Consider the following 115,343-nt stretch of genomic DNA (forward strand, 5'->3'; position numbering starts at 1 on the left):
CGGTAATGAATTTTACGGTAGCACACACAGAAAGGTTTCGTGATGCCCAGGGTAACCAGAAGGACAAGACCATTTGGGTGGACTGTGCTTACTGGAGTGACCGTACCGGCATTGCGCCTTACCTGCGCAAAGGCACCCAGGTATATGTAGAAGGAAATCCCGAAATAAGAACTTTTACTAAACAAGATGGTACATATGGCGCTTCGCTTACCCTGCGTGTGGTATCAATACAATTATTAGGTGGTCGTCCTGAGGGCGGCACTGGTGGCGGAGATTACAGCGGCGGCAGCAATCAGTATTCAGCGCCCGCACAAAGATCAAGTGCGCCCACATCTTCGGGCGGTAGCGGCTTCAATGAGCCCGTTGACGATCTGCCATTTTAGCCAAGATGCCAATACACTGATTAGCTGATGTGCTGATTAGCTAATGTGCTAACGAAATGCAGTTCCGATAATAATGAATATAATGAAAAGAGGCCGGCAACATCGTAATGAGGTTGCCGGCTTTTTTCTTGTAACGTTGAACCACGTTCGCATCTGTGTAACCGGTAACTGGCAACTGTGAACAGTGAACTACTTACTTAGTACTTTGAACTTTGAACTGTGAACTTTGAACTGTGAACTTCTTCTCATACTCCTTCACCAATCTTTCGATCTCCGCCTTACTCACCGGCTTCCGCTGATCATCGATATCAATTACATGCAAATAGCCCTTGTTGCCGGCCGTTGCACTAAAAGCACTCACGAGGTTAAACTGTTCGCTCACCAGCAGTCGGCCATTCGATGTATTCCATAATTCTTTTGCACACAAACAGCCCATGGTAGGCGTTAACGGATACCAGGGTTTGTTTTTGAAATATTCCGGATCGATTGTAGTACCATGCGCGATGATGGAGTTGCGGCCAATTTTTCCCGCATAAAATGCTTCCGTAACCGAGCTTACATTCCGCATCGATGGCGGCAGCAATTGCAGGTAAGACCACAACGCATCATAGTTGGGAGTGTACACAACACTATCGCCGGCATGAAAATAGGTTGTCCATTTTCTTTCATAGGGCATTACCAGTTGCAGGTTGGGCGTAGGGCCAATCAGTTTATTGTAAGTGACCGCAGTGCCCTGTATACTGTACACACCTTGCGGCGTGTTGCCATCGGGAATGAAATAGGGCATGCCGGAAGCGGAGCGGGCCAGTTGCTCGAACATCATCAGCCGGCCATCAGCATGCCGCATAAAACGACCATCTGCATTTTGCACAATGGCCAGTCCGGCATAATCGCGGTTATGGCGTTGAAACGAGTAAATGACTTTTTTCTTCACTACCTGCTGGTGGCCGAACAATTCGATGAGGTCTTTGATGGCAGGCGCTGTAAAACGAGTGTAGGTGCTTATGTATTTATCCAATTCAACCAGTACCGGAATGTTGGCATAACCGGGAAACTGCTCCCTGATCCTTCTGCGGATATTGGCGGTATTAACGCCTGATGAATCGTACCGGAGGCTGTATGCTGCAGCCATGGCAAACAGGAAAGGATTCGTTTCCTTCGCCAGCAGTAATTGAATGCTTTGAATATATTGATCGGGGTACATGCCATACACGGTTTCGAGCATGGCGCGTTTGGTATCATAGAGCAGCGCATCGTAATGAACAAACAGCTGCGTAATGCCCATCTGGGTGGTGTCATTATCGAGCATGAACTGAACAATGGCCCGGCAGGCAGCTTCATATTTATATTCGGTATTACTGTCGAGCGGCGCTAAAAACGCTTTGCCTATTACATTCTCGCGCAGGTCTTTTAACAATAACTGCCGCTTTTTATATAGGACAAAATCACTATAAATATCTTCCCGGCGCGGCTGCGCTTCTATATGATATTGTAAAAAAACAGCTAAACAAAGAAGTACGGCCTTAACCTTCATAATTGTAAATATACTTTACCGGCTGAAAAAAAATCTTTAATTATCTGTAACTTCAGGCACCTTTTCGCAGCGCATCGATATTACTGGCGGGTACTCAGCAAGAAACGTGCAGTTATCAAATTTTTAATGTAAGCCCCAAAATTTGTTTGTGGTTTGGTTTTTGTAAAAACAGCCAAACGCTGAACGCCCGCCCTGCAATCCCGGCTAAAGCCGGGCAAAGCCCTGTAATTTTTAACTGGCAACCGGTACTGCTCAGCAGGTGTGCCATACTTTGAAAGTGTGGCACACCTTTCAGCTGAAACCCTGAAAACCGGTAAACCGAACCTGTAAGCTGAAATTAATAACGTATTAACTTGTCAACCTTAACCATGAATATGTCTAAAGATTACGCATCAACCCGCCGCAAATTTTTAAAGCAGTTAACAGCCTCCGCTGCAATGCTGTCTGCAGGTTCCTTTGCTTCTGTAGCCAAAGCCAACGAAGAAACTTTGGAAGAACGCATCATTCGTTATGAGAAACCTATTGGCCCCAATGATGCCATTCGCATAGGCATTATAGGCACCGGCATCATGGGACACCAGGATCTGCAAACAGCCCTTAAAGTGCCAGGCGTTGAACTGGCCGGCGCCTGCGATCTGTACACGGGCCGGCTCGAACGGATGAAAGAATTATATGGCAGTTCATTATTCACTACCCAGGATTACCGGGAATTACTCAATAAAAAAGACATCGATGCCGTGATCATTGCTACCAGCGATCACTGGCATGCACGTATTGCTACCGAAGCCTTTCGCAAGAACAAACACGTGTATTGCGAAAAACCTATGGTGCATAAGATCTGGGAAGGATTACCATTGATCGGCGCCCAGCGGTTGAGCAAAAAAGTGATGCAGGTGGGCAGCCAAAGGGTAAGCAGCATTGCTTATATTAAAGCAAAGGAATTATACAAAGCCGGTGAGATCGGCGCGCTCAACTGTGTAGAAGCCACCTACGACCGGCAAAGCGCCATCGGCGCCTGGGAATACACCATGCCAACGGATGCCAGTCCGCAAACGGTAGACTGGCGGCGCTATTTGAGCGGCATGCCGCAGGTAGCGTTCGATCCCAAAAAATTCTTCTGGTGGCGCAACTACAAAGCATTCGGCACCGGTATGGCAGGCGACCTGTTCGTGCATTTGCTGTCGGGCGTTCATATGATCACCGATTCCAATGGCCCTACCCGCATTGTATCGAGCGGACAGTTATCTTACTGGAAAGATGGCCGCGACGTACCGGATGTAATGACGGCCATTATGGATTATCCGGCCACCAAGGCCCATCCGGCTTTCCAGCTTATGTTGCGGGTGAATTTTATCAGCGGTGGCGGTAATAAAAGTTTGATCAGGCTGTATGGTACAGAAGGCATGATCGAACTGGAGGGCAATGGCTTTACAGTAACGCACAGCCTGTTACCAAAAGCGCCGGGTATTGGCGGTTATGATTCGCTGAATACGTATCCCATGGCGATGCAGGAAGAACTGAAGAAACAATACAACGAGCGCTGGACAAAGGACGACCATAAACGACCTGAAAAGGCGCCGGTAAAATATAAAGTGCATGATGGTTATAGTGATCACCTCGATCATTTCACGAATTTCTTCGATGCCATCCGCAATGGCACTATGGCCAATGAGGGACCTGAATTCGCCTTCCGGGCGGCCGCACCCTGCCTGGCTGCCAATGACAGCTATTACCAGAAAAGGGTCATTCACTGGGATCCGGTGAATATGAAGCTGAAAGCATAATTAAATTAGCTAATGAGCTAATGTGCTGATTAGCTAATGGAAATACACTTTCAATAACAAAACCCCTGCCCCAATGGGATGTTATGGCAGGGGTTTTTATTTGGGCTGCAGTAAACTGAAAACTACAACCGGAAACGGTGAACTTTTGTTTCTTTGCACCATGTCAGAAATAATATACTCGTACCAACAGTTATTCGATTTCACGAACCAGGTATTTCAGCAGATGGGCTGCCCGGCAGAACAGGCTGGGCTGGCCACCGAAGTGCTGCTGAGCGCCGACCTGCGGGGCATTGATTCCCATGGCGTTGCCCGCCTCAGCGGTTATGTTCGCCTGTGGGAAGCCAAACGGGTGAATGCCCAACCGGTTATCAGAATTATTCATGAGACCCCATCAACTGCAGTAGTCGATGGCGATAGCGGACTGGGCCTTGTTGTGGCTCCCTTCGCCATGCAGGTAGCCATAGAAAAAGCGAAAAAAGCAGGCACCGGCTGGGTAAGTGTGCAAAACAGTAATCATTTTGGCATAGCCGGCTATCACGCTATGATGGCGCTGGAATATGAGATGATCGGGATGGCCATGACCAATGCCAGTCCATTGGTAGCGCCCACCTTTTCAACGGAAAGGCTGCTTGGCACCAACCCCATTTGCGTAAGTATACCGGCCGGCGAAGAACCCGCATTTGTTGCTGACCTCGCAACTACTACAGCGGCAAATGGCAAACTCGAGATCTTACAACGAAAGAACCTGGAAGCGCCGCTGGGCTGGATCCAGGATAAAGAAGGTCACCCAAGCACCAATGCACATGAGCTGAAGACCGGCGGCGCGCTGCTGCCCCTGGGTGGCGACCGCGAGCATGGCAGCCACAAAGGTTATGCGCTGGGCGCAGTGGTTGATATTTTCTCAGCCGTATTGAGCGGCGCCAACTATGGCCCCTGGGTTCCCCCGTTTCCAGCCTATGTGCCTATGCCAACCGGTATGCCCGGCAAAGGCATTGGCCATTTCTTTGGCGCTATGCGGGTAGACGCCTTCCGCCCCGCCGATGAATTCAAAGAACATATGGATAACTGGATCAGGCGTTTCCGCAGCGCCAAACCGGTGAACGGCGAAGCAAAAGTGCTTATTCCCGGCGATCCCGAGCGCGAGATGGAAGCGGTAAGAAGAAAGGAAGGCATTCCATTACTGGATGCCGTAGCAACTGATCTTAAAGCTCTGGGAGAACGGTTTGGTATTAAGTTGTAACCTGTAACACTGAACTGGCAACCGGAAACCAGCAACTGGTAACTGTTTGCACCTTATCTTTGCAGCCCTAAATAAATATTCCCAGATGAAAATCATGAAGTTTGGCGGCACCTCGGTAGGCAAACCCGATCGGATGCACCAGGTAGCGCAACTGATAACCAAAGACAACAGTGAGCCACGTATTGTAGTATTGAGCGCATTAAGCGGTACAACCAATGCACTGGTAGCTATCGGCGAAGCCATGGCAGCCGGCAATCGTGACCAGGCCAAAGAACTGATCGACAAGTTAGAAGCCCATTACCAGTCTTTCATCAAGGAACTGGTTAAGACCGATAAGGCATATGCCAAGGCGAAGAGCATTGTATCTGAACATTTCGAATTCCTGAACATCATATTGAAGATATCATTCAGCGAAGCCCTTAGCAAAGATATTCTCGCGCAGGGAGAGTTGCTGTCTACCAAATTATTCAGCGTTTACCTCGATGAAAAAGGCATAGATCATATGCTGCTGCCGGCGCTTGAATTCATGACCATCGACGCACAGGATGAACCGCAGCTGAGCACCATCAAGGTGAAGCTGGGCCGCATCCTGCAGGAAAACAGCAAAAAACAATTGTTCATTACACAAGGCTATATCTGTCGCAATGCGCGTGGCGAGGTTGATAACCTGAAACGTGGGGGCAGTGACTATACGGCTTCACTGATAGCTGCAGCAGTGAATGGTTCAGTTTGCGAGATCTGGACCGACATCGACGGCATGCACAACAACGATCCCCGTATCGTTAAAAAAACAGTGCCTGTTGAACAGTTGAGCTTTGAAGAAGCAGCCGAGCTGGCTTATTTTGGCGCCAAGATCTTACACCCTACCTGTATCTGGCCTGCGCAGCAACAAAAGGTTCCGGTAAAACTGCTGAACACCATGCAGCCTGAAGCGCTGGGAACTACCATTACCCAGGAAGCCGGTTCTGTTGGCGTGAAAGCCGTAGCGGCCAAAGACGGTATCATCATTGTGAATATCAAGAGCAGCCGCATGCTGTTGGCATATGGTTTCCTCAGAAAGATCTTTGAGGTGTTTGAAAAATACCGTACGTCTATCGATATGATCACTACTTCTGAAGTAGCGGTATCGGTAACTATCGATCATGGCGCTAACTTAACTTCCATCGTAAAAGAACTGGAACCATTCGGCACCATCACTACAGAAGACAATCACACCATCATTTCTGTAGTTGGTAATGAAATTGCACAGACGCAGGATATCCTGAGCAAATTGTTTGAAGCCTTAAAACCAATACCAGTGCGTATGGTAAGTTATGGCGGCAGCAAACACAACGTGTCAATGCTCGTTCCTTCTTCTTACAAGACCCAAACCCTGCAACTGCTGAATAAAGGGTTGTTTGGGCTGGAATAGTCTATGGTGAATGGTCAATGGTAAATGGTCAATCGACTCGTGAATCTTGAGCATTCTTAAAAATAAAAAAGCCGATAATGCCTCTCAACATTACCGGCTTTCTTTTTATTAGCCCCATTGAACCCATTCTCCCTGCGCCAGCAGCCCAATTTCTTGATCAAGGGAACTGTATTTCATTAGCGCATTAGCCAATTAGCACATTAGCTAATTAGCACATTAGCTAATTGTTCTTAAGCCAGCCGTTCTTATCCATCCATTCCTGCACCAGGTCCATCCACTTTACGTCACTGGTGGGGTTATTCATGCCAAAGCCATGACCACCTTTTTCATACAGGTAGAAATCGAACGGCACTTTATTCTTTTGCAGGGCGGTGGCAAACAGCAGCATATTCTGCACTTTCACGGTTTGATCATCTTCCGCATGTACAAGGTAGGTAGGCGGTGTTTTTTTGGTAACCTGCAATTCGTTGGAGTACTCCATTTTTTTTTGGGGCGAAGGGTCTTTGCCGAGCAAATTATCACGCGAACCCATATGGGTAATGCTATCGGCAAAACTGATCACGGGGTAGATGAGGACCATAAAATCGGGTCGCAGGTTCGATTTCCTGCCTGCTTTAATATAAGCATGGTCAAAATGGGTACCAGCCGTGGAGGCCAGATGACCACCCGCAGAAAAACCAATGATACCTACCCGGTCCCTGTCGATGCCCCATTGTTTTGCATTATCACGCACCAGTTGAATGGCCCGCTGTGCATCCTGAACCGGACCGATCTCCTTATTCACCATGGTTACATCGCTGGGCAGTCGGTATTTCAGCAAAAAAGCCGTGACGCCCATTTCATTAAATCGTTTGGCAACGTCATGGCCCTCATGGCCGGCAGCCAATAGGCGATAACCGCCGCCGGGAATAACAATAACGGCCGTTCCATTTGCTTTTTCTTTCGGTGGTTCATATATGGTCAGCGTTGGCCGGCTTACTTTGAAGATCCGGCGAATTCCTTTTTCATCGGTTTCAGTATTCTCTTCATCAGGCACTGCTTTGGAATTGGGAATAGAATCAGGGTACAACGGGATCTCGTTTTGTGCGCAGGTCATCGAGGCGAAGCAGGTTAGGGTTACAAAAATGGTGAGTAGTTCTTTCATAAAACGTACATATAATCAAATTTACTTGATTGCATTAAAAAATCGGCAAATCGGTAACCGGCACCGAAATAATTTCCGCAGACCAGTCTCAATTCTCCGGCAATCAGCAGTTTTAGCTGAATATTAAGTTAAATGCCTTTCGCAGCCATGCAGTTCATCGCAAGGATGATCAACTTTGTAAAGGAACGAAAGGCTTATACTCCATCAACCATTAAAAACTTACGTATGAAAAAACTATACTTTACACTCATCCCCATTACCTTATTACTCATAACAGGCTGCAGCAAAGACTTTTTGAAATCATATGAACGGCGGATCGTCGGTGGCACCTGGGAGTTATACGACGTAAACAGTTTTGGCATTGGCAGCAGCGACAGGCCCAACTTCACGGCCGGCCGCTTCACTTTTGAGTCATCCGGCGGTGTAACGTATATAAATAATCAGGGCGAAATGTATGAAGGCAGCTGGGATATCCGGCGCGACTGGCAGCAGGACTCACAGGTACAGGGCCTGTTTATAACCGTTGTAAGTTTTCAAACCCAGGATGTCATTTCTGAATACTTTGATGACCTGCAATTCACGGGCACCAATCGATTCAAAGCATTTATTTACAATGGCGGGCGCACCTATACGTGTAAATTTAAACGCTGAACGCTTAACGCAGAACGCTCAAGGCTCAAGGCTCAAGGCAAAACGCTTAACGCAGAACGCTCAAGGCTAAAGGCAAAATGCAAAACGCTGAGGGTTGAAGGCTCAAAGCTTAAGGCAAAATGCCTAACGCGAAACGCTCAAGGCTAAAGGCAAAACGCGTCTGCCGTCTGCCGTTTCCAGTCTGCTGTCTGCCGTTTCACGAAAAAAGCCGGCAACCCCAAAAAGGTCTCCGGCTTTTATAATATCAATGTCCTTGATTACAGGAACCGTTTTTCATTTGCCCTTTGCTAATTTGCAAATTAGCGTTAGATCACCAGCATCGCATCTCCATAGCTGAAGAAACGATATTTGTCCTTAATGGCCTTTTTATAGGCTTCCATCGCCAGGTCATAGCCGGCAAAAGCGCAAACCATGATCAGCAGACTGGTTTTGGGCAGGTGCAGGTTGGTGACCAGTGAATCCGCAATATTGAACTGGTAAGGCGGATGAATGAAAATGTTCGTCCAGCCCTCGGAAGGCTTCAACAGCTTTTCAGCAGTATAAGAGCTCTCGATGGCCCTCATTGTAGTTGTACCAATGGAGCAGATGCGGTGATTGCCCTGGATCGCTTTGTTTACAATCTTGCAGGCCAGGTCATCGATCTTGTAGTACTCAGCATCCATTTTGTGTTTGCTGAGGTCTTCCACCTCAATTGGGCGGAAAGTACCCAAACCGGTATGCAGGGTTACTTCGGCAAAACGAACCCCTTTAATTTCCAGACGTTTGATCAGCTCGATGCTGAAGTGTAAACCGGCCGTAGGCGCCGCTACGGCTCCTTCATGCTTGGCGTACACGGTTTGATAGCGTTCTTTATCTTCTGCTTCGGGTTTGCGTTTAATATACTTGGGTAATGGCGTTTCGCCCAGGAACTCCAGCATATTGCGGAACTCTTCATCGGTGCCATCCCACAAAAAGCGAATGGTCCTTCCACGGGAAGTGGTATTGTCGATCACTTCAGCGATCAGCTCATCGTTCTCGCCAAAATAAAGTTTATTACCAACCCGGATTTTACGGGCCGGATCTACAATCACATCCCACAGCCGGTTTGGTTTATTTAATTCACGCAGCAGGAACACCTCGATCTTCGCCCCTGTTTTTTCCTTGCGGCCGTACATCCGGGCAGGAAATACCTTGGTGTTGTTCACTACGAACACGTCCTTGTCATCGAAATAATCCAGGATGTCGCGGAAATGTTTGTTCTCTATCTGACCGGTGCTGCGATGCACAACCATTAAACGCGCATCTTCACGTCTTTTTGTAGGGTGCTGGGCAATAAGGTTAAGTGGTAAATCGAACCGGAACTGTGAAAGTTTCATGTGTATTTTTAACTGTTTTTAAAAGCCACATGATACGAACGAGGGGGAGTAAGAACAGGGTACATCGGGGGGTGAGTTCCGATACAAACGAGGTCTTACGGCACCAGGTTTGATATCATGTAAGCTAAAATTCGAGCGGGCAAAGGTAATTAAAAAAAATGCGGTTCCCAAATTTAAAAATCGATAATATGATAGAATTCCCGCCGGCTACAGGGAATTGCTTATGAGGCAGAAACCCGCCTGCCAGGCAGGCAATCTGAATTTTACACCTTTCCCCCGCGTATTCTCCGTTCACATGTGCTATATTATTACGAAATTTATAGAAGAGGGAGAAGCGCTCTACAGATAACCTTCATAATCGCGCCTTAAACAACCAGGTAACCTGAGTACTGTCACCGGTCATTTAATTATTGAACACGTATGAGAAAATGTATCCGCTTGCTATCTGTTCTGATGCTGGCGATCGTTATGCCATCAATAGCACAACAGACGCGCCCAAAAACAAAACCGACTCCACAGCCTGCCGCCCCTGTCATTCCCAAACCTGCCTCCAAAAAATACCCGAGCCTGTTGTGGGAGATCAGTGGTAATGGCCTTAAAAAACCATCCTATCTCTTCGGCACCATGCACGTAAGCGATAAACTGGCTTTTCACCTGGGCGATTCTTTCTATACAGCCATTAAAAGCGCCGATGTAGTAGCGCTGGAAACAAATCCCGAAAGCTGGCAGGATGATTACAGCCAGTCGGTCTTCTTCCGCGGCCGCCAAAAAGGCGCATCTTTAATGAACCTGTATTCGAACCGGTGGGACTGGCCAACTGATCATATGCGCATCACCACCTTCGCCATTGACCGGTATGAAGAAGCCATCAAAGCGGCGCTGGCAGTGGAGCCTTCCATGATCAATGGCATGCTGTACCGCACCTACGGACGGCAGTCAGAAGATTTTGAAGAAGATACTTTTCTCGATATGTACATATTTCAAACCGGTAAGAAACTGGGCAAACGGGTGAGTGGGGTTGAGAACTTCCAGGAAAGTGAAAAGCTGGTGATGGAAGCGTACAAAGCCATGTTGCGCGACCAGAACAAGAAAAAAAGAAGCTATGATTACGAAGGCATGATGACCAACCCCAAAAAAGTGGAGGATGCCTACCGCAAAGGCGATCTCGACCTGCTCGATTCGCTCGAGAGCATGACCGTTTTCTCGGATGCCTTCCAGGAAAAATTCCTGTACAAGCGCAATGAGATCCAGGCCAACTCCATTGATTCCATCATAAAGAAGATGTCGCTTTTTGTAGGTGTGGGCGCCGCCCATTTACCCGGCAAACGCGGCGTAATTGAATTATTGCGTCAAAAAGGTTATACCATGCGCCCCATCCGTATGGACAGCCGCAACAGCCAGCAAAAAGAAACGGTTGACAGGATCAGGATCAACCACCCCTTTACTACCCAAACCTGCGACGACGGCTTTTATACCGTGTCGATCCCCGGCAAAAAGTTCTATCGGTTTACCGACTGGAACGGCATGGATGTAGTGCAATACGCCGATATGGTGAACGGCGCCTACTATATGGTCACCCGCATAAAAACAAACAGTTTATCGTGGGGGCATAGCAGTGACCAGGTATTCAAAAAGATCGACAGCCTGCTGTATGAAAATATTCCCGGCAAGATCCTGAAGAGAACACCGATCACTAAAAACGGGTATAAGGGGCTCGACATCATTAACCGCACCCGCCGTGGCGACCACCAACGTTACCAGGTATTCGTGACACCCTTCGAGGTTGTCCTGTTCAAAATGAGCGGTAATGGCGAATACATTAATACCGGTAATGAGGCCCAGGAATTCTTCGGCTCCATTCGCCTGAAAGAATATGGCGCCGCCGGCTGGCAAACCTGGCAGCCTGCAACCGGTGGATTCAGCATTCAACTGCCGCATGTGCCTGCCCTGCTGAAGGACAACAGTTTTGGCACCGACCGGCTCGAATATGCCGCACGCGACGCTGCTACCGGCGACAGCTATTTGATCATGAAAGCCAACCTGCACAACTTTTCATTCATCGAAGAAGACAGCTTTGAGCTGAACCTGATGGATGAAAGCTATGGCTATTCCGACTTTATCGCCAAACAACTCAGCCGCCGGTTTATCAGCGTCAACGGCTACCCGGCACTGGAAAGCAAGTTCAGACACAAGGACGGCAGCTATAGCAGTGTGAAATATGTGATCAGGGGGCCCGTATACTACGCCATTATTGCCAGTTACAAAAACGAGCATCCCGGCATACAACGCTTCCTGCAATCCTTTTCCATAACGCCGTGGGTTTATCCACCGGCCACAACGCATACAGATACTACCCTGAGCATTACCGTCACTTCTCCAGTATATGCATCCGCTGGTAAAAAAAATGAAACCACCGGGATGGAAGAATGGATCCAATTATCGAACGGCATAGTCGATGATGATGCAGACGACAATCTGCCCCCCTTTGGTACCCGGCTCATCGGTAATGACACCATCGGGGAAAAGATCCTCGTCATGCATTACAAGGCCCCACAATACAGCTATAAGAAAGATAGCGCCAGCCTCTGGAAGAATGCCACTGCAAACACCTGGTTTGCCGAAAGCACCTTCATCATAAAACAAAATAAAGAATATACCCTGCCCAATGGTATCCGCTGCCGCGACCTGCAGCTGACAGATACCAACAGCAGCCGGCTTATCATCGCAAAACTGTTCTACAATAAGGGGCATTTCTTCAGCATCTCTACCCTCACCGATACCCTCAGCACTAAAAGCGCTCTGTTATCTAACTTCTTCGCCAGCTTTAAACCGGCAGACACGCTCAAAGGTGAATCGCTGTTTGTGAGGAAGACCGACCGGTTTATGCAGGACCTTTTCAGCAAAGACTCGGTAACGGTAAAAAGGGCCCGCAAATCGTTGTACCAGGTTGGCTTTGATTCACTGGATGTTCCGCTGTTGAAAAAAGCCATTGATTCGCTCAACTGGACAATAAAAGATTACCTGCTGCTGAAAAGACATTTTATCGAAAGCCTGGGCAAATTGAGAGACGCCAGCATTACTCCTTACCTGAAAGAACTGTATTGGAAAGTAAAGGATACGGCCGACTGGCAGAACGCTATATTACATGCATTGCTTAATCAACGGACCAAAACGGCTTTCCTGGCATTTAAGGACCTGGTCTTGCAGGAGCCCCCGATCATGGATGAAGATTACGCCTATGCGCCCTACAGGCTACCTTCCGTATATGCAGATTATACCGTTGGTGGCAGGGTTGGCAAAAAAAACAGTTATTACGGCCGCTGGTCGCCGTTGTTCGATACCCTGTCGCTATCCAAAGTCATCTTCCCCGACATTTTACAACTGATGAATATTGACGATTATCGCAATGACATCATGAACTTACTGGTTACCATGGTAGACAGCGGCTACCTGCAGGCTGCCGATTATGAAAGCAGCTTTCCGAAGATCTACCTCGAGGCCAAACAACTTTTGAAGAAACAACTGGCCAAGGAAAACAAGGCTAAAATGGAAAAAGCAGCTCGTAAGGATGCTGCTCCTACCGTTTCATTGTACGCCAATTATGATGAAGAGGAAGACCGCCCTTCCGATGCCGGCAATACCGAGCTTGACCGGTATGCCATCCTGCTGTTGCCATTCATTACCAGGAACCCGGGCGTGCAAACGTTCTTCGAACAATTGCAAACCACCCAGGACCGGCGTTTGTTATACAATACTTTCATCCTGCTGCTTCGCAACAAACACAACGTACCCGATTCCCTGTTCATAAAGTATGCACAGCTCGACGAATACCGCAGCGAACTGTATGTTGACCTGGAAGCCATAAAAATGACCGACAAATTTCCCAAACAATTCAGGAACCAGTTCGACATTTCAAAAAGTTTGATCGTAAAGTCGCTGACCAATTACGACAAGATCGACACCCTCATATTCCTGGACAAACTGCCCGTAGCATACGAGAATAAAAAAGGCTATGTATATTTCTTTAAATACAAACGCATGCGTGACGATATTACCTGGCAGGTAGCATCTGCAGGCATGCAGCCAGAAAAAGCAGACCTGATAGATACCAAAAATGACGACTTCACCTCAGTTGATGAAGAGCGCAAACTGGCCAATGACAAACCGGTAAAGGAGCAGTTACAAAAAATGCTGAAGGAAATGCTGTATGCGCGCCGCAACAGCGCCTCGGTATTTTACGATGCCCGTTCTTACAGCCTGTACAGGAATTATTTATCGGAAATGGTGAAGAGCCAGCGGTACAGGGATTGATCAGGTGTGCCACACTTTGAAAGTGTGGCACACCTTGCCTACCTTTACCTCATGCTATCCGAACAACAGGTCATTGAGCAAACAAAGAACTGGATCAAAAAAATTGTAATAGGCTGCAACTTTTGTCCGTTCGCTAACCGGGAATTTAAAAATAATACCATTCATTACCAGGTAGCATTCAGCCCCAAGCGATCAGACGCCAGAGAAGCCTTGTTGCGGGAATGTAAACGGCTCGACCGGGATAGATCGATTGCCACTACCCTGCTTATTTTTCCCAATGCATTCAGCGACTTTGACGATTACCTGCAATTGGTTTCGTTTGCCGAAAAACTGTTGATTCAAAAAAAGTACGAAGGCATTTACCAGCTGGCTACTTTTCATCCTTTATACCGGTTCGAGAACAGCGCCCCCGACGACCCGGCCAATTACACCAACCGGTCCATTTATCCCATGCTGCATTTGCTTCGCGAAGACGATATCAGAAAAGCAATACAATTTTACGGTAATGCGGAAGAGATCCCTGAACGCAATGTTCAATTTGCAAGAGAAAAAGGCGAAGTGTATATGAAGATGTTACGAGATAGCTGCATGTAACGGTTTCTGGTTTTTGGTTTATGTAAACAATAAACTCTATATCCCTTTAGGAATGGATGCTATCAATTGTCTGGTGTACTCTTTCTGTGGATGAAAATATATCTGCTCTGCATCCCCTATCTCTTCTATTCTCCCTTTGTTCATCACCATAATGCGGTCGCTGATATAGCGTACGACCGACAGATCGTGGGAAATAAAAACAATGGTAAAACCCATTTCTGCCTTCAGGTCGTTCAAGAGGTTTAACACCTGCGCCTGCACACTTACATCCAGCGCCGACACCGATTCATCACACACAATGAACTCAGGATTCAGCGCCAATGCCCGGGCAATGACGATCCGCTGCCGTTGTCCACCCGAAAACTCATGCGGATACCGGTTAAAATGTTCCGGTTTCAGATTTACTTTTTCCAGCAGTTCCATGACCCGGTCCTTCCTTCCCACGCTGGTGGAAACAATATTATGCACTTTCAGCGGCTCTGCAATAGCCGCCCCGATAGTAAGCCTTGGATTAAGTGAAGAATAAGGGTCCTGGAAAATGATCTGGATATCCTTACGCATCGACTTCATGCTTCGCGCATCAATTGCCGACAGGTCAGTGCCATCATAATATATCGAACCGGATGTGGGCGGTATCAGTCCCAGCAGGGTTCTGCCAAGTGTTGTTTTACCACAGCCCGACTCGCCAACCAGTCCAAGCGTTTCGCCTTTATAAATTTCAAACCCGATATTATCAACCGCCTTTACATATTCTACCGGCTTGCCCAACAGGTTCTTCTTTGAAGGGAACCATACATTCAGGCGGCTTACCTTGATAAACGGCCGTTTTGCAGTCACCGCTTCCTGTTCATATACAACAGGTGGTGGTGGTGCAAGCTGTGCATAACGGCTTAGTTCAAACGGACGATCATGCTCCAGGAAATCGCTCACAATTGGCAGGCGTTCTCCCTTCGGATGCAGTACCGGTCTGCAGGCCAGCAGGCCTTTGGTATAAGGGTGTTGCGGGTTACTGAAAATGGCCTGTACCGAACCCGACTCCACTATTTCACCCAGGTACATCACAATGGCCCGGTCGGCCACTTCGGCCACCACACCCAGATCGTGGGTAATAAAGATCACACCCATTTGCCTCGTTTGCTGCAATTCTTTGATCAGTTGCAGAATGGTCTTTTGCACGGTGACATCCAAAGCGGTGGTTGGCTCATCACAGATCAGCAAGTCGGGTGCACAGCTCATTGCCATCGCGATCATTACCCGTTGTTTTTGTCCACCACTTAACTGGTGTGGATAACGCCGGAACAATTGCTCAGGATTCGGCAGCCGCACCTGCCTGAAGAGATCGATCGTTTTTTGCTTTGCTTCCTGTTTACCGATCTTCAGATGAAGGCGCAACGCTTCCTGCACCTGGTGACCGCAGGTAAAAACCGGGTTCAGCGAGGTCATGGGTTCCTGGAAGATCATCGCGATCTGGTTACCACGAATGTCGCGCAACTGCTCCGGTGTTTGCGTTAATAAATTCACGGTATTCTGCCCATCGGCCGAGAATAAAATGTCACCATGAGTATACCTGGCCGGTGGTTTGGGCAATAACTGCAAAATGGATAATGAAGTAACCGACTTACCCGAGCCTGACTCTCCTACGATGGCGACGATCTCGCCACGACTTACCCTAAACGAAATATCCTTTACAGCAGTGGTGGTCCCGATCTCTGTAACAAAATCAACCTGCAGGTTATTTATTTGTAGTAAAGGCGCTGGCATTGTTGTGGTGGCCATAAACAAATATCGCGACAATTTCTGATTTTGTGATTTAGAGATTTTGCGATTTGCTCAGGTCTGACCGTCTGATAAATCTCAAAATCTCCAAATCAACAATCTCAAAATCAGAAATCTCAAAATCAGAAATCTACATTTCCTACTTCTTGTTCACTCTTATCACCCCGCCACCATTATAAGAATGGTATTCGCCATTATACATAGCCTCGGCGCTAACCGGTCCCATTTTATAGTTACCAGGCGAAACCGCGCGTACGGCATAATAATAAACCTTGCGATTGCTTCTCAGATCATCAAATAAATTGATACGATCATCCCGCACATCGAGGGCTGTTGGTGTTGAAGCATCCTTGATCCATTCCATGCCCGGGATCTCTTTGGTACGTGGGTTCTCGATCTCAAAACCGGCCGGCAGAATATCGGAGATAACCACATTATCTACATCACCGCTATAGGCTTTTTCAAGTGTGATCTGAACAACTACCAGGTCATTCTGCGTAAAGGTATTACCATCGACGCTGCGGCCATAGCGATCAAAGAAGCGGCGGCGCACCCTGATAAAATTGTCTTCTTCCCTATAAGTACCACTGGCGCTGATGCCCTCGCTTTGCCAGTAATAATACAGGTGGCCTTCCCCTTTTGAACTTATCTCAATATTGGTACCACCCAATTGTTTGGCCGTTAGCTTTAACGGGCTGCCGGCTACACTGCCCACCGTTTTACCATTCACTTTTACATCCGCAGAAACGGTTGCCTTGTTGGCTGCACGGGCTATTTTACCCAGTGACAGAAAACTGAACGAACACTCCTGCGTACTGTACCAGTTCCGTTGTTTCAGTTTATCAGCCACATGTTTGGCCATCACCGGTATTTGCGCATTTGAAGGATCGGCATCCAGCAGGGCATTCAACGAAATAGCCTCATCGCGAATGTCGGAATAATAACTGCCGCCAGTTTGTGCAACTGATATTTCACCACTGAAGGAAGAAGGCAGCAGTTCTTTGAATTTGGCTTTATCGCCGGCCACTGCATAGGCAACACTCAACAGGTATTTACTATCGAGGCTCAGCAACACAGGATTGGCTTTGTAATAGTTCATGGCGCTCACATTCGGTTTACCTGCCAATGCCAGCACATACAAGCTGTAAGCCACTTCCTTGGGCGCTATTTTCTTCTTTTGTGATTGGTTGTAATAGTATAAAGCGGTCTCCTTATTCTTTAACCGGTTATTCATGTAATTCAGGATACCATTCAATACATTCTTATCTACTTCAAAGCCTGCTTTCTGCGCTTCCAGTAAGAAATGGCCTGCATACACGGTCGCCCACCAGTCTTCGGAACCTTCTCCATCCCACAGCGTAATGGCGCCATTATACAGCTGTCGCAATTTGATCTTGCGGATCGCTTCCAGCACGTTCCAGTTGGCAGAGGATTTATTTTCTTTATTGCTGTGCAGCTGATCGGCCAGGTCGCCAAAATACAACTGCGGGAACGCGATGGACACAGTTTGCTCCGTACAACCATAAGGATATTCGACCAGATACCTCAACTGCTTACCCAGCTCGAGCGCCGGGTTGCGGCTTACCACCAGTTGGTAGTCGGTGCTGTTCGGCAGAAAATCGTTCAACGGAATATTGATGCGTTGTGCATTACCGCCCGTAAATGAACCGCTGCCGGTTACTACCTGCAAAGGCGATGCAGGCCGGATGCTGATCTCTGTCTCATCTGTGAACTTTTCACCCAGTCCCTGCACCTCCACTTTAACTTTTCCGGTGCTTACGGCAGGCGATGCCACCACCTGAAAGATCGCCTGACCCTCGCTGTTACTGTTGAGGGATACAGATTGTTGTTTATCGCCCAATACGTTCAACGGACCACTTACATTCAATATAGCAGTAGCCGATGCCGTATTTTTCGTCGTATTCGTAATAGTGACCGGTACGGTAACGGTATCGCCCGGACTTAAGAAACGCGGCAGCGCAGTACTTAGCACCAGTGGATCTGCTACTGTCATAGCCGCTTCACCACTACCGAAGCTTTCATCTTTATAGGCCACTGCCATCAACCGTACTTCACCACTGAACTGGGGAATATCAAACTCAAACTCGGCTTCACCACTCATGCCGGTTTTTCTGGAACCGCTCCAGTAAGAAACGACCTTGAATCGTTTGGCCGGCATCGGATTGGTACGTTTGTTCATTTCGAGGTCGCCGTCACCACCCGTACTGCTCAACGTTGCTTTCAGTTCGGGGAACAGCAGCGGATACAGATCATAGCCATTCACCTCCAGCGCCTTCGGCGCATAAAAATGGTTGTAAGGATCAGGTGTCTGAAAGTCAGTTATCTGCAACACGCCATTGTCAACGGCCGCCAGCGTTACAAAACTGTTGGCAGCTGCTTTCACGGTCACCTTCTGATGCGTACGCGAACGAACCGACTTTTGCGCCACGATCTCGACGGCTATTTTGCGGCTCTTTTCTTCCACCTTCAAACTTTTATACCCATGCGCCACCGTCAACGGTATTTCACTAACATCGTGGGGTTTAATGAGGGTTGCGGTAACATACACGTTCGGTAAATGCGCTGCCGAAATTTTCAGGTCAACCGAAGCAGTGCGGTTCTCCACATTTACATACTGGTAGGAAACTACTTTGTCAGTCTCCATGGTTACCAGCATCCGGCCGCTGAATGGTGTTTTGAACAAGAGCTTGGCGTTATCGCCGGCCTCGTAAGCAGATTTATCAGCTTCTATATCGATATTACCTTCTGTATTTACTTCAAATGATGAATTTTCGCCGCCCCAGAAGCCATAGCTATAAAAACTCTTGCTCACATAGCTGCTTGCACCGGGAATGGCCACCCGCAGTTCATATTCACCGGGCGACCGCGGAACAAAGCCGTAGGACGCCGTTTCACCACTTACTGTAATGGTTTGTTCGGCCACTATCTTATCATCCTTTTGTGATTCGTACCTGAAATAATCACCGCTTTTTGAAAGCACGGTACGGTATTCATGTTTGATCACTTTTACTTCAGCGCGCGCTCCGTTCAGCACCTGCTCATCTTTGTTCAGCGCAATGATGGGAAATTTCACCTGCTGGTTCAACGGATAGTACCAGTAACCATCGCTGCCCAAACCAAAGAATACTTTTTGGGTATAAATATGGGCAGTTGCACTGCGGCTCACCGGACGACCGGTTTCATCAAATACGGTGGCATAAAAAGTGGTCTTCAACAATCCTTTATTGGCAAACAGGGCCGGCACCTCAAAGTTTTGTTTCGCATTCCCGTTCTCATCAGTACTGCCTTCGTTCACCGCTTTGTCAAATGACATGCCCTGGTTTGTAATACTAAAATCATACTTGCTGTATTTCTTCGGATTGAAATAAGCGGCGCTGGTCTGGATCTCTGTTTCGTAATTCCGGTTGGCAGCCGGCGGTCCGAAAAAGTTAACCGCATTGATAGCCAATGTAGCTGATTGACCAGGCTCCAGGGATGTTTTATCGAGTTTCGCTGTTACCTTAATGCGATCTGGCACAAATTCTTCAATGCTGAAATTCTTGCTGGCCAGCAGTACATCGTTGGAGGTGTAAACTTCCAGCGTATAACTACCGGTTATAGCCGCCTCGTTAATATCAACATCACCATCTGTAGCGCCCTGTGCATTCAGGGTTTTACGGAAGCTCTTTAATTCTTTACCATTCGGCAGCAGGAACTTCATTTTTACCGGCAGCTCGCCCGGCGACTTCCATTGGCGATCGCGCAGGATCACCGCAAAATTCACTTTTTCACCAGGCCGGTAAATATCGCGCTCGGCATAGATAAATGCATCGAGTCCGGTACTGTTGCTGCGTTTGCCACCCACTTCAAAGCGGGAGGTATTTACTTTTGTACTGCTAAAAGGCAGGTAGTTGAAATCATTGGCGGTTTTGGCAATGATCATGGCCGGTTTAAAGCCGGCAAATTCCTTGCGGGAGAAAGCCACCTCCGCCACACCATCGGCATTGGTAGCGCCGGTACCCAATACCTGGTTATTGTTGCCATAGACAACTACGTTCATGCCGTTGACCGGCTGGGCAGTTTTAATAGAGTTGGCAAACACAAACAGTTTATCGTTTCCTTCACGGGCAATTAACCCGATATCTGATTTGGAAATAAAACGGCTGTCGCTGATCCAGTAATCCGTTGCCGACCGCATTTTGATATGATATATGCCTTTGAAATCAGGCAGGCGGTCTTCTACATTGAAACTGAACAGCCGGCTGCTGCCATATTTCGGCAGCGAGCGGGTATCTATCTCCTGTTCATAGATCACATCCCCGAAAGAAGCATCACTATTGCCATAATAATCCCCTTCGTAATATTCGTCTTCGTAGCCGCCGCTTCTTGTATCTTTCGGACTGTACCCATAGCGTTGTGCTGCCAGCAGGTTGCTTTCATATATTTTGGAGATGATCACCTTTACCTTTGGGATATTGGTGATGCGCACCTCTATATTCTGATTGCCGAGTGCACTCAGGTAAACAGCTTTGCTGTTGCCAAAACGCAGGGATGGCTCCAGCTCACCAAAGGCAACATTATTATCATATTGTTCGCGTAATACGCCGCCAATACGGCCACGCAGTCCTTTGGCAATGGTGAATACATAACTTTTATCTGCATCAAAGTTATCACTGCTCACGGCAAAACCGTCTTCCGTTTGTTCAATACTGAATTTTACCGCAGGATTAAAACGGATCAGGGAAGAAATGTTTTCCATGAGCACCTGCTGGCTGGTGCGAACAAACACTTTTCCGGTCAATCCATCATGTTCGGCAGTAACATCGTTAATGGTAAGGTTATACGGCGAAGGAATGAACACTTTATTTTCGATCGCTTCTTTGGTTCCGTTCACGCCACCATCGGGCACCAGACCTTTGTCGAAGCTTACCTTGGCCTCCAGGTCTTTATCTTCCAGTTTCAGTCCGGCAATACGCAGGGTGATCCTGCTGTCGGTACCTTCTGTAATAATGGTATAATCAAGGGGTTTACCACCCAGCTGCAACTGCATTTTATCTTTTATCGTAGCCGGACTAATAGCGTAATTAAAATACAGGTCAACCTGTGGGTAGGCCTTTGTTGAGTGCTGGTCGGCGAGCATCCAGGTTACGTTTGTATTATCCAGTTGCAGGAAGGGCGTATAGAAATTTATTTTCTCGCCTTTATCCAGCTTGCCGTATTTGCTGTGATCGAGCAGGTCGCCGCGCAGGCTTGCCTGGTAGGTAGTGGCAGGCGATAAAGGTTGTGCCGGCGAGAACACCAGTTCATCGGGATGCTCCCAGCGAAAGCGTCCGGCGATCTTAGGTTCAAAGGAAATATACTCAGTAGAATCCCAATTATTCAACAGTGAATCAGGAACAAGGGCCTTATCAAAACGGAACACCAGGTTACCAAGGGATTGCACTTCCCCTTTGGCATTGGTATAACTCAGGGAAACAGCGCTTCGATTACAGGCGGCGATGATACTCACGACAAAAACGCCTATTGTAATCAGGGCGATCAGTGGCTTACGCATATAGGGTTAAAGTATTAGAGAAGTTAGGGCCCACCCGTTCCGAAGGACAATCCGGGCAGGGTTGGGGGCGTTAAAATACAAAAAGGAATATAATTATTATACTGTTCTTTTGTTGGTTGAAAATAAACCGGAAATTAGCAAGGAACTATGGAGGCAGGCTTGACGAACCCATAGCGTTAAAATTATACACGAAAGTTACAATCAATTAACAGACACTGCCTGTTAATTTGTTATTAAAGTGCCTGAACCGAGGTGATACAACACACATGAAAACCGCACACAGAAAAACCATAAAACAATTTGTCAACCACCTCTTAACGTGGCGCCCGAAACACCGTTACGCCAGCATTGGATATATATGGTTCAGGAAAATTTTTGTAACCGCCTGTGTTCTCACCATTTTATTTTTCTCCCTTAACTGGGTATTTCCGCTGCCCGACAAAGTAGAATACTCTACCATCATCACCGACAGCAAAGGCGAAGTGGTACATGCCTTTCTGACACATGATGAAAAATGGCGCATGAAGACCGAACTGGAAGAAATTTCGCCCCTGCTGCGCAAGACCATTATTGAAAAAGAAGACAAATATTTCTATTCACACCCCGGCATAAATGCCCTGGCTATTGGCCGCGCTTTCGTCAAAAATATTTTTCGCTGGAAACGTACTTCCGGCGCATCCACCATTACCATGCAGGTGGCACGGGGCCTGGAACCCAAAAGCAGGACCTATTTCAATAAGATCATTGAAATGTTCAGGGCATTACAACTGGAATGGAAATACAACAAGAACGAGATCCTGCAATTATACCTGAACCTGGTACCTTATGGCGGCAACATTGAAGGCGTAAAATCAGCTTCTATCCTCTATTTCAAAAAAAATCCCGATCACCTATCCCTGGCCGAGATCACGGCCTTGTCTATAATCCCTAACCGGCCATCGTCGCTGGTGATGGGGAAACACAACGATCGCATTGTACAGGAACGTAACCGCTGGCTGCAGCGATTTGCAAAAGACAAAGTGTTCACCCAAAAAGAAATTGCCGATGCGCTCAGCGAACCGTTGACGGCTACACGCGGAACAGTTCCCCGGCTCATCCCCCACCTTGCCTGGAAACTACGACAACAGGGCGGTGATATCATTAAGACCAATATTGAACTGAACACCCAGTTAAAGACGGAGAAGCTGGTGGCCGATTATGCACGCATCCTAACGCTGAAAAACATCCGCAATGCGGCGGTGATCATTGTCGATAATCAAACCCACAAAGTGATCACTTATGTAGGCTCTGCCAATTTCAGGGACACCATCGATGCCGGCCAGGTGAATGGCGCCAAAGCCATCCGCCAACCGGGCAGTACGTTAAAACCATTATTATACGGCCTTTGTATTGATCAAGGCCTAATGACGCCCAAAGCCATTATCACCGACGTGGCGGTGAATTATAACGGCTATGCACCAGAGAATTACGACAAACAGTTCAACGGGTATGTAACCATGGAATATGCCCTGGAACATTCCCTGAACATTCCGGCGGTGAAAGGACTGCAATGGCTGGGTAAGGACCCGTTTATTGATAAACTGGCCGTGTGCCATTTTCAACAGATCAAAAAAGACCAGCGCAAGCTGGGCCTTTCCATGATCCTGGGAGGTTGCGGCGCTACCCTGGAAGAATTAACCGGACTGTATGCTGTGTTTGCCAATAACGGCCGGTACATTCCGCCGAAATACACGCAGGAAGCATTTGAAGAACCGGGCCAGGGAGAAAGGATCTTAAGTGCGGCCGCCACCTTTATGATCAACGAGATCTTATCAAAAGTGAACCGGCCCGATTTTCCGCTGAACTGGCAAAGCACAGAGCACATGCCCAAGATCGCCTGGAAAACCGGTACCTCCTATGGCCGCCGCGATGCCTGGAGCATTGGCTACAACAGGAAATATACGGTAGGCGTGTGGACGGGCAATTTTTCAGCCCAGGGTATTCCGGAATTAAGCGGGGCCAACATTGCCACACCCCTGCTTTTTAAAATCTTCAACACCATCGATTACGACAGCGATGAACAATGGTTCACGCAGCCCAAAGACTGTGACATGAGAATGGTATGCTCCGAAACCGGTTTACCACCCGGCGCCAATTGCCAGCATACGGTGAGTGATTATTTCATTCCGCTTATATCTACGAGTCAGCTATGCGATAACTTGCAGGAGGTAGCCATTTCGGCCGATGGAAAAAGCTCTTATTGCAAAACCTGTCAGCCCGCAGATGGCTATAAAAAGAAATTGTACCGCATTGTTTCGGCCGACATGCAACGCTATTATGAGGAGCGGCATATAGCCTATGAAAAAATGCCGCCGCATAACCCGGCCTGTGAGCGCGTGTTCAAAGAGGGCGGCCCGGCCATTACATCACCACGTAATGGATCGGAATATTTCATCAGCAAAAAACATCCTGAACCTTTGCAGTTATCATGCAATGTAGGGAACGATGTACATAAAGTATACTGGTATATCAATAACCAGTTCTATAAAGCGGGGGATGCGCACAACCGCCAGTTCTTTATACCGGAGGAAGGGCCGGTTAAAATTTCCTGTACCGATGACAAGGGTCGCAATCGGGATATTTGGATACGAGTGAAATATATTGATCTATAGTTTTTCTGTTTAAAGTTCAAAGTTCTAAGTTTATTTTCCCACGAAAAAGAAACTAAAACTTTGAACTATGAACTTTGAACTTTAAACTTTGAACTTTGAACTTTGAACTTTAAACTGTGAACTTTGAACTTTGAACTTTAAACTTTGAACTTTAAACTGTGATCTGTGATCTGCGAACTAATCAACTTTCGATACATTTCCAAGTCCGGTAATCGTTTTATCCACCTGCGCGCCGCCTTTATACCGCACATTGCCGGCGCCTGAAATAGTAGCATCCAGTTTTACACTGGCATATACCTCTACATTGCCGGCACCTGCAATTGTCAGGTCGGATTCTTCTGTTAATAAATTCATGGCGTTTATCCCGCCCAAACCGGTCACTTCGGCTGTAAATTTCTTTGTTTCGCCGCTAAGTGTTATTTCACCGGCCCCCGAAATGCTGGCATTGATCTCGGGCGCATCTACATCCAGTTTCAAGGAACCGGCACCGGGGCAGGCTATTGTCAATGGGCCATCAGCACTGATCTTTGATTGACCGGTAACCGTTCCTGCGCTGATCACCTTGATATTGTTGAATTGCGGAGAAGTAACATATACTTTTACGCCATCGCGTGACTTCAACCATGCGTCATCAGTTGTTTCCAGCTTCAGCACGCCGTTCGCCACCTGCACTTTAATGTGCTGCTGTAAATTTTCATCCGCTTCTATTTTAACGCTGGCCTGATTACCCTCCGTAAGGTAAACCTCAAAATTGCCACGGAGTTCAACACCTGTAAATTCACCCGGTGATTTATTCACAGTGGTTACATTGCCATTTCCTTCGATCCGTTTATCGCCATCCCACATGCAGGCATTGAATAAGAGGGTGCTCGCTAAAAGAATAAAGATGCTTTTTTTCATAAAATGGTTTGGTTGGTATAAATGGTCTGTTATTAGTTACTTCACCTGTTTAATGTTGCCATTACCTGTAATATGGGTAGAAGGCACAGCATTCCCTTTATAACGCACATTGCCATTACCGCCTACTGAAACATCCAGCTTTACGCTGGCAAATACTTCCGCATCCGCATTGCCAAGGATCTCTACTTTGGTTTCTTCAGCCATGAGGTCGAAAGCTTTCAGATTGCCATTGCCCTGCAGCTTACATTCGAAGTATTTGGTCTGTCCTTTCAGGTTAATGCCTCCATTACCTGTTAATACGGCTGTAATTTCAGGTGCGTCCACATCCAGTTTAATGCTTCCATTTCCCTGCACTTTCAGGTCCAGTTCAGCAGAATCGGCGACCGGTGTTTGTCCCACCACGTCTCCCGAACCAATGGCGTATATCTTTTTGAAAGCGGGCGCTGTAACATATACTTTGATGTTCTTACGGGTGCGAAACCATACATTTTTTTTGGTGCGTACTTTTAAGGTGCCGTCATCAACGAAGGTCTCAATATAAGGCAGGAGATTACTTTCACCTTCGATCTTGACCGAGGCAGGGCTGCCAACAGCGACATATACGTCAAAAAATCCGTAAGACGCCACGCCGGTAAAGCTGCTGATATTCCTGGTTTCGGTAGTCACATCGCCATTACCTTTAATACGTTTACCGGTAAAGCGGCATCCGGCCACCAGTATGGTCGCTAAAAAGATCAAAAAGGTCCAATTTTTCATGTTTGCAGGTTGTGTTTGATTACGCATTACAATTTAACCGGTTTTTCCAGCATTTGACGCGTATTCTGCTAAAATGTTACAGTAACCCCTTGACAAATAATTAATTACTTTAATTTATTCCAGTGCATAGTCCTTGAGCCTTCAGCCCTCAGCCTTCAGCCTTCAGCCCTCAGCCCTCCGCCTTGAGCCTTTAGCCTTGAGCCTTCAGCCTTCAGCCTTGAGCCTTCAGCCTTTAAGCCTTGGGCCTTGGGTGCTTTTTCTTACCTTCGCACCACCATGACGGAAAAGATTCTTATTCTCGATTTCGGCAGTCAGTACACTCAGTTGATTGCCAGGGCCGTCCGGGAGGCCAACGTTTATTGCGAAATTATTCCCTATCACAAAAAAGTTGAATTCGATCCCTCGCTGAAAGGTATAATCCTGTCGGGTTCACCATTTTCTGTGAACGATCCCAAAGCCCCGGAGGTAGACGTAAAATCCCTGCACCAGCAGCTGCCTGTTCTGGGCGTTTGCTACGGCGCCCAGTTAACCGCCAAACAGTTTGGCGGACAGGTTGCCAAAAGTAATAAACGTGAATACGGTCGTGCCCTGATGCACAAACAGACCGACGACGTATTACTAAAAGATGTGATGGACCAATCACAGGTCTGGATGAGCCACAGCGATTCTGTACTGCAGATGCCAGAAGGGTTCAATGTACTTGCTACAACCGACAGCATTCCTTTTGCAGCGTTCAAAAAGAACGGAGAAGCCAATCCCCTGTACTGCGTTCAGTTCCACCCCGAAGTATACCATTCGGTGGAAGGAAAAAAGATCATTAAAAATTTCCTTGTAAATATCTGCGGCTGCCAGCAAAGCTGGACCCCCGCCCACTTTATCACAGATACGGTTAATGACCTCAAAAAACAGATCGGTAACCGTAAAGTGATCATGGCTTTAAGCGGTGGTGTAGATTCAACGGTTGCGGCAACCCTGATCCACAGGGCCATCGGCAGTAACCTGTACGGCATTTTTGTTGACAACGGGGTGCTGCGCAAGAACGAGTTTGAACAGGTTTTGGAAACCTACAAAACCATTGGTCTGAATGTAAAAGGAGTAAATGCCAAACAACTTTTTTACGATGAGCTGAAAGGTAAAACCGACCCCGAAGCCAAACGTAAGACCATCGGCCGCCTGTTCATTGAAGTGTTTCAGCAGGAAGCCAAATCCTTTGAAGGCGTTGAACTGCTGGGACAGGGAACGATTTATCCTGATGTTATTGAAAGTGTTTCCGTACATGGGCCATCGGTAACGATCAAATCGCATCATAATGTAGGCGGTTTGCCCGATATCATGCACCTGGAACTGGTAGAACCGCTGCGTTTTCTCTTTAAAGATGAAGTGCGCCGTGTAGGCAGCGAGCTGGGCATACCCGCCGACCTCCTGCACCGTCATCCTTTCCCCGGTCCCGGCCTTGCGATCCGCATTCTGGGCGAGATCACGCCTGACAAAGTGGAACTACTGCAGGAAGCCGACCACCGTTATATCCAGGGTTTGAAAGAACATAATCTGTACGACCAGGTTTGGCAGGCAGGCGCTATTTTACTGCCTGTGAAAAGTGTAGGCGTCATGGGCGATGAAAGAACGTATGAATACACCGTAGCTTTACGTGCGGTAACGTCCGTCGACGGCATGACGGCCGACTGGGCCCATCTCCCTTATGAATTTTTGGCACATATTTCGACTGATATCATCAATAACGTTAGAGGTATCAACCGGGTGGTATACGACATCAGCAGTAAGCCACCTGCAACGATAGAATGGGAGTAGACGTCTTTTAAGTGTTACCGGTCACCGGTTACCGGTTTTCCCGGCAACTGGAAACCGGTGACATTGAAATTCGCGAGGCGTGCGTATTATAATGACATCTCAACAGTTAGTATATAAAGCATTCCCTATGATGAAAAAATGGTTCATATCAGTATTTTCATGCCTTGCCATGGCCTGGGTAGCACCTGTAGCGGCGCAAATTACGCCTACACCAACAGTACAACCTGCACAAGCGGCACAAACAATGCGGGATACCCTTCAAACAGATACCAGCCGCCAACAAATTGCAATTTTTACTCCCTTGTATCTTGATTCGGCATTCGATATAACAGGCAATTACCGGTACGATCATAAAACTTTTCCAAAACAATCCAGCGCCGGCCTGGAATTCTGGGAAGGCGCCGAACTGGCCATCGATTCCTTACGAAAAGAAGGCGTTCAACTCGACGTTCATGTATACGACATCAAGGCGCCCGCCCAACAGTTAGATTCAATCCTGAACAGCGAAGCATTTAAAGCTACCGACCTTATCATTGGACAGGTGAATGCGAATGAAGCGGCAAAATTTGCCAGTGTTGCCGCTACCATGGATATCCCTTTTATTAACGCAAACCTCCCTAGCGACGCAGGCATAACCAACAATCCGCATTACGTTATTCTGAATTCAACCCTTGCAACGCATTGTGTGGGTATTTACCGCTTCCTGCAGAAAAATTATTCTTTGCAGGATATCATTGTATTCAGAAAGAAAGGCGTACAGGAAGACCGCGTACGGAATTATTTTACCGAGTTTGAAAAAACAACAGCCGTAAAGCTGAAATTCAAGTACGTTACGTTAGAAGACAATTTCACCGCCGATAAGTTAAGGCTGCATCTCGACGAGGAGAAACCCAATATCTGCCTGGCCGGCAGCCTGGATGAATCTTTTGCGCGAAATCTTTGCCAGCAACTGGCCCTCACCAGTACAGCTGGCAGCCCCAATGTGATCGTTGGTATGCCCACGTGGGACGGCATCGATTTTGAGAAATCGCAGTTCAAGAACCTGGAAGTGATCTACAGCACGCCGTTCTATGTAGCTCCCACCAGCAAACTGGCATTATCGGTACATGAAAATTTCAAGAACACATTCTATTCGCGTCCGTCGGATATGGTTTTCCGTGGTTTTGAGACCCTTTACCATTTTGCACATTTGTTACAACTGTATGGCAGTAATATCGGCTCAAGCCTGAGCGATAAAAAATACATGCTTTTTAGCGAATTCGATATTCAACCCGTGATCAATAAGACCACCATGACACTCGACTATTTCGAAAACAAAAAACTTTACTTTGTTAAAAAAGTAGATGGCGTGGTGAAGACAGTTTACTAGATTACAGGTTTCACGTTCCAGGTTACAAGGAAATGATTTAGATGTGCCACGTTTGTAAACGTGGCACATCTTTTTAACATATATGCCTGATCCCCTGAAACTTGTAACTAGTAACCTGTAACAGCTTTTTGATGCCACTAATATCGTTTACAGATAAAGGCCTCTATTGTGAGCCTGGACGGTTTTACATCGATCCCTGGCAACCGGTTGACAAAGCAGTGATCACCCATGCCCATAGCGATCACGCCCGGGCCGGCAACCAGGCTTATTTATGCCACCGCGACACCCTTCCATTATTACAATTGCGGCTGGGCCCCAATAACTACCAGTCATTGGAATGGAATGAAAAAATAAAGCTGAACGAAGTCACTGTATCCCTGCATCCTGCTGGGCATATCATCGGTTCATCGCAAATACGGGTTGAATACAAAGGCGAAGTGTGGGTGGTAAGCGGCGATTATAAAACGGAGGCAGATGGCCTCAGTGGAATCTTTGAACCTATCCCCTGCCATACTTTCATTTCGGAATCTACATTCGGCCTGCCCATTTATAACTGGAAACCACAACAGGAAATATTTCACGATATACAACAATGGATAAGAACTAATGAAGTCGCGGGCAAAACATCTGTATTGATCGGCTACAGCCTGGGCAAGGCACAGCGGCTGTTAAAATCGTTGGAAGAGGTCACTGGAAATATTTATGCGCACGGCGCCATTTATAATGTACATCAAACGCTGATACAGGCAGGCTGGAAATTACCAGCCATACAACGTGTTACCCCCGAATTACCAAAAGAAACCTATAGAGGAAGTGTAGTACTGGCGCCCCCATCTGCAGATGGCAGTCTGTGGATGCGACGTTTTCCATCAGCGAGCACGGGTATATGCAGCGGCTGGATGCAGGTGCGCGGCCATCAACGCCGCCGTAATGCCGATGCGGGTTTTGCCCTCAGTGATCATGCCGACTGGAACGGTTTGCTGGAAAGCGTAAAAGCAACGGGTGCACAAAAGGTATATGTCACACACGGCTTTCAATCGGCCTTCAGCCGCTACCTCAGTGAAATAGGCATTGATGCGGCTGAAGTAAAAACGGAGTATGGAACGGAGGAAGAAGAAAACCAATTAGCTAATTAGATGATGTGATGATGTGATAATGCAATACAGGCAGGAACGCCGGAATGGAAAGAATTATCACATTATCGAATTATCAAATTATCACATTATCACATAATGCCAGATAATGATGATATGATAATTTAATACCACTGCTGTGGATGCTTTGGCGCGACCTTCGCGCTTGTTGGAACGCCGGAATGGAAAGAATTATCACATTATCGAATTATCAAATTATCACATAATGCTAGATAATGATGACATGATAATTTAATACATGCTGCTGTGGATGCTTTGGCGCGGCCTTCGCGCTTGTAGGAACGCTGGTATGGAAAGAATTATCACATTATCGAATTATCACATTATCAAATTATCACATTATGCTTGAGTTTGCGCAATTGTTATTCAAGTTAGGTACCACCACTAAAACCAACGATAAGCTCGAAGCATTAGCTTATTATTTTGCGCATGCCAATGAAAAAGACAAAGTATGGGTGATCGCCCTGTTCAGCGGCCGGCGGCCGCGCCGCACCGTTAGCGGCACCCAACTGGCCGTATGGTGCACCGAACTTATTCATTTACCCATCTGGCTGTTCCAGGAATGTTATCATACCGTTGGCGACCTGTCTGAGACCATTGCCTTATTGATTCCGGAAACGAAGATATCCTCCTCTCCCACGGGCCAGCCGCTGCATTACTACGTCGAAAAGTTCCAGCAACTCGAAAAAGCAGGCGAGGCGGAAAAGAAAATGTTCATCCTGCAATCGTGGCTGGAATTGAGCAGCCGCGAGCGCTTTGTGTTCAACAAATTGCTCTCAGGCACGTTTCGTGTGGGCGTATCCCAAAAACTCATGGTGAATGCCCTCGCTCGAACGGTACAGCTGGAACCCAATACCATTGCCCACCGCATCAGCGGCAACTGGGATCCCGCCACCACAAGCTTCTCGGCGCTGTTAAGTGAGCAGTCGACCCAGACAGATTTCTCCAAGCCCTACCCTTTCTACCTTGCCTATGCGCTGGAAGACCCGTTACCGGAGCTGGGCGAACCCGCCGACTGGCAGGCCGAATGGAAATGGGACGGCATCAGGGGTCAGATAATAAAAAGGAATGGCCAGTTATTTGTCTGGAGCCGCGGAGAAGACCTGATCACGGAAAAATTTCCTGAATTCAGCATTCTCCAAAGCAAATTGCCCAACGGCGTTGTAATAGATGGCGAGATCCTGCCTTACAAAGATGGACAGGTGCTTAACTTCAATATACTGCAAACCCGTATCGGCCGTAAGAATGTTACCAAAAAACATTTGCAGGATGCACCTGTTGGACTGTTCGCCTATGATCTGCTGGAATTAAATGGTGAAGACCTCCGGTCCATGGCGTTGAACGAACGCCGAGCAGCGCTTGAAGACCTGGTCACATCCCTGCAATTGCCTTTTTTACAATTATCCCCCGTGGTCACCTTCAGCAACTGGGATGAGTTAACCACCATCCGCGAGCAGAGCCGCAACCTGAATAGTGAGGGCCTGATGTTGAAACGAAGATCATCGGCTTATCAGGTAGGCCGCCGCCGGGGCGATTGGTGGAAATGGAAGATCGATCCCCTCACCATCGATGCGGTGATGGTGTATGCCCAGAAAGGAGCCGGGCGCCGCAGCAACCTGTATACCGACTACACCTTTGCGGTTAAAGACGGCGACAAATTGGTTCCCTTCACAAAAGCGTATTCCGGATTGACCGACAAAGAATTTGCTCAGGTAGATGCCTTCGTGAAAAGGAATTCACTCGAAAAGTTTGGACCTGTTCGTACGGTGAAACCAGAACTGGTATTTGAGATCGCCTTCGAAGGGATTGCCGCCAGCAACCGCCACAAATCAGGCGTAGCGCTCCGTTTTCCCCGCATCAGCCGCTGGCGAACCGATAAAACACCCAATGACATTAATACGTTGGATGATCTCAGGAAAATGCTGGAATTGTATGGAAAATGACAGGCCAATTTTCAAATTCGTAAATTTGAATAATAATTCCTGCGCGAATGAAAAAATGGATGGTGGTGCTGGTACTGATAGTAGCCAGTGGGGTTGCTTTTACCGCGATACTGAACGATGGAGCATATGAACCTGTGCACATTCCGCCCAGCACACAACGCACCGGCGGCGATGCACAGAAAGGCTACGAATACCTGACAACCGGTGATTATGTAAAAGGAGGTATGCCCTATAACATCTGGATCCTGGGCATGGGTAAAGACAAGACCAATTTCCTGCAACGCACCGGAAAAAATGCCGACATCTCTCACGAATATACCGCCGTTACCGCCAACAACGGCGAAGTGCTGGTAGCGCCCAACTGCATGCAATGTCATGCACAGGTGTTTGATGATACCCTGATCATGGGCTTAGGCAATACTTTCATTGATTTTACCGCCAATGAAAAGCTCAACGTCAACAGACTTAAGAAAGTAGAGAGTTTGTTAAAACTCACGGCGCCGAACAAGTACAGAGCCGCCAAACCATTTATCGATGTGGCCAAAACGATCACACCTTACCTTATTACCGAGATCAGGGGTGTAAATGCGGCCGACCGGCTGGCCGCCGTGCTCGTAGCGCATCGGGATCCGGTTACTTTTAAATGGAACCCCGAAGCACAGCTGGAAATACCGGAAGGCGTTATTCCCTCCGATGTACCACCATGGTGGCTGCTGAAAAAAAAGAACGCCATGTTTTATAATGGGTTCGGCCGCGGCGACTTTGGCCGTTTCTTGATGGCCTCTAACCTGCTTACGGTAAATGACACGGCCGAATCGCACGAAGTAGACACGCACATGCCCGATCTGCTGGCCTATATCTATTCGCTGGAACCTCCCAAATATCCGGGTACGGTCAATACCGCCCTGGCCAATGAAGGTGAGATTGTATTCAATAAAAAATGCTCCGGTTGCCATGGCACCTACGGAACCAATGAAACGTATCCGAATCTCCTGATACCGCAGGCCGTTATTCAAACCGATTCGCTGTTATATAAAAACAATTATTCCAGTCCGCAGTTTGTGAACTGGTTCAACCAAAGCTGGTTCACTACAGGCGATCATCCTGCCCGCCTGGAGCCATTCATGGGCTACATTGCACCGCCACTCGATGGCATCTGGGTCACTGCACCGTTTTTGCATAACGGATCAGTGCCAACGCTGGAAGCGCTGCTCAACAGCGATCTGCGTCCGCGGTACTGGCGTCGAAATTTCAATAAGCCGGAATATGATTATGAAAAACTGGGTTGGAAATATACCAAAGAAAATCAAGCCGGCGGCAAGCTCATTTACAATACCGATCTGCCCGGCTATGGCAATTATGGCCACACGTTCGGCGATAAATTAACTGAGCAGGAAAGAAAGGCAGTGCTTGAGTATTTGAAAACACTCTAGCGCGGCAATCGACAACCGGCAATGTATGGGATGTTACAGGTTGCAGGTCACAAGTTACCTGGCATATCCCCGACCTGTCAGGAGTCCGTTAAGAAAATCGGCTGCTCCCCCTTTAGGGGGCTGGGGGGTTAACAAAAACTCCCCGCTAAAAACGGGGAGCCTGTGTGCAAAAATAACCCTCGGTTAACATCATTTAATCAGTTTCCTGAACGAAGTATGGTTGCCTGCTTTCATCTGCACCAGATAAGAACCGGCCGGCAGCGCCGACAGATCACTGATGACAACGGTATTTCTGCCCAACACGCCAGCATGTTGCTGTTTTCGTACCAGTTCGCCACCCGCATTGTACAGCGCTACCTGGATCATTCCGGCTTTCTCCAGTTGCATACTTATTTGCAGGATATCTGTAAAAGGATTAGGGAACACTGTCGCGGAGGCCAGTAAAGTATTCCCTGTTTTTACCACTACCGTATTGCTGTAATACATCTTTCCATCCAGTGCTGTTGATCGTACTCTGTAAAAAACAGTTCCCGTAACAGCAGGAGCATGCATGTACACATAAGGTGTGTTCTGGTCATTCTGGCCGGTGGCAGCTAATTCACCCGCACGGGTAAACACCTGTCCATCCTGGCTGTATTCAATGGTAAAGGAACGTATATCTGATCCGGAGTTTGCAGACCAGTTCAGCTGAACCTGACCACTATGATAAGCAGCCTGCAAAGAAGAAAGTTTTACCGGCAATGCTATGCAGGCATCGGGATTTGCCCGCTCGGGCGTATAAGTGGCGGTATCAGCAGCTATCAGCGAGCCATTTACAGTCAGGTGCTGAGTAGTGCCACCGCTGATGTTTTGATTGGTGGTCAGCCTGTTGGCGCCGTTAACGCCGGCAATGGTCTGGTTATTTGATATGCCACCGCCTACATGCAGGCTGCCGGTTCCGCGGATCTCGCCATTGTTACTTAAGGCGCCGCCAATGCGCAATTGTGCGTTGCTGTTATTTATGCGAAAGTAATTGCCATTGATAGTATAAGAACCATTTACCACAACCAGCCCTTCATTGCGGGTGCCTATGGAAGTGGTAATACTGCCGGTAATGGTGATCTCACCCAGGTTCACCAGCGAATCATTGGTATTGCCGCTGCTGATATTGTTATTTCCGCCCCGGAAAACGGCTATGTTCTGATTATAAAACGTGCCTGCCAGGTTGATGTCCCCCGCGACGGTTACGCGGCCGCGGTTATTGATGGTGGTTCCGCTGCTGGTGGTAAGGCTTTGTGAAAAATTCAATACGCCGTTATTATTGATCGCAGCATTGCTGCCAAGATTGGTACTCTGGCTGAAGGTCATGGTACCACAGGCGGTATTTGAAACAGTGATGGCGTTGTTCTGATTCCAGTTACCGGCCCAGGTGAAGCTGCCGCTGTTCGTGATGGCAGCCCCATTATTGAGCGTTATATTATTCATCACAACGGTTCCGCTGGATGAAAGGCTGGCGGAAAAGCTATTGGCCTGGCTGGGGGCAAGGCGTCCGCCTGTAGCTACCTGAACAACAGATCCGTTGTTGGTCGAAAGATTTCCGGTATAGTTGCCACCATTGGCGATATACAGGGTAGCCCCATTGTTCAGCGATATATCGCCACTGAAATTGGTGGTGATACATACGGTTTGTCCATTATTGTAAGTGCCGGCACTATTGACCGTACTGCCTGCCGGGCACTGGGCTTTTACCACCCCGGCGCTCCATAACACCAGGTTCATGGCCCCTATCCAACGGATAAAGGCATGGGTACGAAAAGGGAATTTCATGCGGGTCGAGGGTTGTATTGCGCGCATTGGTGAACCAATCCCGGGCCAGATCAAAAAAAGCTGATAACCATGCTTGGTGCCAACAGCCAGCCCCTATCCCAATTAGCTGTACTTAATACACTTATAAGTATTTATTATTTTTAAAGAATTACCCTTAGCTATAGGGTAGAAACCTGTATTAAACCGTATTTATTTCCCATTACCGGAAAATTTCTTCCAAAACCGGGAAACGGTCGCGACGATCAAGTGCCTGTATAGAGCTTAAAGAAAGTAAGGGTCCTTGACCCGGGCGATTTGGGCAGGGGCCCGAAAAATCACTAAATTACCCCCCAAAGGGAAAGGCATCCATTAGCCATTGGTAAACGGCATGCCCCTGTGTTATGAGGCTTCAAACTACTACCGGATATAAGATCATTGTTGACTGGCTGGCAAACAAAAGCCTCCATCCTTTTACATTCCAGGAAGAAACCTGGCAGCACATTATTAATGGTAAAAGCGGACTGGTAAATGCCCCGACGGGCTGCGGCAAAACATTTTCAGTTTTTTTAGGGGCGCTCATCGATTTCATCAACCACCATCCCGATAACTGGAAGACCAAAGCCGGTAACGGATTGCAGTTGTTATGGATCACCCCGTTACGGGCGCTGGCTAAAGATATCGGCCGGGCCATGGAAGAGGTAATCAATGAATTGGGCATGGAATGGAAGGTGGGCATCCGCAACGGCGATACCGATATAAACGAAAGGCAGCGACAAAAACGCCGGATGCCCGAAGTGTTGATCATCACTCCGGAAAGCCTGCACCTGCTGCTGGCACAAAAAGGCTATGCGGCCGTTTTTGAAAGCCTTAAGATCCTGGCAGTGGACGAATGGCATGAGCTCATCGGTTCCAAAAGAGGCGTTCAGGTGGAACTGGCCGTGTCGAGGTTGGTAGGTTTGCGCAAGCCTATTGACAATACACAAGTTGCAACAGAGCGTAAAGGGGAAGACATCGATTGCGAATTGCCTGCTGCCTATTGTCCTTTGAGGGTTTGGGGTATTTCGGCTACCATCGGAAATCTCGATCAGGCCAAAGAAGTACTACTCTCACCTATATTAACTTTCTCCTCCTCCACCGGGGGAGGCCTGGAGAGGGCCTCCGCCACAGTGAAAGCCAATATTCGCAAGGACGTTGTTATAGAATCGATCATCCCCGACGAAATTGAAAAATATCCCTGGGCCGGGCATCTGGGACTTAAACTCATTCATAAAGTATTACCCATATTAAATACCAGCCGCACTACCCTTATCTTCATTAACACCCGGGGCATGAGCGAACAGTGGTACCAGGCTCTGCTCACGGCAGCCCCCGATCTTGCAGGCGCTATTGCCCTGCACCATGGCAGTATTGAACAGGAACTGCGCATCTGGGTAGAAGAAGCTTTGCACACCGGCCGACTGAAAGCAGTGGTGTGTACGGCCAGTCTTGACCTGGGTGTAGATTTTCGACCGGTGGAAACCGTTATACAGGTGGGATCGCCCAAAGGCGTTGCCCGTTTTTTGCAACGCGCAGGGCGAAGCGGCCATAGTCCGGGCGATGTAAGTAAGATCTATTTCCTGCCCACCCATTCGCTGGAACTGGTAGAAGCTGCCGCCCTGAAGAATGCCGTGGCGGAAACCTTTATTGAAAGCCGCGAGCCGATGCTGTTGTGTTTCGATGTGCTGATCCAGTACCTCAGCACCCTGGCAATTTCTGATGGGTTCCGGCCCGAGCAGCTTTTCGATGAGATCAGATCAACCTATTGTTACCGCGACATAGCCCATGCAGAGTGGATGTCCATTTTGGAATTCATTACTACGGGCGGCAATGCATTGCAACAATATGATGAATACAAAAAGGTAGAGATCATAGACGATGTATACCGCATCACCAGCCGGCGAATAGCCATGCGGCATCGCATGCATATCGGCACCATTGTAAGCGAGGCCATGATGAAAGTGAAATTCGTAAGCGGTGGATTTATCGGGGTCATTGAAGAATGGTTCATCACGCGGCTGTCGCCCGGTGATGTGTTTACCCTGGCCGGCCGTAACCTGGAGCTGGTGACCATTAAAGATATGACTGCCCTGGTTCGAAAATCAAATGCAAAAAAATCCATCGTGCCCAGTTGGCAGGGCGGCCGCATGCCGCTGAGCGCTAATCTGGGGAAGAAGCTGAGGGAGAAATTTGAGGAAGCGAGGAATCAGAAGTCGGAAGTCAGAAGTCTGAAGTCGGAAGCCGGAGCAGAGAAGCCGGAAGCCGGAGGTCAGCGGTCAGCAACCACAGTTAGAAAAAGCGGAAAGCCAAACAGCAGTAGCGAGAACCGGTTATCGGACACCCACTCAACATTCACCATTCCCCATTCACCATCCGATATCGAGTTACAGGTATTGGAACCACTATTCCAACTACAACAAACGCTCTCCCACGTCCCCGGCGCCAATGAACTGCTGATTGAACAGATCGAGACCCGGGATGGGTATCACCTCTTTGTATATCCGTTCGAAGGCAGGCTGGTGCACGAAGCCATGGCAGCCATCCTGGCCTGGCGCATCAGCCGGATAACGCCCATCACCTTCTCCTTTGCCATGAATGATTACGGGTTCGAATTGCTCAGCGATCAACCCATTCCGGTAGACGACACCAATGTTTATGAGTTGTTTACAGCAGATAATTTACTGGCTGATATTCAACGAAGTGCTAATGCAACAGAAATGGCAAAACGAAAGTTCCGCGATATAGCCGTCATTGGCGGACTGATTTTCCAGGGTTACCCTGGTGAGCAGAAAAAAGCACGGCATTTACAATCTTCCGCATCGTTATTATTCAATGTATTTTCAGAATATGAGCCCGGCAATTTACTATTACGGCAATCTTACCAGGAAGTGTTCGATCAGCAGATGGAAGAAGTACGACTTCGTAATATGTTGGAGCGCATACAGGCATCGAAGATCATAATTACTTTTCCACAGCAGTTAACCCCATTCTGTTTTCCGATAAAAGTAGACAGTATGCGCGAAAACCTCACATCGGAAAAACTCGAAGACCGCGTAAAACGCATGCAGGCGCAGCTTAACCCCCCGGCTCCCTAAAGGGAGAGCAGTTTCCAGTTTGCAGTTTTTACAATTTTACTATCTGCGAGTTTATCCACATTCACTCCCAAATAGAGAAAGCTCAGCAAGTTTCGGCGACCATACTATGCCCCTTCAGGGGGTGGGGGGTAAAAAAATGCCTGCCTTTTTATTGCCGTACCGATAAGCACGCAAAAAAAGCAGGCATAGTAAATTTTACACACAGCTCTAACCAACAACGTTTAATACTTTCAGAGGAACAAAGGTTCATGATAAGGCTCTGAAAAGATTCCATAAGCTAGGGATTAATACGAGCCAAAAACAGCCAGGCCTTTCCCAGGAATTGATAACGGGTACGCTGTTTTCAAAGGTTTACAGATGATGCAGGGAATGGATGAAACGCGTGTTTTTACAGGGTCAGTGTATTGACTAAATGAGTAAAAGGCAAAAAAGTTGATTGACATTGGATTTCGCCGGTATTCATTGGATATTAGAATGACTTTTGGACGGTTGAATTAAAGGACTCTGGACGATACGAGGTTGCCAATCCCCGTCAATCAACTTGGGTCCAAAAATAGTTGTGGACAAGAATGTGAACAAGAGCACAATTGCCCTATTTTATTTATTCGGTTTTTACCTGCCAAACTAGTAATATTCACATATCAACAGAGTATGATATACATCTACTCTTAGTAAACTTACCCTGTATTTTCTTTTACGTATATTCCGAAATAGTATAATTTCGTAAATCTGCTATAGTATTTGTCACGAAAATTTAAGATTTTGGGGCCCGAAAATCGAAGTAGTGTAAACAGACATTTTCAATCCCTTATCTTATTAAAAAATACAACCCGCATGAAAAAACCTGACACCGAAGGCGTTATTAAAGTAGCTATTGCCGACGACCATGCCCTGTTCAGGGCCGGCGTTCGTACCGCCCTGGCTGCTAAAAGGGACGTAGAGCTCATCGCCGAAGCCGACAATGGCATGCAGCTCCTGAACCTGCTCAGACACATTGAACCAGACATTATTTTGCTGGACATTCAAATGCCTATCATGGATGGCATTCAAACACTGCCTGAGATCCGCAAACTTCGGCCAGAAGCTAAAGTGATCATTCTTTCCATGCACAATGATCATTCTATGATCAGCAAACTCATGGAGATCGGTGCCAATTCTTACCTCACCAAGAACTCTGATTCGGAAACCATTTACCAGGCCATTAAAACCTGTTATGAACAGGAATTCTTTTTTAATGAGCTTACCAACAAGGCTTTACTAACTGGTTTGCGTACTAAACGCACAGATGTAGCCGGACCACAAGATGTAAACTTATCCGAAAAAGAGATCAGGGTGCTGAAACTCATGTGTGAAGAAAAGACCACCAAGGAAATCGCTGATATCGTAGAGATCAGCCCACGTACCGTTGAAGCCATTCGCGACAAACTCAAAACCAAAACCGGCGCCAAATCAATGGCCGGTCTGGTCATGTATGCAGTGAAAAACGGTATTATCGATCAGAACGTATGAATGATTTAAGTTCATCAGTAGCGTAGTTCCATCAGTCAAAACGTCTGTAAATCCGTTCCGGTAAACCGGAACGGATTTTTTTTGACTTAATGCGGCTACTTCGTTTGTGACTGCTCCCGCAACTTATTACACCGAACGCATCTGGTTTAACTTTTTTGCCGGCTCCTGGCTACCCCGGGGCCGGGTTTGCTTTTGGTCTTCTTCTCTAATATCTCGTACATGTCCCGTATATGTTCCGTACATGTCTCGTATATAAGCCGTCCCTTTAAAGGTACGGGACATGTACGAGAAACTAATGAAAGACCTACCTGACAATAAGGAGTCATTACAGGCCCAGATACGAATCAGATACGAATCAGATACGAATCAAACACGGATCAGATACGGCCCAGGTACGCTTCGTTCCAGCCCAATTGCGTATTGTTTTGTTGCATTCTTTCCAGAACTTCACCCCATGAACACCTGGTTGTTTTACAATGAAGCAATTATCCCCGCAGACACGCCCATCATTACAGCGGGCAGCCGGGGGCTCCGGTTTGGCGATGGACTATTCGAGACCATTAAAGTAGTTAATGGAAAAATGCCCCTGTTCGACCTGCATATCGAAAGAATGAACCAGGGCCTGAACTTACTGAACATAACACTGCCCGATCATTATACACCCGATTATCTTACCCAGATCATTCTTGACCTGTATAACCGCAATAATATACCGGGTGCGGCCCGGGTACGGATCACTATTTTCAGGGGCAACGGCACCTTGTTCGCCACGGAAGAACCACATGCCTCCATCATCATTCAGGCAGAACCACTGGCCAGCGATTACCTCGCTTTCAATGAAACGGGTTTCACTATTGATGTTTGTCCGGTTGTACAAAAAAGTGTCGATCAGCTGGCGAACCTGAAATCGAACAATTACCTGCCCTATGTAATAGCAGCACAATATGCCCGGCAACATCAATTAAATGAGTGCCTGGTGCTGAACACCCATAACCGCATCTGTGATGGCACTATTTCCAATATCTTCCGCATTCATCAGAACAGTATTTATACCCCACCCCTGTCGGAAGGCGGTGTGGCCGGCGTTATGCGAAAATATTTATTGACGGCCCTGTCAAAAGCCGGCTATGCTGTTCATGAAAAAATATGTACGCCCGATGAACTCGAGGCCGCCAATGAGGTATTTCTAACCAATGCCTTGTATGGCATACGGTGGGTAGCAAGATTCAGGAACAAAATGTATACAAATAAGCTGGTTGCAGAATTGCATCAAAAGGTTGAGCAGTTAACCAGTTAACTGGTTAACTGGTTAACTTGCCACCAAACGACCTGAACCCAAAAAAATAGTTTATCGCACCAGTTAACGTCTTCTGGTTTCGCCGCGATCTGCGGTTACACGACAATGCAGGATTATACCATGCCTTAAAAAGCAATAATCCCGTATTGCCCATATTCATTTTTGATACTGATATCCTTGACCAGTTGCCATCAAAAACCGATCGCCGTGTTGAATTTATTCATACGACGCTTCAGCAGCTTCAACAACAATTACAGCAACTGGGATCAACATTGGTAGTCTGCCACGATACGCCACTCAATGCATTCAAAAAGCTGCTTCAACAATACCCCGTTGAAAAAGTGTTCACCAATCACGATTATGAACCGTATGCCCGGGAACGGGATGAACGCATTGCAGCATTCCTGCAACAATATAACATTTCATTCCATACCTGTAAAGACCAGGTCATCTTTGAAAAAAACGAAGTGGTAAAAGATGATAACAGGCCATATACCGTGTTCACCCCTTACAGCAGGAAATGGCGCGCCAGGTTGAATGACTTCTATATCAAAAGCTATCCCACTGAGAACTATACCAATCATTTTCACCAACAGGCAGCGGAACAGCTGCCTTCATTGCAAGCAATAGGCTTTACGCAAACGAATGCCGCTTTTCCGCCTGCTACTATTGATAACGGCATTATTGAACAATATCATAAACAGCGCGATTTCCCGGCTATTGAGGGCACGAGTCATGTAGGCGTACATCTTCGCTTTGGCACTATCAGTGTGCGGCAACTGGCGCAAAAAGCCGTGCAGCTCAATGAAACCTTCCTGGGTGAACTGATCTGGCGTGATTTCTTTCAAATGATCCTCTGGCATTTTCCGCATGTGGGCGCCGGAAAGGCCTTTAAAGCTGAATACGACTTCATTCAATGGCGCAATAATGAAGATGAGTTTGCGCGCTGGTGCGAAGGTTATACGGGCTACCCCATTGTAGATGCAGGCATGCGCGAGTTGAATAACACCGGCTTCATGCATAACCGGGTTCGTATGATCACCGCATCCTTTCTGGCCAAACATTTACTGATCGACTGGCGATGGGGCGAGGCGTATTTTGCAGAAAAGCTCCTCGATTATGAACTGGCCAGCAACAATGGCAACTGTCAATGGGCAGCCGGTTGTGGTTGCGATGCAGTGCCTTATTTCCGCATTTTCAATCCATATTTACAGGCCAAAAAATATGATCCGGAGCTGAAGTATATCAGGAAGTGGGTACCCGAATTTGAAGAGCTCAGCTACCCCCGGCCGATAGTTGATCATGAAATGGCGCGCAAGCGTTGCCTGGAAACCTATAAAAAGGCACTCAAGCGCTAACCCTCAAAAGGCGGCAGCTGGTGGTGCTCATATAATCTTTTAACGAAAACATTGATATACCGCTTCAGGTAGTTCTCATTAAGGTATGAGTTGGTCCAGTTTTCAAAGCGGCTGCACTGCACCCCGAGATAAAATATATACAAGCCCACACTGGCAAACGGGATCAATTGTTTTTCAGCTTCCGGAACAGGCGTAATGGATTCATAACCCTTATAGAAGCTTTCCAGCTTTCGCTGAAAAGGTTCCGGCTCTCTTTCGGTGTTCACTAACTGCAGCACGTAATAAGCAATATCGAGCAGCAGCCAGCCATTGCCGCAAAAATCAAAATCAAAGAGGGTGATGTCTTCGTTGTTATAAATGTGCAGGTTGTCGAACCAGATGTCGAGGTGAACAACCCCTTTTCGCAGCAGGTGAACCGGCGCATTTAAAAAACTGCGCAATACCTGCTTCTGCGCATGTTGCATAAAACGCATTTCTTCCGTTTCCAGATCAATGTATTGCCTGATCAATTGAAAGGGATCGGTCAGCAATACCTTGTGATCATACTTCACCCGCTGCACGGGCAGATCCCTGGTAATTGTATGCATGCGGGCCATGATGGCGCCCAGTTTACAATGAAGCGCTTCGGAATAATTCATCACCTTCTCCCCTTTTGCATACGAGAACAACACGGCAAAACGTATTCCTTCAGGCGCCGGGATCTGTTGAATGCGATTACCCTGCTGATCCGGCAGGGCATAAGACACCGGAATATCATTTTCCTGTAACAACTGTAACAGCCTGATCTCCTCTGCTATTTCCGTCTCAGACCGCCAGTGTAAACTATAGATCCTGAATACATACTTATGCATACCATCGGTTACCAGGTAGGCATGATTGATAGCTGCCCGTATTAAACGGCAGGTGGTCGCTGTACCCAAACCATATTGTTGTTGCAGGTAGACAGCTAAATGTGTTGCCGACAGCGTGGAACACACAACGGGAAAAGGTTGCATAGATGATTAATTTTTAATATCAGCGAATTGGAAAAACAAACCTGAAGAACAGGTATTGGCAGAGGCTGATAAAGAAAGGGCAGCATGCAGAAGTGACCGGCTTAGCGGCGTCCGGAATGTAAACCGGACTGCGAAGATAATAACAGTTAGTTACTGACAAAAATCGTTTTTTCGATAGCTTTGTTCAGCATTTTTATAATAGAAATGGAAATAACTACCGAAGTCCTGGAACTGCGTCCATATCTTTTCAAGATAGCGTACAGTATGCTTGGTGAAGTTGAAGAAGCCGAGGATATCGTGCAGGACGTATATGAAAAATGGTTAGCTGCTGAAAATGTAAGAACGCCTAAGGCCTATATGGCACGAATGACCGTAAACAAAAGCATAAAACGGCTCAATGAATTGAAAGTGTTCAGGGAAACCTATACCGGCACATGGCTGCCTGAACCATATATTAGTTTTGAAGTTACTGCTACTGAGATACCAACAATAGAATATGGCCTGCTTTTCCTTCTTGAAAAGCTTAATCCGGTAGAACGGGCGGTATTCATATTACGGGAAAGCTTTTCAGAAGATTATAGTTACATAGCAGCATTAACCGGACTGTCAACAGACAACTGCCGCCAAACCTTACACCGTTCCTATGAGAAACTTGGCCGTAATCCGCAGACAAAAGTGAATCCAGCAAATTACCATAACCTGGTAGAAGCTTATCTGCAATCAGTTTTGAATCAGGACCGGTCTTCATTAGAACAGATCCTGCGCCACGATATCGAATTGTACAGTGATGGCGGTGGCAAACGCAGTACAGCCATTAAACCGCTCTTTGGTTTGGAAAAAGTGCAAAAATTCCTCTTCGGTGTAATACAGCTTTTGAGAGAGCAGATCGATGAATATGAATATAGGCCTGCCTTTGTAAACGGAGTACCAGCACTGCTGATACTCCGCAAGGCCGATAAAGAACTGGATTCTATCCAATATTTCGAATGGGAGAACAACGCTATGGCCCGTTTGTTATTGGTAAGAAATCCTGATAAGCTAAAGATCAGAGCAGCATTATGATGCTTTTTGCGCTTTTCTCATTTTAGCTATATCACACAACATATCTGAATGAACGTTTAGCCCTATGTTCGAGATGTTATAATAAAATTCAGTGGCTACTATCCAAATGATCTCACATATCGAGCGCTCATTATAATGTTTGGCCAGTTCGTCAAACAATTCCTTTTCCATTTTACGGTCACGGGTCAGGCGGGTGACAAAATCCAACAGCACTTTTTCCTTTTTAGTAAAAAGGCTGCTTGTTTCATACTTATACAGCTCATCGAATTTTGCCTGATCCATAGAAGCCTCAATGGTTTTCGCCCGCCCGATATCGATACAAAAAAGACAAACATTAATTTCTGCCACTTTCTGCCGAACAAGCATAACAGTTTCCGCCGGCAACTGTAACTTGTTATCCAGCTGGCTGATCTTTCCTGTAAATGCAACAAAACTGAAAGGCAACCTGGCAGCCATTACTTTTAATGGCGTCATTACCTTGCCTATTTTCTTTTTAGAATAGAAATAAAGAAATTTTCCAATTAAGCCTTTAGGCTTTTCAACAGGGGTAAGAAATGGAATGTCCATATACAATTATTTTGTTCTTACCTATGATCTCGGAATAGCTGTTTTGTGACAAGACTGGGTGAATAATTTTTAAAAATTATTCTGAAAAAGAAAAAAGGGCTGCCTTGCTTTAGAAGACAGCCCTGGTAAATTTACTATGCTGAGGCTCTCTGGCCGGCATTTTTGACGCGTTTGACACTTGCCAGCATCGTGAAGCAGGCAACGCATAGCCGGGATAAAATGTTTTTTTTAATGCTGCGCCATTCTGTTGGCGGTACTGCGCAGTTTATAATAGTAATCGTCGATACCCTGACCCGACCTGAGCGTTAGAGCAGAACCGTAATGATCGGTTTCATCGGCATAGGTAACACAGGCCTTGTCGTATTTGCTGCCCGACGCCCGTGATGAAAACCAGGCCTGCAGAATAACGTCGTCCTTACTTACATATATGATCTGACCGGTAGAATCGCATTTGATCTTTTGTTTAGCATCACGTTTACCATTGATCAGCTCTTTGTAGATATTAATTTCAGATGGATCGGTAATGGTTTCAGCCAGCGTGTCGCCATGGTTAAAGAATTTCAGCTGGATCTTATCCACATCCTTTAACAGGTCTGCAAAATATTTTTTGCCTTTCTCTTTGTGGGAAATGTTACTGCAGGAAACCAGTGTTAACAAGGCGAAACCAAGGGAAACATTTTTCATATAATTACATTTACAGTACGTATCCGCTGACACTCGCTTTACAAATCAGGCACCCGGTTCAATATATGCTTCGGGATTTTCAGCAAAGGATATACCATATTTACCGCATCTCCAAAAAGATATCCTTTTCATGGGTATGTACGTTCTTCAATTGTTTGTAAATATCCAAAAAAGTATTTACCGCCGCTTTACCATCACGTCCTAATTCCAGCGAATAGTTATTCACATACAGGTCGATGTGCTGCCGCATTACGTGCTCACTCATTTCCTGTGAATGTTGTTTTACATAATCGGTGATCTGCGGGTAATTTTTGAATGCATATTCAAGGCTCCGTTTAATAAGGGCATCTACTTTTTGCTGCAGGGCGCTGTTGAATGTTTTCTTCATTACAATTCCGCCGAGCGGAATAGGATTACCCGTTTGCTGTTCCCAGTATTCGCCCAGGTCAACCAGTTTATGCAATCCTTTCTGTTGATAGGTAAAGCGGTTCTCATGAATGATCACCCCTGCATCAACTTCTTCATTCAGTACGGCATCTTCGATAGCAGAGAAGATCATGAATTTCTTTTTGGCAGCCTGCGGGTATGCCAGCGAGAATAACATGTGCGCAGTAGTATGCTCACCGGGAATGGCAATGGTCATATCATTCACAGCCTTGGTATCGGCGCCTGCCTGTTTCGTTATTAACAGCGGACCTACACCTTTTCCCAATGCGCCGCCCGCGTTCAATACAAGATATTTATCCAGCAACAGCGGCAATACACCATAGCTGATCTTGGTAACATCGAGCCTGCCCTGCAATGCCCATTCGTTAAGCGTTTGCACATCTTCAAGCACAGGTTGCACCCTGATACCTTCCGTATCGATCTTATTATTTACCAGTGCATCAAATATAAAAGTATCATTTGGACAAGGAGAGAATCCTAATGTTAGTTGCATTACTTTTCTTTATGTTGATTGTGATTCCATTAATATGTTACAGGTTACAAGGTTACCGGTTTATCAGTTCCGGTCATAAGTTGCAGGGTACAGGGCTGTTTTCCCTTGCAACGTGCAACCTGCAACATGTACCGCTATCTATTGTGAACGAATAATTACAACGACGCACTGCTCACTATTTTGATAAGCTTTTCGTTAAGTTTTTCGATCGCCTCTTTCATTTTCCATTTCGATTTATCCCGTTCACCAACCACATTGGAAACAGCCCGCAATTGTATATATGGGATTTTTTCTATCAGTGCTACATAATGAAAAGCAGCGCCTTCCATTGATTCAACAACCGGTTGGTATTTTTGTTGCAACTGCCGGATGCGCGTGGGGCGGGTAGTGATCTCACTGATGGTAACCCCCTTCACAAGGGGCAGGTTATGCCGCTGCAACAGATCGAGGTGATGGTTCACCAGGCTCTTGCCTGTATAGGGATCAGTTATCTGTGGAAGCCCCATATCGAACACATCATTGAACTCATCATTTTCCTCTACCCCCAGATCGCCGCACACTTCTTCCTGCACCAGCACCAGGCTGCCGGGCGGATATTCGTTGGAGAAACTGCCAGCGACACCTGCCTGGATAAGCAGGTCGGGCCGCTTTTTACCGATCGTTTTGGTGAGCCAGTAAGCTGTGCTCAAACTGCCGATGCCAGTGATCAATACCTCAAATTTGTTGCCGCCGATCAAACAGTTTCTGTCTGCCAGATAGTTGATCGTTGGTTGAATCTCAAAATTGGTAGCGGCTATCAATAAAATATCCATGCTGCAAATCTAAGCATCAAACTTTCAAGATCAAGAAACAAGGAACAACCTTTACATCTAAAGATTCTGTACGTTTTTTTTCTGTTAACCCGTTATACTGCCTGCCCTTTTTAGCTTTGGCCGTGCCCGCCTTATCCGTTAAATGTTGTGCCTTATCCCCTTAATCCTGAGCCCCGGAATGTGTGCCTTGAACCTGATACCCTGAATCTTTACCTTGTGGCCTCGAAATCTTACCTTTGCGCCAAATTTTCACGACAACAATGGTGTATCTGACTCGTGTTGAACATTTTAATGCGGCCCATAAACTGTATAACCCCAACTGGAGCAAGGAGCAGAATGAGATCGTTTTCGGCAAATGCGCCAATCAGAACTGGCATGGCCATAATTATGAATTATATGTGACTGTAAAAGGCCGTCCCAGTGCCGACACGGGGTTTGTATGTGATGTAAAGGAACTGAGCCGGATCATCAACCAATACGTGATTGAGCAATTGGATCACAAGAACCTGAATGTGGATGTGCCGTTTATGAAAGACCAGCTGTGTTCAACCGAGAACCTGGCTATTGCCATCTGGCGACAGCTGCAACCTAATTTACCGGCCGGGGTTCAATTGCATGGCATAAAGCTGTATGAAACACCCCGCATTTTTGTAGAGTATTTTGGCGAATAGCCGTTAAATACCCTGAACAATCACAACACCAACCTGTTATAAAATTGGTGTTGAAGGCGTTAATACTTGTATTTGAATAACATGAGCAAAAAAGTAGCTGTTTACCGTAAGGAACATTTTAATGCGGCCCACCGCTTATATAATCCTGCCTGGGATATGGCTAAGAACGATGCCGTGTTTGGTAAATGCAACAATCCCAGTTTCCATGGTCACAATTATGAATTAATAGTAAAAGTGACAGGTATACCTGACCCCGAAACGGGTTATGTGATGGACATGAAAATATTAAGCGATCTCATCCGGGATCATGTGCTGGAGAAGTTTGATCATAAGAACCTGAACCTGGATACCGAATATTTCAAAGCATTGAATCCAACAGCTGAAAACATTTGCCTGGTGATCTATGATCTGCTGCGTGAAAAAATTGATCCTGCGCTCGACCTGCAGGTACGATTGTATGAAACAGAGAGAAATTTTGTGGAGTATCCGGCATAAAAGGTATGGTGAATGGTTAATGGTGAGTGGTTCTGCAACAATTAAATTATTCAGCCTTTTGTATTAGCGTTAAGCGTTCAGCGTTTGGCATCCCTGCGCGAAGCTTCAGCAAAGCAAGGCGTTCAGCATCATAAACTAAATCAACGGAAATGGCCTACAAAAAAATTGATCAATACGAAGATAAAATAATGCCCGGGCTGATAAAGCATTACCGCGAAACACTGTCGTTGCTGGGTGAAGATCCTGAAAGGGAAGGATTGGTGAAAACGCCGGAACGGGTGGCCAAGGCTATGCAATTCATGACGCAGGGTTATGAAATGGATGCAAAGGCGATCCTGGATTCGGCCAAATTCAGGGAGGATGTGAGCGAAATGATCCTGGTAAAAGATATTGAATTGTACAGCCTGTGCGAACACCATTTACTGCCTTTCTTCGGCAAAGCCCATATTGCTTATATTCCTAATGGATATATTACCGGACTTAGTAAATTGGCCCGCGTAGTGGATGTATATTCCCGGCGGTTACAGGTACAGGAGCGCCTCACCACTCAAATCCTGGGTGCAATAAAAGAAACACTGCAACCGTTGGGAGTGGCAGTGGTAATTGAGGCATCGCACCTGTGCATGATGATGCGCGGTGTGCAAAAACAAAACTCCGTTACTACTACCTCAGCTTTCTGGGGCGAATTTGAAAAAAATGAAACCAGGAGCGAGTTTACCAAATTAATTTCAAGCAAGCTGCATTAACGAAGACGGAAATCGGAAGTCGGAAAACCGAAGTCCGCAATCGGAAGTCGGAAGCCGGAAATCGGAGCGGTTCAAAGTTCTTATCTCACGTCTGATTGCATACTTCTGAAGTTGAACCTTTGAGTTACGACCTCAGACTTCTGACCTCAGACTTCTGACCTCAGATTTCAGACCTCAGACTTCTGACTTCTTTTTTGGATAGTTAAAACCTTTGTGGCATTTTTGTTTTTTTTAAACCCCTTTTTACATTATGACACATGCTTTTGTGTTCCCGGGCCAGGGTTCTCAGTTTCCGGGGATGGGAAAAGACCACTATGAAAACAGCGCTTTTGCAAAAAGACTATTTGAACAGGCAAATGAGATCGTGGGGTTTCGTATTTCGGATATCATGCTTAACGGCAGTGAAGAAGATCTGAAGCAAACCAGGGTAACGCAACCCGCCATTTTTCTTCATTCCGTTATTGCCTTTAAAAGTATTGATAATGCACGCCCTGAAATGGTTGCCGGCCATTCGTTGGGTGAGTTTTCGGCACTGGTGGCTAACGGTGTATTGAGTTTTGAAGATGGATTGAAACTGGTGAGCATCAGGGCGCAGGCTATGCAAAAAGCCTGTGAAACCAATCCTTCTACCATGGCAGCCGTATTAGGTCTCGACGATGCAAAAGTAGAAGAGATCTGTGCCCAGGTTCAATCGGAAACCAAAGAGATAGTTGTGCCGGCTAATTATAATTGTCCTGGCCAGTTGGTGATCAGCGGAACTATCAAAGGCATTGAAATAGCCATCGAGCGGCTGAAAGCGGCAGGCGCCAAGCGGGCGCTGGTACTGCCGGTAAGCGGCGCGTTCCATTCACCGTTAATGGAGCCTGCCAAAGCAGAATTGTCGAAAGCCATTGAGGCCACTACATTCTACCATCCTAATTGTCCTGTTTATCAAAACGTTGTGGCCAAAGCCGTGGGCAATAAAGAAGATATTAAACAAAACCTCATCGATCAGCTGACCAGCGCTGTTAAATGGACCCAAAGCATCAAGACCATGATCACCGACGGCGGTACCCATTTTACAGAATGCGGTCCGGGTAAGGTGTTACAGGGACTGATCGCCAAGATCGATAAAAAAGTTACTACTGACGGAGTGAGCTAAACCAATAGACAATAGGCAATTGGCAAACTCAATACCCACAAAACAAAAGTGAGTCTTCATATAACGATGACTCACTTTTGTCTTATATACATTATTGTTATCGTTTTACTTTGCCTTGCGCCCTTTAGCCTTCAGCCTTTAGCCTTCAGCCAGCCTTTAGCCTTCAGCCTTGAGCCTTGCGCCTTTTAAGGTATCATTCCCTTAAACTTCGACTCGCCCAGGAGGGCATTGGTATGAAGTACCTCTTCGCTTAATCTCCTCCGCTGCTCCACGGTAACCCCAAACCGGGCATAGTTACCGCTATTGATATAATTCAGGACGGCATTCAGGCAGCCTTCACCTGCATCACCCCAATTTTTATCCAGTCCATCCGGCACCTGGTGATCGAGGGTTAAGCCGTTGAAATAATTTCCCTCCCCTTTTTTATTTACCGTGCGGAACGACACCGGAAAAATATACCAGTCATATACCCCGATGGGGTAAAAACCAACCGGCTTGCCATGGGTATGTGATGGCCCTACCAGGTGAACCTCCATATAAGGGATCAAACTGTTAATTAATAATTCACTGGCAGAAGCGGTATTCTGGCTTACGATAAAGAACAGGCGGTTGAGATCGAGGCTTCCTTTCTTTACAAACCGCTGGGTCACATTCAGGGAACGATACCTGTCATTGAATTCTTCGGTAAGCATTACATCGCTGTTGCCTGCCACCGGCACCAGGTAATTGGCCAGTAAATTCTGTACGGCCACATATCCCCCGCCGTTATAACGCAGGTCAACGACCATGTCCTGCACCCGGGCTTCATTGAATTTATCGAAAATGCGCGTAAACTCATCTTTGATCTCATTGGTATCGCCCAGGAAAGAATTAAACACAAAATAACCGGTTTGATGGCCGCCTGCCGTATATATAGAATCAAATAACACGGGATGTTCCCTGTAGGAAGCAGCCCGCAGTGTAATGGTTGTATCGGCGCTGTTGGGCCGGCCAAACAGGAAAGTGCCGGTAGCGCTTTGATAAACAGCTCTTATAATTTCATTGGCATGGGTGGAATTGATATTCGGATTTCCATTGACCTGCTTAATGTGCCAGCTGCGTTTGATACCTGCTTTACCAGCCGGTGATTCCGGTTCAACGTAAGACACCCGCAGATCATTATCGGTAAGAAAAAAGATGTTCATACCAAAGTCGCCGCCGATGCCGGTGCTCAGCTTCTCCCAGTCGGACCGTAACATAGCGAAACTCCACCGGTCAACCGGCATATTAAAGCCGGGTTCGGCACTGAAAGCCCTAATGCCTTCCATGACAGCATTGGGATCGGTAAATGTGTGCGCATCGAATGTAGGAGGAATGTTATTGTACCAGAGATAAATATCACGGGCGTAGTTGGCAGCCGTGTCGTTCTTTACAACATAGCTTACTACGTCATGATCTTTTTTGCAGCTTACCATGGTAAGCCCGATAAAAATTACCGCCCCTGCTACAATCGTTTTCATAATAGAAACTGATAATTTTCTATGTGACTGGTATCAGCAACACGACGCTAACACATGTAATTTAGAAGAAAATCGCAACCATAGGGAGGCAACCGGATAACTTTAACAAGTTACAAATAAATAGCAATTTCTGATTTTGAGATTTCGGGATTTCGAGATTTGCCGCACGTCAAAGCCGCTGAGAAATCTCAAAATTCCAAATTCCATTTCTCAAAATCCTGAATCTGTAAAGGAAGCATGAATTTCGGATTTTTAAATCTCGAAACCTGCCTGCCGGGAGGCAGGTCTCAAAATTCCGAAATCGTAAATGCTAGATGGTGATGCTGCAGTTGATCCACTCCGGATCAAAGTGGGCTTTATATTTCTTATAGAAGTTAATGGCGGGTTCATTCCATTCCAGCACCTGCCAGGCAATGCCACTGAAGTTCTTCTCTTTCGCTTCTACCATCAATTGATCGAACAGCATTTTGCCCAATCCCCTGCCCCGCATTTTCTCGGTAACGATCAGGTCTTCCAGGTACATGCGCTGGCCTTTCCAGGTACTGTAGCGAATGTAGTACATGGCAAATCCTTCCACCCGGCCATCGGCTTCAGCCACAAAAGCCCACCAAACGGGCCGGGCGCCAAAACCGCTTTCCACAAAATGCTCCATGGTAACGGTAACTTCCTGCGGCGCTTTTTCATATTCCGCCAACTCACGGATCAGTTCCAGCAACCGGGCACAATCGGCTTTAACAGCACGACGAATAGTAATTTCCATTTTTTATAAAGTGAATATGTCAAATAATTAAACGGGAGGCTTACAAACCTTTGAGCGCCTGGTCCAGGTCCATAAGAATATCCTGCACATTTTCCATCCCGATGCTCATGCGGATAAGTCCGTCCGTGATCCCATATTGTTCGCGCTGTTCTTTCGGTACGCCATAATGCGTCATAGAAGCGGGATGGCATAACAACGTATCACAGGTGCCCAGCGACACGGTGCGGGTGCATAATTGCAGGCGGTCCATCATTTTCTTACCAGCTTCCAGTCCTCCCTTAAGTTCGATGCTCATCACCGCACCTGGGTGCCGCATTTGTTTGCTGGCCAGGTAAAAATCAGGATGCGAAGGCAAACCATGGTAGTTCACTTTTGCTACAGCGGCGTGACCTTCGAGGTAATTGGCTATTTCTGTAGCGTTATGACAATGGCGTTCCATCCGCACTTCCAGGGTACGCATGCCATTGATCAATAAAAAAGCATCGAATGGATTGCTGTTGCCGCCTAACAGCCGAATGACCTTGGTCGCTTTGGTATTCATGAACTCAATATCGCGACCGATCAGTACACCGCCTACCGCTGTACCATGACCGTTGAGGAACTTGGTGGTGGAATGAACAATGAAATCGACCCCAAACTGGAAGGGCTGCTGCAAATACGGAGTTGCAAATGTATTGTCACATGCCACCAGTTTGCCGTATTGGCGGGCCAGGCTGGTCAGTTCTTCGATGTCAACACATTGCAGGGTCGGATTGGCCGGTGTTTCGATGTACACCATTTTTATTTCGGGGTGTGCTTTCAGCGCTTCTTCCGCTTTTTCCGGTTGACGCAGATCAGCGATCACTGCTTCAATGCCTAAACCGGGCAGGATCTTATCCATTATTTCCTGCGAACCGCCATACAGCGAATAATGCGACAATATTTTATCGCCGGCTTTCAGGGTCGACAGGAAGAGGGTAGATATAGCGGCCATACCCGAAGCATGTAACAATGCTTTAGCCACCATTGGTTTTCCATTGTCGTCGGTCAGTTGGAAACACTCCATGGCAGCGATCTTTTTTTCTGCCTCATCAAAGGTGGGGTTTCCCCAGCGGCTATAAATGTAGCCTTCTTCCTGCCCGCTGAAGCGGCGCATGCCCTGTTCGGCGGTATCATACACAAAAGTGGAAGAAGCATAGATAGGCACCAGGTGAGCGTAGTTGGGATCCTGTTCATGTCCGGCATGAATTGCCAGGGAGGTAAAACCTGAATACGGGAATTGATTGTTAGCCATGTGTACGAAGTTACAAGGAAAAGCTGAACGCTAAACGCTTAACGCAGAACGCTCAAGGCAGAAGGCACAAAGGCAACGAGGCATAAAGGTACAAAGCCCGCAAACGATGCTCTAAAAGAAAGGTGAATCTTCTGCACTCCGCAGAAAGATCCACCCTTACAATAAGCTTAAAGCGCCCTGCATAAACAGGCAGTTAGAAATAAATTTATCAATTACGCTCACGTCTGCATAAATGCAGGCGGTTCATTCGATAGTGAGATTGAAATGGAAGCATTAGCACATTGGCAAATTAGCACATTAGCTAATTGCATCATCACATCATCACATTAGCCGATTATCACATTGCTCTAGCATCCCCATTTCACGAGGGTAGCGCCCCAGGTGAAACCGCCGCCAAAAGCAGCCAGCACAATGTTATCGCCTTTTTTCAGCTGGCTTTCCCAGTCAAACAAACAAAGCGGTATAGTGCCTGCTGTTGTATTACCATAACGGTGAATATTCAGCATTACTTTGTCGTGGGTGAGTCCCATCCGGTCTGCGGTAGCGTCAATGATGCGTTTGTTGGCCTGGTGAGGTACCAGCCAGGCGATATCGGCCCCGGTTAGTTTATTTCTTTCGAGCAGTTCGGCGCTTACATCGGCCATACCTTTTACAGCCGCTTTAAACACCGGTTGTCCTTCCTGGTAAATGAAATGCTCTTTGTTGGCAACGGTTTCTACAGAAGCGGGGCGTAAGGAACCACCGGCTTTCATATGCAGGTGCGGGCAGCCGCCGCCATCACTCCTAAGGATGCTATCCAATACGCCATATCCTTCGGTATTTGCTTCCAGCAGAACGGCCCCGGCCCCATCACCAAAGATGATGCAGGTAGTGCGGTCGCTGTAATCTACGATAGAGCTCATTTTGTCGCCGCCAGCTACGATCACTCTTTTATAGCGGCCACTTTCAATTAAAGCGGCGCCGGTAGTGAGGGCATATAAAAAGCCGCTGCAGGCAGCCAGGAGATCATATCCAAAGGCATTCCTAAGCCCGGCCTTGTAGCATACGAGGTTGGCGGTAGAAGGGAACATCATATCGGGCGTAACGGTTCCAATAACAACAGCATCAATGTCTTCGGGACCTATGCCTCTTTTTTCCAATAATTGTTTCACAGCAGGTACGATCAGGTCTGAAGTGCCTTTGTTGGCGCCTTTCAGGATGCGTCTTTCTTCAATGCCGGTACGGGTCCTGATCCACTCATCACTGGTATCTACGATCTTTTCTAAATCTGCATTTGTCAGCTTGTCTTCCGGTACAAAGCCGCCAACAGCTGTGATGGCGGCAGTAATTTTTTGCGTCATGCTACTATTATACAGGTTTGATATTGAATCAATTTTGAAAACAAATCCAGGAAATAAGAACAAATAAGCGCCAAAGATAGCACAAAGCCGGTTACCGGTTACCAGTTACCAGGTGCCGGTTACCAGGTGCCGGTTACCAGTTACCGGTTACCAGTTACCAGGTGCCGGGTGCCGGGTACCAGGTGCCGGGTGCCAGTTACCGGGTGCCGGTTACCAGTTACCGGTTACCAGTTACCAGGTGCCGGTTACCAGGTGCCGGGTGCCGGGTACCGGTTACCAGTTGCCGGGTACCAGTTACCAGGTGCGGGGAACTGGTCGCCAGGCCTGCTTCGCGTCAGCCTTTCTTCCTCTTGCCTTCCAGCGTCTTGCCTTTCTGCTTCTTTGCCTTTTTGCCTCGTTGCCTTTTGGCCTTTTGCCTCGTTGCCTTTTAGCTTTTTGGCTCGTTGCCTTGATGCCTCCAATAACGCTCTCATTAAGTAATTGTTATATACGCTATCCCAGCCGCAATAAGTTTTTGGCCATTCGACACAAACCCCCGCCCGTACCGAACGTACCGTTCGGTACGGGCGGGAAAAACTTCAAATCCGAAAGCAGAAACCTTTCCATATTTTCGCTTAATGATCGCATTCGTAAGAGGACAATTCGTACTTAAGACACCAGCGGTGGTCCACGTGGAAGCCAACGGTGTAGGATACGAACTTCAGATAAGCCTGCACACATACTCACACATTCAGTCGCTCGACAAAGGACTGCTGTATACACATTTGCACATTAAAGAAGATGCACATACTTTATACGGCTTTTTTGATGTAGCCGAAAAAGAGCTGTTTTTACAGTTGGTAAGTGTGTCGGGTGTAGGTGCAGCTACTGCACGAATGATGCTGTCTTCCCTGAAACCCGACGAACTTTCCCGGGCTATTGTTCAGGGTAATACCAAACAACTGGAATCGATTAAAGGGATCGGAAAAAAATCGGCCGAACGGATCATATTGGAACTGAGGGATAAACTCAGCAAAACCAAGCCAGGCCTAAATATTTCGCCGTTGATAAACAATACGTTGGAGCAGGATGCGTTAAATGCCTTGATTGCACTGGGAATCGCCAGGGCTTCGGCAGAACAGGCCATCCAACGCGTAATAAAAGCGGAACCTTCTCTTAGTGCAGTTGAAGAAATTATTAAGAAAGCTTTAAAAACCATTTAAGCCTATCGTTCGGAACTCTACCTAACTAATTCTTTAGAGAAGATTGTTACGCGCACCTTACAGAAACAGACTAACACTTGTGTTAATAGTAGCTGCATGCGTTGCTATGGGTTCCACTGCACAGGCTTTCTTTGCCCCCAGACAGGACTCCACTCAACGCCAGGGCATTGACACATTGAAATATCCCCTGCACGACAGACGGGGCGATAAATTTACCTTTCCTCAACGGAATTCCATGGGCCTCAACGACCCGGCCAACATCCAGGATTCCATTGTCTACGATCCTAAAACAAAGCAATACTACATCATTGAAAAGATAGGCAACTTCTACTACCGGAAGCCCACCTATCTCACCTTTGAAGAGTTCATGGCTTTGCAGGCCCGTAAACAGGAAGCGGACTACTTCAAGAAAAGATCGAATATCCTGAGCGGCCTGAACCGTAAAATGCTGCGGCCCCGGATGTCCATGACCGATAACCTGTTCAACCGCATCTTCGGCAACGGAAAAATAGAGATCAAACCCCAGGGTGAGGTGAATATCCTGGCGGGTTACCAGGGCCAGAACATCAAGAACCCCGCACTGCCCGAACGGGCGCGCCGTAACGGTGGTTTCGATTTCGACATGAACGCCAACCTCAGCGTCATCGGCAATATCGGCGACAAGCTCAAATTGCCCATCAGCTATAACACCCTGGCCAATTTTGATTTTGACAACCAGCTGAAACTTGACTATACCGGTACCGACGACGAGATCATAAAAAAGATCGAAGCCGGGAACATCTCCTTTTCATCAAAAGGCACCCTGATCCCCGGCGCCCAGCAGTTGTTCGGTATCAAGACGCAGCTGCAATTCGGAAAACTCTTTATCACCGGCGTACTGGCCAACCAGCGGTCACAAAAACAATCGCTGGGTTTACAGGGCGGATCGGCCAATACCTATTTCGAGTTCAAGGCCAATGATTATGAAGAGAACCGGCACTTCCTGTTAGCCCAGTACTTCCGCCATAATTACAACAAGGCCATGTCGAAACTGCCGGTAGTTACTTCGCAGATACAGATCCTTCGTGTGGAAGTATGGGTAACTAACCGCAATGGTTCCACTACGGAAACCCGCGACGTGGTAGGTTTAATGGACCTTGGCGAACCAGAGCCTTACAACCGGACCTTTTTTACCGGTGGTGGTAACGGTTTACCGGGTAACGATGCCAACTCCCTGTTCCGCCAGGTCATTAATGATCCCAGCAGCCGCAATCCATCCGCCATCACCAGCAAGCTGTCGTCGCTTGGATTGCGCCCCGTGCAGGATTTCGAAAAAACATTCGCCCGAAAATTAAACCCAACCGACTTCTTCTTTAACCCGCAGATCGGTTTCCTTTCCATAAACCAACCCCTGCAGCCCGATGAAGTGCTGGGGGTAGCCTATCAGTATAGCTACAACGGAAGAATATATCAGGTGGGTGAGTTCTCACAGGATGTGCCGCCCGATACCACCAATACAGCGGCGGGTACCCAGAAAGTGTTGTTCCTGAAATTATTGAAAGCCACTTCACAGCGTACGAATCTGCCGCTCTGGGACCTGATGATGAAGAACGTGTACACGCTGAAAACAAAAGACGGCAGCTATTTATCCGGCGTACAGCCAGCCGATTTCAAACTGAACGTTCTGTATGAAGAACCGAGCCTTGGTCAGAAACGCTTTTTACCCGAAGGGGAACACCCCGGCGTACCGCTGATCACGCTGCTGAACCTCGACCGGCTGAACGCCCGGAATGACCCATTACCCGATGGGGTATTTGATTTTATAGAAGGCTTTACCATACAATCGCAACAGGCCCGCATCATCTTCCCCTTCCTGGAACCCTTCGGTCGCGACCTTGATTCAGTGGCCTTCCGCAGCAGTACACCCGATCTAAAGCAGAAATACGTATACTATCCGCTCTATGACACCATCAAGGAAATAGCCAAGACCTACGCCAACCTCGACCGGTATGTCATCAGCGGTTATGCCAAAGGCCAAAGCACTTCGGAAATCTCCCTGGGCGCTTTCAACGTACCCCAGGGTTCAGTGAGCGTGACAGCCGGCGGCCAGGTACTTGCCGAAAATGTTGACTATGTGGTGGACTATAATCTGGGTACGGTCAAGATCATCAACCAGGCCATTCTCAATGCCGGATTACCGGTGAATGTACAGTTTGAGAACAATGCCGGTTTTGGTATTCAGCAACGAAATTTCATGGGCCTGCGCCTCGATTATATGGCCAAACAAACCGCCCGTGAACAGTTGACCATTGGCGCCTCGCTGGTACGTTTGGGTGAACGTCCTTTCTTTACCAAAACCAGTTACAATGAAGACCCTATTCGCAATACTATGTATGGGGTCGACTTTAACTACATGACCCAGGCGCCGCGCATCACCCGCTGGCTCGATAAACTGCCCTTCTACCATACCACGGAAATGAGTACCATCACCGCTTATGGTGAAGCTGCTTACCTGAAACCAGGTCACCCGCCGCAAATCGGAAAAGGCAGCAGCAGCCAGGTATTCATCGATGACTTTGAAGGGTCGCGGAACGCTATTGACCTGCGTTTTCCGCTGGTAAGCTGGGGACTGGCCTCTACCCCATCTGGCAATGGCCTGTTCCCCGAGGCTGATAAACGTGACACGCTGGAATATGGTTACAACCGCGCCAAACTGGCCTGGTATAATATTGAACCGGTATTGCAGGACAGAACCAGCGCCGACAACCCGATCAACAGAGGTTTACTGAATGACCCCCGCGTACGTTCTGTAAACGTTCGCGATATCTTTCCTCAACGCACACCTGATCTGGGCCAGGGAAGCCTGGTAACCTTCGACATGGCGTACTACCCAACAGAGAAAGGTCCTTACAACTACGACGCACGCTCCGGCAGTGTTGACCCTTCTGGTAAATTACTTAACCCAAGATCCCGCTGGGGCGGTATCATGCGCGGTATAGACCAGGTTGACTTTGAGACCGGCAATGTGGAGTTCATTGAGTTCTGGTTGCAGGACCCGTTCATTCTGAACCCCAGCAGTACGGGTGGTGAATTATACTTCAACCTGGGTAATATTTCAGAAGACGTGCTGAAAGATGGTAAACGCTTTTTTGAAAATGGCATCAGCGGCGCCGTTACCACCGCCCTGGAAGATACAGCTACCCGCTGGGGTAAGGTTCCGGCCAACCCAATACAGGTAACCCAGGCATTCAGTAACGACCCCGCCGACAGACCGCTGCAGGACGCCGGTTTTGACGGATTGGTGAACGAGGGCGAGCAAACAAAATTTCAGGCATACTTAAACCAGTTGCAGGCCATTGGTTCCGGCGCTTACCAACAGGCACTGAATGACCCTTCGAACGATGATTACATCAACTATCGTAATGCGCAATTCGGCGCCAATGACGGTATTCTTGCCCGTTATAAGAATATCAATAACCCCCAGGGCAACTCACCGGTGGCCAGCAGCGGCGACCGTTTTGTAAGCGCCTTTACTTTATATCCCGACCAGGAAGAATTCAACCGCGACAATACGCTGAACGAGCTGGAAGAATACTTCCAGTACAAGGTAGATCTTAGAAAAAGCAGTTTCCGCGTGGGCAGCAACTACATTACTGATAGTATGGAAGTTCGACCCAGCAACAGCCCTACTGAAACCTGGTACCTGTTCCGCATCCCCATCAGGGAGTTCCAGCAGAAAGTAGGTAATATCCCTGACTTCAAATCTATCCGGTTCATAAGAATGTTCCTCACCGGTTTCGAGGATTCAGTAGTATTACGCTTTGCCAAACTGGAACTGGTGCGTAACCAATGGCGTCAGTTCAACTACCAGCTGGATACCACCAGCCAGTATGTACCTATTCCAACAAACACTACCACTACGGTAAAACAACTTGCGGTGAACGTGGAAGAAAACGGTTCGCGCTATCCGGTTAACTATAAAACACCGCCCGGCGTAATTCGCCAGCAACAGTTAAGCAACAACAACGTGAACCTGTTGCAGAACGAACAATCATTGAGCCTGCAGGTATGTAACCTGGCGCAGGGCGATGCCCGCGGTGTTTTCAAGACCATGAACCTCGACCTGCGGCAGTATAAACAGCTGCAGATGTATGTGCACGCTGAATCGGTGAAAGGCAGGAACGACCTCAGGAATGGCGACCTGTATGCCGTTGTGCGCCTGGGTAACGACCTCATCAGCAACTTTTACGAGATAAAAATTCCGCTGGATATTACGCCGTGGGAAACTACCGATGATGAACTGATATGGCCGGCCAACAACGATCTTCAACTGTCGCTCGACAGATTGACTTCGCTAAAGGTATCGCGTAACAATAATGGCCAAACGTTCCGGTATTACCAGGAAACCGATGGCGATGGAAAACAGTTCGCCATTCTTGGTAACCCCAACCTCGGTGAGGTAAGGGCCTTCTTTATCGGCGTACAGAACGTTAACCGGTTAGACGCCTGTACAGAGGTTTGGTTCAATGAGCTGCGACTGTCGGGCCTCGATGAACATGGCGCCTGGGCTGCCACCGGCCGTTTGGATATAAAACTGGCCGACCTGGGTACCCTGTATATTTCCGGAGCCGCCAGAAGCGCCGGCTGGGGAACGCTGGAACAAAGAGTGAATGAACGTTCACGCGAAAGCTTTACACAACTGGATGTTGCCACTAACCTGGAGCTGGGTAAACTGTTGCCCGCCAAAGCCGGTATTTCCATTCCGGTGTATGCCAGTTATTCAAAAACAGTGACTACTCCCGAGTACGATCCCTACGACCTGGATATAAAACTGAAAGACAAACTTAAAGCGGCTTCTGGCGCCGAGAAGGATTCTATCCGCAACGATGCCATTGACGTGAAGACCATTAAAACGGTGAACTTCACCAATGTGAAGAAGAACAACGTCAATGGCAAGAAACAGCAGATCTGGAGCATCGAGAATTTCGATGTGAGCTATTCGTATTACAAGGAAGAACAACACAACCCGCTGATAGAAAGCAATGAGGTGGTGCGCCACCGCGCGGGCCTCGGTTATAACTATACATCGACGCCCAAATACTGGGAACCGGTAAAAGGTTTCATTAAAACAAGATCGCCGTGGGTAGCTGCCGTAAAGGATTTCAACATCAACCCCATACCTACCCTGTTAGGCTTTAGGGCCGATGTGAACCGCCAGTTCGGCACCTACCGGCCACGCAGCGTTGGTACACCCAAGCACCTGATACCCGAAACATACGACAAGTACTTTACCTTCGACCGTACCTATAACCTGCGCTGGGATTTCACCCGTTCGCTGAACCTCGATTTCACGGCCCTGAACCGGGCGTGGGTAGACGAAGACAGCGGGCGCCTGGATGAAGCGGAGAAAAAACGCATGTGGCATAATTTCTGGAAAGGCGGCCGTACCATTCAGTACAACCATAAGGCAACCGTTTCATACACGCTTCCAACCAGCAAACTGCCCTTCCTCGACTGGACCACCATTCGGGCAGGTTATACTGCTACTTTCGATTGGTTAGCCGCTTCCTTACTGGCCAGGGAACTGGGCAATACCTTATCGAACACCCAGCAGAAAAACCTTACAGCTGAACTGGACTTCACCCGCTTGTACGCCAAGTCGCGGTTGTTACGGGCTTTTGATGAAGATCTGCCACCGCCTCCACCGGTGCCTGGTGGCAACAAGACCGACTCAACCACCAAAAAGAGAAAACGCGATCCGAATGCGCCGCTCGAATTAAGCGGTGCGGCAAGATTCGGCGGCCGCATACTCACCATGCTGAAACGGGTGAATGTGCAATACTCTGAAAATGCCAGCGCTACCATTTATGGTTACACAGATAGCACCCGTGCACTGGGCATGAACTTTAAGTCTATGGCCCCCGGCCTTGGATTTATTTTCGGCCGTCAGCCCGACACCAATTTCGTAAATATGATGGCGTCGAAAGGCTGGCTCACCGCAGATTCCAATTTCAACTATCAGAACCGGCAGGATTACCAGCAACGATTGAACATCACGGCCACGCTTATACCAATACGCGATCTCACCATTGACCTTACGCTCGATAAAACGTTTGGTAAAATGTACAGCGAACTGTATAAGGACACTACGGGCACCGGCCTTAACTTCGCCCGGTTAAACCCGTATACATCCGGCAGCTTCAGTGTGAGTTATATTGCCCTGAAGACCATGTTCACGCCGGTGAAAGCGAACGAGGTAACCAGTACCTTCCAGAAATTCCAGGATTATCGTATTATATTATCACAACGGCTGGCCGAGCAGAACCCGAAATGGCAAAACTTAAATCCAAACCAGCAGATCACCAGCGATGGCTATTATGCCGGTTATGGCCGTTATGCCCAGGATGTGTTATTGCCGGCTTTCATCGCCGCCTATACGGGAAAGAGTCCGAATTCAGCGCCGCTGATCAAACAGGATAATCCAAACATCCGCTCCAATCCGTTCTCCGGTATATTGCCAAGGCCTAACTGGCGGCTTACCTATAATGGATTGACCAGGATAAAAGGAATGGAAAAGGTGTTTACCAACTTTACCATTTCGCATGGTTATACCGGTACCCTCAGTATGAACAGTTTTACTTCGGCGTTGCTGTATCAGGACACGTTAGGTTATCCTTCGTTCGTTGATACACTCACGGGTAACTTTGTTCCTTACTTCCTGGTACCGAATATTTCGATCAGTGAGCAGTTTGTACCAATGATCGACCTCGATATGCAGTTCACCAATCAGCTCACAGCCCGTTTTGAATACAAGAAATCGAGAACAGTGAGTTTGAGCCTGATCGACTTCCAGCTCAGTGAATCACGGTCAACCGAATTCACCATTGGCGCCGGTTTCAGAAAACGTGGTGCTTTCTCCTGGATCAAGTTCAAAGGCAAACCGCTTCAGAACGATGCCAGCTTTAGACTGGATGTGGGACTAAGGGACGATATAACGTCGAACAGCCGCCTCGATCAAACGCAGGCCCTGCCAACGAACGGACAAAAAGTGATCACCATTAATCCCACGATCGATTATGTGATCAGCAACCGGGTTAACCTGAAATTATATTTTGAACAGCGCCGGGTTGAACCGAAGATCTCCACTTCACCACCGATCACGACTACCCGCGCCGGTATTCAGATAAGGATATCACTGGCGCAGTAATACGGTCAACGCCTAACGCTTAACGCAAAACGCATAAACAATAAAAAACGAGCCGGCTTTCTAAAGCCGGTTCTTTTTTTATTCTATGGGTAGTGGATGGAGTGGATGGTGAATCGTCAATCGTCAATCGTGAGTTACTCGCATATTGTGACTTCCGGCTTCGGACTTCTGACCTCCGACTTCCGACTTCCTGCTTCTGACAAAAAAAAGAGCCACACTTTTAAAATGTAGCTCCTATAAAAATGTAAACCTATTAATTAATTGTTCTTCGCTGTAGGCTCCGGCTTTTTCATCAACATAACGTAACCGCAAAGGTTCTTTTTCTTCTTATTCACCTGTACCGGTTTTATCATGTGGTATTCACTGAACTGCGGCGTATAGGTATAACTGATAACATTCCCGTCTACATCGCCCCATTGGTGTCTTTTGTATACTACCTGGCGTTCGTTCCAGTCGTACATCCGTACCTCGTATAATTTTGAAGAGGGATCACCAATAAAAACAAATTGATATACGGTACCAGCCTGCATTGGTAAAACTACGGGCATTTCATACTCACTCTCCATTTGTACAGATGCTTCGCGAAGTAGTACATATCCCTGATCAACACTTGCTTTTTTTATGCTGTCAACTGTTTGCTGGTAAGGATTGCCTTCACATTTTTGAAGTTTGATCACATCATTTTGAGCCCGTAGAGAAGGGGAAAGTAGTATACAAAGACATGCTAAGATGCATACGCACAGGGTTTTGCACATAGTAATTGGTTTTAAAGCAGGATTTTGGATGCAGTCGCAGTATAAAGCTACACAAATTGCGGGAACGGTACAAGCAGCACGGTCAACATTTCAAATATTCTAAATGAATTATGTATCGCTGGATAAATTTTTCATTAAAGTTTAATGTACACAACAGCAAATTCCCGCACATGAAAAGTTTTTCCGCGTAAAACTACTTATGCAAATAGAATGAATTTGCCTGTGCGAGGCAGGTGAGCACCAGGTCATTGATACATACATGTGGCGGCAAAGTACTGGTGTAATAAACGACATCGGCGACATCAGCAGCAGAAAGCGGCTGATAACCGTCATATATTTTTTCGGCAGCGGCTGCATTGCCTTTGAACCGCACCATCGAGAATTCAGTTTCTGCAGCACCGGGATGAATGGCGGTAACTTTGATCTTGTGACGCAACAGATCAACCCGCATTGACTGGGAAAGCGCATCCAATGCATATTTGGAAGCACAGTACCCGTTGCCCTTTTCATAAACTTCCTTCCCGGCAATAGAACCCATGTTAATGATATGCCCCTGTTTCCTGGCGATCATGGCCGGGATAACAGCTTTTGTTACATACATCACCCCTTTTACATTGGTATCGATCATGATCTCCCAGTCTTCCGTTTCAGCATCTTCAAAATAATCGCGGCCAAGGGCAAGCCCCGCATTATTAATTAGAACATCAATGTTTTTAAGATCAGCAGGTAATTGTTCTATAGCAGCGAAAACAGCGTCACGGTCACGAACATCGAAAACCAGCGGATGCACTTTTATCTGATAAGATGAAGTTAACTGCTGTGAAAGCTCATTGAGCCGATCGGCGCGGCGGCCGGTAATGATTACGTTGTGATTATTAGCTGCAAATCTTTCTGCCATTGCTTTGCCAAATCCCGAAGTAGCGCCGGTAATGAGTACTGTTTTCATGGAACCTTTGTTGATTAGGCTGCAAATGTAGCTAAAGTACGCTATTGTGAGTGGTGAATGGTGAATGGTGAGTGGTGAGTAGCTCGCTAATTATAAAGATCCGAACTTGCGCCGCTAAATTTTGCCAACTGTGAACTATGAACTGTGAACTATGAACTGTAAACTGTAAACTGTGAACTATCTTATTAGAACAGCAGTTCCTTTTCGGATCACCACTTTACCGGTATAATCGGTGCCGCGGGCCATCCACACATAGGTGCCGGTGGCTTGCGGCCTGCCTCCGATAGTGCCATCCCAACCCGATTCAGGAGAATAACCTCTGTACACCATTTGTCCCCACCGGTTGTAAACACAGAAATAATCAAGTGTGGCAATACCCACCGGTATCGGCCGCAATACATTGTTGCGGCTGCCGCCCGGCCGGAAGGCATTGGGCACAAAGATATCAGGCGCTGTTTTGAATACTTTGATATTGATGGTGTCCAGATCAAAGCAGCCTTCCGCCGTATAAGCCCTTAGCTGGTAAGAAAAATTTTCATTGAGCATGGCAACGGGATTGGCAATATCGTTCCGGCTGAGGTGTAACGGTGGCTGCCATTCGTAAAAATCAGAACCCCTGCCATTCAGCAACAAGGGCTGTCCAACAACAATTGAAGTATCATTACCGGCAAAAGCGAAGATCTCATCCTTTACATTCACGATAACGGTATCCCTGCCAGGCTTCGGGCAACCGAGCGTATCATAAACCGTAAGCACATACGGCGTTGTTCTGAGCGGCCAGGCGAGGGTATTCAGATCATTGGGATCACGCAAAGTGCTCACGGGGGTCCACATGAACCGGTACCCTATCATGCTGCCATGTAAAGTTGCAGTATCTTCATAACAAATTAGCGTATCGGCCCCTGCCCTCGCTGTAGGATACGGTATGGTACGAATGTTCAAGGCATCTTCTGCCCAGCATTTGCCAATATGCGCCACAACATGATAGGTAGTATTGCCATCAGGTTTTACGAAAGGTTGTTTTACTGCGGGATTACTCATGTATCCGGTGGCAGGATTGGCTGTCCACTCAAACTTTAAACCATCGGTTTGCGGGTTTAACCGGATCGTATCCGTTAAACAAATGGTGCTGTCGGCGCCGGCATTCAGGGTTACAAAATCAACTACGCGAACACGCACATTATCGGTATTCACACAACCATTTTCGTTTAAGGTGACAGTATAAGTAGTGGTGGTTTCAGGCCATACCGATGGTGTGGCCGTATTTGCATCGAGGATATTATATGATGGTGACCAGGAAAAAATACCATTGCCACCGGCATTGAGCTTCAAAGTATCGATGCTACAGATCAACGTATCCCTGAATGCCAGGGCAATCGGCGGCTTTTCGCGTACATCGGCCGTTGCCGTGACCGTTCCCACACAACCTTTATCACTTTCTACGGTAAGCGTTACCGTTTTTAACCCTGTCGTGTTAAATTTCCAGCTGGCATTTTGCGCAGTAGAGACATCGGCACTGGTAGTTTCATCACCAAAATCCCAATTCCATTTGGCCGGGGCGCCGTACCTGGAAGTAGTCTGATCAAAGAACTGCAAAGGCAGCAGCACACAGGTTCCCTGCACTTTGATGGCTGGATAAAAACCTGGATACACTTTAGCCAGCGTCACGGTTTCATCTTCACACTGCCCTGCCAGCACCACTTTCACTTTAACGGTGTAAGTACCTGTATCGGCAAACTGGTGCTGCACGCGGCCTTCAATATCGGTAGTGGTTACCGGGGGCGTACCATCGCCAAAATCCCAGGTATATACAGAACCGGCGGGGTTCACCTGTTCATTTCTGAACGTTACCAGAAAATCGTCGCAGTAGGAATAATTGGGCTTTAGCAATGCTTGCAGCGGAATGCAATCCGACACTTTAACATGCACATCTTTTCGATGGATGTTGATCAGTGCGCCCTGCCTGTATTCATAAGCGCATACCGTAATTACATATTGGCCGATGGTTGTTGGCGCTATTCCGCTGATAAGCCCTGTTTTGGGATCAATACTTACCTGACCGCCAAGTGGACCATTGCCGCCATAAGGCGACCGGTAATTCAAATTTGTGTAAGGTGGTGAAGATGCTGAAACCGGACTGGGCCTGTCGGTATTGGCGCCCACAAAACCACTGCAAAAACTATAAGTTACCGAATCGGTACCATCAGGTTCGGTAGCGGCAAAACTCAGCGTAAAATTGCTGCCGCGGCAAATAGCGGTGGCATCGTTGGGCAGGAAGCGGGGGCTTGAATTTTTGTACGCTTCAGGTAAACTGTTGGTGCCTGGTATCTCGCACATGTAAGTGGCCCCAACCGCATTACTCCGTGGCACCAGGTTAATGATATTATCGATACGGCAACAGCGCTGGTATGCGATGGTATAGCCGTTGGCGTTTATTGGCAACTCAATGACCGTGGAAAATGAACGTACCCGGTAACATACATCGGTTGGCGCATTGCTGATACAGGGGTTGGAAGCGGGATCGAACCGGAGGAACTGATCGCCTGTGGTAGGCGCATCGAACGGACTGCCGGGAACCTGCAGGAGACTGTTCTTGTCAAAAACGGTAAGATTGATCCTGGTGTCAAGCTGTCCGGCGCTATTGGCGTTACAGTCGATATACAATTTCAAAGTGACCCGGTATCGAGAGGTACTGGCCATGGATCCCGGCCCGAGGTATTCATAATACATTTCCCCTCCCTTAATGTGCTCGGCAAACAGGGACTGGATCGATCCAATTAATAACAAAGCTATCGCTAGAGCTTTCCTCATTCAACTGGTACACAAAGCGGTTTACGTTATACAAATTGGCCATGCATTAAAAACTCTTCAAGAAAAACATTACTTAGTTCAGGTTCTTCCCACATTCCCATATGCCCCGAATGCTCAAGTGTATGAATGTAGGACAATCCCGGCATATAACTCTGTTGCATTCCCTGTTCATAAGGCACTGCAGTATCATGTTTTCCCATTATGAACAAAACAGGGCCCGAAAAGTTCTTTAACACCTGCGTTCTATCTGGGCGCACCATCATGGCCTGGTAATAATTTACGAGTGACTGGCCAACAAAGTTGGTATAACGGGCAAGTATTTTCTGCACCAATTCTGGCTGACGCTTTTTCGTTATTTCTGAAAAAAGATTCGGGATCGATTGCTCTAAAAATTTAGCAGCGCCATTTTGCTGAATGAACTCAATGCCTCGGCGGCGTGCGGTCTTCTTTTCTTCGCTATCGGCAAAAGCAGTAGAGTGAAATAAGCCAAATGAATGTAGCCTGTCGGGGTATTGTTCGGCAAATGCCAGCGTAATATAGCCGCCCATACTATGGCCTATCATGCTGGTTTTTGTAATATTTTCCTTATCGAGTATGCTGCGAATACATTCAGCAAAATATTCCATCGACCAGTCAGCCCCGTTCATCGGTGATTGTCCGCTTCCCGGCAGGTCGGGTATAATGAGCTGAAATTTACTTTTCAGGTATTCCACCTGGTTTTCCCAAACAGTACCGTCTTCAGAAAAACCATGAATAAGTACGACAGGTTGTCCGCTTCCTTCCTTCCGGTAAAAGACCGGCTTGCCATCAAAAAGAATATTATTGTCTATTGCCATTATCTGAAGGTACTACAATTCAATATTTATAGTTTTTGAACTCATAAATATGTTTGTGGTATGGCTGGGCTTACGCTGTTTCACAGGCAAATTGCCCCGGAAATAGCTGCGCATTAAAATGATGCCCAGCAATGGCAGTACAGCAGAATTTATCTGTTGCGGAATAAAAAACCAGCAGAGTGTAAATAAAAGGGTGATGCCAAACACCACGCGGAAATAGGTTTGCAACCACTTTCTATTAAAATACACAACAAAGGCAATAAAGAAATGCGTTGGCAGCGCCCAGATCACATTGAAATTATCGCGGCAAACCGTGTCTACCCGTATAACCCACAGGGTTAAGATCAATGATCCGATAATGCCCACAAACAAAAAGAATACAGCGTCGAAGACATTTAAGATCCGGCGGGCCCATTTATTGTTCAGTGCGCTGAACGATAACAAACCGACAACGGTAAAGATCATGGAAAATAAAAAGAGCGGCGTCAGAAAAGTAACTGCTGGTGCAATTGGAGGCAATTGAAGCGCGTACTGGTAACGTTTGGCCAGCGGATGGCCATCGGCAGTAGCGGCGTCAAACCCTTTCATCAGGTAATCAGGCAGGAACATGGCCTGCTCATTGGTTACCTTTTCATCGAGATTATTACCCAATGCCATATCAATACCAAACTTGCTCCAATCCTGGTTGGCTTTATCGAGGTAGGTATGTATCAGGTTGCGGTAGGTAGGCCTTTTCTCAGGTAAAATATTATTGAATACAATCTGGGCACCTGTTTTTTGCGCGATCATATCGCGGGCGCGGGTAGTGCAGTTGTCGGTATGAAAATAATAATTGTAATACCGGTTCTCTTCCTTTGCATTTTCCTGCAGGGCGGTATTCAGGCGTTGCTTTTGTTCACCTGTCAACACCAGTTCCTGTTCTATAACACTGCGTTGTTCATAACTGTATTCGCGCAAAAAATCCTGGTACGAATAATTTGACAGTGCATACAGCATGATGCCTCTGGTAAACTTCAGATAGAAATTGGGATCACGGTCATCGAATGTTCCATAATTATATACCATATCAACTCCGTTGGCGCTGTCTCTGACCCGGATGGCGGTATGCCCGAATGTTGAATATAATTCTGCGCCCGGACTGCAGGTAAGTAAGCTGATGCGCAAATGACTTGAATCAGGCTGGGCAACGGCTTGCATACACAGGAGCAGCAAAAGAAATGGTAATAATCTACGGAGCTTCATCAGGAAGATTTTAATCTGTTACAAGTTTCAAGGTACAGGTTACAGGTTGGGAACCCGTGTAACCTGTAACTTGTAACATGCAACGCATATTTTTGAATGGCTGCCCACATACAGCTCTCAAACATCAAACCCCATTACCGTCTACTATAGTTTGGTGCTTCTCTCGTGATCTCGATATCATGCGCATGGCTTTCTTTCATGCCGGCATTGGTAATGCGAACGAACTGTGCATCCTGCAACGCTTCAATATCTTTTGCACCGCAGTAGCCCATACCCGATCTGAGGCCTCCCACATATTGATAAACGATCTCGCTCAAATTTCCTTTAAAGGCCACGCGGCCTTCAATACCTTCCGGAACATATTTCTTGATATCCGCTTCCACATCCTGGAAATACCGGTCACCACTACCCTGGCTCATAGCACCCAGCGATCCCATGCCCCGGTATTGCTTGAATTTTCTGCCCTCGTAAATAATGGTTTCACCAGGACTTTCTTCCGTTCCGGCAAAAATACTTCCCATCATTACCAGGTTGGCGCCGGCGGCCAGCGCTTTCACCATATCACCGGTGTACCTGATACCGCCATCGGCAATTAACGGAATGCCCATTTTATGCAATACCGAAGCGGCTTCCATAATGGCCGTTATTTGCGGAACACCGGCGCCGGCAACGATACGGGTGGTACAAATAGAGCCGGGCCCAATACCTACTTTAACGGCATCGGCGCCAGCTTCTGCCAATGCTTTGGCGCCAGCTGCGGTTCCCACATTACCAGAGATCACCTGCAGTTTTTTAAAGTTCTTTTTCAGCGTTTTCAGCGCATCGATAACACCTTTGCTATGTCCATGCGCACTGTCTAAACACACTACATCTACGCCTATTTGCTGCAGGGCGGCGGCACGGTCGAGCAGATCGCGGGTAATCCCCAGCGCTGCGCCCACCAGTAAACGGCCGTAAGCGTCTTTCACTGCATTAGGAAAGTCCTGCACCTGCAGAATATCCCGGTAGGTGATCAACCCAAACAAGGTACCGTCTTTTTTAATGACCGGTAATTTTTCGATTTTATATTGCTGTAAAATTTTCTCAGCTTTTTTCATCGTTGTGCCTTCAGGGGCAGTCACGAGGTTGTCGCGGGTCATTACCTCGCTGACAATACGCTTGCTGTCGGTTTCAAAACGCAGATCCCGATTGGTTAAAATGCCAACCAGCTTTTTATTATTATCAACGATGGGAATGCCGCCGATGCGGTTCTCTTTCATCAAACGTTGCGCGTCGCCAATGGTAGCTTCTTCATGCAGGGTAATAGGATCAAGAATGAGCCCGCTTTCACTTCTTTTAACTTTGCGCGCCTGCTCAACCTGTTTTTCAATGCTCATATTCTTGTGCAGAATACCCAATCCGCCTTCGCGGGCCAGGGCAATGGCCAGTTTGGCTTCTGTTACCGTGTCCATGGCGGCCGATAACATGGGGATGTTCAATTGAATATTTTTGGTAAGCCAGGTGCGGATGTCAACTTCCCGGGGTAAAACCTGTGAATATGCGGGAACCAATAAAACGTCGTCAAACGTTAAACCTTCACCAAAAAACTTACTTGACTGAGGGGATTTTTTCTGTGGAGCGGTAATTCTTCTTGCCATGTGCAAAGATAGGATGAGTGCCTGATACACTCCAAATGAAATTTTTATGACCGCTTTTTATGCATGATGATAAAATAATTAGTATTTTAGCGCTAAACTTATTAGTCTATGTCAACCGCCGGTAAAAATCTCAAATATCTGCGCAAACTGCGTGGGTGGACACAGGAAGAGTTTGCCACCAAATTACAGATCAAACGTTCACTGCTGGGCGCTTATGAAGAAGAGCGCGCAGAACCTCGTATCGATGTACTGGAACTGGTGGGCGAAATGTTCAAGCTTACGCTCGATGAGTTGTTGTTGAAAGACCTGGCAGATACGAAAGGGAATTACCTGGCTAAACGACGTGCGCAGAAACTGGCCGCCGGCACCAATGAAATTCAGTTTGTACCGGTAAAAGCCGCCGCCGGTTATCTGGCCGGTTATGCCGACCCTGAATTTATTGACGAACTGAATACCTTTACCCTCCCCATGCTGGCGCCGGGCCAATACCGGGCCTTTGAGATCGTCGGTGACTCCATGCTGCCCACGCCAAGCGGATCGATCATTGTAGGAGAAAAGGTTGAAGACATCAACGACGTAAAAAACAACTTCACGTATATAGTAGTATCGCGCAATGAAGGCATTGTTTACAAACGGGTGATGAAGAACAATCGCTCTAAAAACAAATACACCCTTGTAAGCGATAATCCCACCTATCAGCCTTACCAGGTAAATGGCGAAGACATTCTGGAAGTATGGAAAGCCACAATGATCATCGGAAAGGCTAACGCGCAACCTCACTGGAATGTAAACCAGCTGGCCAATGTGGTAAATACATTACAGGAACAGGTAAGCTATTTAAAGAAAAAGATCAACTAATAATTACTGGTCTTCGATGCCGGGTCTCTCATCCGGCACTACGATTCGTTCGCACATCTTATACCTGGAACAGGTAAGTATCCGTATCCCTTACCGATTACTATATCGACAGTGGCACCCCAAAGCTTCTTACTGCCGGCGAGGCATATATTGGGCAAGCAATACTACGCAAATGATCCGCCGGGCATGCTATGCCGCGGCAAGCGACCCCGCGTATATTGGCACTGCTAATAAATATTGACGGCGCCAACCTTTGTGACAAAACTGGCAACCGCACCTGGTATCCGGTAACTGGTAACTGGTAACCGGCAACTGGTAACCGGTAACTGGTAACCGGTAACTGGCAACTGGCAACCGGCAACTAGTAACCGGCAACAGGTAACACATCCGCAGCTTTTTATCCGGCATAATTGTCTTGAACTTCTTATATTGAGCGATATTTGAAAGGGTTGTCTACGCGCGACCAGACATTCCTGCCAGTAATTTGTAATACTTTCCTTTTATGGTTTATCGTTAGCCGGCATAGGCTGATCTGTCTGCAGCATTCATACCATTAATGATGGTAATGGCCCCTGCTTTCAACAAAGGCGAATATGCCTGTTGTTGAGGACGGGCACCGGCGTTGTACATACTGTACAAATGATCAGTCATGATCAGCAGGCATTTTACTAAACAGGTATTTTCTATATGATTCTTTTTCAAAAGTCAAATCCGGCTATTTTTGCCGCCCTTACAATGAGCTATGCTTAAAGGCCTGGTTGTTATATTACCGTTTCTGGCATATGCCGGGCTGCGGGCACAGCCAAAGAGCACCAGGGCCATAAAAGTTGCCCAGGCGCCCCGTATTGATGGATCATTGGATGATTCTGCCTGGCAGCATGCTCCTGCTGCCGTCCATTTCGTTACCCATACACCGGTGTATGGCAAAGCCGCCGCCGTAAGAACAGCCGTTCAGGTAGTATATGACAATACAGCCATTTATATAGGCGCCTATCTGTACGACGATCCTGCTGAAATACGGCGCCAGTACACCACCCGCGATAATGTGCAACGGACAAACGTGGATTATTTCTCGGTTTTCCTGGATACGTATAAAGACCGCCAGAATGCTTTTCAGTTCCTGGTAACGTCCCGTAACGTGCAAATGGATGCCCGGGTAAGCTCGAACTATACCGCCCATGAAGGCACTTATGGCGATGTAAGCTGGGATGCAGTATGGGAAAGTAAAGTAGGATTCAGGCCCGACGGCTGGATCGTTGAAATGCGCATTCCGCTTTTTTCCATTCGCTTCTCACGCAAATCAGCAACCGAGTGGGGCATACAGTTCATGCGCTTCAGCCGCCGTTTCAATGAAACCTCGTTCTGGAATCCTGTGAACCCGGCCGTTAGCGGCTTTGCCAACCAGTTTGGCGATATCACCGGCTTGAATGACCTGGTACCGCCCCTGCGGCTGAGCTTTTCGCCCTATATCAGCGGCGGTTACCGCCAAACCCCTTACGCAAATACTACCCAGCAATATGAAACGCTGAAGAGCGGCGGCATGGACGTTAAATATGGCATCAATGAAAGCTTTACCCTGGACGCCACGCTTATCCCTGATTTTGGCCAGGTGATCTCCGATAACGTGGTGAATAATTTAAGTCCGTTCGAGATCAGGTTCCGCGAGAACCGGCCCTTCTTTACTGAAGGCACTGAGCTGTTCAATAAAGCCGGTATTTTTTATTCGCGGCGTATTGGCAAAACACCTGACCGCTACGATTCTCTGCAGTATAAACTGGGCTCGGGTGAGCTGGATGGTTACCAGCTGTTGAAGAACCCTTCAGTCACCCGCTTATATAATGCGATGAAGTTTTCGGGCAGAACCGCCAACAACCTGGGGATCGGAATTTTTAATGCAGTGACCGAAAATGTGCGGGCGCGGCTGCGCAACAGGGATAGCGGCAACGATTCTCTTGTAACCACAGAACCGCTTGCCAATTACAATATCATTGTACTGGACCAGGCTTTGAAGAACCGCTCCTACATCACCTTTACCAACACCAACGTACTGCGTAACAGCCATGAGCGCGACGCCAATGTAACGGCCCTGGATGTTGCTTTGTATGATAAGAAGAACCGGTATGGACTGGTCATAAAACCACGCTACAGCGTGGTATATGATGTGCCCGGCCGGTACGATGGCTTTGCCAATTACCTGCAGGCAGGTAAAGTAAGCGGCAATTTACAATACACCTATACGAATGAATTGCGATCGGCCCAATATGACCCAAATGACCTGGGCTTTCAGTTATCGCCCAATGCCTTTAACAATACGGGCACCGTCAGCTATAATATTTATCAGGCTACCGGGTCGTTCCTCAACCAGCGGTATGAAATTTCTTTCAAACAGGATTACCTGTTCAAGCCTTTCCTGTATCAAAAAACTGCTTTACTGGCCTCTGCCAACTGGTTATTAAAGAATTTCTGGAGCATAATGGTCACTGCAGATATAGCGCCACGGTGGTTCAATGACTACTTTGAAATGCAAACGCCCCCGAGCCTGTTTACAACGCCGCGGCAGCCATTGAAGCGCTCCCCCTATTACAGCCTGTTCATAGACGGCAGTACCGACAATCGGAAACCACTAATAGTAAGCTGGCTGCTGGGTGGCGCCGAAGGTCCATTGCCCAATGATCCATTCTATGCCCTGCAGTGCGGTATCCATTACCGGTTCAGCGACCGGCTGATGCTGGAATTGAACTACAGGCGGCAATACGATAATGGCCAGTTCGGTTATGCTTTTATCAGGGATGCGGTTACTACTGCGCCGGTGCTGGCCCGCCGCAAATTCACCGATGTAACCACGGTATTCAGTGGTGTTTATAATTTTGCCGCCCGCATGAACCTTACCTTCAGAGCGCGCCATTACTGGAACCGCTTACAAAATACCAACCTGTACAATTTGCAAAACGATGGGTACTGGACGGCAAGAAGTGATCTGCGCCCCGTCGATTACAACGTAAATTATAATGCCTTTAACCTCGATGTTTTCTATACCTGGGATTTTCGATTAGGCAGCCGGTTAATTATTGGCTGGAAGAACTGGCTGGGTAAAGATTATGAGTTCACTATAAGCCCCAATGTGTATAAAGGCTATACACAAAACGCCGGGCAGTTGTTCAGCAATCCGCACGGCAATGAATTCACCATTCGCTTTATTTACTTTCTGAATTACCAGCAGTTGGTGAGCAGAACAAATAAACAATAGACAATATAAAAATTGCGGGAGGCATGAGGTACGGAATCTTTGCCAATTGCTAATAGTCAATTACCAATTGGCTTTCCCTTTTAGGGGGTCAGGGGGTATAGATATCTTTCGCCACCCTGAAGGTATTGCAATGCGCTTCTACAATGGTTTTAATATCGGGAGAATAACCACCACCCATAGCCACCACACAGGGGATACGCCGTTGTTTCAGCGTCGTGAACACCAGCTCATCGCGTTGCCTGCATCCCTCCATACTTATTTTCAACTTGCCAAACTTGTCGGTTGCCAGGATATCCACGCCGGACAAATAAAAAGCGAAATCGGGCTGCAATTGATCGAGCAGCGTAAGCAGGTTTGTTCGTAGTAAACTTAAATACAGGCCGTCTTCAGTGCCATCGTTCAGGGCAATATCAAGATCGCTCTTTTCTTTGTGGAAAGGATAGTTATGCGCGCCATGCATGCTGAATGTGAATACACGGCGTTCATGTTCAAATAATCTGGCAGTGCCATTTCCCTGGTGCACATCCAGATCAATGATCAGGATCTTATCCGCCAGTGCTTTCTTCAGCAGGTAATTGGCAGCCACGGCAAAATCATTTAACAGGCAAAACCCTTCTCCCCTGTCGGCAAATGCATGATGGGTGCCGCCTGCCACATTTAATGCCACTCCATGTTCAAAAGCGTAATGACAGCAATCGATTGTACCCTGGGTGATCACAAATTCCCGGCGGGTAAGCTGGGGCGATTGCGGAAAGCCGATATGCCGTTGTTCACGGGCCGATAATGTTTGCTGGTGCAGCTTCTGCACATAAACAGGATCATGCGTCCACATAACCACTTCATCGGGACAAGGTGTTGGCGCAAACAGGTTGTGCTCAGCAATGGTTCCTTCATATAACAATTGCTCAGGGATCAATTCATATTTCAGCATGGGAAACCGGTGGCCTTCCGGCAGCGGGTGGGCATAAACAGGATCAAACGCAATTTTCAATACAGGCGGTGTAGCACTCATTGCAGCTGTACGATATGGTCATTTACAATAGCAAATACATTCTCTTCCGATTCGGGCCGTACCAGGGCTATGCCTGTAAACCGGCTGAAGGCGGGCAATACACAAAATTGCCGCGCAAAATAAAAACACGGAAAACTAAGCGATTGTTTGGCGGCTCCTTTAATGCGGATCCCCGGATGAATATGGCCAGAGAAAAAGTACGCCTCTGTATCCGGAGCAGCGGCATCCATATCGTGGCGAAACCGGAAACCTCCTATTTGCAATTCATTATCGGCCACATGAATATTGCATTGCCGGTACCAGTTATCGTGCAGGATATCATGATTCCCTTTTATTAAATGAACGGGAAGATCAGGAAAATCGTGCCGCCACCGCTGGAAAAGCTCCAGCTCCTTGTTCTGGTGGCTGTGAAACAGGTCGCCCACTACGATCAATTGCCGCGGTTGAAAATATTGTAACAGGTGCACCAGCCGTTGCAGATCCTCTTTATACACGGCCTGCGGAACGGCAATACCCGATTTGCGAAAATGTCCGGTCTTCCCAAAATGCAGATCCGACACGATCAAGGCTTTCTCTTCTTCCCAAAAAACACATCGGTGAGCCGACAACCAAAGTTGCTGCTTTAATAATTTATATGAAACCGGCGCCTGCATAACTCATTCAAAAATTAATAATTCAAAACCCGGTGCAAGGTATTTCAAAATACAGCAAGTACACTTATGAAAACCGATAAAAAACCGCAAACAAGGGAATTGAAATTCGCCATTGAACCGGTTAAGGCATCGGGTTATTATTATTTGCATCCTCAAGGGCATTTGATGTCTTGAGCGATCACTTATTCAATCGTCTGGATGTAAAAAGCAGGGTGGGTTTGGTCATGTGCCATCCGGCACGGTTTGCTAAGCTTTTGAGAAAGCGGGATAAGGTGTGAGGAAGATCCGGGCTTGGGGGTTGAAGTTTAGGGAAGCTTTTAGTCGATCAGTTTATTGCGCATGCCGTACATGATCAGTCCGGCAATGGTTTTGGCCCCTACTTTTGATTTCATATTCTGGCGAATGGTTTCGATCGTACGCGGGCTCAGGAATACTTCTTTAGAAATTTCCTCGGTAGTTTTATCGGCCGCGAGCAGCTTCAGGATGCGTATTTCTTTTTCAGAAAACTTTACGGGGTTGGGGTAAAACTGCCGTACCTGTTTTTTCGTTTGCAACTTCGACAATACGGCTTTATTAACCAGATCATTAAAGTAAAAGTCATCATTCATGCAGGTAAGTATAGCCTGATAGATCTCCTCAGGATCGGAGGTTTTAGTGAGGTAAGCGTTGGCGCCCATTTCCATCATCTTGGTGATCATTTCCTGTTCGTCGTACATGGTAAGTACTACGATCTTTACATCACTGTATTCTTTTCGCAAAATACCAATAGCATTCACCCCATCCACTTCGGGCATACGAATATCCATCAGTAAAACATCCGGTTTTTTGATCTGCATTTTATGCATCAGATCTTTACCGTCTTCGGCTTCCCAAAGGATCTTTAAATACTCTTTTCCTTTCAGAGCCATCTTAATGCCGTCGCGAAATATCTTATGATCGTCGGCAAGTGCTACTTTAATAACCAGTTCAGTGCTCATAATGGGTAAGGTTGGCTTATTAATGGGTTATAAGTTGTTCCGTTTCAGGTACCATATGCCCTACCGTTTACCCCTTTCATCAAATTTTGATCGTGTCAGGGGCCCTAACCTTCAGGCAATATCGTATAAAAAAACGATTATACTCACTTTGTAAACGTTACTTTACCAGGATCAATCGAAATAGTACCAGTTATCACACGACGCTTTTACGTATTTACTGGTAATTCCCGAACGATTAAAAAAGAGCAATTCCGCTATTGCGAACAGGCAGGTGGCCTGCTATTTTTGTTCCAGAAGTTGATTGGTAAGGATGGCAACCTTAAAACATCCAATATTCTGATTACCGTCCTAAAAAATAATTTCCAACGATCTTATGAATGCCACCTGTCAAATCCAATATCAGTCAACTTCTTCTTTTGTTTTTAACATCACTTCATTCAGTCAGTTACCTCATCCTGCAGCACACGATCAAAACCCTTCGAAAACATAGTTCTGTTAATACCTGTTTACTCAGTTTGTATTTGCAATCGGTCAGCCGGTAAATAAGAAAAGGAAAAAAATTTATGCAAGAGCTGTTACAGAACTGCGCCCCGTTTTTAAGATCCACCACTACTTAAGTAAGAATACTAGACACGGTAAGCATTTTCACTTATCCACATTTGTGAACAACTACCTCCATCGAGGCGGCTCCACGAACTTTCACTATAGTAAATATACGGTAAAATGCTAGAAAAACTCCTGAATTTCCCCACGTAATATTTCTTAGTAAATCTCCCCGAAACGCAGGCCAGCAGCGCATTTGGAGCAAAAGTACTGCATTTAGTGGTGCTCGCAACCCGTTGTATATCTTTTTTTTTGGAGGTTTCTTACTAACCGGAACCACTTTTACAACCTCTAAAAACTTACTACTATGATGCAGACTGAACTCCTCACTAAAAACCGTAACATTGCGACAATTGGTGAAGAAATTACCCCTGAACAAGGCGCTGAATTTGTAAACAACTACCGTAAGGCCCATCCGAATGATGTTAAGGCTTATATCATCGGTAAAGACATTCTCACCCAGATCCTGGCTCAACCCGGTTGTGCAGGCATCCACTTCTACAATGCCGTTAACGAATTTGGCCAAAAAACCCTGGTGTATGTTGGCCTCGATCAGGATGGCAAAGAAATGGTTAACTACACAGTAGTAACCGCCAACGCAGAAATTAAAAAAGAAAAAGGTATTGTAGCCGACAGAAGCATCCCAACCCCCGGTGGTGGCGATATTTTCGGCGATGACGGCTGGTTTTATATTGATTAAGTAAACCCGAATCTCTATATTTGAGGTAAATGCCCCTGCTATAGAGAGTTTACTCTTAAATACCAGTATATATTCTTCTTTATTACCCGTAATTCTCTTTCTTGTCTTTTTAAGGCACACCAAAAGAAAGGAATTATGGGTAATCTTTATTTACTGCTTTTACTCATTTCTGAATGATATAATATTATTGAGCCTGTCGCTGAAACTCTTCCTCAGCACCTACACGCTGGTAGAGTTCTTCCTGTTTAGTTACTTTATCTGGCTCATCATAGAGAGTAAACAATTTAAAAAGATCATTGCCATAGTTTCCCTCTTGTTTATTATATTTATCTGCTATTACTTTTTTACCACAAAATGGAATGCTTTCGATTCAGTACCAGTAGCCTGTGAATCAATCCTGATTTTTACATTTTCGTTGTACTACTTATTTGAGCAAATAAACAAACCCCGGGTGCTATTCATATACAATACTTCCATGTTCTGGATAATCCTTGGATTCCTGGTGTATTTAGCCGGGTCTTTTTTTATATATACCTTTGCCGACGAAATAGACAGGCAGGATCTGGATAAATTTTGGTTTATAACTTTCATCTTTAATGCCATAAAAAATATTTTCTTTAGCATCGCTTTTTCGCGGAGAGAAGCAAAGGACAAAAGCAGTTCCGGCCTGTCCTCATATGATAATTTTTTTAAAAACCCCTATAACCCATTATAAGCTCAGCGTCTGAAATACTAATGATCCTGCTGCAGGCCAGTCACGGCACCAGTCAATTTCCCATGGTACTTTACTTTGGCACCATCGGTATGCTGGTACTTACCATTGGCCTTATCGTTTTCATTATCTTTCATCAACGCAAGGTCATCCGCTACCAGATGCAGCTGCAGCACCTGGAACAGGAACAACAGAAGATGTTGCTGAACGCTTCTATCAGGTTACAGGAAGAAGAAAGGCAGCGCATTGCCGCCGACCTGCACGACGATGCCGGCCCCTTACTGGCCACCGCCCGTTTATACCTGAACGAGAACCTGGTAAACCTCGACAAGACCACCCAGCTGCAAAGCATCTACAATGCCAAACAGATCATCGACGATACCATTCAACTGATACGCAATATTTCGCATAGCCTGATGCCCCCCACCCTTAAGAATTTCGGGTTGGAATCGGCCGTGAACGATCTTTTCCAAAAGATCAGCGGCTCGGGCAGCATGAACGCCAGCTGCCGCTTCCACGATTACCGTGAACGCCTGCACGCAGACCAGGAACTGATCATCTTCAGGGTTATACAGGAACTGGTAAACAACATTCTGAAACATAGTAATGCCAGTTTTATTCACCTTACGCAGAACCTGAGTGGTAATAAATTGTATATTCGCCTCCATCATGACGGCCGCGGAATTACCCAGGCCGATTTTGATAAACTGAATAAAAGCAATGTTGGGCTGGGGTTGAAGAATATCCAGAGCAGACTAAAGCTGCTGCATGGACGCATTTATTTCGAAAAAGATATTTCGCAAACGTATTACAAGGTTACTATCGAAATTCCCCGGCTGGAGGAAGAACCGATAGCGCCACATAAATAGCATAATGTTCATATATTGATAAGGGCTACTAACATTAATGTGGAGCGGAATAAGTGTTTATACTAACGTAAGAATGCCATACCCCCTGAATGCCTAAACACTGAAGATTTTTAGTAATTTAGTTTTGCCAATATCATAAACAGATGGGACCTATAAAAGTGGCTATTGCTGATGACCACAAGATATTCCGAAAAGGAGTTATATTGTCGTTAAGGCCTTATACAAACATTAAATTCGTACTCGAAGCAGAAAACGGTCAGGAACTGTTGGACAATTTACCAACTGCCCCTGAACAACCCGATGTTATTCTAATGGATTTACGTATGCCCCTGAAAGATGGCATCGAAACCACTAAGGTCATCGCCCGCCAATATCCTAATATTCATGTAATAGCCCTCACGATGTATGAAGATGAACGGTTTGTGAGCCATATGATGGAAATTGGCGCTAACGGCTATCTGCTCAAAAGCGCCGACCCTTCAGAGATCAAGAAGGCCATTATGGAAGTGATGAGCAAAGGCTACTACCTGAATAACTTTGTGAACAGGATCCTTTTAAAGAAATCACACGCCCGCGTAAAAGTAGTACCAAGTTTAAACAGCGAAATTACACTGAGCGATCGCGAGCGCGATGTGATCAAATACATCTGCATGGAGTTTACCGCCCATGAAATTGCACAAAAATTAGAGGTTAGTCCGCGAACTGTTGAAGCCATCAAAGACAGATTAATGGAACGCTTTGGTGCCAAGAACACGGCAGGCCTTGTTTTTTTTGCAGTTAAGAATAACCTGATTGATTAAACTCCCGGCACCTCTTTGACAAACAACTCAAAACCGCCGGCATTATGTTGATACCCTTTTTTACAGCGTTTAAAAAACACAAGCCCCCTATGAAGAACCGGTTTGGCCCTGAACTCTTTCACCATGGTAGAAACCGGTGGTATATTTATTGTCCTGCCGCTGGTAGTAATGCTGTTATCATTACTGCCTGTATGCATTCTCTTTGTTCGTAAAGCAGTTAACAATGGGCTGCTTAACGTGCTGAGGATCCTTTGCCTTTTTGTCTTCCTTCAATACCTCACGCTGTATTTTATTCAACCCCGCACACCGGCTTTACAAACCGGCTTAGCACTCGCCACCTTCACGCTTTCATTTTACCTGTTCAGGTTAATGATGCCTTCATATCGCGGTAAAGACATTATGAATATGTTGCTGGTATCGTTCCTGTCGGTTGTAATTACCATTTATGCCCTCAAAGGCATTACTGCTTACGCCGGCGTACTCACCATCATTCAGGCATCCCTGCTCACTATTCTGGCATTAGCCGTTTTATTTCACCTTATCAGTAACCGGCAAATTGCGCTGATAGATGAACCGGGCTTCTGGATCGCCGGAGGCCTTTTATCGTATTATGGAATGGTGGTTTTTATGGAAGCCCTGGCAGGTAATCGGTCAATGGGGTCGCAGCAGATACAACAGGAAAAAGACCTCATTATAACGGTGGCCGATATGTTAAGAATGGTATTTTTTATAGTGGCCGCTTCCATGGCAGGCAGAAATAACAGCGAAAATAATCATCCCGAAGAACCGCTGCCGCCCCCTAACCCAACAAGACCACCCATTAAGATTAAATACTAAGCCTGTATTTCATTAGCTAATTATCACATCAGCAAATTAGCTAATTGCCATCTCCGGTATCTCCCCTTCTATCAGCAGCTTACCCAGTGTTTTATTACGGATCTCTTCTACCGTTATACCAGGTGCGCGTTCAATAAGTTTAAACCCGCCTTCAGGTAATACATCCAGTACAGCGAGGTCTGAAACAATGCGTTTTACACATTTTACCCCGGTTAATGGCAAAGTGCAGGCAGGCAGCAGTTTCGATTCGCCTTTAGGATTGGTATGCATCATGGCCACGATGATATTTTTGGCGCTGGCCACCAAGTCCATGGCGCCGCCCATTCCTTTTACCATTTTGCCGGGTATCTTCCAGTTGGCTATGTCGCCGTTCTCCGACACTTCCATAGCGCCCAATACCGTAAGGTCAACCTTACCGGCCCGTATCATGCCAAAACTTTCAGCACTATCAAAAAAAGCGCCGCCAGGGATCACCGTTACGGTTTCTTTTCCTGCATTGATGAGATCGGCGTCCATTTCTGATTCAACCGGGTAGGGTCCCATGCCCAGTATGCCGTTCTCTGATTGCAGCATAATGGTCATACCATCGGGTATGTAATTAGCCACCAGCGTAGGAATTCCAATACCAAGATTTACGTACATGCCATCCTGTAATTCCTGGGCGATCCGTTTTGCGATACCGTATTTATCTAAAGCCATTGTTGGTTTATGGTTTGTGGTTTGTGGTTTGTGGTTTGTGGTTGCTCCCGAGATTTCAGCTTTCCCTTTCTTGTTCGTCATCTTCCATTCATTTCGCATTGTTCATTCCTCATTTCCCGTTTATCCGTACGGTTCTCTTTTCAATGCGCTTTTCATAATGGGCGCCCTGAAAAATACGATGTACATAAATGCCTGCTACATGAATGTGATCAGGATCGAGCTCTCCGGGTTCAACCAGGTGCTCTACTTCAGCAATGGTAATAGTGCCAGCTTTGGCAATAGAGGTGGAGAAATTACGGGTTGTCTTCCTGAAAACGAGATTGCCATACCGGTCTCCCTTCCAGGCTTTCACCATGGCAAAATCGGCATGCAGCGCGTACTCCATCAGGTACATCTTGTTATTGAAGGCACGCACTTCTTTTCCTATAGCTATCTCGGTGCCATAACCGGCCGGCGTATAAAAAGCAGGAATGCCCATGCCGGCCATATGTATGCGGGTAGCCAGGGTGCCCTGGGGAATAAGGTCCACTTCCAGTTCACCGCTTAACAGCTGCCGTTCAAATTCAGCATTTTCACCCACATAGGAGGCCATCATCTTTTTGATCTGGCGGGTCTTTAACAGTTGGCCGAGGCCGAAGTCATCTACGCCTGCATTATTGGAGATACAGGTGAGCTCTTTTACGCCTTTGCGTACGAGCGCAGCAATACAATTTTCAGGAATACCGCATAAGCCGAATCCGCCCAGCATAATCGTAGCATTATCCTGAACGTCGGCAATAGCTGCGTCGGCATTGGCAACAACTTTTTGCATAGCAAGCAATTTATTGATAAAAATAAGGAACTGCCTGTCAACCAGCTAATACAACCGCCGTAATTTATGATTTGGGCTTTAAATGAAACAGGCTGTCGCCCCCTTTCCTATTTTTGAGGTGCAGTCTTCTCGTCTTTTCGCGGGTAAGCGGGCCTGCCGGCAGGGGACCTGCCGGTTGTGCCTGAACGGCCTTTGGGCTATCGGCAACACTTGTACTATCGGCGGCCGGCGCTGGAGGCTGTTGCACCCTGGTTGTATCCTGCGGCTTGGGTCTATATAACTCCTCACGCTGCCGGTTGGCCTGGGTGGCCAATGAATCGAACATATTACGGGCAATATCGGGCCGGCTCATATAGAATTTATAGCTCCTGATAAACTCATCTTTTGTCACATCATGCACATCAAAGATCTGGGCGTACAGTTTAAAGGTTTCAGCCTTCAGGTCAAGGGCAGAATCCCTGACGAAAGTTTCTCTGAAACGTTCGGCCTGGATCATATCCCACAATACCTTTTGCATTTTATCCCGCGGTATTACGCCGGCAGGGATCTTGTCTTTATTTGTACAACTTACCAAACACCAGGCTATTGCGCTCAAACATACCAGTGATAACCGCCTCATTTTAACTCCTGTTTATACATATTGGAATTGGAGATATCCATCTTTTGCAACATTTCTCTTGCCTTTTGTTTGTCTTCCGGGGTGGCTTTTTTAAATATCCTGATCAATTCCTGCGATTTACCCTGGAAAAAGAACTGTACGATCATTGTATTGGGAATATCATTATTCAGGGTATTGATGAGGCTTATGGCGTTAAGTACCGCACTGCGCGCTTCGGCTTCCTTTTCATACATGTAATCCAAACCGAGGCGATAATAGCTGTAAAAGGCGTCGTGTATCAGGTTGTACCGGTTGTTGGTAAGGTTCTCTGTTAACCAGTACCGGTTACGCAAACCATCAAATGCCTTCCAGCCGCTGATATCCCTGCCTTCCGGCGCATTGTTCACAATATTCATAGCCTTCTGAAACCAGGGATCGCCGCCGCGCAAAGAGAAGGAATCGAAATCGAGGCCAATGATCACATATACATAATAGGCCAGGATGGCCGACAGGTTACTCACCATAGGATCGGAACCTGACACGCGGTTATCATTGAATTCAACATTCTGATATTCTACATATTTGAAAGTAACGTTCTCATCGAGGAAATTGATGAGCGGACTTTCGTAATTGGTATTGTATACCGGGCGGGCAGCCTGTACGGTAAGGGAAGCCTTGTACACATTACCACCCTGCGCCTCGCTCACATTCAACAAAAAATTACATACGATCTTTTCATTGGGTTGAAAAGTTTCTTTGGTCCATTTACGGTTGTTCAGGAAATTATTAAGCGCTGCCTGGCATGTTTGCATGGCTTTTTTATCGGCAGGCGTGCCCAAACGGGCTGAGTTGATGGATATGCGGGCCCTCAGTTCCTGTGCCGATAAGCAAACCGGAACTGCAACCATCAGATAAAAGATCCATACGATCGTCTTTCTACACATATAGCAGGTTTACGATTCTATCAACGATATCTTTAGCTACTTGTTGTTTGGGCTTACGCTCATACGCGGTCTCATTGCCCCCCTTCCCGAAAATAGTTACTTTATTGGTATCATAGCCAAATCCGGCGCCTTCATCATTCAGGGAGTTTAGCACAATAAGATCGGCATTTTTGGAAGCCAGCTTATCCAAAGCGTATTGCCGCTCATTGGCGGTCTCCAAAGCAAATCCCACCAGCAGCTGGCCGTTGCGCTTCACCTGGCCCAGGCTTTTGAGAATATCTTTTGTCTTGGTAAGTTCTATGGTGAGTGTACCGCTTGTTTTCTTGATCTTTTCAGGGGATGTTTCAACCGGGGTATAGTCGGCCACTGCCGCACTCATAACGGCAATGTCGGTAGAGGGGAATTCCGCCATGCAGGTATCATACATCTGGCTGGCGGTTTGCACCTTGTGAATATATATACCGGGGAAAGAAGTTTTAACAGCAGAGGGACCCAGCACCAGGTGCACTTCGGCTCCGCGGCCGGCCAGCTCCTCCGCAATGGCCAGGCCCATTTTGCCGGAAGAATGATTGCCAATAAACCGCACAGGATCAATGGGCTCGTAAGTTGGCCCGGCAGTTACCAGGGCCTTTTTACCCGCCAGGTCTTTTTTCCCGAAAAAACTGTTTTCGAGGTATTGCATAATCGCTTCCGGCTCGGCCATGCGCCCATCGCCGTATAAACCGCTGGCCAGTTCCCCTTTAGCAACAGGAATGATGCGGTTACCAAACGACTCCAGTTTTTGCAGATTTGTCTGTGTGGCCGGGTGGTGCCACATATCTTCATCCATGGCAGGCGCCACTACCACTGGGCAGGTGGCTGAGAGCCAGGTTGCCAACAGCATATTGTCGCACATGCCGTTGGCCATTTTTGCCAGGGTATTGCAGCTCAGGGGCGCCACCACCATTACATCGGCCCAGCGGCCAAGCATTACATGGTTCGACCAGGAGTCGTTGTTAGCCAGTTCAGTTATCACCGGGTTCTTTGACAAGGTAGCCAGCGTCAATGGTGAAACAAATGCCGAAGCGGCGGGCGTCATCACCACTTTTACTTCAGCGCCTGCTTTTACCAGCAGGCGAACCAAGAGAATAGATTTATAAGCAGCGATACTTCCGGTAACAGCCAGTAATATTTTTTTGTCCTGGAACATAATTGGTTAAAATTAGGTCTTTTAGGTTAAACAAGCGGGCAGCAGCCGACCCGGCTTATCAACAATAACATAAGCACAACACCCTGGCAAAGTTCGTTCCGCCCTTATAAAAACTAAAAAGCGACAGGTTGTTTTCTGTCGCTTTCCATACATTTTTTACCATTAAATATTAACTGAAGAGGTCATCTTCGTTTTTACGGTAGTAGATCTTGTCATCGAGGAATTCCTGGGTAGCCAGCAAGGCCGGGTTAGGCATCCGCTCATAAGCCCTTGAAATTTCGATCTGCTCTTTATTCTCGTGGATCTCTTCGAGGCTGTCGGTGTGGCTGGCGAATTCTTCCAGTTTATTATGCAGTTCCTCCTTCAGGGAGATATTGATCTGGTTAGCGCGTTTGGCAATAATGGCAATCGATTCGTACACATTGCCGGTTTTGCCTTTAATGGCGTTCAAATCTTTTGTTTCGGCCACATTAGCGGTATTGGCGCTAATTTGTCTTCGTAATTTGCTCATTATTGTTGGCTTTAAGATTGTTTTTTGATAATGTCACGTAATTCTCAACTTCCTTTTTCAGTTCGCTTTCAGGAAAACGGTCTATAAAATCATTACACTCCGTAATCACCTGTTCAAAACGGGTAGGTTGCTTATCTGGTATGCTGTTTACGGCAAATAAATAATAAGCCTTGATAACCTGTAACTTATATTCATCACTTTTTTGTGAATCAGGAAAATCGTTCATCAAACTGGTAAAAGCGATCGCTGCAGCGCGGTAATGGCCCATATTATAATATAAGGCAGCACTGGCGAATTCCTTTGCCTCCAGTTTGGCCCGGCATTTATCCATGATCTCAGCCGCCTCTTTATTTTTAGGCGAATTGGGATGCGTATTGATAAATGTCTGCATCAAACCGATGGTTTTCTGCGTATTGGTTTGGTCGAGCTCGTGCTTGGGCGACTGCCTGTAATATGTATAAGCCCGCATAAATTCCATCTCTTCAGCTTTCGGACTGCTTGGGAAAACCTCTACAAATTGTTTGAACAGGTTCTCGGCCTGCAGCCAGTCGCGTAAATGATACGAACAATACGCATATTTATAAAAAAGATCCTCAAACTGTGGCTGCCCCTTCATTAAGGGAAACAGTTCCTCATACAATTGCTGGGCGTAGTGATACTTTTTAGCTACATAGTACTTCTCGGCCATCCGCAATTTATAGTCATAATCGGTACTTTTCTGCACCTTCGAAAATCTGGAGCAGGACGCTACGCTTAAGGCAATTATTACAATTAGTAAAGCTGAACGCATAAAAGTGGGCAAAGTTAAGGTTTTCCTGCAAATATGTATGGAAAGGTGCTGTATCCCAAAAACAGGCCGTTAAGATAAATATAAAAACCTTCCCCCGGCAAAACGGGGGAAGGTTATACTATTAGTTAAAGCAAATTTAGCTAAAGTACTTTTTATCTGCCACGACGCAGGTTCGGGTGCGGAGCAGGCACTGTAGTAGGACCTTCTTCACCAGTTCCATCGCGCAGGTCTACGGTGTTGCAATCGCCACCTACTTCACCATATTTGAAGATGAAGCGGTCTTGATTAATGCCTTCTTTATCAACCAGGTAGCTGATAACGGCATTCACGCGATCCCAACTTAACTGTTGTTCAGATTTGCTTGAAGAGCAGTAACCGATAACAGCTATTTTACAGTTAGGATTATTTTTGATCTGCTGAGCAGCTGAAGCCAGCAGGGCTTTAGCGTCATTGCTTAATGTGATCGATCTTGGTCTGAAAGTGATGCTTGGTAAATCACCGATACCGCATTTGCCTCTTATACCACCTTCTTCAATGATCTTCATCAATGAATCGCAGCATGCAGGCGGAGGACATTTACCTACACCATCAGCGTCAACAGGTTGACATTGTGTGGGGGTAACCAGTTCCTTGTCTTTGTGATCAGGTACACCGTCACCGTCAGTATCGCGGCTAACACCATGGCTGTCAACAGGAGCGCCCGCAGGTGTGTTAGGCTCTTGGTCGAATTGGTCAGTGATACCATCGCCATCAGCATCGTCCAGTACTGGTTTGGGGAGCTTCATGTGGCGGGGTTTGTTAACCTCGTTGTAAGCGTAATCCAGCGGATTCAGCCACCATAAAGGTTCAACAGCTTTATTACCGATGGCTACGTTAATACCGAGTGACAGGAAGTTGTAAGCATCATAATCTCTGGTTTGAGCAGTTTGCTGACCAGGACCATTTTCCTGCCATTGGTTACCATCTAATAAGTCAGATTTTGTAATAGTCCACTTGTCTTCGATAGCGAGGCTCAACCTTTTGTTCAGCTTAAATTGAACGCCAACACCCACATTTCCCATGAAACGGAAAGGTTTGTCGAATAATTGAGGTTGACCATTATCGATCTCACCTTCTGTTTCGTAATCACCATCCAGGATATCTTTCAGATCGCTTTTGATATCTTTTCTGTCCTCATATTGAAAGCCACTAGGACCATATTGAGCAACCACGCTGGAGAAATCATATGGAGTGCTGCCATTCAAAGCGTCGATATTTACATCGTAGATCATACCGCCCAAACCGGCAAAAGCATAGATGTTAAAGCTGCTTTTTGCTTTGTGGAAACGGATGTTGCTCAACGTAACAACGCCCTGGATGCTCAGGTCATATATATTGGTCTTGTAGTTATAAAATACCGGAGTTCCTGCACCATAACCAGCCCACGCAGGGTTTTTTGAATAGCTGGTAGAAGGCTGGAAGTTCAAACCTTTGGTAGTTCCAAAACCTAACTGACCTCTCAAAGAGAATACATAACCCAGTGCTTTACGGGCATGGATAGCAGCACCCAAACCAGGGAAACGGTTACGAACATCACCGGAGATGCTGAACGCACCTACCTGTAAGCCTAATTCCCATTGGTTACGGGGTTTGGCCGGGTAAGCGTAATTGTTTGCCATGAACTCAGTGTGCTGAGGTAATCTTTTAGAAGGAACAACTGAAGAATCCATTACATCGTATGTACCTCCCAATTGTGCGTAGGAGACAGCAGATGTTAAAAGGAACAATAAGCTTAAAAAACTTACGTACTTTTTGCTTGCCATAACTAAATTTTATGTGAAGGATTAAGTAACCTGAACTCAGAATCTGTGCAAAAATATTAATTGACAGCTAACTACCAAATTTTTTTCCCCAACACAATGTGCATTATCTTGCTGTCTTTCACACAGTAAGATCATTATAGAGCAAATTAAATGCCTCTTACGTTATACATTAATAATAGTAATTTGCTCATCCTATTTCCGCATGAAGTTATCACTAGCAATATTACGAGAAGAATTACCCGAATTTGAACGGCAGTTTCATGATGCTGTAAAGAGCCAGGTCCCGCTCCTGAACAGGATTATGCGGTTTCTGGTAAACCGTAAAGGCAAGCAGCTGCGGCCTATGTTTGTACTGCTTTCAGCCAAGCTGTGCGGGCCCGTTAACGATACCACTTACCGGGCAGCCTCACTGGTAGAACTACTACATTCAGCTACCCTTGTACATGACGATGTAGTAGATGAATCACTTGAACGTAGGGGATTTTTCTCTACATATGCGCTGTGGAAAAGCAAGGTATCCGTTTTGGTCGGTGACTACCTCCTGGCCAAAGGCATGCTGCTTTCACTTGACCATGACGATTACCGTATACTCAAGCTGTTATCTAACGCTATCAGGCAAATGAGCGAAGGCGAACTGCTGCAGATGGAAAAAGCCCGCTCCCTCAACTTTGAAGAAGACACCTACTTCGAGATCATAAAAGGTAAAACCGCTTCCCTGCTGGCATCAGCCTGCGCTTCCGGCGCGTGGTCAACCACCCAGGACGAGGCCATCACCGAAAAAATGCGCGTGTTTGGAGAAAAAGTAGGCATGGCCTTTCAAATAAAGGACGACCTCTTCGATTACGGCAATGAAGCCATTGGAAAACCCACCGGCAACGATATACGGGAGAAAAAACTGACCTTACCTTTAATATATACGCTACAAAACACCGACGCCGCCACCCGCCGGAAACTGATATATATCATAAAAAATCAGAATAAAGACCCCGAAAAAGTTCAGGAAGTAATAAATGTGGTGAAACAAACGGGAGGTATCAGCTATACTGAGAAAAAAATGTTTAGCTTCAGGGATGAAGCCCTGGCCATTTTACATGAATTTGAAAATATAGAAATACGTAACGGACTCGAAGAACTGGTACGGTACACAACTGATAGAAAATACTAATGCAAAATCACAAGAACCAAGTACCAAGATCCAAAAAATTCCAATTACCAAATTCCAGGGAACGAACAATAAGCATTAGCAATCGCATAAGCCTGGATTTGAGATTTTGTATTTATTATTTGGATCTTGTGATTTGAGATTTGAGTTTTTATTCAAGTTATGCTACAAAAGAGATGGAACATACTAACCGCAGAAGAAGAGAAAGTGCAGCAATTGTATGCCGGCCTTAAAATTCATCCTGTTCTTTGTAAGATCCTTACCCAACGATATATCGACAGTTACGATAAAGCAAAACAGTTCTTCCGCCCCCAACTTACCGATCTTCATGATCCCTGGCTCATGAAGGATATGCATAAAGCCGTAACCCGCATTTTATCGGCTTTTGACCGGCAGGAAAAAATACTCGTTTTTGGCGATTATGACGTAGATGGCACCACCGCTGTCTCCTGCATGTTACGTTTTCTGCAAAAAGTATATGATCCGCAAAAGGTCGACTTCTACATCCCCCACCGCTACCGCGAAGGGTACGGCGTATCAAAAAAAGGGATCGATTTTGCTATCGAGAACGGCTTTACTCTTGTTATTTCCCTCGACTGTGGAATTAAGTCGGTCGAGCTGATCCAATACGCCCGCAATAACGGCATCGACTTCATCGTGTGCGACCATCACATGCCCGATGATGTACTGCCTCCCGCCGTTGCCATCCTGAATCCAAAACAAAAGGATTGTGGCTATCCCTTTAAAGAATTGTGCGGCTGTGGCGTTGGGTTTAAACTGATCTCGGCCGTGTCATCCAGTATGAAACTCGATGAGTCGGCGCCCTTTGAGTACCTCGACCTGGTGGCCACCGCCATTGCTGCCGATATTGTTCCCATGACGGGTGAGAACCGGGTTCTGGCATTCTATGGGTTGAAAAAAGCCAACGAAAATCCCAACTACGGCATCCTGGCACTAAAGCAACTCAGCGGTATTCAAAAAGAATTGCATATCAATAGCCTGGTATTCATGATCGCGCCCCGGGTAAATGCAGCCGGGCGCATGGATGATGCCCGCAAAGCCGTGCAGATGTTCATTGCCAACACGCCGCAGGAAGCGCTGCAGTTTGCAGAAATGTTGCATTCAGACAATACCGACCGCAAGGAAGCAGACAAGAACATAACGGAAGAAGCCCTCGCGATCATTGAAAACAACGATCTGCTCAGAAGTCGTAAATCAACCGTGATATTTCAATCACACTGGCATAAGGGGGTGGTAGGTATTGTGGCCTCCCGTCTTATTGATTATTACTACCGCCCTACTATTGTACTAACCCAATCCGGCGAATATGTGGCTGGTTCAGCCCGCAGTGTGGCCGGTTTTAATGTATATGAAGCCATTCACCAGTGTAAGGACCTGCTGTTGGGTTATGGAGGTCATTTTTATGCCGCGGGTATGACCCTGGCACTCGATAAGGTAGAAGCATTCCAGGCGCGGTTCGAAGAAGTGGTGGCAGCCACCATTACACCAGAACTGCTAACCCCCGAGATCATCATCGACGCAGAAGTGGAGTTCAAAGACCTGCGGCAGTCATTTTATAATATCATTCACCAGATGGAACCATTTGGACCGGAAAATATGCGACCTTTGTTCGTTGTACGTCGTGTTACCGATTCAGGCTATTCACGCATAGTAAAAGAACAGCATATAAAGTTCTCGCTCCGGCAGGATAATATTTTATTTAATGGTATCGGCTTTGGTATGGCGAAGAAGTTTCATTTGCTGGAATCGAAAAAACCGGTAGATGTTGTGTTTACCCTGGATGAAAATGAATGGAACAATGAAAAGCACTTACAGCTGAGGGTTATAGATTTCCGGTTGGCAGAAGAAGCAACGACCTTGCAAAAACACGCAGCCGTATCATGAAAAGCTGAAGATGATGAGTTGCTTAAATGATTATGAACATTCGTTTGGATTTGTTATTAACTGCTGTATTTCAACGAGGCAATTATAAGTTCCCGCTTTAACAATCCATCCCCGGAAAAGGTTTGCCGTTTAAAATTTTATGGTACAATAATATTTTCGGTGCTAAGAGTTTGCCATTATTATAATATTTTTACTATCCACCCTGCTTAGGGTTGATGTTCATCTGCTACCAAGTTGTGATTGTATGAAAAATAACCAGGCACTGATTCCAGTATATGATATGGCAGCCTGCATACCAGGCACCAATTTCATAATTAAAAAAACCGAAGGTAACTCTGTACCATCCTATATGGCTATTCCGCATCGCCATACTGATTACAAGATCAGTTTTCTGCAGGAAGGCGAAGTAACACATTACACTGACTTTGAAAAATATACGATCAAGGCGCCCGCTTTGTTAATGCTGGCGCCCGATCAGGTGCATCAGCAAACAGGCAACTCCTTTTATAAGATGATGCACATTTCGTTCAATAAAGAGTTCCTGCTCACTGAAACCCAGGGTGTGCTTGCCTGTTGGGAATGTATGTTCAGCCAGGTGGTATTACCGGTAATGAATCAGGAGCAGGTGCGCGAATTATCAGTATATCTCGAGCTGATGTACCAGGAGTTCAAGGATAACAAACCGCAAAAAGGGCTTATCCTGAAGAACCTGCTGAATGCATTTATTATATGCGCAGGCCGGCTCGTGAACTGTAAGAACGAAGTAGAGAGCAGTGTAGTAACCATGGACTACTCACAAAACCGCATTGTACGTCAATTCAAAACGCTCATCGATGAAAATTTCGTAAACTCCACACAGGTAACGCAGTATGCAGATATGCTTTATGTTACCCCCGGCCATTTGAACGACCTCATAAAAACTGTTACCGGCAAAACAGCTAAACAAATTATCGACGAAAGAAGGATTTTGGAGGCCAAACGGTTATTATTCTGGGGTGAACACTCGGTAAAAGAAATTGCGGGCCGCCTGAACTTTGAAGACGATGCTTATTTCAACCGGTTCTTCAAAAAACATACAGGTAATACACCTGCCTTATTCCAGAGACAAATCCGGGAAAAGTACAATTAATCCCCCAATAAGGTAAACTACTATCGCCGCAATGGTTATTACTTTTACATAATCATTTTTAACGGCAGGTAACATATCGAAAGTTGAGCATTATCGACAGCATGGCAGCGGCGACCTGTTGAATGGAAGCTATTTTTCTGAACCTACGAATGATAATGTTGGCCTGGCAGCACCAACACCCGTCTTTGGCGGACTAACCAAAGTTACAACAATGACACAACATTTTTAACACCTCACCTCCGGACACCTGAACTTTTCCGTGCCCACGCCAGCTGAAGCGGTATAACCCAACACATGTGAACCTGTGTTGAAAACGGTTCGCTACATACCGGAACTTCAATGTAGTACGTATTGCTTGTCCACAACGATTTATTGTATGTTTTTTAAACTATGTATGATGAAACCTTTATATAACGTAGAAATCAGTTCCAATTGGATTAAGCTGTTTACAGCACTTGGTTTGGCCACAGCATTATATAGCTGTGCTAACAGTTCGGCCACCCCTGGAATGCACCAGCAGGGCGCACCGGCATTACCTGTACTGGCTGTTGCAACCACCTCAGGCGCTACTTTCCGCGAATATCCTGCTTCGCTGGAAGGAAAAGTGAATGTAGAGATCAGGCCTCAGGTAGAAGGCTACCTGGAAAAGATATATCCTGATGAAGGCGCTTTTGTAAGAGCCGGCCAACCGCTTTTCAAGATCGATGCACGTGTTTATAATGAAGCGTTGAACAATGCAAAATCAACCCTGCTCGCTGCCCAGGCCAATGTATCGAAGGCACAGGTAGAAGTAGACCGTCTGACGCCGCTTGTACAAAACAACGTCATCTCCGAAGTTCAGCTGAAAACCGCCAAAGCCAATTACGACGCAGCTGTTGCTGCCGTAGAACAGGCAAAAGCGGCGGTGGCCAATGCGCAGATCAATATCGGTTATACAATAGTGAAAGCACCGGCCAATGGTTACATTGGAAGGATCCCCTATAAGACGGGAAGCCTGGTTGGTAAAAATGATGCGCTCACGGTTCTTTCAGATATCAGTGAAATGTATGCTTACTTTTCATTGAGCGAACAGGACTTTATCACTTTCAAAAATCAATTTGCCGGAAACAGCATTGAAGAGAAAGTGAAAAAAGTACCGCCGGTTGAACTGGCGCTGGCCGATAATAGTATTTATCCGGTTAAAGGAAGGATCAGCACCGTAGAAGGTCAATTTGATAGAACAACCGGAGCCATCAGCTTCCGCGCCACTTTCCCTAACCCGGGCGGCATCCTCCGCACCGGCAATACCGGAAAGGTTCGCATTCCGCAATTGTATAACAATGCGGTGGTTGTACCCATTGAAGCCACCTTCGAAGTGCAGGACAAAGTGTTTGTATTTGCCGTTGGCGATAGCAACAAAGTTGCCAGCAAGCCAATCACGGTTTCAGGCAAAACAACCAACTACTACTTTGTTAAGGATGGATTGCAAGCCGGTGAAAAGATCGTCTTTACGGGCGTTGGCAACCTGCAGGATGGTGCAGCCATAGTGCCGCAGCCAATGTCGACCGACAGTTTGCTGAAAGCGAAACCATTATAATCGAAGTCAGAAGCCGGAAGCCAGCTGTCAGAGTGTAACCGCTCTGGCTATAGGAGGCTTTTTGTCTACTATAAATTCAACTTCCGGTTTTCCGGCTTCGGATCAGACTTTAGACGTCCGACTTCGGACTTCAGACATCAGACTTCAAATTCAAATTATTCCCTCATGTTAAAAAGATTTATTGAAAGACCGGTCCTATCAACGGTTGTTTCTATTATTCTGCTTTTGTTAGGCGGGCTGTCGCTTTACACGCTGCCTGTTACGCTGTTCCCTGACATTGCGCCGCCAAGCGTTCAGGTAACGGCCCTTTACCCCGGCGCCAATGCCGAGGTAGTGGCACGCTCCGTGGCCACCCCGCTTGAAGAAGCCATCAATGGTGTGGAGAACATGACCTACATGACCTCCAACTCCAGTAACGATGGTAGTATGACACTCACCGTATACTTCAAGCAGGGTACCGATCCTGATATCGCCTCTGTGAACGTGCAGAACCGCGTATCAAAAGCCATCAGCCAGGTACCTACAGAAGTGGTTCAGGCAGGTATCTCTACCCAGAAAGTACAGAACAGTATCATCATGTTCGTGGCGCTTTCGAGCGACAATAAAGACAAATACGATGAGCTGTTCCTGGAAAATTATATCAAGATCAACCTTATTCCGGCCGTACAGCGTGTACCTGGTGTTGGCCAGGCCCTGGTATTCGGTACCAAGGATTACTCCATGCGTATCTGGTTAAAGCCCGATCGTTTGATCGCCAACAACCTTTCACCGCAGGATGTACTGAATGCTATCAAAGACCAGAACCTGGAAGCAGCCCCCGGCCGTTTGGGCCAAAGCAGCAGCGAAGTGTTTGAGTATGTATTGAAATATAAGGGCAAGATGAACCAGGGCGAAGAATATGAGAACATGATCATCAAAGCCAATGCCGATGGTTCTATGTTGCGCCTGAAAGATGTGGCCCGAGTTGAGTTTGGCTCTTACACCTACTCTACCAACTCCAGGATGGACGGTACACCGGTATCGGGTTTCGCCGTGTTCCAGACGGCCGGTTCAAACGCGAACGACATCCTGACCGAAGTGGAAAGACTGCTGAAAGAATTTGAGAAAACATTGCCGAAAGGTCTTAAAACAACCGTCATGTACAACTCGAAAGAGTTCCTTGACGCTTCAATAGACCAGGTAACGGAAACCCTGGTGATCGCCTTTATTCTGGTGTTCCTGGTGGTGTTCCTGTTCCTGCAGGATTTCCGTTCAACACTCATCCCGGCCATAGCCGTTCCGGTGGCCATTATCGGTACCTTCTTCTTCATGCAGCTGTTCGGCTTTACCATCAATCTGCTTACCCTGTTTGCCCTTGTGTTGGCAATCGGTGTGGTAGTGGATGACGCCATCGTGGTAGTGGAAGCGGTGCACTCGAAAATGGAACATACGAATCTGCCGGCCAGGGCGGCCACCGTTCAGTCAATGAGCGAGATCTCGGGCGCCATCATCTCCATTACCCTCGTAATGGCCGCGGTGTTCATCCCGGTCGGATTTATGCAGGGGCCTGCGGGTGTATTCTACAGGCAGTTTGCCTTCACCCTCGCCATTGCGATCCTTATCTCCGCCGTAAACGCCCTTACGCTGAGCCCGGCATTGTGTGCCTTGTTCCTCAAGAACCCGCACGCCGGCGAAGGAAATGCACATGGTCCCAAGAAAGGATTTATGGGCCGCTTCTATGCAGGCTTCAACGCAGGCTTCAATGGAATGACCAACAGGTATGTACGCAGCCTGAAGTTCCTGGTAAGAAAAAAATGGATCGCTATCACCCTGCTGGTGATCATCACCGTGGGTGCCTTCTACATGGCGAAAAATGCGCCTACCGGCTTTATTCCAACAGAAGACCAGGGCTTCGTATTGTTTGCAGTGAATACCCCGCCGGGAAGTTCACTGGAAAGAACGCACCAGGCAACTTTGCAAATAGATAGTATCATCAAACAGGATCCGGCCTATAACCACCTGTATGTGATCGATGGATTGAACTTCATCAGTAATGCCAACGCATCGCCTTATGCAGCGGGCTTTATGCGATTGAAAGATTATGAAGATCGTGGACCGGTCAAAAACCCGGATGAGATCGCTGCCGGCCTGGTAGGCAAAGTGCAGCAGGTAAAAGGCGCAAATGCCTTCTTCTTCAACTTTCCTACAGTACAAGGTTTCGGTAACGTGAGTGGTTTTGAGTTTATGTTGCAGGACCGCACCAACGGCCCGCTCGAGAAACTCGGCGGTACCGCCTGGCAGTTCATCGGCGCCCTGATGCAACGGCCGGAGATCGGATTCGCGTTTACCACTTTTGCAGCCAATAACCCGCAATACACCATTGAAGTGGATTATGCAAAAGCCAAACAATTAGGCGTATCGATCAGCGAACTGATGTCGACCATGCAGATCTATTATGGCAGTAGCTTTGTTACCGACTTCAACCGGTTTGGTAAATATTACCGCGTTATGGCCCAGGCCGATGTTGCTTTCCGTAATGACTTCAATTCTTTGGAAGGCATTTATGTAAAGAACAACCAGGGAGAAATGGTTCCGGCCAAAACACTGGTATCGCTTAAACGCGTATTTGGCCCTGAAACCGTTACCCGCAACAACCTGTTCAACGCCGTTACCATTAACGGTAGCCCGAAACCTGGTTTCAGTACCGGTGATGCTATTAAAGCCATCGAAGAGACCGCTGCCAAGGTATTACCAAGAGGTTATGCCTATGAGTGGACCGGCGTAACGCGTGAAGAGATCAAGACCGGTAACCAGCAGGTGTTCATCTTTCTGTTGAGTGTGTTGTTCGTGTACTTCCTGCTGGCAGCACAATACGAAAGTTACATTCTGCCTCTGGCAGTGATCCTGACCGTACCAACGGGTATCCTTGGGGTGTTTGCCTTTATTGGTTTCGCCGGAATTGAGAACAATATTTATGTTCAGATCGGTTTGATCATGCTGGTAGGTCTGTTGGCGAAGAACGCGATCCTGATCACAGAGTATGCAGTACAGCGCAGAAGAAATGGTATGGGACTGATCGATGCAGCGCTGGAAGCATCGAGGCTCAGGCTTCGTCCGATCCTGATGACCTCCTTTGCCTTCATTGTGGGCTTATTGCCACTGGTATTTACCCATGGCGCTTCCGCCCTCGGTAACCACTCCATTGGAGTAAGCGCTATCGGCGGTATGCTTACCGGTGTAATACTTGGTGTGTTCCTCATCCCGGTACTGTTCGTAATATTCCAGTACCTGCAGGAGAAAGTAACAGGCCGCCCGGGTTTAAGAGAGATCAAGCTCAGCGAATAATCAATAATCATAGTATGCCATCCGCTATCTGCGGATGGCATACCTAACAGTTCGAAAATTTAAATAAGGAGATAATGCGAAAAAGTAATATCACTATTTATTCCACCCTGGCATTGGTGGCGCTGCTGGCAGCGTGTCGCATGGGAAAAGATTACCAGCGCTCCGATCTTTCCTTACCGGCACAATTTGCCAACACGACCACAGCACCCTCCGATTCCAGTGTGGCAGATATGGAATGGAAAAAGTTCTTTTCAGATCCTACCCTGCAGGCACTGATAGGCCATGCATTGGAAAACAGCTTTGATGTACAACTGGCCGTTAAACGGGTTGAAGAAGCCCGCGCCTATGCCAACCAGGCACGGGTGAACTGGGCCCCTACTATACAGGCTAACATCAATGCTTCTACCTCTTTTCCTTCAGAGAATAGCTTTAATGGTTATTTCCTCAAGAACAGTCTGGGCAAAGATCATATTGAAGACTATACATTAGGAGCAGGCCTTACCTGGGAAATAGATATCTGGGGCAGGCTGCGCCGCCAACGTGAAGCAGCAGGCGCCCTTTACCAGCAATCATACGAAACTGGCCGGGCTGTGCAAACGGCTGTGGTTGCCAACATCGCCAGCAGTTATTACAACCTGCTGATGCTCGATGCGCAACTGGCCATTGCCAAACGTAACCTGGCGCTGGGCGATTCCATTGTGAACATCATCAAACTGCAAAAAACGGCCGGTGAGGTTAGTGAATTGGCAGTACAACAGGCAACCGCCCAGCAACAAACTGCAGCTATCCTGATCCCGCAACTGGAACAACAGATAGCGATCCAGGAAAATACCATCCGTATAATCAGTGGCGACCAGCCAGGTCCCATTGCGCGTACTGCACAGTTGAGCAATTACAAAGTCTGGGAGAATTTACCAACCGGCATACCTGCCGCAATGGTAAGCCGCAGGCCCGATGTGCGTGCTAATGAAATGGCGCTCGTAGCCGCTAATGCCCGGGTTGGCATAGCAGAAGCCAGCTTCTACCCTACATTAAGCATTACAGCCAATGGCGGACTGAATGCCTGGGAGTTCACCAATTGGTTCAAAATGCCAGCTTCGCTGTTTGCCCTTGGCGCCGCAGGTCTAACACAACCGATCTTTCAACGCCGTGCGATTAAAACACAGTTTGAAGTTGCCAAACTGCAGCGCGATCAGGCTGCTATCAGCTTCCGCCAGTCGGCCTACACCGCCATGGGCGAAGTAGCGAATGCCCTGGTGAGACTGGATAAACTGAAAACGCAATATAAGCTCAGCACCGACAAAGTAAATACGCTGCGCAGCGCTATTGGCAATGCAGAGCTGTTATTCAAAAGTGGTCTGGCCAACTACCTTGAAGTGATCACTGCCCAGGGCAGCCTCTTACAGGCAGAACTGGACCAGGTAACGGTAGAACGTGACCAGCTGAGCGCGATGGTGGAACTGTACCGTTCACTCGGTGGGGGATGGAAATAAGGTCAATGTGATGATGTGATAATGTGCTGATTAGCTAATGGAATGACAGGCAGATCGAAATAAAAGAAAGGAAATACCTCTGAAAGGACAATTGGTTTAGTAGGTAAAATAAAAAAGCCCTGGCGATATTGCCGGGGCTTTTTGTATGCAGCTGTATTCATTTGCACATTTGCAAACCTGCTACTTAACTATGCTTCTACTTTAACCGAAGTCTTCTCCGTGCCCATAAGTTCTACGCTACGATTAATAAAGTTAGTAAGGTTCCCGCCTTTCAGCAATCCTTGTGATAACAGCGCCAGGTCGGCCAGGTTATGAATTACTTTTTCCTGTTTCTGTTTATCACCATCCTTTAACACCTGTTGATAGATGGGATGGTTGCCGTTCACCGTGAGCGTTACGTCATCGGGCATATTGGCGTAAAAAGCACCCATGGGACCATTCATGGCGGCCATGTCTTTCATCCGGCGCATGAATTCAGGACGCGTAGCCACTACCGGCGGCGCATCTGTGCTTAAGCCTTTCACTTCTACCGTCATATTGAGGCCAGGCATTTTTATATCGAACAATCCTTTCAGCGTCGATTCTTCATCCTTACTTAAAACACTGTCCAGGCTCTCCTGTTTGTCAATGAGGTTATCAGCAATATCAGCATCCACCCGGTTAAAATGAACATCGTTCCATTTCATTTCCATCTGGTTAATGAACGAAGGATCGATGAGGGTATCGAGCTTCACCACTATAAAACCTTTTGCTTCGGCGCCCCTGATATAGGCATCCTGTTGAACCAGATCGGTGGTATATAAGATAACCAGTTTACCATCTTTGTTCTTTTGCAGGGTTTCGGCAGCCATGCGGTACTCTTCCAGCGTGTAATACTTCTTCTCTGTCTCTGTTCCTTCAGCCGCCGGTGCTGCTGCGCTTTCAAACAAATGGAACTTGTTGCCTCTCTCAAGGAATTTGTCGTCGGTCATCATACCATACTTCACAAACAGGCCCAGGCTATCCCATTTGCCTTCAAACTCTTTTCTTTCTTTATTGAACAGCTCTTCCAGTTTATCGGCCACTTTCTTGGTAATGTGGTTATTGATCTTCTTCACATTGGGATCGCCCTGCAGATAGCTGCGGCTTACGTTCAATGGAATATCCGGGCTGTCGATAACCCCATGCAACAGCATCAGGAACTCAGGCACAATATCTTTCACTTCATCGGTAACAAACACCTGGTTGCTGTACAGCTGGATCTTGTCTTTCTGAATTTCGTAGCTCTGCTTTATTTTGGGGAAATACAGGATACCGGTTAAGTTGAACGGATAATCCACATTCAGGTGGATCCAGAACAAAGGAGGCTCGTTGTATGGATACAGCTCTTTATAAAAATTCTGGTAATCTTCTGTGGTCAGTTCAGACGGCTTCTTTTTCCAGGCAGGCTGCGTATTGTTGATAGGAGCCGCATCTTTTTCTTCCTGTTTATGGCGGAAATAAATTGGTATGGGCAGGAAGCGGCAGAAGCGGTTCAGGATACCTTCAATGCGTAATGCATCCAGGAACTCGGCACTTTCTTCATTGATGTGCAAAACGATATCGGTGCCCCGGTCAGTTTTGTCAGTTTCTTCGAGCATATATTCCGGACTGCCATCACATTCCCAGCGAACCGCCGGCGTGTCTTCTCTAAAGCTTTTGGTGAACACTTCCACTTTGTCGCTCACCATAAAGGCAGAGTAAAAGCCCAGACCGAACTTACCGATTATGGCGTTCTCATTCTGCCCTTTGTATTTCTTTACAAACTCTTCCGCGCCGCTAAATGCCACCTGGTTCAGGTATTTCTCTACTTCAGCTGCCGACATGCCGATACCACGGTCAGAAATAGTAATGGTCTTTTTTTCCTCGTCGAGTTTTACTTCAATGCGCAGATCGCCGACCTCGCCCTTAGCCTCACCAATAGAAGAAAGTGTTTTTAATTTCTGTGAAGCATCCACAGCGTTGCTGATCAGCTCGCGCAGAAAGATATCATGATCGCTATAGAGAAATTTTTTAATAATTGGAAAGATATTCTCCGTTTGTACCTGGATGGTCCCTTTTTGCATATTGAACGTTTTTGGCAGTTAATATTTTACGCTGAACGCTTAAAGCGGAACGCTGAACGCTTGTTCCCGAAATTCGGGCGTACGCCAAAACTCAGACAAGCATATATACGGGTTGAACGCTATGCGTTTAGCGTTGTGCGTTTAGCGTACCAAAGAGAGTGCCATTGGCCTGCCAAGCCATAAAATCGGCAAAAATGTCAGCCTGGCTGTTTACCTGTCTCAAACCTGGGAATAAAGACGCGCCAGGGAGCCACCTTCGGAGGTCCGGAGAGTAAAATGTCTTGGTTACTATTATTTTTTATACCCGCCATCAAAAAAAAGTGCGTCCTGATCATCCAGGACGCACGCTTGCAGCACGTGATTCACAACTACCGTTTCATAAACTTGATCGTATAATGTTCTTCTGCATTATCGGCCTTCAATATATACACACCTGGCGCCAGGCTGTACAGTCTGTTATTCAATTGCCGGGTCAGTTGATCTACCGGGCCTGAACCTGTAACTACTACGCGGCCATCAACACCGCTCACCCGCATTGTGTAACTCTTACCGTTTGTATTGATGTTTATGTTTACATAACTGGTCACGGGGTTAGGCAACAGCACAAGCGCAGCTTTACCCTCAGTATTCATGCGAACGGTGGCTAGTGAAGAACGGGAAAACTGGCCATCCGCATCCACCTGTTGCAACCGGTAATAACTGGTGCCTGGTAGCGGATTCACATCTACGAACTGGTAATGCAGTTCTTGTTCGCTGTTTCCCGCCCCTGCTACCCTGCCAATGGCAGTAAAGTTTTTACCATCTGCAGAACGTTCAATAACAAAATACTTATTGTTCTGCTCCATGGCCGTCGTCCAGCGCACCATTACCGAGTTACCCGTTGGCTTTGCAGTGAAATCAAGCAAAGTAATGGGTAATGGCCCCTGAGGAGCTAATGTAAACCTGGTATATACCGGCAGGTGGTCAGAAGCCGTATTGGCGCCATAACCGGAGATATATAACCGCGGATCTTCAATGGCAACTGAACTATCGATATAATTCAATCTCATTGGCCCGGTGATAACAATGTGATCTATCAAACCCGAACCACCTAAAAAGCTCACCTTGCCGGCACTGTCGAGTGAACGCGTTAATGGTGCATAACCCGTATTGTCAGTAACAAACGCATTGTATGACGACACCGCAGCACCTGCATATATTGAACCATACAACCGGTCGTTGTAATCGCCCAGGATGATCACATTATCGTTCCTGTACAGGGCATCGAGCGTATCTTTTAATACCTGTGCATCAAACAGGCGACGGTTGTAGTCTCCGGCTTCCGATCCTGATTTACCGTGGAGAACAACCAATCTTATCTTCTTCGATTGTCCGTTTATGGTAGCATTGAAGGTGGCCATATAGGGTAGGCGGCCTGAAGCCCAGAAATTATCATTCACCCTACTGGAATGACCAGCCAGCACGCTGTCATACATGGCTTCGAATAACGGCCGCGGCGGCTCTGCTACCGATAATGCCATGGTAGCCGTATTATAAATAAAGCCAATTTTCTGTGGCGGAAAATCAGGATCGGCCGGTTGGAAGGAATAAGACCACCGGCTTGAGGTCACCGCTGAATATCCCGGCAATTTCAACAACAACTCATTCAGGGCAGAATCGCTCGATACTTCTTCAAATGCAACCACATCCATATTCAAGCGCTGCATCACCGTGGCTATATTATTGATCTGTGTAGTGATCTTGGCGGGTGTTGCATTGTTGGTTGAATTGGATCCAAAAAAGGCCAGGTTATAACAGGCCACATCGAAAGTTTCTGACCTGGGATAAGAAGAACCAGATAAAGCAACACTGTTCTTGTTGATACCGGTTCCACTGATAGTCAAATTACCACTAATGGTTAGTTTTTTAACAGTAGGTGAAAAACGGATGTACACGGTTGTACCGGCTGCCGCTGTTGCCTGATCGATCAACAAAGGGTTGGTACTGAAATTTACATTATCAGTTGACAGCTGATACCCGGCGGGTACCGTTAAAGTGATATCAGTGTTGCCTACTGCCCGTACCGACACTGCCTGTCCGGTTGAATGGCCACCGGCAGCTACTTCACCAAAATTCAGCTGGGCGGGGCTAACCGATAATAATGTAGACTGATCTGTAAGAGCCACATCATCTATCGACCAGCGGGCGGCATTCGTTGCCGGCGAAGAAGTATACCGGAAAGCTATGTACACGTTGGGCGCGCTTTTATAAGCACTCAGGTCAATGTTATCAGATAAAGTCCATACAGTTTCGGCTGTACCGGGTGGCGTTGGAAAGTTGGCTGTTAATGCTGTCCAGGTAGCGGTGGTTGGACTGCTGCTGCCATCATAGTCAGTAGAAACATACAAGTTTAACAGAGGCCCGGTAAATTCGCCGCGGCTATAAAAACTCAATACCGGCATATTCACCATTCCGCCCAGGTGCAATGCCGGTGATATCAGCCAGGCTTCGTTGGTTTGCGCGCTTCCAGCTACAAAACCATTTACCGATACGCCATTGGTGCTGTTGCGGCCAAACTGGCTACAGCCCCATTTTTGTGAACCTGTTGTATTGATCGATAACCAGCCTGCCCCGGGAAGCCCGTTTACCGTACACGAATTAAAATTAAAGGCTGCGGCAGCAGGATCGATGGCTTCGCCCGACAAAGGGATGCTTTTATCGGCGGCGCCTGCACTGGTATGCAAAATGGCGCCATTGAATGCACCCAGCGAAACAGGCGAAAAACGAACATATACTTTCTTTCCTGCCATCGCATCCCCGGCGGTTATGGATGCATTTGTTGAAAAGATTACGCTATCCAATGACAGGGAAAAGGGAGCCCCTGTAGTAAGAAAAACCCCGGCTGTAAGATCTGAGCCGCTTACCGTATATGACAAAGTGGAGGTAGTGTTTATATGCGTGCCCTGAAAATTCAAGACCGGCGCGCTAACCGCTAACACCGGAGAACCCGATACAACAGTTGCCGAACCATTGAACGTTACATTATCGATACTGAATGTACCGCCACTGGCTTCCGCATCCCATGCATAAAACCGGAAGGTAACCGCAGCAGTAAGCCCTGAAAAACCAGTCAATGTAACGGTACTGCCATTGTTTGCAGCAGTGGCTGCATCCAGCACCTGGAATACATTGCCGGCATTTATCAACAAACTGGTGTTCGCTGGATTTATAGAGGCCGGAAGGTTAGCGGCAAAGCCATCGCGGCTCGATCTTACGCTATAATGTCTTATACCGGTGCCCGAACGCTGTAAAGTAAATGTGACGGAAGTTAGGTCAACTGCATAGCCGGCAGCTGGAGTAAGCGTAACCTCGTAGTACTGGCCCAGGTCAATGGAGCCGGAAAAACTGTTATCATCGCCATTGGCAGCTCCCAGCGGCCAGCCTGTAAAACTAAAGCGGCCTGCCGCATTGGGATTTGCACTCAGGGCGCTACCTGAAGGCGCCACGGCTGCAAAACTGCCAAATGTCAATCCAGTGGCAACAGGCACAGCCGTAGGATCAGTTCTGCCTGAACTGGTAGAAACACCGGTAAAATTGTAAATACCGGAAAATGTTTGACTGTAAGAAATAAAGGATACAGCTAGCACTGGCAATAGCAGGCCAAGCCGGAGTAAAAATTTACCCATAAATTGTAATTGATTACTAAATTAATTGATAATGAGGCCTTTCTATCGGTCTAGCAGTGGGATCAAGTCAAGGGGATGTCGACTTTTAAGGAAACAAATCTAGCAGCTTTAAAGCTGCAGGTTTATTATTAAACAATTAAGTTATCGCTTTTTTTACGGTGCAACTGCTAATTTTGACATTAATTTAATCTCCATTTGTCGCTTCTTTTTCAGGCTATTTGCCTATTTGGCCGGATTGTCCTACTTTTGCAGCCCATTTTAAAATTATTTTTTAACCAACAAACAGGGATCAATGAACAATTACGAATTGATGGTGATTTTTACCCCTGTGCTTTCTGACGATGATTTCAAAGCGTCTCAGAAAAAATACACCGACTATATCAAAAGTATCGGCGGTGAAATAGTGCACGAAAATCCCTGGGGATTAAAATCACTGGCGTATCCGATCCAGAAAAAGACCACTGGTCTGTACTGGGTAATGGAGTACAAAGCGCCATCCAACCTCAATGAGCAATTGAAAATTCAATTGCTGCGTGACGACAATGTATTGCGTCACATGTTCACTGTGCTCGATAAATACGCCGTCGAGTACAATGGTAAAAAGAGAAGTGGTGTACCTACAGGAACTGAAAAAGTAGAGTTATAGTATGGCAAAAGCAAATGAGATAAAGTACCTGACCGCCATTAAAACCGAGAAGCCGCGCAAGAAATTCTGCCGCTTCAAGAAATATGGCATCAAGTATGTCGACTACAAGGACGCTGAGTTCCTGAAAAAATTCCTGAACGAACAAGGTAAATTACTGCCCCGCCGCATTACCGGTAACTCGCTGAAGTACCAGCGTAAAGTAGCGCAGGCTGTAAAAAAAGCCCGTCAAATGGCATTATTGCCGTACGTAACTGACCTTTTAAAGTAGGAGGACACCATGGAAATAATACTGATTCAAGACGTAGACAATCTGGGTGCTGCCAACGAGGTAGTTAAAGTACGCAATGGCTATGCCCGTAACTTTCTTATCCCCCGCAAGTTTGCAGTAGAAGCCAGTCCTTCTAACCTCAAACAATTAGAGGAAAAAAGAAAGCAGATTGAAAAGAAAGAAAAGCAGATGTTGTCTGCTATCAATGAGGTTATCGCTAAATTGAAAGAAGGCGCCCTGAAGATCGGAGCTAAATCCGGTACCAGCGGCAAGATCTTCGGTAGCGTTACTTCATTACAACTGAGCCGCGCCATCCGCGAGCAAAAAGGTTATGAGATCGATCGTAAGAAGATCTCTCTGCCTGATGAAGTAAAAGAACTGGGCGCTTATAAAGCTACCATCGATTTCGGCAATGGTCACAGCACCGAGCTGGAATTTGAAGTAGTGGCCGAGTAATACGTTCCCATTTCAATAAAATCAGCCTTTTCTGCCATTGGCAGGAAAGGCTTTTCTTTTAGCGGATATGTATAAAATTTACATATCTGCCCCATTCCCCAATTTGAGGTGAACTGCTCATCCACATAAAAATACCCCTACCATTCATTAAGTACTTGTCTTGGATCAATTACGTAATTTGTGCAAACCCGCACCCTTATTGGATGAGAGATTTTTTTTATTGTTTAAATCAAATTATTTCTCCTATCTTCATGTTTAGATTAATGTCTTAGTTCTCATGTTCTGCAGTGTCTTACCTGTTTTTCGGTTTCCTCAGTTCATTGTAGCAACTATTGCCATTATCCTTTTTTTCAGAACACTAAAATTTTCGTTACAATGAACATCTATGTAGGGAACCTCTCCTGGCAAATGACCGATGAGGATTTAAGAACCCTGTTCGAGCAGTACGGCTCAGTTACTTCTGCTAAAATCGTAAAGGACAAAACCAGCGGACGTAGCAAAGGTTTTGGATTCGTAGAAATGCCTGAGGACGGCGAAGCTCAAAACGCGCTGACCAGCTTATACGAGTCTGAAGTTTTAGGCCGTAAGATTATCGTCAACGAAGCTCAACCAAAACCACAAGGTGGTGGTGGCGGTGGATTCAAAAAACGCAGCTTCGGTGGCGGCGGCGGCGGCGGTGGCTACAAAAAAGGTGGCTACAATCGCGGCGGTGGCGGCGGTGGATACAACCGGGATTATTAATAATAATACGATCAAAACGCCTTAATATAAAATCCTTCCGGATGACCTCCGGAGGGATTTTTTTTTGCCGCCTGTGAAGCAATAGACAATAGACAAAACGCAAAAGAAAAAAGGCAGAAAGGCAGAAAGGAACAACCGGTACAATGGACAACAGACAATAGACAAAAGAGGCAACAAGGCATACGAAACAACAATAGACAAAAGGTAACAGGCAGGTCACAAAACTTTGAACTATGAACGAAGGCAAATCTTGAAATGCATGAGTTTTGAACTATGAACAAAACTAGGACCCAAGAACTATGAACGGTGAACTATAAACTGTAAACTTCTTAATACGCTTTTAATAGCAATTTAACGCCCAGTCAATATTTAGGATTGATCTTCAACATCAGGAAAAAAGCATAGTCCCAACACGTCACATGTGGATTTTTTCCCACATATCGGAGATTTTAATGCCCGTTGAAAGGTAAGGCACAGCTTTTGCCTTCTTACGGGTGCACATCGGATAGGCAGCCAGGTAGGCTTTATTAAGGTTTGATTTTTTCCTCGTTCGCTTACGCACAGTACAACAATAAACCGGAGAAATATGCTAACTGTAGTTATACCCGTTTTAAACGAAGAGAAAACGATTGGTAACGTAGTTCGCTTTTGCCAGCAATTTCCGCTGGTAACTGAGATCATAGTAGTTGACGACAAGTCTGAAGACAATACTGTTAAAATAGCCGAAGAAGCCGGCGCCCGCGTAATTATCAGCCAGATACGCGGTAAGGGCATTTCCATGAAAGATGGCATTGCAAAAGCCACCAATGAGTTTATCATATTCCTCGATGGCGATATTGATCCATATCCCGAGGGCACTATTACCAACCTGGCCGCTCCCCTGTTGGCCGATGAAGCCGATTTTGTGAAAGGCAGCTTCGCCCGTAATGCCGGCCGTGTCACCGAACTGGTGGCCAAACCACTGTTGAATATCTTTTATCCCGGCCTTTCTCATTTTTCACAACCGCTCAGCGGCATGATCGCCGGGAAAAAATCATATTTCAAAAAGATCGATTTCTTTAATGACTATGGCGTTGATATAGGCATTTTAATAGATATGTATCTGATGAAAGCAAGAGTAACCGAAGTGAATATCGGGTACATAGAAAACAAAAGCAAACCATGGCAGGCACTGGGTAAAATGAGCAAGGAAGTATCACGCGCCATCATTAGCAAAGCCCAGTTACAGCAGCCGGAAGAGATCAGTGAAGAAGAGATCCATTCGCTGGAAACGATTAACCGCGAAATGAATAAGACCCTGCGCGAAAAGCTATCAGGCTTTCACAAGATGGCCATCTTTGATATGGACGATACCATCTTACAAGGCAGGTTCATCGATGCCTGCGCAGCCGCTTTTGGCTTCACCGCCAAACTCGAAGACCTGCGCGCACGGGAGAAAGACGCCATCATCCTTACCAAGCGGATCGGAACGTTCCTCAAAGGCCGCACCATGGATGAACTGCTGCATGTAGCCAGCCAGATTGAAATGGTTAGTGACATCAAAGAGGTCGTAAAAGAATTGAAGAACCAGGGATATATCATCGGCATCATCAGTAACAGCTATACCCTGATCACCAACTTCGTGCGGCAAAAAATAGGAGCCGATTTCTCCTACGCCAACCAGTTGGAGTTCTTTGAGGGTAAAGTAACGGGCGAGATCAACCTGCCCTCTTATTTCTTTGGTTCACCTGAAAGTGTATGCGGGCACTCCTATTGTAAGACCAATGCCCTGCAATATGCCTGTGAAAAATACAATGTGCCCATGCAGGCCTGTATCGCAGTAGGCGATAGCCGCGACGATCGTTGTATGGTAGGCCATGCCGGAAAAGGGGTTTCCTTTTGCACCAAAGATGAATTACTGGAAACCATTGCCTCGACCAACATTAAAGAAAGTAGTTTTCAATCGCTCCTGGCGCTGGCTTAAGCACCATGAGCACCTGACATATCAACCACATTTCTAACAGTAAACCAAAAACGAAATCTATGCCAGGCAAATTATATAACATTCTGGTGCCGGTCGATTTCTCCGGCCGCAGTAAATGGGCCATCTCCAAAGCAATCGAACTTGCCAACACCTTCCAATGCAACATTCACCTCGTACATGTGGTATCTAAGAACCTGCTGCCATTAGTGCCGGTAGACGCCAGTATGCTGCTCCCCTACGACATCACGGCCGATCTGAAAAATGCCCGTAAAAAACTGGAGATACTGAAAGAGACTTACCAACACCATTTATGTGGCGAAGGTAAAATAGAAATAAGCTTATTACAGGGCCGCACCAGCCAGCAACTGGTTAAATACATTGAACAGTATAACATGGACCTGGTTGTTGTAGGCTTGTCGAAATTCAATCTTATACATCGCATATTATCATCCGTTTCCATTAGCCAGCTGGCCCGTAAAACCAATGTTCCGGCGCTGGCCATCCGCTCGAGCGGACTGGTAAGCCACTTCAAGAAGATCGTGTTACCACTAACCAATGAAGTGCCGGTACGCCGCATCAAGTTTGCAACCATGCTGGCGCGTACTTTCCAAAGCACTGTTTACCTCGTTAGTTTGCGTAAAGACGACAATGCTGCTGAAATGGTGTTGAACAAAACACTGGAAGTAATACAAAGCCTGAGCACTATACCCGTGCAATGCTTTTTACTGGAAGGAAAGAACCTGGCCAAGAGCACGCTTGATTTTTCAAAACGTATCAATGCCGACCTTATCATGGCCAATCCCTTGAAAGAATTTCATATGCCGGGCTGGTGGAACCGCATTACCCGTAAATTGTTATCCTATGGGTCAAAGATCCCCGTGATAACCGTTGACAAGAATAATGAACAGGCATCCAAATCATCCTGATACTCGTTTTGTTTTAAACACGAAAGGCTTCCGTATACCGGGAGCCTTTCGTGTTTAAACAATATAGATATAGTATTCATGATCGCTCTGCTATAACGGTATCGCGATATTGTATCAAATACAACACCTTGCTGTTCACAATTATTTTATATAAAAAACAAAAGAATATAAAATTAACTCTATATCTTTAAAGGAGAAGTGGAGGGTAGTAGTATCAATGTAAGGGCTATTAATTTACGAGAACCATAACCGTCCAAATTGTTGATTTCACCTCATAAGAAGGCCTATGAGGGACTACAGGGGTAACCACCTCCCATCATTATCCGAAATACATACAGGCTCTGTACAAACCTCACGCTATTAATCGCTTCGGGTAATGGCAACTGTATAGTACATGTTACCTCTCAATAAATCATCTTCTCCGTTCCCTTCTGGTTATATGGTTTCACTGTAATGAAAGGTTTCTGACTGATCATTTATTGGATCTGTATTGCACGCCTGTTTACAACAGGATGCTGCGATGTATTTTCCTGGATAAGTACTATTGTTACTTTCCCCGGCCGCTTCATCACTTCATTACAATAACCAAAAAAACTATTTTATGAAGCCAAAATCTTTTTCTGAAACACTGCGGTCACCTAAAAATGGAAATGACAAAGAACCAATGGTAGCCACAGCGCCTACCCCAAGCCGGATTGAAAACTTACCAGGTCAGTCCTTCATGGGCATGGCATCAGAAACAGAAACAGAAATAGAACAGGTTGAAGGATTTGGGCTTACCAAACCCGGTGAAGCCGATAAGGAAATGTATAACAGGCTGGATACGGAGATAGAAACTGAATCGGATTATGCTTCTACTTTGGAAGAATCCGGCACAGAGGTTACAGAAGAAGAAGGAGAAAGTGCATTTGCCCGGGACGCATTCTTTGCCAGTTATCCGGAATTATATGAGAAAAGCTTATCAGAAGTAATTATCGGAACCGATGAACGCGTTCGTATCACTCCTACTACATCTTTCCCCTGGCGTGCTATATGTGCTTTGCGAATTACAGCGCAAAACGGAAAAACTTTCCTGGGTACCGGATTTTTGATCTCCCCGCGTACAGTGATCACAGCCGGCCATTGCGTGTACCTGCATGCAGAAGGTGGCTGGCCCCGGAAAATTGAAGTGATCCCCGGCCTGAATGATGCCGCAAGACCATACGGGTCTTATGTGGGCACTTCGTTCAGAAGCGTTACCGGCTGGGTAAGCGGTAAAAAAAGAGAATATGATTATGGCTGTATCATTTTACCACGTACTTCGCGCCCCGGCGACAGAACAGGTATCTTTGGCTTTGCCGTAAAAGACAATGCCTACCTGCTTAATGCCTACCTGAATACCGCAGGCTATCCCGGCGATAAAGGTGGCAACCAGCAATGGTTCATGGTCAGCAAAGCGAAATCAGTGGCTCCAAGGATCATTTATTATGAAATTGATACCATGGGTGGACAAAGTGGCTCGCCCGTTTGGGTAAAAGTTGGAAATTCCCGGCTTGCAGTTGGCATTCACACCAACGGTCATATTTCGGGCAATTCAGCTACAAGAATTGTACAGCCTGTATTTACAAATCTCCAGGCATGGAAAAACCAGGGTATGTAAACAGGCAAAACAGGAAAGGATGGGTGGCGATGACCGTCATCCTTTCCTGTTTCCTTATTGGATACTGGTTTATTAAAAATAACAATTTTGATATGCCATCCGCTACAACAAGTGTGAGAGGGGTGTTATACAAATCAGCTACCGGTGCGCCGGTGGGCGGCGCTATAGTAATGATTGCCGAGGGAAGTTATGAACATCCCGACATTGCTGCGCAAACTGATGACCAGGGCAATTTTTCCCTGCCTGAATTGCGCGTTCCAGGTACCTACACCTTGCTAATCAATTATAGCAACGAGTCAAAAAGATTAACTGTAAATCTTACAAAAGACAGTGTTCTGAGAATACCATTGTAAAACAGACACTTATTATTTCCATGGCCTTCAGCAACGCTGGATTCTTTACGTTGCTGAAGGCTTTTTTATTGATAGCCTTCCGGATTCTTTATACATTAGCAACCCTTTAGCACTAAGATGACTGTCCTGCCCCGTCGGTTCTTTGGCGGTGGTTGCATTCGTTCGCATCGTAATATCCCCATCTTATCCCCTTTTTCTAGGAGTTACTATTTATTCCGGTAAAATCTTTAGGGCAATCTATTTTTTGTTTGCGTATTAATTTGCAACTTTGCAGTAGGATAAGGTTTAATGGTTAATGGTATTTGATTAGTGTAGGGTCGCCTGTAAAAAGGCGACCTTTCTTTTTTACATAAAGCGCCGCAATCCCAAAAAAGAAAATACCCCGGTGAGCAGGTCACCAGGGTAGATCTATAGCTTTGATAGCCTTTTATTGCTACTTCAATTCCTTAATTTTAATACTTCTGAAACTAACTTCATTACCGTGGTCCTGGATCAGGATATGGCCTTTAGGCGCTTCACCGAAATTCTTCCATACTTTGTATTTACTTTGCGCCACCAGTTCGCGGAAAGCCGGTGAACCCCGGTCGTATTCGAGCACTTTTACCCCGTTCAGGTAATGCACTACGTGGTTATTAGGGTATACTACCACGCGGCCCGTATTCCATTGCCCGGGCTGGCGAATGAACCGCTTCTGTTTATCGGCTTTTATCAGATCATATAATGACGCCAAAGTGCGATTGCCGTCGCGGCCCAATTTTGCATCCGGATGCAGGGTATCGTCCAGCACCTGGTATTCGAGACCAATGGCTGAACCTGCATTATTCTCCGATAAGGTCACAAAGTATTTAACCCCACTATTTGCGCCAGGCGTTATTTTAAAATCGAACGACAGGTCGAAAGCGCTGTACTGATCTTTGGTTACAATATCACCGCCATTCGTTGATTCACCGCCGGATGATGACTGCACCG

The 115,343-nt window shown here is 46.7% G+C and carries 84 protein-coding genes (2 of these 84 cut by a window edge); 44 read left to right on the forward strand and 40 right to left on the reverse strand.

Annotation, left to right across the window (positions count from 1 at the left end; translation table 11 throughout):
* Positions 1–383, forward strand: partial view of a single-stranded DNA-binding protein gene (locus JUB15_RS25475; protein WP_207515488.1) — the 3' portion only. Its footprint begins 67 nt before the window's first position; only the last 383 of its 450 coding nucleotides appear in the window; the start codon falls outside the window, past its left edge; the stop codon is at positions 381–383.
* 193 nt (positions 384–576) lie between these two features.
* Here JUB15_RS25475 and JUB15_RS25480 read toward each other — a convergent pair whose 3' ends face one another.
* Together JUB15_RS25480 and JUB15_RS25485 are read right to left on the reverse strand one after the other, a co-directional pair.
* Complete coding sequence (locus JUB15_RS25480; protein WP_207515489.1) at positions 577–1,917, reverse strand: hypothetical protein; 1,341 nt, start codon at positions 1,915–1,917, stop codon at positions 577–579.
* A gap of 115 nt (positions 1,918–2,032) precedes the next feature.
* Positions 2,033–2,185 (reverse strand): hypothetical protein, encoded by a 153-nt coding sequence (locus tag JUB15_RS25485; RefSeq protein WP_207515490.1) that lies wholly within the window; start codon positions 2,183–2,185, stop codon positions 2,033–2,035.
* Positions 2,186–2,291: 106 nt separating this feature from the next.
* On the opposite strand from JUB15_RS25485, the gene JUB15_RS25490 reads away from it, so the two are divergent.
* The 3 genes from JUB15_RS25490 (at position 2,292) to JUB15_RS25500 (ending at position 6,352) form a co-directional block, all read left to right on the forward strand.
* On the forward strand, positions 2,292–3,701 hold the full coding sequence (locus JUB15_RS25490; RefSeq protein WP_242696514.1) for a Gfo/Idh/MocA family protein: 1,410 nt from the start codon (positions 2,292–2,294) through the stop codon (positions 3,699–3,701).
* A gap of 160 nt (positions 3,702–3,861) precedes the next feature.
* Complete coding sequence (locus JUB15_RS25495) at positions 3,862–4,941, forward strand: Ldh family oxidoreductase (RefSeq protein WP_207515491.1); 1,080 nt, start codon at positions 3,862–3,864, stop codon at positions 4,939–4,941.
* 85 nt (positions 4,942–5,026) lie between these two features.
* Positions 5,027–6,352 carry an aspartate kinase gene (locus JUB15_RS25500; protein WP_207515492.1) on the forward strand — a complete coding sequence of 442 codons (1,326 nt, stop codon included), beginning with the start codon at positions 5,027–5,029 and terminating at the stop codon, positions 6,350–6,352.
* Between the two features lie 220 nt (positions 6,353–6,572).
* On the opposite strand, the gene JUB15_RS25505 is transcribed toward JUB15_RS25500, so the two are convergent.
* Positions 6,573–7,496, reverse strand: a complete 924-nt coding sequence (locus tag JUB15_RS25505) for an alpha/beta hydrolase (RefSeq protein ID WP_207515493.1) — start codon at positions 7,494–7,496, stop codon at positions 6,573–6,575.
* Between the two features lie 225 nt (positions 7,497–7,721).
* Between JUB15_RS25505 and JUB15_RS25510 the strand changes: the two genes are divergently transcribed.
* Positions 7,722–8,147 (forward strand): hypothetical protein, encoded by a 426-nt coding sequence (locus JUB15_RS25510; protein WP_207515494.1) that lies wholly within the window; start codon positions 7,722–7,724, stop codon positions 8,145–8,147.
* A gap of 305 nt (positions 8,148–8,452) precedes the next feature.
* Here the strand turns inward: JUB15_RS25510 and queA are convergent, their stop codons facing one another.
* A complete protein-coding gene (gene queA / locus JUB15_RS25515; RefSeq protein ID WP_207515495.1) occupies positions 8,453–9,502 on the reverse strand; it encodes a tRNA preQ1(34) S-adenosylmethionine ribosyltransferase-isomerase QueA in 1,050 nt (349 codons plus the stop codon).
* 420 nt (positions 9,503–9,922) lie between these two features.
* Here queA and JUB15_RS25520 point away from each other — a divergent pair, with 420 nt between their 5' ends.
* Positions 9,923–13,813: a TraB/GumN family protein gene (locus JUB15_RS25520; protein WP_207515496.1), complete on the forward strand. Its 3,891-nt coding sequence runs from the start codon at positions 9,923–9,925 to the stop codon at positions 13,811–13,813.
* A 51-nt stretch (positions 13,814–13,864) separates the two neighbouring features.
* Positions 13,865–14,407 (forward strand): DUF1415 domain-containing protein, encoded by a 543-nt coding sequence (locus JUB15_RS25525; RefSeq protein ID WP_207515497.1) that lies wholly within the window; start codon positions 13,865–13,867, stop codon positions 14,405–14,407.
* A 36-nt stretch (positions 14,408–14,443) separates the two neighbouring features.
* Here JUB15_RS25525 and JUB15_RS25530 read toward each other — a convergent pair whose 3' ends face one another.
* The gene (locus JUB15_RS25530) at positions 14,444–16,183 is read right to left on the reverse strand and encodes an ABC transporter ATP-binding protein (RefSeq protein WP_242696515.1); all 1,740 of its coding nucleotides are present in this window, start codon (positions 16,181–16,183) and stop codon (positions 14,444–14,446) included.
* 139 nt (positions 16,184–16,322) lie between these two features.
* Complete coding sequence (locus JUB15_RS25535) at positions 16,323–21,737, reverse strand: alpha-2-macroglobulin family protein (RefSeq protein WP_207515498.1); 5,415 nt, start codon at positions 21,735–21,737, stop codon at positions 16,323–16,325.
* 266 nt (positions 21,738–22,003) lie between these two features.
* Here JUB15_RS25535 and pbpC point away from each other — a divergent pair, with 266 nt between their 5' ends.
* On the forward strand, positions 22,004–24,388 hold the full coding sequence (gene pbpC, locus JUB15_RS25540) for a penicillin-binding protein 1C (RefSeq protein ID WP_207515499.1): 2,385 nt from the start codon (positions 22,004–22,006) through the stop codon (positions 24,386–24,388).
* A 177-nt stretch (positions 24,389–24,565) separates the two neighbouring features.
* Here pbpC and JUB15_RS25545 read toward each other — a convergent pair whose 3' ends face one another.
* Together JUB15_RS25545 and JUB15_RS25550 are read right to left on the reverse strand one after the other, a co-directional pair.
* Positions 24,566–25,288: a head GIN domain-containing protein gene (locus JUB15_RS25545; protein WP_207515500.1), complete on the reverse strand. Its 723-nt coding sequence runs from the start codon at positions 25,286–25,288 to the stop codon at positions 24,566–24,568.
* Positions 25,289–25,324: 36 nt separating this feature from the next.
* Positions 25,325–26,044, reverse strand: coding sequence for a head GIN domain-containing protein (locus JUB15_RS25550; RefSeq protein ID WP_207515501.1), 720 nt, complete (start codon positions 26,042–26,044; stop codon positions 25,325–25,327).
* A 276-nt stretch (positions 26,045–26,320) separates the two neighbouring features.
* Here JUB15_RS25550 and guaA point away from each other — a divergent pair, with 276 nt between their 5' ends.
* The 5 genes from guaA to JUB15_RS25575 all read left to right on the forward strand — a co-directional run bounded on the left by guaA (position 26,321) and on the right by JUB15_RS25575 (position 33,752).
* A complete protein-coding gene (gene guaA, locus JUB15_RS25555) occupies positions 26,321–27,853 on the forward strand; it encodes a glutamine-hydrolyzing GMP synthase (RefSeq protein ID WP_207515502.1) in 1,533 nt (510 codons plus the stop codon).
* Positions 27,854–27,980: 127 nt separating this feature from the next.
* Positions 27,981–29,222 (forward strand): type 1 periplasmic-binding domain-containing protein, encoded by a 1,242-nt coding sequence (locus JUB15_RS25560; RefSeq protein WP_207515503.1) that lies wholly within the window; start codon positions 27,981–27,983, stop codon positions 29,220–29,222.
* A gap of 131 nt (positions 29,223–29,353) precedes the next feature.
* A complete protein-coding gene (locus tag JUB15_RS25565; RefSeq protein WP_207515504.1) occupies positions 29,354–30,358 on the forward strand; it encodes a ligase-associated DNA damage response exonuclease in 1,005 nt (334 codons plus the stop codon).
* Between the two features lie 359 nt (positions 30,359–30,717).
* Positions 30,718–32,319, forward strand: a complete 1,602-nt coding sequence (locus JUB15_RS25570) for an ATP-dependent DNA ligase (RefSeq protein WP_207515505.1) — start codon at positions 30,718–30,720, stop codon at positions 32,317–32,319.
* 47 nt (positions 32,320–32,366) lie between these two features.
* A complete protein-coding gene (locus JUB15_RS25575; RefSeq protein ID WP_207515506.1) occupies positions 32,367–33,752 on the forward strand; it encodes a c-type cytochrome in 1,386 nt (461 codons plus the stop codon).
* Positions 33,753–33,941: 189 nt separating this feature from the next.
* Here JUB15_RS25575 and JUB15_RS25580 read toward each other — a convergent pair whose 3' ends face one another.
* Complete coding sequence (locus JUB15_RS25580; RefSeq protein ID WP_207515507.1) at positions 33,942–35,558, reverse strand: T9SS type A sorting domain-containing protein; 1,617 nt, start codon at positions 35,556–35,558, stop codon at positions 33,942–33,944.
* A gap of 380 nt (positions 35,559–35,938) precedes the next feature.
* Between JUB15_RS25580 and JUB15_RS25585 the strand changes: the two genes are divergently transcribed.
* The 4 genes from JUB15_RS25585 (at position 35,939) to JUB15_RS28840 (ending at position 42,832) form a co-directional block, all read left to right on the forward strand.
* The gene (locus tag JUB15_RS25585) at positions 35,939–38,668 is read left to right on the forward strand and encodes a ligase-associated DNA damage response DEXH box helicase (RefSeq protein ID WP_207515508.1); all 2,730 of its coding nucleotides are present in this window, start codon (positions 35,939–35,941) and stop codon (positions 38,666–38,668) included.
* Between the two features lie 834 nt (positions 38,669–39,502).
* Positions 39,503–40,177: a response regulator transcription factor gene (locus JUB15_RS25590; RefSeq protein WP_205513694.1), complete on the forward strand. Its 675-nt coding sequence runs from the start codon at positions 39,503–39,505 to the stop codon at positions 40,175–40,177.
* Positions 40,178–40,631: 454 nt separating this feature from the next.
* Entirely contained in the window at positions 40,632–41,474 is an 843-nt protein-coding gene (locus JUB15_RS25595) for an aminotransferase class IV (RefSeq protein ID WP_207515509.1), read from the forward strand.
* Positions 41,475–41,527: 53 nt separating this feature from the next.
* Positions 41,528–42,832 (forward strand): cryptochrome/photolyase family protein, encoded by a 1,305-nt coding sequence (locus JUB15_RS28840; protein WP_207515567.1) that lies wholly within the window; start codon positions 41,528–41,530, stop codon positions 42,830–42,832.
* Here the strand turns inward: JUB15_RS28840 and JUB15_RS25605 are convergent.
* Positions 42,829–43,827 carry a phosphotransferase enzyme family protein gene (locus JUB15_RS25605; RefSeq protein ID WP_207515510.1) on the reverse strand — a complete coding sequence of 333 codons (999 nt, stop codon included), beginning with the start codon at positions 43,825–43,827 and terminating at the stop codon, positions 42,829–42,831. The genes JUB15_RS28840 and JUB15_RS25605 overlap by 4 nt on opposite strands.
* Positions 43,828–44,031: 204 nt before the next feature.
* Between JUB15_RS25605 and JUB15_RS25610 the strand changes: the two genes are divergently transcribed.
* The gene (locus JUB15_RS25610; RefSeq protein ID WP_207515511.1) at positions 44,032–44,889 is read left to right on the forward strand and encodes a sigma factor; all 858 of its coding nucleotides are present in this window, start codon (positions 44,032–44,034) and stop codon (positions 44,887–44,889) included.
* Here the strand turns inward: JUB15_RS25610 and JUB15_RS25615 are convergent.
* The 4 genes from JUB15_RS25615 to mqnB all read right to left on the reverse strand — a co-directional run bounded on the left by JUB15_RS25615 (position 44,884) and on the right by mqnB (position 47,892).
* A complete protein-coding gene (locus JUB15_RS25615) occupies positions 44,884–45,456 on the reverse strand; it encodes a carboxymuconolactone decarboxylase family protein (RefSeq protein ID WP_207515512.1) in 573 nt (190 codons plus the stop codon). The two genes, JUB15_RS25610 and JUB15_RS25615, sit on opposite strands and share 6 nt — an antisense overlap.
* A 228-nt stretch (positions 45,457–45,684) precedes the next feature.
* Positions 45,685–46,140 (reverse strand): hypothetical protein, encoded by a 456-nt coding sequence (locus JUB15_RS25620; protein WP_207515513.1) that lies wholly within the window; start codon positions 46,138–46,140, stop codon positions 45,685–45,687.
* A 100-nt stretch (positions 46,141–46,240) separates the two neighbouring features.
* Positions 46,241–47,080 (reverse strand): 1,4-dihydroxy-6-naphtoate synthase, encoded by an 840-nt coding sequence (locus JUB15_RS25625; RefSeq protein WP_207515514.1) that lies wholly within the window; start codon positions 47,078–47,080, stop codon positions 46,241–46,243.
* A gap of 155 nt (positions 47,081–47,235) precedes the next feature.
* Entirely contained in the window at positions 47,236–47,892 is a 657-nt protein-coding gene (mqnB, locus tag JUB15_RS25630; protein ID WP_207515515.1) for a futalosine hydrolase, read from the reverse strand.
* Between the two features lie 260 nt (positions 47,893–48,152).
* Here mqnB and JUB15_RS25635 point away from each other — a divergent pair, with 260 nt between their 5' ends.
* From JUB15_RS25635 to fabD, 4 genes are all read left to right on the forward strand, one after another.
* Positions 48,153–48,563, forward strand: a complete 411-nt coding sequence (locus JUB15_RS25635) for a 6-pyruvoyl trahydropterin synthase family protein (RefSeq protein ID WP_207515516.1) — start codon at positions 48,153–48,155, stop codon at positions 48,561–48,563.
* 81 nt (positions 48,564–48,644) lie between these two features.
* Complete coding sequence (locus tag JUB15_RS25640; RefSeq protein WP_207515517.1) at positions 48,645–49,058, forward strand: 6-pyruvoyl trahydropterin synthase family protein; 414 nt, start codon at positions 48,645–48,647, stop codon at positions 49,056–49,058.
* A 149-nt stretch (positions 49,059–49,207) separates the two neighbouring features.
* On the forward strand, positions 49,208–49,804 hold the full coding sequence (gene folE, locus JUB15_RS25645; protein ID WP_207515518.1) for a GTP cyclohydrolase I FolE: 597 nt from the start codon (positions 49,208–49,210) through the stop codon (positions 49,802–49,804).
* Positions 49,805–50,054: 250 nt separating this feature from the next.
* Positions 50,055–50,945 (forward strand): ACP S-malonyltransferase, encoded by an 891-nt coding sequence (gene fabD, locus JUB15_RS25650; RefSeq protein WP_207515519.1) that lies wholly within the window; start codon positions 50,055–50,057, stop codon positions 50,943–50,945.
* A gap of 185 nt (positions 50,946–51,130) precedes the next feature.
* Here the strand turns inward: fabD and JUB15_RS25655 are convergent, their stop codons facing one another.
* The 5 genes from JUB15_RS25655 to JUB15_RS25675 form a co-directional block, all read right to left on the reverse strand.
* Positions 51,131–52,444 (reverse strand): S41 family peptidase, encoded by a 1,314-nt coding sequence (locus JUB15_RS25655; RefSeq protein WP_207515520.1) that lies wholly within the window; start codon positions 52,442–52,444, stop codon positions 51,131–51,133.
* A 310-nt stretch (positions 52,445–52,754) separates the two neighbouring features.
* A complete protein-coding gene (locus tag JUB15_RS25660) occupies positions 52,755–53,204 on the reverse strand; it encodes a GNAT family N-acetyltransferase (RefSeq protein ID WP_207515521.1) in 450 nt (149 codons plus the stop codon).
* Positions 53,205–53,244: 40 nt separating this feature from the next.
* Complete coding sequence (locus JUB15_RS25665) at positions 53,245–54,477, reverse strand: trans-sulfuration enzyme family protein (RefSeq protein WP_207515522.1); 1,233 nt, start codon at positions 54,475–54,477, stop codon at positions 53,245–53,247.
* A 347-nt stretch (positions 54,478–54,824) separates the two neighbouring features.
* Positions 54,825–55,817, reverse strand: a complete 993-nt coding sequence (locus tag JUB15_RS25670) for a beta-ketoacyl-ACP synthase III (RefSeq protein ID WP_207515523.1) — start codon at positions 55,815–55,817, stop codon at positions 54,825–54,827.
* Positions 55,818–56,062: 245 nt separating this feature from the next.
* Positions 56,063–56,290 carry a hypothetical protein gene (locus JUB15_RS25675; RefSeq protein ID WP_207515524.1) on the reverse strand — a complete coding sequence of 76 codons (228 nt, stop codon included), beginning with the start codon at positions 56,288–56,290 and terminating at the stop codon, positions 56,063–56,065.
* Positions 56,291–56,434: 144 nt separating this feature from the next.
* On the opposite strand from JUB15_RS25675, the gene ruvA reads away from it, so the two are divergent.
* Both ruvA and sov read left to right on the forward strand, forming a co-directional pair.
* Positions 56,435–57,019: a Holliday junction branch migration protein RuvA gene (gene ruvA, locus JUB15_RS25680; protein WP_207515525.1), complete on the forward strand. Its 585-nt coding sequence runs from the start codon at positions 56,435–56,437 to the stop codon at positions 57,017–57,019.
* Positions 57,020–57,125: 106 nt separating this feature from the next.
* On the forward strand, positions 57,126–64,205 hold the full coding sequence (gene sov / locus JUB15_RS25685) for a T9SS outer membrane translocon Sov/SprA (protein ID WP_207515526.1): 7,080 nt from the start codon (positions 57,126–57,128) through the stop codon (positions 64,203–64,205).
* A gap of 257 nt (positions 64,206–64,462) precedes the next feature.
* Here sov and JUB15_RS25690 read toward each other — a convergent pair whose 3' ends face one another.
* The 6 genes from JUB15_RS25690 to guaB form a co-directional block, all read right to left on the reverse strand.
* The gene (locus JUB15_RS25690; RefSeq protein ID WP_207515527.1) at positions 64,463–64,882 is read right to left on the reverse strand and encodes a hypothetical protein; all 420 of its coding nucleotides are present in this window, start codon (positions 64,880–64,882) and stop codon (positions 64,463–64,465) included.
* 271 nt (positions 64,883–65,153) lie between these two features.
* Positions 65,154–65,906: an SDR family NAD(P)-dependent oxidoreductase gene (locus JUB15_RS25695; RefSeq protein WP_207515528.1), complete on the reverse strand. Its 753-nt coding sequence runs from the start codon at positions 65,904–65,906 to the stop codon at positions 65,154–65,156.
* Between the two features lie 177 nt (positions 65,907–66,083).
* The gene (locus JUB15_RS25700) at positions 66,084–68,717 is read right to left on the reverse strand and encodes a PKD domain-containing protein (protein ID WP_207515529.1); all 2,634 of its coding nucleotides are present in this window, start codon (positions 68,715–68,717) and stop codon (positions 66,084–66,086) included.
* Positions 68,718–68,743: 26 nt separating this feature from the next.
* The gene (locus JUB15_RS25705) at positions 68,744–69,553 is read right to left on the reverse strand and encodes an alpha/beta fold hydrolase (protein WP_207515530.1); all 810 of its coding nucleotides are present in this window, start codon (positions 69,551–69,553) and stop codon (positions 68,744–68,746) included.
* Between the two features lie 12 nt (positions 69,554–69,565).
* Positions 69,566–70,795 carry an Lnb N-terminal periplasmic domain-containing protein gene (locus tag JUB15_RS25710; protein ID WP_207515531.1) on the reverse strand — a complete coding sequence of 410 codons (1,230 nt, stop codon included), beginning with the start codon at positions 70,793–70,795 and terminating at the stop codon, positions 69,566–69,568.
* A gap of 134 nt (positions 70,796–70,929) precedes the next feature.
* On the reverse strand, positions 70,930–72,432 hold the full coding sequence (gene guaB / locus JUB15_RS25715) for an IMP dehydrogenase (protein WP_242696516.1): 1,503 nt from the start codon (positions 72,430–72,432) through the stop codon (positions 70,930–70,932).
* A gap of 108 nt (positions 72,433–72,540) precedes the next feature.
* On the opposite strand from guaB, the gene JUB15_RS25720 reads away from it, so the two are divergent.
* Positions 72,541–73,290: an XRE family transcriptional regulator gene (locus tag JUB15_RS25720; RefSeq protein WP_207515532.1), complete on the forward strand. Its 750-nt coding sequence runs from the start codon at positions 72,541–72,543 to the stop codon at positions 73,288–73,290.
* 513 nt (positions 73,291–73,803) lie between these two features.
* Here the strand turns inward: JUB15_RS25720 and JUB15_RS25725 are convergent.
* Positions 73,804–73,992: a hypothetical protein gene (locus JUB15_RS25725; RefSeq protein ID WP_207515533.1), complete on the reverse strand. Its 189-nt coding sequence runs from the start codon at positions 73,990–73,992 to the stop codon at positions 73,804–73,806.
* A gap of 40 nt (positions 73,993–74,032) precedes the next feature.
* Between JUB15_RS25725 and JUB15_RS25730 the strand changes: the two genes are divergently transcribed.
* Positions 74,033–76,537, forward strand: coding sequence for a DUF5916 domain-containing protein (locus JUB15_RS25730; RefSeq protein ID WP_207515534.1), 2,505 nt, complete (start codon positions 74,033–74,035; stop codon positions 76,535–76,537).
* Positions 76,538–76,625: 88 nt separating this feature from the next.
* Here the strand turns inward: JUB15_RS25730 and JUB15_RS25735 are convergent, their stop codons facing one another.
* The 3 genes from JUB15_RS25735 to JUB15_RS25745 form a co-directional block, all read right to left on the reverse strand.
* Positions 76,626–77,549, reverse strand: coding sequence for a histone deacetylase family protein (locus JUB15_RS25735; protein ID WP_207515535.1), 924 nt, complete (start codon positions 77,547–77,549; stop codon positions 76,626–76,628).
* Positions 77,546–78,202, reverse strand: coding sequence for a ligase-associated DNA damage response endonuclease PdeM (pdeM, locus tag JUB15_RS25740; protein WP_207515536.1), 657 nt, complete (start codon positions 78,200–78,202; stop codon positions 77,546–77,548). The genes JUB15_RS25735 and pdeM overlap by 4 nt, the downstream gene beginning before the upstream one ends.
* A gap of 317 nt (positions 78,203–78,519) precedes the next feature.
* Positions 78,520–79,179 carry a response regulator transcription factor gene (locus tag JUB15_RS25745; protein WP_081149760.1) on the reverse strand — a complete coding sequence of 220 codons (660 nt, stop codon included), beginning with the start codon at positions 79,177–79,179 and terminating at the stop codon, positions 78,520–78,522.
* Between the two features lie 910 nt (positions 79,180–80,089).
* On the opposite strand from JUB15_RS25745, the gene JUB15_RS25750 reads away from it, so the two are divergent.
* The 4 genes from JUB15_RS25750 to JUB15_RS25765 all read left to right on the forward strand — a co-directional run bounded on the left by JUB15_RS25750 (position 80,090) and on the right by JUB15_RS25765 (position 83,700).
* Positions 80,090–80,482 carry a hypothetical protein gene (locus JUB15_RS25750; RefSeq protein ID WP_207515537.1) on the forward strand — a complete coding sequence of 131 codons (393 nt, stop codon included), beginning with the start codon at positions 80,090–80,092 and terminating at the stop codon, positions 80,480–80,482.
* 735 nt (positions 80,483–81,217) lie between these two features.
* Positions 81,218–82,063 (forward strand): sensor histidine kinase, encoded by an 846-nt coding sequence (locus tag JUB15_RS25755; RefSeq protein ID WP_207515538.1) that lies wholly within the window; start codon positions 81,218–81,220, stop codon positions 82,061–82,063.
* A gap of 143 nt (positions 82,064–82,206) precedes the next feature.
* The gene (locus JUB15_RS25760; RefSeq protein WP_014221254.1) at positions 82,207–82,863 is read left to right on the forward strand and encodes a response regulator transcription factor; all 657 of its coding nucleotides are present in this window, start codon (positions 82,207–82,209) and stop codon (positions 82,861–82,863) included.
* A gap of 102 nt (positions 82,864–82,965) precedes the next feature.
* A complete protein-coding gene (locus tag JUB15_RS25765; RefSeq protein ID WP_207515539.1) occupies positions 82,966–83,700 on the forward strand; it encodes a hypothetical protein in 735 nt (244 codons plus the stop codon).
* A gap of 36 nt (positions 83,701–83,736) precedes the next feature.
* Here the strand turns inward: JUB15_RS25765 and JUB15_RS25770 are convergent, their stop codons facing one another.
* The 8 genes from JUB15_RS25770 to JUB15_RS25805 all read right to left on the reverse strand — a co-directional run bounded on the left by JUB15_RS25770 (position 83,737) and on the right by JUB15_RS25805 (position 91,044).
* Positions 83,737–84,399 carry a 3-oxoacid CoA-transferase subunit B gene (locus JUB15_RS25770; protein ID WP_207515540.1) on the reverse strand — a complete coding sequence of 221 codons (663 nt, stop codon included), beginning with the start codon at positions 84,397–84,399 and terminating at the stop codon, positions 83,737–83,739.
* Between the two features lie 109 nt (positions 84,400–84,508).
* Positions 84,509–85,210, reverse strand: a complete 702-nt coding sequence (locus JUB15_RS25775) for a CoA transferase subunit A (protein WP_207515541.1) — start codon at positions 85,208–85,210, stop codon at positions 84,509–84,511.
* Positions 85,211–85,274: 64 nt separating this feature from the next.
* A complete protein-coding gene (locus JUB15_RS25780; RefSeq protein WP_207515542.1) occupies positions 85,275–85,829 on the reverse strand; it encodes a DUF4296 domain-containing protein in 555 nt (184 codons plus the stop codon).
* A complete protein-coding gene (gene porD / locus JUB15_RS25785) occupies positions 85,826–86,752 on the reverse strand; it encodes a type IX secretion system protein PorD (protein WP_207515543.1) in 927 nt (308 codons plus the stop codon). The genes JUB15_RS25780 and porD overlap by 4 nt, the downstream gene beginning before the upstream one ends.
* Positions 86,745–87,941, reverse strand: coding sequence for a bifunctional phosphopantothenoylcysteine decarboxylase/phosphopantothenate--cysteine ligase CoaBC (gene coaBC, locus JUB15_RS25790; RefSeq protein WP_207515544.1), 1,197 nt, complete (start codon positions 87,939–87,941; stop codon positions 86,745–86,747). The genes porD and coaBC overlap by 8 nt, the downstream gene beginning before the upstream one ends.
* Positions 87,942–88,110: 169 nt before the next feature.
* Positions 88,111–88,452, reverse strand: a complete 342-nt coding sequence (locus JUB15_RS25795) for a DNA-directed RNA polymerase subunit omega (protein WP_081167337.1) — start codon at positions 88,450–88,452, stop codon at positions 88,111–88,113.
* Positions 88,427–89,242: an outer membrane protein assembly factor BamD gene (locus JUB15_RS25800; protein WP_207515545.1), complete on the reverse strand. Its 816-nt coding sequence runs from the start codon at positions 89,240–89,242 to the stop codon at positions 88,427–88,429. Before JUB15_RS25800 ends, JUB15_RS25795 begins: the two co-directional genes overlap by 26 nt.
* A 152-nt stretch (positions 89,243–89,394) precedes the next feature.
* The gene (locus tag JUB15_RS25805) at positions 89,395–91,044 is read right to left on the reverse strand and encodes an OmpA family protein (RefSeq protein ID WP_207515546.1); all 1,650 of its coding nucleotides are present in this window, start codon (positions 91,042–91,044) and stop codon (positions 89,395–89,397) included.
* A 202-nt stretch (positions 91,045–91,246) separates the two neighbouring features.
* On the opposite strand from JUB15_RS25805, the gene JUB15_RS25810 reads away from it, so the two are divergent.
* The 6 genes from JUB15_RS25810 (at position 91,247) to JUB15_RS25835 (ending at position 101,633) form a co-directional block, all read left to right on the forward strand.
* The gene (locus JUB15_RS25810) at positions 91,247–92,209 is read left to right on the forward strand and encodes a polyprenyl synthetase family protein (RefSeq protein ID WP_207515547.1); all 963 of its coding nucleotides are present in this window, start codon (positions 91,247–91,249) and stop codon (positions 92,207–92,209) included.
* A 159-nt stretch (positions 92,210–92,368) separates the two neighbouring features.
* On the forward strand, positions 92,369–94,111 hold the full coding sequence (recJ, locus tag JUB15_RS25815; protein WP_207515548.1) for a single-stranded-DNA-specific exonuclease RecJ: 1,743 nt from the start codon (positions 92,369–92,371) through the stop codon (positions 94,109–94,111).
* Between the two features lie 244 nt (positions 94,112–94,355).
* On the forward strand, positions 94,356–95,240 hold the full coding sequence (locus JUB15_RS25820; RefSeq protein ID WP_207515549.1) for a helix-turn-helix domain-containing protein: 885 nt from the start codon (positions 94,356–94,358) through the stop codon (positions 95,238–95,240).
* A 460-nt stretch (positions 95,241–95,700) separates the two neighbouring features.
* The gene (locus tag JUB15_RS25825; RefSeq protein WP_242696517.1) at positions 95,701–96,816 is read left to right on the forward strand and encodes an efflux RND transporter periplasmic adaptor subunit; all 1,116 of its coding nucleotides are present in this window, start codon (positions 95,701–95,703) and stop codon (positions 96,814–96,816) included.
* A gap of 165 nt (positions 96,817–96,981) precedes the next feature.
* Positions 96,982–100,140 carry an efflux RND transporter permease subunit gene (locus tag JUB15_RS25830; RefSeq protein WP_207515551.1) on the forward strand — a complete coding sequence of 1,053 codons (3,159 nt, stop codon included), beginning with the start codon at positions 96,982–96,984 and terminating at the stop codon, positions 100,138–100,140.
* 74 nt (positions 100,141–100,214) lie between these two features.
* A complete protein-coding gene (locus JUB15_RS25835) occupies positions 100,215–101,633 on the forward strand; it encodes an efflux transporter outer membrane subunit (RefSeq protein ID WP_207515552.1) in 1,419 nt (472 codons plus the stop codon).
* 188 nt (positions 101,634–101,821) lie between these two features.
* Here the strand turns inward: JUB15_RS25835 and htpG are convergent, their stop codons facing one another.
* Positions 101,822–103,717 carry a molecular chaperone HtpG gene (gene htpG, locus JUB15_RS25840; RefSeq protein ID WP_207515553.1) on the reverse strand — a complete coding sequence of 632 codons (1,896 nt, stop codon included), beginning with the start codon at positions 103,715–103,717 and terminating at the stop codon, positions 101,822–101,824.
* A 368-nt stretch (positions 103,718–104,085) separates the two neighbouring features.
* On the reverse strand, positions 104,086–107,382 hold the full coding sequence (locus JUB15_RS25845; RefSeq protein WP_207515554.1) for a T9SS-dependent choice-of-anchor J family protein: 3,297 nt from the start codon (positions 107,380–107,382) through the stop codon (positions 104,086–104,088).
* 292 nt (positions 107,383–107,674) lie between these two features.
* Here JUB15_RS25845 and rpsF point away from each other — a divergent pair, with 292 nt between their 5' ends.
* The 8 genes from rpsF (at position 107,675) to JUB15_RS25885 (ending at position 114,374) form a co-directional block, all read left to right on the forward strand.
* Entirely contained in the window at positions 107,675–108,028 is a 354-nt protein-coding gene (gene rpsF, locus JUB15_RS25850) for a 30S ribosomal protein S6 (RefSeq protein WP_207515555.1), read from the forward strand.
* A gap of 1 nt (position 108,029) precedes the next feature.
* A complete protein-coding gene (gene rpsR, locus JUB15_RS25855; RefSeq protein WP_205514212.1) occupies positions 108,030–108,296 on the forward strand; it encodes a 30S ribosomal protein S18 in 267 nt (88 codons plus the stop codon).
* 9 nt (positions 108,297–108,305) lie between these two features.
* A complete protein-coding gene (rplI, locus tag JUB15_RS25860) occupies positions 108,306–108,752 on the forward strand; it encodes a 50S ribosomal protein L9 (RefSeq protein ID WP_207515556.1) in 447 nt (148 codons plus the stop codon).
* Positions 108,753–109,127: 375 nt separating this feature from the next.
* Positions 109,128–109,493, forward strand: a complete 366-nt coding sequence (gene rbp / locus JUB15_RS25865) for an RNA-binding regulator (protein ID WP_081198473.1) — start codon at positions 109,128–109,130, stop codon at positions 109,491–109,493.
* Positions 109,494–110,079: 586 nt separating this feature from the next.
* Entirely contained in the window at positions 110,080–111,456 is a 1,377-nt protein-coding gene (locus JUB15_RS25870) for an HAD-IB family phosphatase (protein ID WP_207515557.1), read from the forward strand.
* 59 nt (positions 111,457–111,515) lie between these two features.
* A complete protein-coding gene (locus tag JUB15_RS25875) occupies positions 111,516–112,382 on the forward strand; it encodes a universal stress protein (protein ID WP_207515558.1) in 867 nt (288 codons plus the stop codon).
* Between the two features lie 601 nt (positions 112,383–112,983).
* Positions 112,984–114,021 (forward strand): trypsin-like serine peptidase, encoded by a 1,038-nt coding sequence (locus JUB15_RS25880; protein ID WP_207515559.1) that lies wholly within the window; start codon positions 112,984–112,986, stop codon positions 114,019–114,021.
* Complete coding sequence (locus JUB15_RS25885; protein WP_207515560.1) at positions 114,000–114,374, forward strand: carboxypeptidase-like regulatory domain-containing protein; 375 nt, start codon at positions 114,000–114,002, stop codon at positions 114,372–114,374. The genes JUB15_RS25880 and JUB15_RS25885 overlap by 22 nt, the downstream gene beginning before the upstream one ends.
* A gap of 433 nt (positions 114,375–114,807) precedes the next feature.
* Here JUB15_RS25885 and JUB15_RS25890 read toward each other — a convergent pair whose 3' ends face one another.
* On the reverse strand, positions 114,808–115,343 hold the end of the coding sequence (locus tag JUB15_RS25890) for a 3-keto-disaccharide hydrolase (protein ID WP_207515561.1). 841 nt of this gene lie beyond the right edge of the window; only the last 536 of its 1,377 coding nucleotides appear in the window; the start codon falls outside the window, past its right edge — the gene reads right to left on this strand; the stop codon is at positions 114,808–114,810.

Source organism: Longitalea luteola, assembly GCF_017356035.1.
Lineage (GTDB): Bacteria > Bacteroidota > Bacteroidia > Chitinophagales > Chitinophagaceae > Niastella > Niastella luteola.

Excerpts from the sequence above, each read along its gene's own strand:
- JUB15_RS25480 (WP_207515489.1), bottom strand. The coding sequence starts at position 1,917 with ATGAAGGTTAAGGCCGTACTTCTTTGTTTAGCTGTTTTTTTACAATAT.
- JUB15_RS25485 (WP_207515490.1), bottom strand. The coding sequence starts at position 2,185 with ATGGCACACCTGCTGAGCAGTACCGGTTGCCAGTTAAAAATTACAGGG.
- JUB15_RS25490 (WP_242696514.1), top strand. The coding sequence starts at position 2,292 with ATGTCTAAAGATTACGCATCAACCCGCCGCAAATTTTTAAAGCAGTTA.
- JUB15_RS25495 (WP_207515491.1), top strand. The coding sequence starts at position 3,862 with ATGTCAGAAATAATATACTCGTACCAACAGTTATTCGATTTCACGAAC.
- JUB15_RS25500 (WP_207515492.1), top strand. The coding sequence starts at position 5,027 with ATGAAAATCATGAAGTTTGGCGGCACCTCGGTAGGCAAACCCGATCGG.
- JUB15_RS25505 (WP_207515493.1), bottom strand. The coding sequence starts at position 7,496 with ATGAAAGAACTACTCACCATTTTTGTAACCCTAACCTGCTTCGCCTCG.
- JUB15_RS25510 (WP_207515494.1), top strand. The coding sequence starts at position 7,722 with ATGAAAAAACTATACTTTACACTCATCCCCATTACCTTATTACTCATA.
- queA (WP_207515495.1), bottom strand. The coding sequence starts at position 9,502 with ATGAAACTTTCACAGTTCCGGTTCGATTTACCACTTAACCTTATTGCC.
- JUB15_RS25520 (WP_207515496.1), top strand. The coding sequence starts at position 9,923 with ATGAGAAAATGTATCCGCTTGCTATCTGTTCTGATGCTGGCGATCGTT.
- JUB15_RS25525 (WP_207515497.1), top strand. The coding sequence starts at position 13,865 with ATGCTATCCGAACAACAGGTCATTGAGCAAACAAAGAACTGGATCAAA.
- JUB15_RS25530 (WP_242696515.1), bottom strand. The coding sequence starts at position 16,183 with ATGGCCACCACAACAATGCCAGCGCCTTTACTACAAATAAATAACCTG.
- JUB15_RS25535 (WP_207515498.1), bottom strand. The coding sequence starts at position 21,737 with ATGCGTAAGCCACTGATCGCCCTGATTACAATAGGCGTTTTTGTCGTG.
- pbpC (WP_207515499.1), top strand. The coding sequence starts at position 22,004 with ATGAAAACCGCACACAGAAAAACCATAAAACAATTTGTCAACCACCTC.
- JUB15_RS25545 (WP_207515500.1), bottom strand. The coding sequence starts at position 25,288 with ATGAAAAAAAGCATCTTTATTCTTTTAGCGAGCACCCTCTTATTCAAT.
- JUB15_RS25550 (WP_207515501.1), bottom strand. The coding sequence starts at position 26,044 with ATGAAAAATTGGACCTTTTTGATCTTTTTAGCGACCATACTGGTGGCC.
- guaA (WP_207515502.1), top strand. The coding sequence starts at position 26,321 with ATGACGGAAAAGATTCTTATTCTCGATTTCGGCAGTCAGTACACTCAG.
- JUB15_RS25560 (WP_207515503.1), top strand. The coding sequence starts at position 27,981 with ATGATGAAAAAATGGTTCATATCAGTATTTTCATGCCTTGCCATGGCC.
- JUB15_RS25565 (WP_207515504.1), top strand. The coding sequence starts at position 29,354 with ATGCCACTAATATCGTTTACAGATAAAGGCCTCTATTGTGAGCCTGGA.
- JUB15_RS25570 (WP_207515505.1), top strand. The coding sequence starts at position 30,718 with ATGCTTGAGTTTGCGCAATTGTTATTCAAGTTAGGTACCACCACTAAA.
- JUB15_RS25575 (WP_207515506.1), top strand. The coding sequence starts at position 32,367 with ATGAAAAAATGGATGGTGGTGCTGGTACTGATAGTAGCCAGTGGGGTT.
- JUB15_RS25580 (WP_207515507.1), bottom strand. The coding sequence starts at position 35,558 with ATGAAATTCCCTTTTCGTACCCATGCCTTTATCCGTTGGATAGGGGCC.
- JUB15_RS25585 (WP_207515508.1), top strand. The coding sequence starts at position 35,939 with ATGAGGCTTCAAACTACTACCGGATATAAGATCATTGTTGACTGGCTG.
- JUB15_RS25590 (WP_205513694.1), top strand. The coding sequence starts at position 39,503 with ATGAAAAAACCTGACACCGAAGGCGTTATTAAAGTAGCTATTGCCGAC.
- JUB15_RS25595 (WP_207515509.1), top strand. The coding sequence starts at position 40,632 with ATGAACACCTGGTTGTTTTACAATGAAGCAATTATCCCCGCAGACACG.
- JUB15_RS25605 (WP_207515510.1), bottom strand. The coding sequence starts at position 43,827 with ATGCAACCTTTTCCCGTTGTGTGTTCCACGCTGTCGGCAACACATTTA.
- JUB15_RS25610 (WP_207515511.1), top strand. The coding sequence starts at position 44,032 with ATGGAAATAACTACCGAAGTCCTGGAACTGCGTCCATATCTTTTCAAG.
- JUB15_RS25615 (WP_207515512.1), bottom strand. The coding sequence starts at position 45,456 with ATGGACATTCCATTTCTTACCCCTGTTGAAAAGCCTAAAGGCTTAATT.
- JUB15_RS25620 (WP_207515513.1), bottom strand. The coding sequence starts at position 46,140 with ATGAAAAATGTTTCCCTTGGTTTCGCCTTGTTAACACTGGTTTCCTGC.
- JUB15_RS25625 (WP_207515514.1), bottom strand. The coding sequence starts at position 47,080 with ATGCAACTAACATTAGGATTCTCTCCTTGTCCAAATGATACTTTTATA.
- mqnB (WP_207515515.1), bottom strand. The coding sequence starts at position 47,892 with ATGGATATTTTATTGATAGCCGCTACCAATTTTGAGATTCAACCAACG.
- JUB15_RS25635 (WP_207515516.1), top strand. The coding sequence starts at position 48,153 with ATGGTGTATCTGACTCGTGTTGAACATTTTAATGCGGCCCATAAACTG.
- JUB15_RS25640 (WP_207515517.1), top strand. The coding sequence starts at position 48,645 with ATGAGCAAAAAAGTAGCTGTTTACCGTAAGGAACATTTTAATGCGGCC.
- folE (WP_207515518.1), top strand. The coding sequence starts at position 49,208 with ATGGCCTACAAAAAAATTGATCAATACGAAGATAAAATAATGCCCGGG.
- fabD (WP_207515519.1), top strand. The coding sequence starts at position 50,055 with ATGACACATGCTTTTGTGTTCCCGGGCCAGGGTTCTCAGTTTCCGGGG.
- JUB15_RS25655 (WP_207515520.1), bottom strand. The coding sequence starts at position 52,444 with ATGAAAACGATTGTAGCAGGGGCGGTAATTTTTATCGGGCTTACCATG.
- JUB15_RS25660 (WP_207515521.1), bottom strand. The coding sequence starts at position 53,204 with ATGGAAATTACTATTCGTCGTGCTGTTAAAGCCGATTGTGCCCGGTTG.
- JUB15_RS25665 (WP_207515522.1), bottom strand. The coding sequence starts at position 54,477 with ATGGCTAACAATCAATTCCCGTATTCAGGTTTTACCTCCCTGGCAATT.
- JUB15_RS25670 (WP_207515523.1), bottom strand. The coding sequence starts at position 55,817 with ATGACGCAAAAAATTACTGCCGCCATCACAGCTGTTGGCGGCTTTGTA.
- JUB15_RS25675 (WP_207515524.1), bottom strand. The coding sequence starts at position 56,290 with ATGAGAGCGTTATTGGAGGCATCAAGGCAACGAGCCAAAAAGCTAAAA.
- ruvA (WP_207515525.1), top strand. The coding sequence starts at position 56,435 with ATGATCGCATTCGTAAGAGGACAATTCGTACTTAAGACACCAGCGGTG.
- sov (WP_207515526.1), top strand. The coding sequence starts at position 57,126 with ATGGGTTCCACTGCACAGGCTTTCTTTGCCCCCAGACAGGACTCCACT.
- JUB15_RS25695 (WP_207515528.1), bottom strand. The coding sequence starts at position 65,906 with ATGAAAACAGTACTCATTACCGGCGCTACTTCGGGATTTGGCAAAGCA.
- JUB15_RS25700 (WP_207515529.1), bottom strand. The coding sequence starts at position 68,717 with ATGAGGAAAGCTCTAGCGATAGCTTTGTTATTAATTGGATCGATCCAG.
- JUB15_RS25705 (WP_207515530.1), bottom strand. The coding sequence starts at position 69,553 with ATGGCAATAGACAATAATATTCTTTTTGATGGCAAGCCGGTCTTTTAC.
- JUB15_RS25710 (WP_207515531.1), bottom strand. The coding sequence starts at position 70,795 with ATGAAGCTCCGTAGATTATTACCATTTCTTTTGCTGCTCCTGTGTATG.
- guaB (WP_242696516.1), bottom strand. The coding sequence starts at position 72,432 with ATGGCAAGAAGAATTACCGCTCCACAGAAAAAATCCCCTCAGTCAAGT.
- JUB15_RS25720 (WP_207515532.1), top strand. The coding sequence starts at position 72,541 with ATGTCAACCGCCGGTAAAAATCTCAAATATCTGCGCAAACTGCGTGGG.
- JUB15_RS25730 (WP_207515534.1), top strand. The coding sequence starts at position 74,033 with ATGCTTAAAGGCCTGGTTGTTATATTACCGTTTCTGGCATATGCCGGG.
- JUB15_RS25735 (WP_207515535.1), bottom strand. The coding sequence starts at position 77,549 with ATGAGTGCTACACCGCCTGTATTGAAAATTGCGTTTGATCCTGTTTAT.
- pdeM (WP_207515536.1), bottom strand. The coding sequence starts at position 78,202 with ATGCAGGCGCCGGTTTCATATAAATTATTAAAGCAGCAACTTTGGTTG.
- JUB15_RS25745 (WP_081149760.1), bottom strand. The coding sequence starts at position 79,179 with ATGAGCACTGAACTGGTTATTAAAGTAGCACTTGCCGACGATCATAAG.
- JUB15_RS25750 (WP_207515537.1), top strand. The coding sequence starts at position 80,090 with ATGATGCAGACTGAACTCCTCACTAAAAACCGTAACATTGCGACAATT.
- JUB15_RS25755 (WP_207515538.1), top strand. The coding sequence starts at position 81,218 with ATGATCCTGCTGCAGGCCAGTCACGGCACCAGTCAATTTCCCATGGTA.
- JUB15_RS25760 (WP_014221254.1), top strand. The coding sequence starts at position 82,207 with ATGGGACCTATAAAAGTGGCTATTGCTGATGACCACAAGATATTCCGA.
- JUB15_RS25770 (WP_207515540.1), bottom strand. The coding sequence starts at position 84,399 with ATGGCTTTAGATAAATACGGTATCGCAAAACGGATCGCCCAGGAATTA.
- JUB15_RS25775 (WP_207515541.1), bottom strand. The coding sequence starts at position 85,210 with ATGCAAAAAGTTGTTGCCAATGCCGACGCAGCTATTGCCGACGTTCAG.
- JUB15_RS25780 (WP_207515542.1), bottom strand. The coding sequence starts at position 85,829 with ATGAGGCGGTTATCACTGGTATGTTTGAGCGCAATAGCCTGGTGTTTG.
- porD (WP_207515543.1), bottom strand. The coding sequence starts at position 86,752 with ATGTGTAGAAAGACGATCGTATGGATCTTTTATCTGATGGTTGCAGTT.
- coaBC (WP_207515544.1), bottom strand. The coding sequence starts at position 87,941 with ATGTTCCAGGACAAAAAAATATTACTGGCTGTTACCGGAAGTATCGCT.
- JUB15_RS25795 (WP_081167337.1), bottom strand. The coding sequence starts at position 88,452 with ATGAGCAAATTACGAAGACAAATTAGCGCCAATACCGCTAATGTGGCC.
- JUB15_RS25800 (WP_207515545.1), bottom strand. The coding sequence starts at position 89,242 with ATGCGTTCAGCTTTACTAATTGTAATAATTGCCTTAAGCGTAGCGTCC.
- JUB15_RS25805 (WP_207515546.1), bottom strand. The coding sequence starts at position 91,044 with ATGGCAAGCAAAAAGTACGTAAGTTTTTTAAGCTTATTGTTCCTTTTA.
- JUB15_RS25810 (WP_207515547.1), top strand. The coding sequence starts at position 91,247 with ATGAAGTTATCACTAGCAATATTACGAGAAGAATTACCCGAATTTGAA.
- recJ (WP_207515548.1), top strand. The coding sequence starts at position 92,369 with ATGCTACAAAAGAGATGGAACATACTAACCGCAGAAGAAGAGAAAGTG.
- JUB15_RS25820 (WP_207515549.1), top strand. The coding sequence starts at position 94,356 with ATGAAAAATAACCAGGCACTGATTCCAGTATATGATATGGCAGCCTGC.
- JUB15_RS25830 (WP_207515551.1), top strand. The coding sequence starts at position 96,982 with ATGTTAAAAAGATTTATTGAAAGACCGGTCCTATCAACGGTTGTTTCT.
- JUB15_RS25835 (WP_207515552.1), top strand. The coding sequence starts at position 100,215 with ATGCGAAAAAGTAATATCACTATTTATTCCACCCTGGCATTGGTGGCG.
- htpG (WP_207515553.1), bottom strand. The coding sequence starts at position 103,717 with ATGCAAAAAGGGACCATCCAGGTACAAACGGAGAATATCTTTCCAATT.
- JUB15_RS25845 (WP_207515554.1), bottom strand. The coding sequence starts at position 107,382 with ATGGGTAAATTTTTACTCCGGCTTGGCCTGCTATTGCCAGTGCTAGCT.
- rpsF (WP_207515555.1), top strand. The coding sequence starts at position 107,675 with ATGAACAATTACGAATTGATGGTGATTTTTACCCCTGTGCTTTCTGAC.
- rpsR (WP_205514212.1), top strand. The coding sequence starts at position 108,030 with ATGGCAAAAGCAAATGAGATAAAGTACCTGACCGCCATTAAAACCGAG.
- rplI (WP_207515556.1), top strand. The coding sequence starts at position 108,306 with ATGGAAATAATACTGATTCAAGACGTAGACAATCTGGGTGCTGCCAAC.
- rbp (WP_081198473.1), top strand. The coding sequence starts at position 109,128 with ATGAACATCTATGTAGGGAACCTCTCCTGGCAAATGACCGATGAGGAT.
- JUB15_RS25870 (WP_207515557.1), top strand. The coding sequence starts at position 110,080 with ATGCTAACTGTAGTTATACCCGTTTTAAACGAAGAGAAAACGATTGGT.
- JUB15_RS25875 (WP_207515558.1), top strand. The coding sequence starts at position 111,516 with ATGCCAGGCAAATTATATAACATTCTGGTGCCGGTCGATTTCTCCGGC.
- JUB15_RS25880 (WP_207515559.1), top strand. The coding sequence starts at position 112,984 with ATGAAGCCAAAATCTTTTTCTGAAACACTGCGGTCACCTAAAAATGGA.
- JUB15_RS25885 (WP_207515560.1), top strand. The coding sequence starts at position 114,000 with ATGGAAAAACCAGGGTATGTAAACAGGCAAAACAGGAAAGGATGGGTG.